General features: G+C 50.8%; 104 protein-coding genes, 6 tRNA genes, 1 pseudogene and 1 riboswitch (2 of these 112 running past the window's edge). Of the genes and pseudogenes, 75 read left to right on the top strand and 36 right to left on the bottom strand.

Features of this window, described 5'->3' with window-relative positions; genetic code table 11:
• A protein-coding gene (locus tag RBT11_01205; protein MDX9785367.1) for a hypothetical protein crosses the window boundary here: on the bottom strand, window positions 1-1107 show its 5' portion. 129 nt of this gene lie to the left of the window's left edge; only the first 1107 of its 1236 coding nucleotides appear in the window; its start codon is at window positions 1105-1107; its stop codon lies off the left edge, out of view.
• Window positions 1108-1141: 34 nt separating this feature from the next.
• Window positions 1142-2293, bottom strand: a complete 1152-nt coding sequence (locus tag RBT11_01200) for a site-specific integrase (protein MDX9785366.1) — start codon at window positions 2291-2293, stop codon at window positions 1142-1144.
• A gap of 150 nt (window positions 2294-2443) precedes the next feature.
• Between RBT11_01200 and RBT11_01195 the strand changes: the two genes are divergently transcribed.
• A tRNA-Glu gene (locus RBT11_01195) sits at window positions 2444-2511 on the top strand.
• Window positions 2512-2642: 131 nt separating this feature from the next.
• Here the strand turns inward: RBT11_01195 and RBT11_01190 are convergent.
• Together RBT11_01190 and fdhF are read right to left on the bottom strand one after the other, a co-directional pair.
• Window positions 2643-4538 (bottom strand): LysM peptidoglycan-binding domain-containing protein, encoded by a 1896-nt coding sequence (locus RBT11_01190; protein ID MDX9785365.1) that lies wholly within the window; start codon window positions 4536-4538, stop codon window positions 2643-2645.
• Window positions 4539-4940: 402 nt separating this feature from the next.
• Window positions 4941-7709: a formate dehydrogenase subunit alpha gene (fdhF, locus tag RBT11_01185; protein MDX9785364.1), complete on the bottom strand. Its 2769-nt coding sequence runs from the start codon at window positions 7707-7709 to the stop codon at window positions 4941-4943.
• Between the two features lie 512 nt (window positions 7710-8221).
• On the opposite strand from fdhF, the gene RBT11_01180 reads away from it, so the two are divergent.
• From RBT11_01180 to rplQ, 48 genes and pseudogenes are all read left to right on the top strand, one after another.
• Window positions 8222-10261, top strand: coding sequence for an RnfABCDGE type electron transport complex subunit B (locus RBT11_01180; GenBank protein ID MDX9785363.1), 2040 nt, complete (start codon window positions 8222-8224; stop codon window positions 10259-10261).
• A 220-nt stretch (window positions 10262-10481) separates the two neighbouring features.
• A tRNA-Thr gene (locus tag RBT11_01175) sits at window positions 10482-10557 on the top strand.
• A gap of 20 nt (window positions 10558-10577) precedes the next feature.
• A tRNA-Tyr gene (locus tag RBT11_01170) sits at window positions 10578-10662 on the top strand.
• Between the two features lie 176 nt (window positions 10663-10838).
• Window positions 10839-10914 (top strand) — tRNA-Gly (locus RBT11_01165).
• Window positions 10915-10967: 53 nt separating this feature from the next.
• Window positions 10968-11044: transfer RNA gene (locus RBT11_01160), tRNA-Thr, on the top strand.
• Window positions 11045-11158: 114 nt separating this feature from the next.
• The gene (tuf, locus tag RBT11_01155; GenBank protein MDX9785362.1) at window positions 11159-12352 is read left to right on the top strand and encodes an elongation factor Tu; all 1194 of its coding nucleotides are present in this window, start codon (window positions 11159-11161) and stop codon (window positions 12350-12352) included.
• A gap of 18 nt (window positions 12353-12370) precedes the next feature.
• Entirely contained in the window at window positions 12371-12520 is a 150-nt protein-coding gene (gene rpmG / locus RBT11_01150) for a 50S ribosomal protein L33 (GenBank protein ID MDX9785361.1), read from the top strand.
• A gap of 71 nt (window positions 12521-12591) precedes the next feature.
• Window positions 12592-12668, top strand: a tRNA-Trp gene (locus RBT11_01145).
• A 96-nt stretch (window positions 12669-12764) separates the two neighbouring features.
• Window positions 12765-13118: a preprotein translocase subunit SecE gene (secE, locus tag RBT11_01140; GenBank protein MDX9785360.1), complete on the top strand. Its 354-nt coding sequence runs from the start codon at window positions 12765-12767 to the stop codon at window positions 13116-13118.
• Window positions 13119-13137: 19 nt separating this feature from the next.
• Entirely contained in the window at window positions 13138-13668 is a 531-nt protein-coding gene (nusG, locus tag RBT11_01135) for a transcription termination/antitermination protein NusG (protein MDX9785359.1), read from the top strand.
• Between the two features lie 83 nt (window positions 13669-13751).
• Window positions 13752-14174 carry a 50S ribosomal protein L11 gene (gene rplK / locus RBT11_01130; protein MDX9785358.1) on the top strand — a complete coding sequence of 141 codons (423 nt, stop codon included), beginning with the start codon at window positions 13752-13754 and terminating at the stop codon, window positions 14172-14174.
• Window positions 14175-14201: 27 nt separating this feature from the next.
• Window positions 14202-14906, top strand: coding sequence for a 50S ribosomal protein L1 (rplA, locus tag RBT11_01125; GenBank protein MDX9785357.1), 705 nt, complete (start codon window positions 14202-14204; stop codon window positions 14904-14906).
• A 329-nt stretch (window positions 14907-15235) separates the two neighbouring features.
• A complete protein-coding gene (gene rplJ / locus RBT11_01120; GenBank protein ID MDX9785356.1) occupies window positions 15236-15757 on the top strand; it encodes a 50S ribosomal protein L10 in 522 nt (173 codons plus the stop codon).
• 87 nt (window positions 15758-15844) lie between these two features.
• Window positions 15845-16225: a 50S ribosomal protein L7/L12 gene (gene rplL / locus RBT11_01115; protein ID MDX9785355.1), complete on the top strand. Its 381-nt coding sequence runs from the start codon at window positions 15845-15847 to the stop codon at window positions 16223-16225.
• Between the two features lie 204 nt (window positions 16226-16429).
• Window positions 16430-20527: a DNA-directed RNA polymerase subunit beta gene (gene rpoB / locus RBT11_01110; GenBank protein MDX9785354.1), complete on the top strand. Its 4098-nt coding sequence runs from the start codon at window positions 16430-16432 to the stop codon at window positions 20525-20527.
• Window positions 20528-20618: 91 nt separating this feature from the next.
• Window positions 20619-25019, top strand: a complete 4401-nt coding sequence (gene rpoC / locus RBT11_01105; protein MDX9785353.1) for a DNA-directed RNA polymerase subunit beta' — start codon at window positions 20619-20621, stop codon at window positions 25017-25019.
• Window positions 25020-25263: 244 nt separating this feature from the next.
• The gene (rpsL, locus tag RBT11_01100) at window positions 25264-25635 is read left to right on the top strand and encodes a 30S ribosomal protein S12 (GenBank protein ID MDX9785352.1); all 372 of its coding nucleotides are present in this window, start codon (window positions 25264-25266) and stop codon (window positions 25633-25635) included.
• A gap of 54 nt (window positions 25636-25689) precedes the next feature.
• The gene (gene rpsG, locus RBT11_01095; GenBank protein ID MDX9785351.1) at window positions 25690-26160 is read left to right on the top strand and encodes a 30S ribosomal protein S7; all 471 of its coding nucleotides are present in this window, start codon (window positions 25690-25692) and stop codon (window positions 26158-26160) included.
• A gap of 68 nt (window positions 26161-26228) precedes the next feature.
• Window positions 26229-27422: an elongation factor Tu gene (gene tuf, locus RBT11_01090; protein MDX9785350.1), complete on the top strand. Its 1194-nt coding sequence runs from the start codon at window positions 26229-26231 to the stop codon at window positions 27420-27422.
• A gap of 23 nt (window positions 27423-27445) precedes the next feature.
• Window positions 27446-27751 carry a 30S ribosomal protein S10 gene (gene rpsJ, locus RBT11_01085; protein ID MDX9785349.1) on the top strand — a complete coding sequence of 102 codons (306 nt, stop codon included), beginning with the start codon at window positions 27446-27448 and terminating at the stop codon, window positions 27749-27751.
• Window positions 27752-27769: 18 nt separating this feature from the next.
• Complete coding sequence (rplC, locus tag RBT11_01080; protein MDX9785348.1) at window positions 27770-28396, top strand: 50S ribosomal protein L3; 627 nt, start codon at window positions 27770-27772, stop codon at window positions 28394-28396.
• 115 nt (window positions 28397-28511) lie between these two features.
• Window positions 28512-29132: a 50S ribosomal protein L4 gene (rplD, locus tag RBT11_01075; protein ID MDX9785347.1), complete on the top strand. Its 621-nt coding sequence runs from the start codon at window positions 28512-28514 to the stop codon at window positions 29130-29132.
• On the top strand, window positions 29129-29416 hold the full coding sequence (gene rplW, locus RBT11_01070) for a 50S ribosomal protein L23 (GenBank protein ID MDX9785346.1): 288 nt from the start codon (window positions 29129-29131) through the stop codon (window positions 29414-29416). The genes rplD and rplW overlap by 4 nt, the downstream gene beginning before the upstream one ends.
• A 76-nt stretch (window positions 29417-29492) precedes the next feature.
• Complete coding sequence (rplB, locus tag RBT11_01065; GenBank protein ID MDX9785345.1) at window positions 29493-30317, top strand: 50S ribosomal protein L2; 825 nt, start codon at window positions 29493-29495, stop codon at window positions 30315-30317.
• Between the two features lie 79 nt (window positions 30318-30396).
• On the top strand, window positions 30397-30678 hold the full coding sequence (gene rpsS, locus RBT11_01060) for a 30S ribosomal protein S19 (GenBank protein ID MDX9785344.1): 282 nt from the start codon (window positions 30397-30399) through the stop codon (window positions 30676-30678).
• A 15-nt stretch (window positions 30679-30693) separates the two neighbouring features.
• Complete coding sequence (gene rplV / locus RBT11_01055; GenBank protein ID MDX9785343.1) at window positions 30694-31044, top strand: 50S ribosomal protein L22; 351 nt, start codon at window positions 30694-30696, stop codon at window positions 31042-31044.
• Between the two features lie 13 nt (window positions 31045-31057).
• Window positions 31058-31726, top strand: a complete 669-nt coding sequence (gene rpsC, locus RBT11_01050; protein MDX9785342.1) for a 30S ribosomal protein S3 — start codon at window positions 31058-31060, stop codon at window positions 31724-31726.
• A gap of 4 nt (window positions 31727-31730) precedes the next feature.
• On the top strand, window positions 31731-32144 hold the full coding sequence (rplP, locus tag RBT11_01045; protein MDX9785341.1) for a 50S ribosomal protein L16: 414 nt from the start codon (window positions 31731-31733) through the stop codon (window positions 32142-32144).
• Complete coding sequence (gene rpmC, locus RBT11_01040; protein ID MDX9785340.1) at window positions 32144-32338, top strand: 50S ribosomal protein L29; 195 nt, start codon at window positions 32144-32146, stop codon at window positions 32336-32338. The genes rplP and rpmC overlap by 1 nt, the downstream gene beginning before the upstream one ends.
• Before the next feature lie 35 nt (window positions 32339-32373).
• Window positions 32374-32616 carry a 30S ribosomal protein S17 gene (rpsQ, locus tag RBT11_01035; GenBank protein MDX9785339.1) on the top strand — a complete coding sequence of 81 codons (243 nt, stop codon included), beginning with the start codon at window positions 32374-32376 and terminating at the stop codon, window positions 32614-32616.
• Window positions 32617-32637: 21 nt separating this feature from the next.
• Complete coding sequence (gene rplN / locus RBT11_01030; protein MDX9785338.1) at window positions 32638-33006, top strand: 50S ribosomal protein L14; 369 nt, start codon at window positions 32638-32640, stop codon at window positions 33004-33006.
• A gap of 44 nt (window positions 33007-33050) precedes the next feature.
• On the top strand, window positions 33051-33365 hold the full coding sequence (gene rplX / locus RBT11_01025) for a 50S ribosomal protein L24 (GenBank protein ID MDX9785337.1): 315 nt from the start codon (window positions 33051-33053) through the stop codon (window positions 33363-33365).
• A gap of 22 nt (window positions 33366-33387) precedes the next feature.
• Window positions 33388-33927, top strand: a complete 540-nt coding sequence (rplE, locus tag RBT11_01020) for a 50S ribosomal protein L5 (GenBank protein ID MDX9785336.1) — start codon at window positions 33388-33390, stop codon at window positions 33925-33927.
• A 47-nt stretch (window positions 33928-33974) separates the two neighbouring features.
• A complete protein-coding gene (locus tag RBT11_01015; protein MDX9785335.1) occupies window positions 33975-34160 on the top strand; it encodes a type Z 30S ribosomal protein S14 in 186 nt (61 codons plus the stop codon).
• A gap of 69 nt (window positions 34161-34229) precedes the next feature.
• Complete coding sequence (gene rpsH, locus RBT11_01010; GenBank protein ID MDX9785334.1) at window positions 34230-34628, top strand: 30S ribosomal protein S8; 399 nt, start codon at window positions 34230-34232, stop codon at window positions 34626-34628.
• Window positions 34629-34642: 14 nt separating this feature from the next.
• Entirely contained in the window at window positions 34643-35182 is a 540-nt protein-coding gene (gene rplF / locus RBT11_01005) for a 50S ribosomal protein L6 (GenBank protein ID MDX9785333.1), read from the top strand.
• A gap of 126 nt (window positions 35183-35308) precedes the next feature.
• Complete coding sequence (gene rplR / locus RBT11_01000; protein MDX9785332.1) at window positions 35309-35677, top strand: 50S ribosomal protein L18; 369 nt, start codon at window positions 35309-35311, stop codon at window positions 35675-35677.
• Between the two features lie 23 nt (window positions 35678-35700).
• On the top strand, window positions 35701-36201 hold the full coding sequence (gene rpsE, locus RBT11_00995; protein MDX9785331.1) for a 30S ribosomal protein S5: 501 nt from the start codon (window positions 35701-35703) through the stop codon (window positions 36199-36201).
• Window positions 36202-36216: 15 nt separating this feature from the next.
• Entirely contained in the window at window positions 36217-36399 is a 183-nt protein-coding gene (rpmD, locus tag RBT11_00990) for a 50S ribosomal protein L30 (protein MDX9785330.1), read from the top strand.
• Window positions 36400-36401: 2 nt separating this feature from the next.
• Complete coding sequence (gene rplO / locus RBT11_00985; GenBank protein MDX9785329.1) at window positions 36402-36842, top strand: 50S ribosomal protein L15; 441 nt, start codon at window positions 36402-36404, stop codon at window positions 36840-36842.
• 1 nt (window position 36843) lies between these two features.
• A complete protein-coding gene (gene secY, locus RBT11_00980; GenBank protein MDX9785328.1) occupies window positions 36844-38142 on the top strand; it encodes a preprotein translocase subunit SecY in 1299 nt (432 codons plus the stop codon).
• A 30-nt stretch (window positions 38143-38172) separates the two neighbouring features.
• Complete coding sequence (gene infA, locus RBT11_00975; protein MDX9785327.1) at window positions 38173-38391, top strand: translation initiation factor IF-1; 219 nt, start codon at window positions 38173-38175, stop codon at window positions 38389-38391.
• 84 nt (window positions 38392-38475) lie between these two features.
• Entirely contained in the window at window positions 38476-38589 is a 114-nt protein-coding gene (rpmJ, locus tag RBT11_00970) for a 50S ribosomal protein L36 (GenBank protein MDX9785326.1), read from the top strand.
• A gap of 19 nt (window positions 38590-38608) precedes the next feature.
• Window positions 38609-38989, top strand: a complete 381-nt coding sequence (gene rpsM / locus RBT11_00965) for a 30S ribosomal protein S13 (protein MDX9785325.1) — start codon at window positions 38609-38611, stop codon at window positions 38987-38989.
• Window positions 38990-39029: 40 nt separating this feature from the next.
• Entirely contained in the window at window positions 39030-39416 is a 387-nt protein-coding gene (gene rpsK, locus RBT11_00960; protein MDX9785324.1) for a 30S ribosomal protein S11, read from the top strand.
• 59 nt (window positions 39417-39475) lie between these two features.
• Window positions 39476-40105: a 30S ribosomal protein S4 gene (gene rpsD / locus RBT11_00955; protein MDX9785323.1), complete on the top strand. Its 630-nt coding sequence runs from the start codon at window positions 39476-39478 to the stop codon at window positions 40103-40105.
• Window positions 40106-40213: 108 nt separating this feature from the next.
• Window positions 40214-41233, top strand: a complete 1020-nt coding sequence (locus RBT11_00950) for a DNA-directed RNA polymerase subunit alpha (GenBank protein ID MDX9785322.1) — start codon at window positions 40214-40216, stop codon at window positions 41231-41233.
• Window positions 41234-41241: 8 nt separating this feature from the next.
• A pseudogene (gene rplQ, locus RBT11_00945) lies at window positions 41242-41613 on the top strand (50S ribosomal protein L17).
• Between the two features lie 240 nt (window positions 41614-41853).
• Here rplQ and RBT11_00940 read toward each other — a convergent pair.
• Entirely contained in the window at window positions 41854-42936 is a 1083-nt protein-coding gene (locus RBT11_00940; protein ID MDX9785321.1) for a sensor domain-containing diguanylate cyclase, read from the bottom strand.
• A gap of 307 nt (window positions 42937-43243) precedes the next feature.
• Here RBT11_00940 and RBT11_00935 point away from each other — a divergent pair, with 307 nt between their 5' ends.
• Both RBT11_00935 and RBT11_00930 read left to right on the top strand, forming a co-directional pair.
• Complete coding sequence (locus RBT11_00935; GenBank protein MDX9785320.1) at window positions 43244-43597, top strand: DRTGG domain-containing protein; 354 nt, start codon at window positions 43244-43246, stop codon at window positions 43595-43597.
• 99 nt (window positions 43598-43696) lie between these two features.
• On the top strand, window positions 43697-44161 hold the full coding sequence (locus RBT11_00930; protein ID MDX9785319.1) for a SoxR reducing system RseC family protein: 465 nt from the start codon (window positions 43697-43699) through the stop codon (window positions 44159-44161).
• A 74-nt stretch (window positions 44162-44235) separates the two neighbouring features.
• Here the strand turns inward: RBT11_00930 and RBT11_00925 are convergent, their stop codons facing one another.
• A complete protein-coding gene (locus RBT11_00925) occupies window positions 44236-44922 on the bottom strand; it encodes a TIGR04283 family arsenosugar biosynthesis glycosyltransferase (protein MDX9785318.1) in 687 nt (228 codons plus the stop codon).
• A gap of 423 nt (window positions 44923-45345) precedes the next feature.
• On the opposite strand from RBT11_00925, the gene RBT11_00920 reads away from it, so the two are divergent.
• Together RBT11_00920 and RBT11_00915 are read left to right on the top strand one after the other, a co-directional pair.
• Complete coding sequence (locus RBT11_00920; GenBank protein MDX9785317.1) at window positions 45346-46218, top strand: methylenetetrahydrofolate reductase; 873 nt, start codon at window positions 45346-45348, stop codon at window positions 46216-46218.
• 124 nt (window positions 46219-46342) lie between these two features.
• A complete protein-coding gene (locus RBT11_00915; GenBank protein ID MDX9785316.1) occupies window positions 46343-47746 on the top strand; it encodes a sigma-54 dependent transcriptional regulator in 1404 nt (467 codons plus the stop codon).
• A gap of 48 nt (window positions 47747-47794) precedes the next feature.
• On the opposite strand, the gene RBT11_00910 is transcribed toward RBT11_00915, so the two are convergent.
• Window positions 47795-48202 carry a hypothetical protein gene (locus RBT11_00910; protein MDX9785315.1) on the bottom strand — a complete coding sequence of 136 codons (408 nt, stop codon included), beginning with the start codon at window positions 48200-48202 and terminating at the stop codon, window positions 47795-47797.
• Window positions 48203-48666: 464 nt separating this feature from the next.
• Between RBT11_00910 and RBT11_00905 the strand changes: the two genes are divergently transcribed.
• From RBT11_00905 to RBT11_00890, 4 genes are all read left to right on the top strand, one after another.
• Complete coding sequence (locus RBT11_00905; protein MDX9785314.1) at window positions 48667-50946, top strand: tetratricopeptide repeat protein; 2280 nt, start codon at window positions 48667-48669, stop codon at window positions 50944-50946.
• Window position 50947: 1 nt separating this feature from the next.
• The gene (locus tag RBT11_00900) at window positions 50948-52123 is read left to right on the top strand and encodes a hypothetical protein (protein MDX9785313.1); all 1176 of its coding nucleotides are present in this window, start codon (window positions 50948-50950) and stop codon (window positions 52121-52123) included.
• 353 nt (window positions 52124-52476) lie between these two features.
• A complete protein-coding gene (locus RBT11_00895; GenBank protein ID MDX9785312.1) occupies window positions 52477-53475 on the top strand; it encodes a glycine cleavage system protein H in 999 nt (332 codons plus the stop codon).
• Window positions 53476-53564: 89 nt separating this feature from the next.
• Window positions 53565-54494, top strand: coding sequence for a glycine cleavage system protein H (locus tag RBT11_00890; GenBank protein ID MDX9785311.1), 930 nt, complete (start codon window positions 53565-53567; stop codon window positions 54492-54494).
• Here RBT11_00890 and RBT11_00885 read toward each other — a convergent pair.
• The 3 genes from RBT11_00885 to RBT11_00875 are packed head-to-tail and all read right to left on the bottom strand — an operon-like array spanning window position 54477 to window position 58005.
• A complete protein-coding gene (locus RBT11_00885; protein MDX9785310.1) occupies window positions 54477-55058 on the bottom strand; it encodes an archaemetzincin in 582 nt (193 codons plus the stop codon). The two genes, RBT11_00890 and RBT11_00885, sit on opposite strands and share 18 nt — an antisense overlap.
• Window positions 55055-56398, bottom strand: a complete 1344-nt coding sequence (locus RBT11_00880; GenBank protein MDX9785309.1) for a sigma-54 dependent transcriptional regulator — start codon at window positions 56396-56398, stop codon at window positions 55055-55057. Before RBT11_00880 ends, RBT11_00885 begins: the two co-directional genes overlap by 4 nt.
• On the bottom strand, window positions 56395-58005 hold the full coding sequence (locus RBT11_00875) for an ATP-binding protein (GenBank protein ID MDX9785308.1): 1611 nt from the start codon (window positions 58003-58005) through the stop codon (window positions 56395-56397). Before RBT11_00875 ends, RBT11_00880 begins: the two co-directional genes overlap by 4 nt.
• A 341-nt stretch (window positions 58006-58346) precedes the next feature.
• Here RBT11_00875 and RBT11_00870 point away from each other — a divergent pair, with 341 nt between their 5' ends.
• From RBT11_00870 to RBT11_00840, 7 genes are all read left to right on the top strand, one after another.
• On the top strand, window positions 58347-62783 hold the full coding sequence (locus tag RBT11_00870) for an FAD-dependent oxidoreductase (protein ID MDX9785307.1): 4437 nt from the start codon (window positions 58347-58349) through the stop codon (window positions 62781-62783).
• Window positions 62780-63256, top strand: coding sequence for a hydrogenase iron-sulfur subunit (locus tag RBT11_00865; protein ID MDX9785306.1), 477 nt, complete (start codon window positions 62780-62782; stop codon window positions 63254-63256). Before RBT11_00870 ends, RBT11_00865 begins: the two co-directional genes overlap by 4 nt.
• 69 nt (window positions 63257-63325) lie before the next feature.
• Window positions 63326-63994, top strand: a complete 669-nt coding sequence (locus tag RBT11_00860; GenBank protein MDX9785305.1) for a methylenetetrahydrofolate reductase C-terminal domain-containing protein — start codon at window positions 63326-63328, stop codon at window positions 63992-63994.
• A complete protein-coding gene (locus RBT11_00855) occupies window positions 63991-64923 on the top strand; it encodes a methylenetetrahydrofolate reductase (protein MDX9785304.1) in 933 nt (310 codons plus the stop codon). The genes RBT11_00860 and RBT11_00855 overlap by 4 nt, the downstream gene beginning before the upstream one ends.
• A 97-nt stretch (window positions 64924-65020) precedes the next feature.
• Window positions 65021-65413, top strand: a complete 393-nt coding sequence (locus RBT11_00850; protein MDX9785303.1) for a response regulator — start codon at window positions 65021-65023, stop codon at window positions 65411-65413.
• A gap of 143 nt (window positions 65414-65556) precedes the next feature.
• Complete coding sequence (locus RBT11_00845) at window positions 65557-66855, top strand: (Fe-S)-binding protein (GenBank protein MDX9785302.1); 1299 nt, start codon at window positions 65557-65559, stop codon at window positions 66853-66855.
• A gap of 72 nt (window positions 66856-66927) precedes the next feature.
• Entirely contained in the window at window positions 66928-67740 is an 813-nt protein-coding gene (locus tag RBT11_00840) for a shikimate dehydrogenase (protein ID MDX9785301.1), read from the top strand.
• Window positions 67741-67903: 163 nt separating this feature from the next.
• On the opposite strand, the gene RBT11_00835 is transcribed toward RBT11_00840, so the two are convergent.
• Both RBT11_00835 and RBT11_00830 read right to left on the bottom strand, forming a co-directional pair.
• Window positions 67904-69394, bottom strand: coding sequence for a response regulator (locus RBT11_00835; protein ID MDX9785300.1), 1491 nt, complete (start codon window positions 69392-69394; stop codon window positions 67904-67906).
• Entirely contained in the window at window positions 69375-70862 is a 1488-nt protein-coding gene (locus RBT11_00830; protein MDX9785299.1) for an ATP-binding protein, read from the bottom strand. The genes RBT11_00835 and RBT11_00830 overlap by 20 nt, the downstream gene beginning before the upstream one ends.
• A 281-nt stretch (window positions 70863-71143) precedes the next feature.
• Here RBT11_00830 and RBT11_00825 point away from each other — a divergent pair, with 281 nt between their 5' ends.
• Entirely contained in the window at window positions 71144-72952 is a 1809-nt protein-coding gene (locus RBT11_00825; GenBank protein MDX9785298.1) for an acyl-CoA dehydrogenase, read from the top strand.
• Window positions 72953-72966: 14 nt separating this feature from the next.
• Here the strand turns inward: RBT11_00825 and trpD are convergent, their stop codons facing one another.
• Window positions 72967-74115: an anthranilate phosphoribosyltransferase gene (gene trpD / locus RBT11_00820; protein ID MDX9785297.1), complete on the bottom strand. Its 1149-nt coding sequence runs from the start codon at window positions 74113-74115 to the stop codon at window positions 72967-72969.
• Window positions 74116-74126: 11 nt separating this feature from the next.
• Window positions 74127-75101: an alcohol dehydrogenase catalytic domain-containing protein gene (locus tag RBT11_00815; protein MDX9785296.1), complete on the bottom strand. Its 975-nt coding sequence runs from the start codon at window positions 75099-75101 to the stop codon at window positions 74127-74129.
• A 71-nt stretch (window positions 75102-75172) separates the two neighbouring features.
• Window positions 75173-75356, bottom strand: a riboswitch (cobalamin riboswitch).
• A gap of 200 nt (window positions 75357-75556) precedes the next feature.
• On the opposite strand from RBT11_00815, the gene RBT11_00810 reads away from it, so the two are divergent.
• Window positions 75557-76357, top strand: coding sequence for an NAD-dependent deacylase (locus tag RBT11_00810; GenBank protein MDX9785295.1), 801 nt, complete (start codon window positions 75557-75559; stop codon window positions 76355-76357).
• On the opposite strand, the gene RBT11_00805 is transcribed toward RBT11_00810, so the two are convergent.
• The 6 genes from RBT11_00805 to RBT11_00780 all read right to left on the bottom strand — a co-directional run bounded on the left by RBT11_00805 (window position 76343) and on the right by RBT11_00780 (window position 84032).
• Complete coding sequence (locus RBT11_00805) at window positions 76343-79366, bottom strand: DNA polymerase III subunit alpha (protein ID MDX9785294.1); 3024 nt, start codon at window positions 79364-79366, stop codon at window positions 76343-76345. The genes RBT11_00810 and RBT11_00805 overlap by 15 nt on opposite strands.
• Window positions 79363-80538 carry a hypothetical protein gene (locus tag RBT11_00800; GenBank protein ID MDX9785293.1) on the bottom strand — a complete coding sequence of 392 codons (1176 nt, stop codon included), beginning with the start codon at window positions 80536-80538 and terminating at the stop codon, window positions 79363-79365. The genes RBT11_00805 and RBT11_00800 overlap by 4 nt, the downstream gene beginning before the upstream one ends.
• Complete coding sequence (locus RBT11_00795; GenBank protein MDX9785292.1) at window positions 80538-81398, bottom strand: DUF72 domain-containing protein; 861 nt, start codon at window positions 81396-81398, stop codon at window positions 80538-80540. Before RBT11_00795 ends, RBT11_00800 begins: the two co-directional genes overlap by 1 nt.
• Window positions 81399-82037: a transcriptional repressor LexA gene (gene lexA / locus RBT11_00790; GenBank protein ID MDX9785291.1), complete on the bottom strand. Its 639-nt coding sequence runs from the start codon at window positions 82035-82037 to the stop codon at window positions 81399-81401.
• Window positions 82038-82384: 347 nt separating this feature from the next.
• On the bottom strand, window positions 82385-82642 hold the full coding sequence (locus RBT11_00785) for a UPF0175 family protein (protein ID MDX9785290.1): 258 nt from the start codon (window positions 82640-82642) through the stop codon (window positions 82385-82387).
• Window positions 82643-83135: 493 nt separating this feature from the next.
• Entirely contained in the window at window positions 83136-84032 is an 897-nt protein-coding gene (locus tag RBT11_00780; protein ID MDX9785289.1) for a PHP domain-containing protein, read from the bottom strand.
• A gap of 637 nt (window positions 84033-84669) precedes the next feature.
• Between RBT11_00780 and RBT11_00775 the strand changes: the two genes are divergently transcribed.
• The 3 genes from RBT11_00775 (at window position 84670) to RBT11_00765 (ending at window position 88227) form a co-directional block, all read left to right on the top strand.
• A complete protein-coding gene (locus RBT11_00775; GenBank protein MDX9785288.1) occupies window positions 84670-85377 on the top strand; it encodes a PEP-CTERM sorting domain-containing protein in 708 nt (235 codons plus the stop codon).
• Window positions 85378-85832: 455 nt separating this feature from the next.
• The gene (locus RBT11_00770) at window positions 85833-87497 is read left to right on the top strand and encodes an AAA family ATPase (protein ID MDX9785287.1); all 1665 of its coding nucleotides are present in this window, start codon (window positions 85833-85835) and stop codon (window positions 87495-87497) included.
• Window positions 87498-87501: 4 nt separating this feature from the next.
• Window positions 87502-88227: a general secretion pathway protein GspB gene (locus RBT11_00765; GenBank protein ID MDX9785286.1), complete on the top strand. Its 726-nt coding sequence runs from the start codon at window positions 87502-87504 to the stop codon at window positions 88225-88227.
• A 134-nt stretch (window positions 88228-88361) separates the two neighbouring features.
• Here RBT11_00765 and RBT11_00760 read toward each other — a convergent pair whose 3' ends face one another.
• Window positions 88362-89597 (bottom strand): MFS transporter, encoded by a 1236-nt coding sequence (locus RBT11_00760; GenBank protein MDX9785285.1) that lies wholly within the window; start codon window positions 89595-89597, stop codon window positions 88362-88364.
• A gap of 328 nt (window positions 89598-89925) precedes the next feature.
• Between RBT11_00760 and RBT11_00755 the strand changes: the two genes are divergently transcribed.
• Window positions 89926-91062 (top strand): aminotransferase class V-fold PLP-dependent enzyme, encoded by a 1137-nt coding sequence (locus RBT11_00755; GenBank protein ID MDX9785284.1) that lies wholly within the window; start codon window positions 89926-89928, stop codon window positions 91060-91062.
• An 8-nt stretch (window positions 91063-91070) separates the two neighbouring features.
• Here the strand turns inward: RBT11_00755 and RBT11_00750 are convergent, their stop codons facing one another.
• The gene (locus RBT11_00750; protein MDX9785283.1) at window positions 91071-92552 is read right to left on the bottom strand and encodes a leucyl aminopeptidase; all 1482 of its coding nucleotides are present in this window, start codon (window positions 92550-92552) and stop codon (window positions 91071-91073) included.
• Between the two features lie 285 nt (window positions 92553-92837).
• On the opposite strand from RBT11_00750, the gene RBT11_00745 reads away from it, so the two are divergent.
• The 3 genes from RBT11_00745 (at window position 92838) to RBT11_00735 (ending at window position 98188) form a co-directional block, all read left to right on the top strand.
• Window positions 92838-93605, top strand: coding sequence for an endonuclease/exonuclease/phosphatase family protein (locus RBT11_00745; protein MDX9785282.1), 768 nt, complete (start codon window positions 92838-92840; stop codon window positions 93603-93605).
• Between the two features lie 349 nt (window positions 93606-93954).
• On the top strand, window positions 93955-96135 hold the full coding sequence (locus RBT11_00740) for a PKD domain-containing protein (protein MDX9785281.1): 2181 nt from the start codon (window positions 93955-93957) through the stop codon (window positions 96133-96135).
• A gap of 331 nt (window positions 96136-96466) precedes the next feature.
• A complete protein-coding gene (locus RBT11_00735) occupies window positions 96467-98188 on the top strand; it encodes a dynamin family protein (GenBank protein ID MDX9785280.1) in 1722 nt (573 codons plus the stop codon).
• 12 nt (window positions 98189-98200) lie between these two features.
• On the opposite strand, the gene RBT11_00730 is transcribed toward RBT11_00735, so the two are convergent.
• From RBT11_00730 to RBT11_00720, 3 genes are all read right to left on the bottom strand, one after another.
• Window positions 98201-98374, bottom strand: coding sequence for a hypothetical protein (locus RBT11_00730; protein ID MDX9785279.1), 174 nt, complete (start codon window positions 98372-98374; stop codon window positions 98201-98203).
• The gene (locus tag RBT11_00725; protein MDX9785278.1) at window positions 98374-99438 is read right to left on the bottom strand and encodes a branched-chain amino acid aminotransferase; all 1065 of its coding nucleotides are present in this window, start codon (window positions 99436-99438) and stop codon (window positions 98374-98376) included. The genes RBT11_00730 and RBT11_00725 overlap by 1 nt, the downstream gene beginning before the upstream one ends.
• A 211-nt stretch (window positions 99439-99649) precedes the next feature.
• A complete protein-coding gene (locus RBT11_00720) occupies window positions 99650-100567 on the bottom strand; it encodes a MurR/RpiR family transcriptional regulator (GenBank protein ID MDX9785277.1) in 918 nt (305 codons plus the stop codon).
• 227 nt (window positions 100568-100794) lie between these two features.
• Here RBT11_00720 and RBT11_00715 point away from each other — a divergent pair, with 227 nt between their 5' ends.
• On the top strand, window positions 100795-101187 hold the full coding sequence (locus RBT11_00715; protein MDX9785276.1) for an OsmC family protein: 393 nt from the start codon (window positions 100795-100797) through the stop codon (window positions 101185-101187).
• On the opposite strand, the gene hisD is transcribed toward RBT11_00715, so the two are convergent.
• From hisD to RBT11_00660, 11 genes are all read right to left on the bottom strand, one after another.
• Entirely contained in the window at window positions 101147-102472 is a 1326-nt protein-coding gene (gene hisD, locus RBT11_00710; GenBank protein MDX9785275.1) for a histidinol dehydrogenase, read from the bottom strand. The two genes, RBT11_00715 and hisD, sit on opposite strands and share 41 nt — an antisense overlap.
• Window positions 102473-102570: 98 nt before the next feature.
• Window positions 102571-103386 (bottom strand): ZIP family metal transporter, encoded by an 816-nt coding sequence (locus RBT11_00705; protein MDX9785274.1) that lies wholly within the window; start codon window positions 103384-103386, stop codon window positions 102571-102573.
• Between the two features lie 46 nt (window positions 103387-103432).
• Entirely contained in the window at window positions 103433-104410 is a 978-nt protein-coding gene (locus tag RBT11_00700) for an ATP-binding cassette domain-containing protein (protein MDX9785273.1), read from the bottom strand.
• A complete protein-coding gene (locus RBT11_00695; GenBank protein ID MDX9785272.1) occupies window positions 104407-105429 on the bottom strand; it encodes an ABC transporter ATP-binding protein in 1023 nt (340 codons plus the stop codon). The genes RBT11_00700 and RBT11_00695 overlap by 4 nt, the downstream gene beginning before the upstream one ends.
• 15 nt (window positions 105430-105444) lie before the next feature.
• Window positions 105445-106608 (bottom strand): ABC transporter permease, encoded by a 1164-nt coding sequence (locus tag RBT11_00690; GenBank protein MDX9785271.1) that lies wholly within the window; start codon window positions 106606-106608, stop codon window positions 105445-105447.
• Window positions 106605-107567 carry an ABC transporter permease gene (locus tag RBT11_00685; GenBank protein MDX9785270.1) on the bottom strand — a complete coding sequence of 321 codons (963 nt, stop codon included), beginning with the start codon at window positions 107565-107567 and terminating at the stop codon, window positions 106605-106607. The genes RBT11_00690 and RBT11_00685 overlap by 4 nt, the downstream gene beginning before the upstream one ends.
• Window positions 107568-107593: 26 nt before the next feature.
• Entirely contained in the window at window positions 107594-109696 is a 2103-nt protein-coding gene (locus RBT11_00680; protein MDX9785269.1) for an ABC transporter substrate-binding protein, read from the bottom strand.
• 1125 nt (window positions 109697-110821) lie between these two features.
• Window positions 110822-112204: a class II fumarate hydratase gene (locus RBT11_00675; GenBank protein MDX9785268.1), complete on the bottom strand. Its 1383-nt coding sequence runs from the start codon at window positions 112202-112204 to the stop codon at window positions 110822-110824.
• A gap of 167 nt (window positions 112205-112371) precedes the next feature.
• Window positions 112372-112620 (bottom strand): hypothetical protein, encoded by a 249-nt coding sequence (locus RBT11_00670; GenBank protein ID MDX9785267.1) that lies wholly within the window; start codon window positions 112618-112620, stop codon window positions 112372-112374.
• A 40-nt stretch (window positions 112621-112660) separates the two neighbouring features.
• Window positions 112661-113587, bottom strand: a complete 927-nt coding sequence (gene cysK / locus RBT11_00665) for a cysteine synthase A (protein MDX9785266.1) — start codon at window positions 113585-113587, stop codon at window positions 112661-112663.
• 199 nt (window positions 113588-113786) lie between these two features.
• The gene (locus RBT11_00660) at window positions 113787-114803 is read right to left on the bottom strand and encodes a serine acetyltransferase (protein MDX9785265.1); all 1017 of its coding nucleotides are present in this window, start codon (window positions 114801-114803) and stop codon (window positions 113787-113789) included.
• Window positions 114804-115113: 310 nt separating this feature from the next.
• Between RBT11_00660 and RBT11_00655 the strand changes: the two genes are divergently transcribed.
• Window positions 115114-115343, top strand: the start of a protein-coding gene (locus tag RBT11_00655; GenBank protein ID MDX9785264.1) for a NapC/NirT family cytochrome c. Its footprint extends 322 nt past the window's final position; 230 of the gene's 552 nt are visible here — the first part of the coding sequence; its start codon is at window positions 115114-115116; its stop codon lies off the right edge, out of view.

Genomic DNA, 115343 nt, shown 5'->3' with positions numbered 1-115343 from the left:
TAGTTTCAATGCAACGAAAATTATAGTGAGGAAAACACATGCTGGCCCAGCTTTAGGTAGAAGCTGATTTTTAAAACAGAATTCACCGTATAAAATCAACAAACAAATCCATATAGGAGAAAAAACCCATCTCATATGCATTAAAGGGCGCTTTGACTGTTTCCAAAACCAGAGAATAATTGTCAGGATGAAACTTGAGGGGAAAATTAAAAAGGTTAATTTTGACATTACCACCGATTCATTATTTGCATTATTCTTGTCAAAGAATTTATGCCATGCCTCTTGGCGCATTTCCTGCATTATTTGGTCCCAGCAATCGTGATGCCGTTGCCGCAACTCTTGTGTAAGCTTACGGCCTTCAGGTGTCTTCTCACCAAATCGCAGCCTAATCTTTTCTATCGCTGCCCACTGGTCGGCCCGACTTCCGCATTTGGAATCAATCAAATCATCTAATCCCGGTGCGTATCTATTAAGCTCTTTCAATTCTTCATGGTTAAGCCACCGAATCGAATCCTTTTGTGTTGAGAACATAATTTCAGAAAAACGTGACGGAACGCCCATTTCCTTTAGGTAGTCTTCCACCATGCTGGCGACTGTCTTTGATTTACCAATCACTTCATTACCGCCCATTCGAGCATAGTCCTCCTTGCTGAAATAGGGACGGTGGATTCCAATTTCATCCCCGGATCGATATATGCCACCCGCATAGATGAAAAAGCATGAACTCGCGCACACGAGTTGATGTTCTTCTGTTATGCCCTCGAAGCCTAATTCTTTAAAAAAACCTCCTCCATGCATAACGCTTTTTGCAGCGATTTCCATGATGAAATCGGGTGCTTCCGATGACCACTTTAGTTGTCTGACCAATCGGCCAATGCGCATGGCTTCTATGAGATCACCACCAGGCGAAGCTAAAAATATGGAATCTATGCCTGGCCCGGCCTTTTTTGCAGTACTCAAGACCTTGTCGTAATCGCCCTTTTCAATTTCTCCCGACAGTATAATGAGAGAACGATTATGGACCCTAACCTCGGCAGCATTCACCCCGAAGGCAGGTAAAAGCAAAAAAAGTAATGCAGCGAGACAATGAATAATGGGGATGCACATGTGCATTGCCCTCCTTTACACTGATAAAGCATGCTTACCTTGGGCTTGCATTCCGTTTTTTTACTTGTTCTGCAATTATATCTTCAACGAGACTTCCCGCCAGATCAGAGGCTCGTTTTAATGCGTCATCTCTCAGGTGCGCATATCGTTGGGTCATTTGTGGGCTTTTATGAGTTAATAACTTCTGAAGGGTGTACATGTCAACCTTTCCGGAACTAGCAAGCATGGAGGCGAAAACGTGGCGAAGGCCATGAAACGGTCTAAAGTCTTCAGGTAAACCCGCATTTTTCCTAATTCGCTTTGAAGCCTTGGAAGCCGTGACCCGCTTCTGACCATCTTGCCCCGGGAACACATAGGCGCTTCGTGTCCGTTTTTGGCTCTCCAAAATTGCCCGGGCAGAATCATTTAAGGGGATCTTTTGGGACTTCCCCCCTTTGGGATCATTAATCGTTATGAAGCCCCGATCAAAATCAATGTCTCTCCATTTCAAGTTAAACATTTCGCCGCGTCTTAAACCGGAAAAAAGAGCCAGTTTCATCATATTCGCCACATCCCGGTTTTCATCGGCGTCAATGGCGATTAGAAGGTTATTCAATTGATCGGGGGTAAGATCCTCTGTTCTTATATTGTCCACCGGCGGCTTTTGTATCTTAAATGGTATTCCCTGGCACAATCCTTTTTTAACGCCGAAATTGATGATCCATGTCAAAAGGTTTAGAGCGTGCTTGACGGTTTGAGGGGACTTTTTCTTCAAAAGGTTGATTCGCAACCGATCAATGTCCAAAATGATGATTTCATGAGGCTCTTTTTGGCCAAAAAGCTTTTCGAGGTAAAGAGCATATCGGTTTTGATCGATTGAAAGGCCCTTACCCGGCTTTCTTTGCCCGCTGTACTCCTTCCACAGCTTATCGATTGTCCATTTCCCTGCCTCCTGTCTTTGCCTCTCAGCCTCAACCTGCTTATTTATTTTACGGTGAAGCCTCTTGCCTTCGATAAGTTCAGATCGGATTGCAGAGGCTTTTGCAGGGGTCATATCGTCAGCGTATTGCCGCCCCACTTTCTCCTCAATAACTTTGCCGTCTTTTTTTATGACAACATAATAAACCCTTTCGATTCCCCTTCCGCCGATCCTTTCAGCTTCACGGAAATAAACGCCGGGATATTTTGTTTTAGTGCGTTTCGGCATGATTCCCTCATTAAAAATTATTTTTCCAACCCTATTTCCAACCTATAATTTGGTTATCAAGGTAAACAAATAAATATCAGAGGAAGACTGAATTGTCAATAAATTACTATATATAAATAAGTTAGTAAATAAATTTAAAATGGAGGAAAAATACAGAAATAGTATATGGAAGGCCTCTCACGCCGGTAACCCGGGTTCGAATCCCGGTGGGATCACCAAGAGAGACATCATGGGGATAATCTTAACAGGTTATCCCCATGTTTATTTTAGGAAAGGCCATGTTGCCGCTATTAAAATACCGAACGCCTTCTTTTTTCAATTTGTTTTAGATGCCTGTGATTCAGAAACATTAGTCGATATAGATTTTTTGCCCGGGATAGATTTTGCTTTTCCCATTAAACTGATTGGCATGTAATAATTTTGCCAAAGACGTATTGAGTTTTTGGGCAATGATTGAAAGATTGTCGCCTTTTTGAACGACATAGATTCGACTGGTCCGAGACTGAGTTCCCTTTTTGGGCGAATAAAGTTTCAGGCGCTGGCCGATAACCAACCGAGAGCCTTTCATGTTGTTTAATGCCTGAATTTCCTGGGTGGTTGTGCCGTAACGACGGGCAATATTCCAGAGAGAATCCCCTTGGCGGACCGTGTGTGTGGCGGTCCGGCGTTTTCCACCGGTGGACGTGCTGCTTGCGGTAGCCAATACCGCGCCCGGTTGCGGTATTTTGAGTCTCTGCCCGGGAACAATACAATCGCCCCGAAGCCCATTTGCCTTTTTTAAGCGATGAATCGTTGTTTTATAGCGGGTTGCAATCCTGGAGAGTGTTTCACCGCTTCGAACCTGATGCAATGAAAATGCCTTTGTTGGTGGGGGTTGGGGCTTTGCCAAAGGAATCGAGTCTATTTGACTCGATAAAGTATCAACCGTTCCCACCGGCAATTTAAGCTGATAGGGGGCGTCCGGTAGAATGCCGTAACGAAGTTCCGGATTAAGATCCCTTATCACATGCTCAGGTGTGGCGATAATATTGGCAACATTTTTCAGATGAACTTGGCGGCTTAACATGCACGTTTCATATTCAGGGGGGGCATCAAGCGTCAATTCATCCTCCAAGCCATATTGTTGGGGGTCGTTAAGAATATGAAGCGTTGCCAAAAAGCGAGGGACGTATCGGGCGGTTTCCATTGGCAACTGCTTGTATAAATCCCAGAAATTATCGAGATAGTTGATATTTTGATTGCGGATCACGCGAAGCACCCGCCCTTCCCCACAATTATAAGCGGCCAGCACGGTGGTCCAGTCACCGAAAATCTGATGAAGTTCTTTTAGATAGCTGATGGCGGCGGTTGTCGCTTTGTCCGGATCAAGGCGCTCATCGATAAACATATCGCGCTGCAAACCGAACTTGTACCCGGTAGAAGGGATGAATTGCCACAACCCGAGTGCCCGCGCACTTGAAAGTGCGCGCATTTTAAAGCCGCTTTCAATCAGCGGCAGCCAGGATAGCTCTTCGGGCAGACCGTTCTCTCGCAAGGCCTCGACGATGTTAGGGCGAAAGCGACCGGATCTGCGGTAGGCATCGATGAAAAACTGCCTTTCGGTGACGGTTAGCAGATGGATTTCGTTTTGAACATACTTGTTCATGACCATTGGAATGGCATTGTGTTGGCCGTTGACGACAATATGACGTGAAGCGTAAATTTCTAGCGTTCTCTTTGAAATGGTATAGCGAAGATCTTCCTTTTGCTGAATAAGGACGGGATCATTTTCAGTATCCACCTCAAGGATGAGCTCATAGGCATGATCCAGCATGTCCAGCGCGTTGTCAAGCTCACCTTTTTGCCATAATTCCTGAGATAAATCACAATATTCAAGTGCTTCATCCAGCTTTTCGGAGCCCATTTTGGAAGCAATGCATCCGGAAGTGCCTTCTTCCACGGTTTCTTCCGTGGCTTCTTCGATGTCTTGGGGAGAGGGCGGCGAAATAAGAGCCATTCGGGACGAGCGCTCTTTTTGCGCGGAGTTGGAAAAAGTGGAAAGCCTGTTACCGGCGCTGATGTTATTTGCTTCTGATGCTATGGCCGGGTTTTCCGAAGAAATATCGGCGTTGGGTTTTCGGTGCGATGATTTTGATTGAACAGTAATATCGCCGATCGATTGATGGGAAGCAGGGGGGGAGGTGGCACATCCCCACGTAAAGAACATCCATAAGGACAGGCAAGAGATCCAACATCCATATTTCATAATGCAAATTCCTTAATGAGATTTCTGTGGTGATATAGATTCCAAGCATCAAGAGCCCTTGTCACACAGTGGGAACCTGATTACAGGAGAAAGTGCCAGATTGTCAAGGCCTTGTCCTTATTTCCTGTATGGAGAGCTATCGTTTTATAAAAATGTTTTGATACAAGTGGTTATCGGCATATTTTCGGTTTTGCTTAAACGGTTAACGCTGAACCGTGTCAATAAGTTCGGATCGGTCTGAAGCCATTTTCGATTATGGCGGGCGGATCGAACTGAATCCGGGAAAAATTGATGTGAAGGCCGCGCGGATAACACAATAAAAGCCCGGCCGTATATAGGATACGGCCGGGGTTGGTGGCGATGTCTTTCGTTCGGATTAATCTTAAGAACGGGTGAATGGGATCAAGCCGCTTTTGACAGCCTGACGGCGCACACCTTGTATTCGGGAATTTTTGAAACCGGATCAAGAGCTGAATTCGTGAGCCGGTTGGCGGCCGCTTTTGCAAAATGAAACGGAATAAAAACCGTTCCGCTGGTCGCTATAGGCGAAATTTTAACCCGTGCCTGTATTGCGCCGCGACGGGAGGCCACATTGACCATCGAGCCATTTTCAAGGCCGTATTTATCGGCGTCTTGTGGTGAGATCTCCACAAAATTTTCCGGCACTCGTTCGTTCAGTCCTTCGGATTTCATAGTCATGGTGCCCGTATGGTAATGGTAAAGCACACGACCGGTGGTCAAATACAGGGGGTACTCCGCATCGACCTTTTCGGCCGGATCCCGGTAATCAATGGCATGGAACATGCCCTTGCCGCGGGTAAACTGAGTGCCATGAAGTATCGGCGTGCCGGGGTGCTCCAGGGTGGGGCATGGCCAGTGGAGTCCTTCCGCATCAATCCGGTCATAGGTAAGGCCGGCATAGGACGGGGTAACGCTTCTGATTTCATCAAAAACGGCCTCACTGTTTTCATATTTCATGTTATAACCGAGCCGGTGTGCCACTTCGCAAAGAATTTCCCAGTCTCCGCGCGCTTCACCGGGCGGGTCTACCGCCTTGCGAACTCGTTGGACCCGCCGTTCGGTATTGGAAAAGGTGCCGTCCTTTTCGGCAAAGCAGGTGGTCGGAAGCACCACATCCGCCAATTGAGCAGTTTCAGTCAGAAAAATGTCCTGCACTACAAGGAAATCAAGATGTTTTAAACTGGCTTCCGCGTGATTTAAATCCGGATCCGAAACCAGTGGATTTTCTCCCACGATGTAAAGCGCTTTAATTTTCCCCTCATGGGCCATGGGCACCATTTCAGTGGCGGTCAATCCCGGTTTTTCCGGCAATTGGTCAACATGCCATGCGCCCGCCATTTTTTTCCGTGCAGCCGGGTCCGTAACCGGCTGATACCCGGTAAAAACATTCGGTAGCCCGCCCATGTCACAGGCGCCCTGCACATTGTTCTGACCGCGAAGCGGATTAACGCCGCCGCCTTCAATCCCCAGGTTGCCGCAAAGCATGGACAGATTTGCCAGTGATTTAACGTTGTCCGTGCCGGAGGTGTGCTGGGTGATTCCCATACAGTAAACAATGCTTCCGGCCTTGCCCGCTGCGTACAGTCTGGCGGCATTGATGAGATCGGCCGCAGGGATTCCGGTGATGGCCTCGCTGTATTCGGGGGTGTATTTTTCAACCAAGGTCTTTAGTGATTCAAAGCCTTCTGTGCGGGCTTCCACGAAGGCTTTATCATAAAGATTCTCTTTTATGATGACGTGAATCATGGCGTTGATCCATGCGACATCGGCGCCGAGATTGGGCCGCAGATACTGATCGGCAAATTGGGCGATTTTAATGTGGCGCGGGTCAACCACGATCAGTTTGGTGCCGTGCTGGGTAACGGCCCGTTTGATGCCTGCGGAAATAACCGGATGATTTTCGGTGGTATTGGACCCGACAATCAGAATGACATCCGCCTTTTCGACACATCCAATGGTGTTCGTCATGGCGCCACTTCCAAACGCTGCGGCCAGACCGGCCACGGTGGAAGAATGTCAGAGACGGGCGCAATGATCGATGTTGTTTGTTTTCAGCACCGCTCGGGTCAGCTTCATGGCCATGTAGTTATCTTCATTGGTGACACGGGCGGAGGTCAGAACACCGATGCTGTCGGACCCGTGTGCGTCCCGAATTCGGTCGAGCCGCTCTGCCACCAGCCCAAGCGCCTCATCCCAGGATGCCTTTCTGAACTTGCCGTCCTCTTTGATAAGCGGGGTTGACAGGCGGTCTTCGGAGCCGATAAAGTCGAATCCAAACCGGCCTTTGACGCACAAGCTGCCGTAGTTGGGGGCCACCTCCTCAACGCCGGAAACCTTTACGACCCGGTTGCCCTTGACATGTAGATAAATCTGGCACCCAACACCACAATAGGTGCAGGTGGTCCGTATCTTTTTCTCCTCCCAAGGACGCCAGCTGTAGCGGGCGTTTTTTTCGACCAATGCACCCACCGGGCATGCCTGCACACACTCGCCGCAAAAGACGCATTCGGAATTTCGCAGGGGCTGATCGTCTGGCGTGATAATTTTTGTTTCCTCGCCGCTGTAGCCGAACTCAATGGCGTTGTTGACCTGTACTTCCCGGCAAGCCTGAACGCAACGGCCGCAGAGAATGCACCTGGAAAAATCCCTTATGATAAAAGGGTTGGCCATTTCCATGGGGTATTTTTTTCGAGTCGTTGAAAAGCTGTCGCCATGCACCTGATATCGATAGGCAAGATCCTGAAGGCGACAATCGCCCCAAACCGGGCATAAATTACCGCTGCCGTCGTCTCCCTGAACCGTCAGTTGGAACTGTGTCCAATCCTCACCGCTTGCAGCCCGAACCGCACAGTTGTGATTACCCGACGTTAAGAACTGCCGGATTGTTTCGCGTCGACTGGCCACTACTCGGGGTGATTCAGTCAAGACGGCCATGCCCTTTTCGGCCGGTGTCGAGCAAGCTGTTAGGAGGGTGTCCGCCCCTGCCACTTCCACCACGCACACCTGGCACTTTCCGGTGGGTGTCGCCCGATTCAAGTGACAAAGTGTCGGAATATCGATATGATGCCGTTGCGCTATCTCCAAAATCGTTTCCCCGGGCTCAAAATCGATCTTGTTCCCGTTGATCAGAATACTGTTTTGTGCGTCCATAGTTTAATTTGCCCTTTCATTTCATCGCTGGTCCGATATCAGCCCGGCCGAAGCAGACTATATAGTCCCCTTTCTTGCAATGCGCAAACCAGAAATACAACAAGCTGACATAAAAAGCAATCCCGGCAAATTGATAACGGTATGCATTCAGCCTCACATTTCAGCAGGAAAAAGGCGAGCTTAAATGAGACGCGCCGAAATGATTGCCGACCGGAAAAAAATGCTAACGAATTGTTCTGATAACTAAATAGGTTCCTAAAATGAAGCTTATAAGCCAAATTATGGTTTTTTTGTCAATGGCTATTTGGGGGTAAAAAACATGATTGATTTTATGCGATGCGGCATTTTCGGATCTGTTGACTTTTCCACGGGATTGTGAAATTTTACGTCGGCTGTGGGGCGCATGTAAGGGTAGAAGATACCGCTCGAACACTATCGTCCCATTTCGGAACCAGAATACTTTTTTTAAATGTGCGGTCAAATTACTGCCGCTTTCAGCCCGGAGGGGGATCATGTTTGAAGCAGTTGTTCTCATGGGAGGCTTGGGGGTCATTGTAGGCGTTGGTTTGGCGATGGCTTCAAAACTTTTTTATGTCTATGTGGATCCTATTATACTTGAGGTGGAGGCATTGCTGCCGGGCGCTAATTGCGGTGGGTGCGGATTGCCCGGATGCTCTGCCAATGCAGAGGCGATTGTGGCCGGTAGAGCGGCCCCGAATTCATGTGTGGCGGGTGGCCCGGAACTGGCACAGGCCATTGCTGAATTGTTGGGGTTGTCGGTTTCTGCTGCTGAGCCGGATATTGCCAGGCTCGGATGCTATTACGGGGTTAAGGATGCGGATGTAAAATTTTTATACGACGGCATCATAAGCTGCCAGGCGGCGGCTCTATTGGGAGGCGGCATGAAAGTCTGCCGCATCGGATGCCTCGGGCTTGGCTCATGTGTTAAGGCTTGCCCATTTGATGCGCTGTCCATGGGGCCGGATGGGCTGCCGGTGGTTGATGAGAAAAAATGTACGGGGTGTGGGACATGCGAGCGGGTGTGCCCAAAACATATTATTACGTTATCGTCGATAACGCGTCGTATTATGAAGGAATATACTACAGAAGAGTGTACCACGCCCTGTCAGCGTGCCTGTCCCGCCGGGATCAATATCAGCGAGTACATTCATCAGATAGCCATTGGGGATAATTATCGTGCTGTGCAAGTTATCAAGGAGCGCAACCCCTTCCCGTCGGTTATCGGTCGAATCTGCCCTCGCCCCTGCGAGCAGGAATGCCGAAGGCAATATGTTGATGAGCCTGTGGCCATTAATTACCTGAAGCGGTATGCTGCTGATTTCGAGCGTGCGGGGGAAAACCGCGTATTGCCATATAAGGCACCGCCCTCCGGAAAGCGGATTGATGTTATCGGCGGCGGCGTCCAAGGCCTTTCCACCGCATTTTTTGCTGCGAGGTTGGGCCATTCGGTAACCGTTTATGAAGCTACGGACAAGTTGGGTGGACTGCTGAATAGCGCCATTGCCGCCTATCGGCTTCCCCGCGAAATCCTCGATTGGGATATTCAAGGTATTCTGGATCTGGGGGTTAGCGCTCAGACAAATATGTCCCTGGGGAAAGAGATTTCCATCGATGCGTTGCTTGAAGGCGGCGCGGACGCGGTATTTCTTGCCACCGGTGGGTGGGACAGCCGGCTTGCGCGGGGTGTTGTTCATGCTGAAACGCCTCTGCCGCAGATGTATCTTGCTATTGATTGGCTCAAGGCCGGCGGCAAAGACGCGCTGGCATGCGGCAACGATGTGGTGATTGTCGGAACCAGTTGGCAGGCGGTCCGAGTAGCGGCGCTTTGCCGAGCTAACGGTGCGCAAAAGATAACGATTGTTTGCCGCAACACCTTGCCTGTGGAAGACCCGGTGGAAACGGAAGGGCTGGACATTGTCAATGGGGCTTGCGTTCACCGGATTTTAGGCGAGAGAGACCATATTGCCGAAATTGAATACATGAATCTTGACAGTGGTGAAGTTAGGCGTCTGGCTGCCGGGACATTGATTTTGGAGTCCGGCCGGTTTCCGGAACTTATTTTTGTGAAAATGAAGCTTCCTGAAGGGGATAACGTTGCTGTTAACTCAGGAGATCTTGTTCAGTGGGAAGCCAGGGTGCCCTATAAGAAGCCGGAACAAGCTGAAGAGACCGGGTTTGTTGCCGCGGGAGATCCGCAAACGGATTTCAGCGCTGCCATTCGAGCCATTGCGGCCGGTCGAAGGGGGGCGGTTTCCATTCACCAAATGATTCACGGCATTTTGCCCAATCTGCCGGAGAAGGTTATTAAATCGGAGCAAATCGTTCAAAACGTTCATCAGGTGGTGAATGTGAGTTCCGTTGCCAGGCAGATCATGCCGATCAGTCAACCCAGGGAATTGGCGATTGGTCAGGAGTTGGAAAAAGGGTTCTCTGATGCGATGGCCCGTTCTGAAGCGGCTCGATGCCTTCGGTGCGGGCTCGTGTGTTATGAACATGCCAAACCGGTTGGTGTGACCAACACCGTGGCCTGATAGAAGGGCGAGAGAGTATATTGGTTTTGCATTATATTATGATGATATTTTGATTAATAATTTAGATAATCCCCGAAAAATAGACAATTACGGATATATGTTGCTTTAAATTGCCATAATAGCTAATAACCCCCCATAATTGAGGTTGCTATTTGACAAAAGGATAGGTATTTATCCAAATTCTTAATCTTGGTGGCGCCCTGGTGCTGGCGGGTGTTCAGCCAGCGTAGCTCAGTTGGTAGAGCTACTGATTTGTAATCAGTGGGTCGGGGGTTCGAGTCCCTTCGCTGGCTCCATGACAAAGAAAGCTAAAATAGGTGGGGTTCCCGAGCGGCCAAAGGGAACAGACTGTAAATCTGTCGGCGATGCCTTCGGAGGTTCGAATCCTCCCCCCACCACCAACCGGACTGAAAGTTAGCTGTAGGAGACACCCGGGAACGCACCGGGATCGTTTTGGGACTACACAACTTCCTGCAATGAAATTGCTTACGGCATTGATTGCGTGAAGGGTCGGCGCACTTGACGTGCGTGTATCGGCCGGTATAGACTCATATAATTTGTGGTGCCGAAGATTCGGGCGGGAGTAGCTCAATTGGTAGAGCGTCAGCCTTCCAAGCTGAATGTCGCGAGTTCGAGACTCGTCTCCCGCTCCATGTTATCAGGTATCAGATATTAAGACGGTTCCATTGCCTTCTTGAACATATAAGCCCACGTAGCTCAGTTGGTAGAGCGCTTCCTTGGTAAGGAAGAGGTCCACCGGTTCGACTCCGGTCGTGGGCTCCAGATGTTCGGGGGCAGGATTGTTGCGTTAAATCGGGAGGCGTCTCCACCTTTGACCATATTATACGAATTTAGAAGGCATTAAGGTTCCTAACAAAAGCAGGGGGGAATAAAACAATGGCGAAGAAGAAATTTGAGCGGACGAAGCCGCATGTCAACGTGGGAACGATTGGCCATATCGATCATGGGAAGACGACACTGACGGCGGCGATCACGAAGCACAACGGTCTGCGAGGTATGGCGGAGTTTGTGCCGTTTGATCAGATTGACAAAGCGCCGGAGGAGAAAGAGCGCGGGATTACAATAGCGACGGCCCATGTGGAGTATGAGACACCGAATCGGCATTATGCGCATGTGGACTGTCCGGGTCATGCGGACTACATTAAGAACATGATCACGGGAGCCGCGCAGATGGATGGCGCCATATTAGTGGTGGGAGCCGATGACGGACCGATGCCCCAGACGCGGGAACATATATTGCTGGCGCGTCAGGTGGGTGTTCCGCGGATTGTGGTATTTTTGAACAAGTGCGACATGGTGGATGATGAGGAGTTGATTGAGCTGGTGGAGCTGGAGCTTCGGGAACTGTTGGACAAGTATGAGTTTCCCGGGGACGATACACCGATCATACGGGGCAGTGCGTTAAAGGCGCTGGAGAGCGATGATCCTGACAGCGCGGAAGCCAAGTGCATATTTGACCTGATGGAAGCGATTGACTCGTTTATACCGGAGCCGGAGCGGGATATCGACAAGCCGTTTTTAATGCCGATAGAGGATGTGTTCAGTATATCGGGTAGAGGGACGGTAGTGACGGGCCGGGCAGAGCGAGGGATCATCAAAGTGGGTGATCAGGTTGAGATAGTGGGGATACGTCCGACGATCAAGACCGTGTGTACAGGGGTGGAGATGTTCCGTAAGCTGCTGGATGAGGGTCGAGCGGGAGACAATGTGGGGTTGTTGCTGCGGGGGACGAAGCGTGAGGAAGTGGAGCGTGGTCAGGTAGTGGCGAAGCCGGGCAGCATCACGCCGCACACGAAGTTCAAGGCGGAAGTCTATATATTGAGCAAGGAAGAGGGAGGCCGGCACACGCCGTTTTTTAACGGGTATCGGCCGCAGTTTTATTTCCGGACGACGGACGTAACCGGGAACCTAATGCTTCCCGAGGGCGTTGAGATGATCATGCCGGGAGACAATGTGGCGATTTCGGCCAGTTTGATTACGCCGATTGCCATGGAGAAGGAGTTGCGGTTTGCGATTCGCGAAGGCGGTCGTACGGTCGGTGCCGGTGTCGTCAGCGAAATCATCGAATAAAGGTGAAGGAGACGTTTCGTGAGAGTAATAGTCACCCTTGCATGTTCAGAATGCAAACGGAGAAACTACACAACTACCAAAAATAAGCGTACGACGCCCGATAAGCTGGAGTTTTCAAAGTATTGCCGCTTTTGCCGAAAGCATACGCCGCATAAGGAGACGAAATAGGGATCATGCTTGCCGGATGTACATGAGGGCTTCTCCGATCTACTTGTCAATGTTGGTGGCGGAGATCTTTTAGGCCAGTAGCTCTAATTGGTAGAGCACCGGACTCCAAATCCGGGTGTTGGGGGTTCGAATCCCTCCTGGCCTGCCAGTATACTTATATTAGGAAAGATCAGGGGAAGACGGCCGCGAGCGGCCAATATAAACGCAGCCGCGAACCCTCTGATCTTTTATTTTTAGGTGCGAAATGGGACGGTTATTAAAGAAAAAGACTGCATTCAGACCAAAGAAAAAAGAAAATGGTGCTGAAACGGTGGACGCCAGCCCGGTTGCGGATGAATCCTCAGCTAAAGGGAAGGTAGTTTTGGCTGTTCAGAAGCCGGTCAAAACACCGTTAAACTTTCCCGGTCGTAATTATACTGACAAGGCAATGCAGTTTTTACGGGAAGTCCGAGTTGAGTTGAAAAAGGTGGCGTGGCCGTCTCGAACTCAGGCCATTGGTTCAACGGTGGTCGTGATTGTACTCGTCATGATCCTATCCTTTTTCTTGGGGGCGGTGGACATCGGATTGTCCAGCCTGGTTCGGGTTGTGCTGCAATAAATATTAAGGAGAGCAATTTGTGGGACTCAAATGGTATATTGTCCATGTATATTCGGGGTTTGAAAATAAGGTAAAAGCGGCCCTCGAGGAGCGCATTGCGTTATCGAACCATGCCGATAAGTTTGGAGAAGTACTGGTGCCCACCGAGCAAGTAATGGAACTGGTAAAGGGTAAACGGAAAACATCATCCAGAAAATTTTATCCCGGATATATACTGGTTCAAATGGAGTTGAGTGATGACACATGGCATATCGTCAACAACACCGCTAAGGTAACAGGGTTTCTGGGCGGAAGGGAAAAGCCGACACCGATCACAGATGAAGAAGCGGAACAAATTCTGAATCGAATGGAGGCCGGCAAAAAGAAACCGATGCCCAAATATTCTTTTGAGATTGGCGACGATATCCGTGTCATCGACGGTCCGTTCACGAATTTTAACGGTACGGTAGAGGAAGTCAATCAGGAAAAGGGGAAAATCAAAGTACTGGTGAGCATTTTCGGCCGGGCAACGCCTGTTGAGCTGGATTTTGTTCAGGTCTCCCGATTGTAACTTCAAGGCGAAGATGATTTTCCGGTTATCCGACATCGCGCCGGATTACAAATTTATTTCAGCATCAGGAGTATAATAGGAAAATGGCGAAAAAGGTTATTGCACTGATAAAACTGCAGGTGCCTGCTGGTAAGGCAAACCCGTCCCCCCCCATTGGGCCCGCGCTGGGTCAGCATGGGGTGAATATTATGGACTTTTGCAAAACGTTTAACGCGCGCACTGCAAGTGAAGAGGGGATGATTATACCTGTTGTGATAACGGTATACCAAGACAGGACATTCACCTTTATCACAAAAACTCCGCCGGCTGCCGTGTTATTGAAAAAAGCGGCCAAGATTGCTAAGGGCGCGGCCGATCCGAAAAGGGATAAGGTTGGGAAAGTAACCCGGAAACAGGTTGAAGAAATTGCCGGCCTGAAGATGGTTGATCTGAATGCGAATGACCTGGAAGCCGCCTGTCTCATTATTGAGGGAACGGCCCGGAGCATGGGGATTGAGGTCGTTTAAGAAAAAAAAAGGAGCGAGTAGGTAACGATGCCGAAGCGGGGGAAAAAATACATAAAGTCCATTGAGAAATTCGATACCCGGAAGCGTTACGACTTTTTGGAAGGGGCTCGGATGGCTATTGAGTCATCATATGCCAAGTTTGATGAAACAGTTGATGTTGCCGTTAAACTTGGGGTTGATCCGAGACACGCCGATCAAATGGTGAGGGGTACGGTTATTTTACCGAACGGGCTTGGCAAGGTTATAAGGGTGCTTGTTTTTGCCAAGGGCGAAAAAGAAATCGAAGCGCAAGAAGCCGGCGCTGATTTTGTCGGTAACGATGATCTGGTCGAAAAAATTAAGGATGGCTGGTTCGGCTTTGATAAAGCCGTGGCGACGCCGGACATGATGGGAACGGTCGGTAAAATCGGACGATTGCTCGGGCCAAGAGGTCTGATGCCCAATGCCAAAACGGGTACTGTCACGTTTGATATCGGCAAAGTCGTCCAAGAGCTCAAGGCAGGAAAGATCGATTTCCGGGTGGAAAAAGCCGGAATCGTTCATGCGCCGATGGGGAAGGTTTCTTTCGGACCGGAAAAAATTATTGAGAATGTGACCGCGTTTATTGAAACGATCTCGAAATTAAAGCCGTCCTCAAGTAAGGGAACCTATTTGAAAAGCATCGCGATTTCAACGACGATGGGTCCCGGCTTCAAGGTCGATACGGCTTTTGTGAAAGAGCTGCTGAAGTAGAAAACAGCTTCAGGAATTTCACGGAGTTTCCGGAAGCGAACGCGCTTGATTGATGCAGGATGTTGTATTCCGACATCCGCTTGTTTTTCCAGGAATAGTTAATGCCGGCTTTAGGCCATACGGCGTATTGATGCGGTTATCAGCATTCATCGCATGAACCGGTATGGGTTAAAATCAATTATTTTAACTATATTAAATTTGTTGTCAAAGACCGTAGGTGTGTCCTTGCGGACGCCTAATCGGCTGTGCCGGCCTACCTAGACAGACTTGTAGGGTGAAATGTCCAACCTCCGGTTTTTACAGACACGGAAAGGAGGTGTAATAATAACGTGAAAATTGATCAAAAAAAAGCCATTACCGAAGAGCTTCATGAAAAGTTCGAAAAGGCCAAGGTGGTGATCGTCACTGACTACAAAGGGCTAAATGTGGCCGATATCAGTCAGCTTAGAAAAAAGCTCCGTGAAGCAGGCATCGAGTATCGAGTGGCCAAGAATACACTTCTTGCCAGGGCATCCAAAGATACAAGTGTGGAAGCCATCGCAGATGAATTCAAAGGGCCAAATGCTGTTGCGCTCAGCTTTAGCGATCCGGTTGCGCCGGCCAAGGTGCTGACCGAATTTATGAAAACGAATAACAAGCTAGAGATTCGGATCGGTGTTATTGATGGAAAAGTACTGAGCCTGGACGATATTAAGGCATTATCCGCGCTGCCGTCGCGAGAAGTGCTGCTGGCGCAGGTGCTTTCGGTGATGAATGCCGTACCGACGTCCTTTGTCAGGGTCCTTGCCGGCGTACCCGTGCAGTTCCTGAATGCACTTCAAGCTATTAAGGAAAAAAAAGAGGCGGCCTGAAAAGGACGATCTCACCCTAACCTAATTTATTGTTTGATAACGGCGAATCAAAAGCGCCGTTTTGTGTAAAAATGGAGGAAGATAAACATGGCGAGCATTACCAAAGAGGATGTGGTAGAATTTATAGCGAACATGACTGTGCTTGAATTATCTCAACTGGTCAAGGAAATGGAAGAAAAATTTGGTGTTTCCGCGGCGGCGCCTGTGGCGATGATGGCGGCCGGCCCTGCCGAAGCGGCTGCAGTCGTTGAAGAGAAGACCGAATTTGACGTGATTCTGGTAGCTGCCGGAGACAAGAAAATTAATGTCATTAAAGAGGTTCGCGCTATTACGGGGCTTGGTTTAAAAGATGCCAAGGATTTGGTGGACGGCGCGCCGAAGCCGGTAAAAGAAGGTATTCCCAAGGATGAGGCGCAAAAGATAAAAGAGCAGCTTGAAAGTGCCGGCGCACAGGTGGATATGAAATAAATCGCCGGCATTTTCGGTACACAGCGAACCCGAACGACTCAAGACAAACGGGAAACGATAGGGCAGGCGGCTGTACCGGGGAGGATTCAGGGCGCGGCTGTCGCCCGTCTGCTTGAAATAAATTGGAGGCGTTTAAATGGGATAAAAGGAAACATATCCGGTTATCCCATTTTCACGCTTTTCCGACCCCAATATGGAGATGCCATGTCGGTAAGGCCTTCGGCAAATAAGAGAATCAGAAAAAGTTTCGGAAAAATTCGGAAAATAGTTGAGATTCCAGACCTGATCGGAATGCAACGAGATTCCTACGCTCGATTTCTGCAAATCAACATTCCGCCTGAAAAGCGTCAAGATATCGGTCTTCAGGCCGTATTTAAGTCTGTTTTCCCCATAAAAGATTTTACAGGAAGCGCCTCCCTGGAGTTTGTTTCCTACCGGTTTGGCGAAGTAAAGCATGGGGTTGAGGAATGTATCAACCGCGGCATGACCTATGAGTTGCCCGTACGAATTACGGTTCGGCTGGTTGTTTACGATGTTGATAAGGAAACCGGCGTTTCCAATATTCGGGATATTAAGGAACAGGAAATTTATTTTGGCACGATTCCCCTGATGACCCGAAAAGGAACTTTTATCATCAACGGAACAGAGCGCGTTGTCGTCAGCCAGTTGCACCGGTCTTCGGGCGTTTTTTTTGACCACGACAAGGGCAAAACCCATTCCAGTGGAAAAATCATATATACTTCCAGAATCATACCGGTTCGCGGGTCATGGATCGACATGGAAATCGATCCGAAAGACATCGTGTACATTCGGATCGATCGGCGCAGAAAATTTCCCGTGACGTTGTTGTTCAAGGCGTTTGGTTATTCAACCGAAGATTTGCTGTCCTATTTTTACCAGAAAGAAAAAATTGTTATTATAGGAAAGGAAATCTTTAAGGCCTACAATGAGGATTTCTTAAAAGGGCAGCGGGCCAGTATGGACATTGTCCTGCCGGAAACCGGCGAGGTGCTGGTTAAAAAAGGGAGACATTTTACCCGCAGGGCCATTCGACAATTAAAAACATCCGGAGTTGAGCTGCTCCCCATTGATGTTGAAGAATTGATGGGAAAGGCGTTTTGCTCGGTCATTCTTCATCCTGAAACCGGCGAGGTGCTTCAACGGCCCAACGATCCATTGGATGAGAGCGTTCTGAAAAAATTCGATGAGATTGGCATCACGGAATTTGAAGTCTTATACAACGACGGGGTAGGCATCGGCGATTCCATTCGAAAAACCCTGCTGATGGATAAGGTCGAGAGCAAGGAAGATGCGCTCATAGAAATTTACAGACGGCTTCGTCCGGGGAATCCCGCTACACCGGAAGTGGCCCAGGAATTTGTAGATCACCTGTTTTTTAAATCCGCCTATTATGATTTATCCGGCGTCGGCCGACTTAAAATTAATTTGCGGTTGGGCTTGAACACCCCTATTCACGTTACCACCCTGAGAAAGGAAGATATTCTTCTTACCGCCAAAACTCTCGTGGAGCTTCGGGATACGCAAGGGATGGTGGATGATATCGATCATCTGGGTAACCGCCGGGTGCGTGCCGTCGGCGAACTGCTTGAGAACCATTATCGAATCGGGCTTGTAAGAATGGAGCGGGCAATTAAAGAGCGGATGAGTTTACAAGAAGTCGATGCGCTCATGCCCCACGATTTGATAAACCCCAAACCGGTGTCTGCGGTCGTTAAAGAATTTTTCGGAACGAGCCAGCTCAGCCAGTTTATGGATCAAACCAATCCGCTTTCCGAGACGACCCACAAACGCCGGTTGAGCGCATTGGGGCCGGGTGGGCTTACTCGAGAGCGGGCCGGGTTTGAGGTTCGGGATGTGCATCCGTCCCATTACGGCAGAATATGTCCCATCGAAACGCCGGAAGGTCCGAATATCGGCCTTATTGTTTCCTTGAGCACCTATGCGCGGGTAAATGATTACGGATTTATCGAAACACCCTATCGTGTGGTTAAAGACGCTGCTGTCACCGGGGAAGTAAAATTTTTAAGCGCATTTGAAGAAAAAGAGCATCCCATCGCGCAAGCCAATGCGCCGGTGGATGAAAGCAACAGATACGTGAACGCGTTGGTGACCTCCAGGGTGGCGGGCGAGTTTATGATGGTGGAGCGGGAGCTTATCGAATTGATGGACGTCTCACCGAACCAATTGGTGAGTGTTTCCGCTTCCCTGATTCCTTTTCTGGAAAATGATGACGCCAACCGTGCGCTGATGGGTTCCAATATGCAACGCCAGGCCGTGCCGCTGATGACCAGTGAAGCCCCCTTGGTGGGTACCGGTATCGAAGGGGTTGTGGCAAAGGATTCCGGGGTTACGGTTGTTGCGGATCACGATGCAACGGTAGAGGCTGTGGAGGCCTCCCGGATTGTGCTTCGCCTTGATGCCAAGCCGGATGACGGCCAGTCCGTGGTGGAGATTCATAACCTGCAGAAGTTTGTCCGGTCCAACCAAAACACCTGCTTTAACCATCGACCCATTGTTAAGAGAGGTCAAAGAGTTAAGGCGGGGGAAGTGATCAGTGATGGCCCGGCAACGGAACAAGGCGAATTGGCCCTTGGTAAAAACGTCATTGTCGCTTTTATGCCGTGGGGAGGCTATAATTTTGAAGACTCCATTCTGGTCAGTGAACGGTTGGTTCGGGACGGTGTCTATACCTCCGTTCATATCGAAGAATTCGAAATGGTGGCCAGGGACACAAAACTTGGAAAGGAAGAGATTACTCAAGACATTCCCAATGTGGGGGAAGAAGCCCTTAAAAACCTTGACGAGAGCGGAATTATTCGCTTGGGTGCGGAAGTCGGCCAGGGAGATATTCTGGTGGGAAAAGTAACACCCAAGGGTGAAACCCAGTTATCCCCCGAGGAAAAGCTTTTGCGCGCCATTTTCGGAGAGAAGGCTGGGGAGGTGAAAGATACCTCGCTTCGTGTTCCGCCGGGGGTGGAAGGCATTGTGATTGATGCCAAGGTCTTTGCGCGCCGCGGTGTGGACAAGGACGAGCGATCCAAAACAATTGAAGCAGAAGAGATCGCCCGAATGGAAAAAGATCGGGACGATAAAATAGCCGTTACCACGGAAGCATTTCGGGATCGCCTGGCGAAGCTTCTTTCCGGCCATGAAGCGATGTCGGCCATTCGCAAAGGAAAGAAAACCATTATATCAAAAGGGGATAAAATTGACCCCGCCATGTTGGCTGATGTCTCTTTGGCCCAAATCGAAGGGCTTATTTTGACCGATAGTGAGGTAACTCAGAAGGTAAATGATATTCTCGCGGCGTATCGCCGCCAGTGTGATTATTTTAGGGATGCGTTTGAAAAACAGATCAGCCGTTTTGAGAGAGGTGATGATTTGCCTCCGGGTGTTATCAAGATGGTCAAGGTGTATGTGGCCATGAAGCGAAAACTATCCGTAGGCGATAAAATGGCGGGTCGGCATGGGAACAAAGGTGTTGTCTCGCGGATATTGCCGGTTGAGGACATGCCCTATTTTGAAGACGGCAAACCCGTCGACATGGTTTTAAACCCGTTGGGCGTTCCTTCTCGTATGAACGTGGGGCAGATTCTCGAGATTCATCTGGGAAGGGTTGCAAAGGGGCTTGGTGACCAGATCAATGTCCTGCTGGAGGAAAAACAGAAAGAGGCCTTAAGGGAAAAAATGTTGCGCATATTCGATGCCCCGGCCGAAAAGGAGCAGATTCAGGGATTGGATGATGACATGCTCTGCGATCTAGCCGTCAAATATGTCAATGGGGTTCACATGGCGACGCCGGTTTTTGACGGTGCCAAGGAGGAGGAGGTTAAGGCGCTGCTTTCAGAAGCCAACTTGAGCAGGACTGGCCAAGCGACGCTTTATGATGGCCGAACCGGCGAGGCGTTTAATGAGAAGATCACCGTCGGTACCATGTATATGCTAAAGCTCCACCATTTAGTGGACGACAAGATTCATGCCCGATCCATCGGACCGTACTCCTTGGTGACCCAGCAACCGCTCGGCGGCAAGGCGCAATTCGGTGGTCAGCGATTAGGGGAAATGGAAGTATGGGCCATGGAGGCATATGGCGCTGCCAATGCGCTGCAAGAATTTCTGACGGTCAAATCGGATGACATGGCCGGCAGAACCCGGATGTATGAAAAGATCGTGAAAGGTCAAAACTCACTGGAGCCGGGCCTTCCCGAGTCTTTCCGTGTTCTTACAAAGGAATTGCAGAGTTTGGGCCTGGATGTGTCTCTATTACAGGGAGAGTCTTAATCCGGCAAAGATGGCACCTGTGCCGTTTAACGAGAACCTGTTGCCAAATCAAGCCGCCCCAAACCCGTTAACCCTGAAATAGGAAGAGATGATGGAAACAATTTACGATTTTTTTGCGAAACCGACGGATCCAAGACTATATACCGGCGTAAAGGTTGCGCTGGCCTCTTCGGCCCAGATTCGTGAATGGTCTCATGGGGAAATAAAAAAACCGGAAACGATTAACTACCGCACCTTCAAGCCCGAGCGGGATGGGCTGTTCTGCGCGAAAATATTTGGTCCGACCAAGGATTATGAATGTAATTGCGGCAAATACAAACGGATGAAGCACCGCGGTGTGATCTGTGAGAAATGTGGCGTGGAGGTGATTCAGTCTAAGGTTCGCCGGGAGCGCATGGGGCATATTGAGCTGGCCACGCCGGTATCCCATATATGGTTTTTAAAGAGTCTTCCCAGCAAGATTGGAAATTTACTCGATTTGACGCTGAAGAATATGGAGAAGGTGCTTTATTTTGACTCCTATATTGTGATTGACCCCAAGGAAACCACGCTGACCAAAGGGCAGCTTCTTTCCGATGATAAATACCGTGAAGCCATTGAAACCTTCGGCGCAAAATTTGAGGCCGGCATCGGGGCCGAGGCGGTATATAAGCTGCTTGAAGAGCTGAACCTGGAGGAAATTTACAAGCAGTTAAAATCTGAAATTCGCTCCACCGGTTCCACAACCAAACGTCAAAAACTGGCTAAACGGCTGAAAATAGTGGATGCGTTTCGAAGAAGCGGCATCAACCCGGTCTGGATGATCATGGATGTGATTCCGGTGTTGCCACCCGATTTGAGACCGTTGGTGCCGCTGGAGGGGGGACGGTTTGCCACTTCGGATTTAAATGATTTATACCGCCGAGTAATCAATCGGAACAACCGGCTTAGACGGCTTATTGATCTAAAAGCCCCTGACATTATTGTTCGAAATGAAAAACGGATGCTTCAGGAGGCCGTGGACGTCCTGTTCGATAACGGCCGGCACGGCCGGGTTGTCACCGGCACCAACAAACGCCCGCTTAAATCTCTAAGTGACACATTAAAGGGGAAGCAAGGACGGTTTCGCCAGAATTTGCTGGGGAAGCGCGTCGATTATTCTGGAAGAACCGTCATTACGGTTGGACCGAACTTGCGGCTTCACCAATGCGGGTTGCCCAAAAAAATGGCTCTGGAGCTCTTTAAGCCGTTTGTTTATTATCGATTGGAACGAAAAGGGCTGGTATCAACGATTAAAAGCGCCAAAAAGATGGTGGAAAGAGAAGTGCCTGAAGTCTGGGACACACTGGACGAGGTGGTTAAGGAGTATCCCGTGATGCTCAACCGCGCTCCGACACTGCATCGGTTGGGCGTTCAGGCGTTTGAGCCGACCCTGATTGAAGGAAAGGCCATTCAGCTTCATCCTTTGGTTTGTACGGCGTTCAATGCGGATTTTGACGGGGATCAGATGGCCGTGCATATTCCGCTTTCCGTGGAGGCACAGATCGAGGCGCGGGTGCTGATGCTTTCGAGCAACAATATTTTGTCGCCTGCAAACGGATCGCCGATTATTGTGCCGAGTCAGGATATCGTTTTGGGTATCTACTATATGACCAAGATATTCAAGGGGGCCAAGGGTGAAGGTCGGTTGTTTTCCGGGCCGGAAGAAGTGCGTTGCGCCTATGACGCCGGTGTCATCGATCTGCATGCGGAAATAATCGTTCGTATAGAAGGTAAACGGGTTCATACCACGGTCGGGCGTATTCTGCTCGGTGATATCATGCCCGATGATTCGGTGCTGGTATTACGGCATATCATGGTATCCGATCATGCTACCGCTGAAGAAGTCAAAAAGAAACTGCGAACCGGGATGGCGTTTGAAGAGCTGGTTGATACCTATTCCCAGAGTTTGGACAAGGAAAATAACGGCATGCTGGGTCGGGTGCGGGCCGATGAGTTTAAACGGGTGTTCAATGCGGGCGAGAAGGTGGCGAGTGCCTTGTTTAATCTTGATGTCGGTCAGTTCAGCGATATTATCGTAGAGCAAGGCAGGTATCATCTGTTTGAAGTCGTCGAGAAGCAAAAGGAAGTACCGTTTGAAAAGATCAACATGGTCCAGAACAAAAAGTCGCTTCGGGAATTGATTGATTATGTGTATCGGCATCTGGGACCCAAGGCCACGGTCATTCTTTCGGACCGGCTAAAAGATATCGGATATCGGTATTCGACTATCGGCGGGCTTTCCATATCGATAGACGCGATGATCATTCCCAAGTCCAAATGGGGGATTCTCAAGAAAGCCGAGGAGCAGGTCACCGAAATCGGGCGTCAATACACGGAAGGCCTTATTACCCAGGGCGAAAAATATAATAAGGTCGTCGACATCTGGGCCAAGGCCACAGATGATATTGCCAATGAAATGATGGACGCCATGAAGGCTTCGCCCGAGCTTGATGAAGACGGGCAAATGAAAGTCGACCGGGCCGGAAATCCGGTGATTCGCGAAGCATTCAACCCGATTTTTATGATGGCTGATTCCGGCGCCCGCGGCAGCAAGGACCAAATGCGACAGCTGGCGGGCATGCGGGGGTTGATGGCCAAGCCGTCGGGTGAAATTATTGAGACACCGATTACGGCTAATTTCCGAGAAGGATTATCCGTGCTTCAATATTTTATTTCGACACATGGCGCGCGAAAAGGCCTTGCCGATACGGCGCTTAAAACCGCCAACTCCGGGTATCTGACCCGGCGTTTGGCCGATGTTGCGCAGGATTGCACCGTGATGGAGGTCGATTGTGGCACCATGATGGGTGTTGAAGTTGAACCCCTGATGGAGGGTGGTGAAGTCATTCAGGAAATCGGCGAGAGAGTCCTTGGCCGGACGGCCTTGGAGGATATACTTGATCCGTTTACCGATGAAGTTCTGGTGCCTAGCGGACAGGAAATTGACGAGGCTGCGGCGGAAAAGATTGAATCTGCCGGTATTTCAATTGTGAAGATCCGTTCGGTATTGACTTGCCGAACGCGCTTTGGCGTTTGTGCCAAGTGCTACGGTCGGGATCTGGCGCATGGCCAACGGGTCGAGATCGGTCAGGCGGTTGGTATTTTGGCGGCACAATCCATTGGCGAGCCCGGCACTCAGTTGACCATGCGGACCTTTCACATTGGTGGTACGGCCAGCCGGCGGGTCGAACAGGCCGATACGCGCGCTCGGGTGGACGGCACGATCAAGTTGGATGAGAACCTCAAAGTGGTTCGAAACGCTGAAAATCAGACCATTGTTATGAACCGTAGGGGCGGGGAGTTTTCGATTGTCGGTAGTACTGGCCGGGAAAGAGAGCGTCTTCCGATCATCTACGGAGCGCATTTGGTGGTTCAAGACGGCCAGGAGGTAAAACCCGGGGATATTCTGGCCACTTGGGACCCGTTTACCACCCCCATCATCACGGAAGTGCCGGGAACCGTAAAATTTGGGGATATCGTCCCCCAAAAAACGATGCAGGAAAAAGTGGATCCGGTTACCGGAAAATCGAGCCGGACCATTATCGAATCTAAAATAGGAGATGTCCGGCCACGTATTTCCATTAAAGATGCGGCCGGGAAAACGGCAAAACTGACCGGCGGTTCCGGGCTGGCGCGCTATATTCTGCCCACGGATGCTATTTTGCTGGTGGAGGAAGGTGATACGGTGAAGGCTGGGGATATTATCGCGAAGCTGCCGCGTGCCACCACCAAAACCAAGGATATTACCGGTGGTCTTCCGCGAGTGGCGGAGCTTTTTGAAGTTAGAAAGCCCAAAGAGGCTTCAATCCTCAGCGAGATTGATGGCTATGTTTCCATTTCCAAGGGTACCAAGAAGGGGAAACAGAAAGTAACGGTTACCCCGGTGGGTGTCGGAGAAAAAAAAGAGTACCTCGTACCCCGCGGCAAGCATATTAATGTGTATGAAGGGGACTATGTTCGCGCGGGTGAAGCGATCATCGGCGGTTCGGCCAATCCTCAGGATATTTTAAATATCAAGGGGGAAGTGGCCCTGGCGAGGTACCTTGTGAACGAAGTGCAGGAAGTCTACCGTCTTCAGGGGGTTCGCATTAACGACAAACACATCGAGGTGATTGTTCGGCAGATGATGCGACGGGTAAAAATTACCGACGTGGGGGATACGGATTTTATTCTTGAGGAACAAGTGGACCGTACAAGGTTTGAAGAGGCGAATCAATTGGTTATAGATAATGGTGATAAACCCGCGATGGCCGAGTCTTTGATTCTTGGTATTACCAAGGCTTCTTTGAGTACGGATAGCTTCATTTCAGCGGCGTCGTTTCAGGAAACGACCAAAGTGCTTACGGATGCGAGCATCGCCGGGGCCGTGGATTATCTGCGTGGGCTGAAGGAAAACGTAATTATGGGCCGATTGATACCAGCCGGGACTGGGTTGCCTGCCTACGGATCAATTGATGTTGAGACGGTTTAGCTCCTCTTTAGCACTTCACGTGCTTGGGCTGAAAAGAACAGGGATTCACCGAGTTTCTACCTGCTTTCGGGCGCGCGAACGACAGCGTGGCAGGCATGGGACAGTACTATAGGGGGTTGATAAAGGATGACCGTTTTAAAATATTTATATAAAGTGCTTGACAATAATAGCCTATCTGTATACTAATGCGGTTTTTGTCAAGATGTGAACTTTGCGTTTGGATTATCGTCATTAAGGGGAAAAAATGCCGACCATCAACCAGTTAGTCAGGAAAGGTAGAAAACGAGTCCAACAGAAGACCACCACGCCGGTGCTGAAGGGCGCGCCGCAGAAACGAGGGGTATGCACACGCGTGTATACCTCAACACCGAAAAAGCCGAATTCGGCGCTTAGAAAGGTGGCCAGGGTAAGATTGACGACCGGGATCGAAGTGACGGCATACATCCCCGGTATAGGCCATAACCTTCAGGAGCATTCGGTGGTTTTGGTTAGAGGCGGCCGCGTGAAGGATCTTCCCGGCGTTCGATATCATATCGTTCGAGGGACGCTCGATAGCCTTGGTGTGGAAGATCGGAAACAGGGCCGCAGTAAATATGGGGCCAAGAAGCCTAAATAAATAATCGTAACACATATCCTTCTAAACTGTAACTTAAGTGAAATGGTGTGATCTATGCCGAGAAGAAGAGAAGTTCCAGAGCGGCCCGTAATTCCGGATGCCAAATACAGCAGCAAGCTGGTTGCAAAGTTTATCAATTCCATCATGCGGGATGGTAAAAAGAGCACGGCTGAAGCAATTTTATATGGCGCATTCAACATTATAAAAGATAAGACAAAGGAAGAACCGCTCAAGATCTTTGAGAAAGCCCTGGACAATGTCAAACCGGTGATAGAGGTTAAGTCACGGCGAGTGGGGGGATCAACCTATCAGGTGCCGACTGAAATTCGTCAATCGCGTAGGATGGCATTAGGTATTCGATGGATTATCAATTACTCAAAGGGGCGCTCGGAACGGGATATGGCAAGCAAGCTGGCCGGTGAATTGATGGATGCCGCCAATATGAGGGGCACATCGGTTAAAAAGCGAGAAGATACCCATAAAATGGCAGAAGCCAATAAGGCTTTTGCGCATTTCCGCTGGTAACGACAAGCGAGGGGCTTCGAAGAGAAGACATCTAATGGCGTGCCCCTTTAAATTGGAGGAATAAAACAATGGCGAAGAAGAAATTTGAGCGGACGAAGCCGCATGTCAACGTGGGAACGATTGGCCATATCGATCATGGGAAGACGACACTGACGGCGGCGATCACGAAGCACAACGGTCTGCGAGGTATGGCGGAGTTTGTGCCGTTTGATCAGATTGACAAAGCGCCGGAGGAGAAAGAGCGCGGGATTACAATAGCGACGGCCCATGTGGAGTATGAGACACCGAATCGGCATTATGCGCATGTGGACTGTCCGGGTCATGCGGACTACATTAAGAACATGATCACGGGAGCCGCGCAGATGGATGGCGCCATATTAGTGGTGGGAGCCGATGACGGACCGATGCCCCAGACGCGGGAACATATATTGCTGGCGCGTCAGGTGGGTGTTCCGCGGATTGTGGTATTTTTGAACAAGTGCGACATGGTGGATGATGAGGAGTTGATTGAGCTGGTGGAGCTGGAGCTTCGGGAACTGTTGGACAAGTATGAGTTTCCCGGGGACGATACACCGATCATACGGGGCAGTGCGTTAAAGGCGCTGGAGAGCGATGATCCTGACAGCGCGGAAGCCAAGTGCATATTTGACCTGATGGAAGCGATTGACTCGTTTATACCGGAGCCGGAGCGGGATATCGACAAGCCGTTTTTAATGCCGATAGAGGATGTGTTCAGTATATCGGGTAGAGGGACGGTAGTGACGGGCCGGGCAGAGCGAGGGATCATCAAAGTGGGTGATCAGGTTGAGATAGTGGGGATACGTCCGACGATCAAGACCGTGTGTACAGGGGTGGAGATGTTCCGTAAGCTGCTGGATGAGGGTCGAGCGGGAGACAATGTGGGGTTGTTGCTGCGGGGGACGAAGCGTGAGGAAGTGGAGCGTGGTCAGGTAGTGGCGAAGCCGGGCAGCATCACGCCGCACACGAAGTTCAAGGCGGAAGTCTATATATTGAGCAAGGAAGAGGGAGGCCGGCACACGCCGTTTTTTAACGGGTATCGGCCGCAGTTTTATTTCCGGACGACGGACGTAACCGGGAACCTAATGCTTCCCGAGGGCGTTGAGATGATCATGCCGGGAGACAATGTGGCGATTTCGGCCAGTCTGATTACGCCGATTGCCATGGAGAAGGAGTTGCGGTTTGCGATTCGCGAAGGCGGTCGTACGGTCGGCGCCGGTGTCGTCAGCGAAATCATCGAGTAGAGGGAAAGCAGGCAACCATGAAAATGAACACAAAAATTCGGATTCGGCTCAAGGCTTACGATCATAAGCTCTTGGATCAATCTGCTTCGGATATAGTCGATACGGCCCGAAAAACCGGTGCCAAAGTGGTCGGCCCGATTCCACTTCCGACGGTTATCAATAAATATTGTATCCTACGATCACCGCATGTGAATAAAAAATCGAGGGAGCAGTTTGAAATGCGCACCTATAAACGGCTCTTGGATATTCAGGATCCTACCCAGCAGACAGTTGATGCACTGATGAAATTGGATCTGTCACCGGGTGTGGATGTTGAAATTAAACTGTAGCATAGGAACCTGAAAGCCATGTGTAAAGGAATAATAGGCAAAAAGCTTGGGATGATGGGTGTCTTTTCCACCGAGGGCACCTTTGTGCCGGTGACGGTGGTGAAGCTCGGGCCGTGCGTGGTGACGCAAATTAAAACCATTGCCAAAGACGGATATAATTCGCTTCAAGTCGGATTCGGTGAAAAAAAAGCCAAAAATATTACCAAACCGCTCAAAGGCCATTTCGGAAAAAGTGGTGACGGTCTATTTGAAGTGACACGCGAGTTTCCGGTGGATGACCCGGATAGCTATCAGCTGGGCCAAGTGATCTCGCCCGAAATATTTAAAATCGGGGAAAAGGTCGATGTTGTAGGTAATACAAAGGGGCGAGGGTTTTCCGGCGTTATCAAAAGGCATGGATTCGGCGGTGGTCGTGTTACTCATGGGAGTCACAGCAAGCGGATTCCGGGATCAATCGGTTGCAGCGCTTGGCCTTCAAAGGTTGTCAAAGGGAAAAAAATGCCCGGACAATACGGGAACGAGCGAAAGACGGTTCGAAATGTCGTTATCGTGGATATTCGCCCGGATGACAATATTGTTCTGATCAAGGGGGCATTGCCCGGTAGCCGGTCCGGTCTTGTGATGGTAAAAAAGGTTAAATATTAAAATTAATTGGGTCTTCCATATGGGAATCGTACTAAGGCGGACTGGGGAATGATCGTTGCGACTTGGTGGATTGAAGCAAGACCAGAATAACACTTTGAAAAAAAGCGGGAAAATTATGGCTGTCATAGATGTAGTCAACCAAAAAGGGGAGAAGGTTTCCCAGGTAGATCTTTCTGACCAAATTTTCAGCGTTCCGGTAAAGGGAAGCGTTCTGCACGAGGTGGTCAAGATGCAGCTGGCAAACCGGCGCGCAGGCACCCACGCGGTAAAGCACCGGAGCGATGTGACCGGCAGTACGCGCAAGCTTTTCCGTCAGAAAGGGACCGGCCGGGCTAGACGCGGCGATATCAAGTCTCCGGTGCTCAGAGGCGGTGGATCGATATTTGGACCGGATCCACGCTCCTATACTTACAAAGTGCCCAAAAAAGTTAGACGGTTGGCGCTGAAGATGGCATTGAGCAGCAAGCTGATCGAAAATAAATTGGTGGTGCTGGACGGCTTTTTTCTGGAAGAGGTCAAAACCAAGCGTTTTGTGGAAGTTCAAAAAGCGCTGAATCTGGGCAAGGCGCTCTTTTTGACGGATCAACCCAATGAACATCTGGATAGATCTTCTAGAAATATTCAGGGGGTCAAGGTTTTGGAAACCGAAGGTATCAACGTTTACGACATTTTGGCCCATGACAGTCTGGTAATCATTCAGTCCGCTGTTTCGGCTATTGAAGGGAGGCTCTCATGACGCCCTATGATATCATTAAACGGCCGATGATTACGGAAAAATCGACGCTTCAAAAGGAATCGAACAACCAGGTGTGTTTTGAAGTGGATCGCAGGGCAAACCGGGTTGAAATCAGGCATGCCGTTGAAAAATTATTCAATGTTAAAGTCGCGACTGTTCGAACGATACAAGTAAAGGGTAAGGTAAAACAGCGGGGGCGAATTGTCGGTAAGCGCAGGGACTGGAAGAAGGCAAATGTGAAGTTGATGCCCGGCGAGCGAATCGAATTCTTTGAAGGTGTATAACGTTAAAGCGTGTCGTGGGCGCGTATTGTACGGATGCCGGTGAAGCCGGATCAAGGCACTAGCGAGAGAGGCGAAGATGGCAGTTAAGAAAGTAAAAGCAACTTCCCCGGGACGACGGTTCCAGGCGTTTTCTACGAATGACGAAATAACAAAAAAAACGCCTGAAAAAAGCCTGTTAACACGGATAAAAAAGACCGGTGGCCGCAATGTGAACGGCCGAATCACCAGCAGGCATAAGGGCGGCGGTCATAAAAGACATTACCGATTGATCGATTTCAAGCGGGACAAGAGCGGCATTCCGGCCAAAGTGGCGGCCATAGAATACGATCCGAACAGAACAGCCCGCATTGCATTGCTGCATTACGTTGATGGCGAAAAAAGATATATTCTGGCGCCGCTGAAGCTTGAAGTCGGCCATACTATCATGTCTGGCCCCGAGGCGGATATTAAACCCGGAAATGCGCTTCCGCTGCGTAATATTCCACTGGGAACCCATATTCATAATATTGAGTTGCGAGCGGGTGCGGGCGGGCAGATTGTTCGGAGTGCGGGTGGTTTTGCGCAGCTGATGGCAAAGGAAGACAATTATGCGATGGTGAAGCTGCCTTCCGGTGAGGTTCGAAAAGTCTTACTTGCCTGCAGAGCGACCATCGGTCAACTTGGAAATCTGATGCATGAGAATGTTTCTCTTGGCAAGGCAGGGAGAAAACGTTGGCTGGGTAACCGTCCGAAAGTTCGAGGGGTTGCGATGAACCCGGTGGACCATCCGATGGGGGGTGGTGAAGGAAGATCTTCGGGTGGCAGGCATCCATGCAGCCCTTGGGGCATGCCGTCAAAAGGCTTTCGCACGCGAAAGAATAAGCGAACGGATAAGTTTATTGTAACCAGAAGAAAGAAGTAAAAAACCAGCCGGATTGATGGTGGCGGCGATGGTGCAGCAGCCAAGGAAATACGAATAGAAGGCGAAATCAGGAGAAAATATGCCACGGTCGTTAAAAAAAGGTCCTTATATTGAGCCCAAACTGATGGGAAAAGTGGTTACCGCACAGGAGAGTCGGTCTAATCGGGTGATTAAAACCTGGTCCAGACGCTCTACGGTTGTTCCGGAGATGGTGGGCATCACGCTGGCCGTTCATAACGGAAAAAAGTTCGTGCCGGTGTTCGTATCGGAAAATATGGTCGGGCACAAACTGGGCGAATTTTCTCCGACTCGGACGTTTTATGGACATGCCGGCGATAAAAAAACCAAAATTAAGAAGTAAATTGGAGATTGGAGAATGTCTGGTATGGAGGTAAGAGCCGTATTAAGATATGCCCGCATCTCACCGCAAAAAGTACGTATGCTGGTTGGGGGGATCAAGGGATTGCCGGTTGAAACGGGTCTGCAGAAAGTCAAGTTTATGCCGCAAAAAAGTGCCAGAATATTGGAGAAGATTATTACCAGTGCGGTGGCGAATGCCGATCAAAAACCCGGTGTTGATGTGGATTCCCTGGTTATAAGAAACATTACGGCGGATCAGGGGCCAATGTTGAAGCGATTCACGGCAAGAGCGCGCGGAAGGGGAAGCCGCATTCTAAAGCGGACGAGTCATATCGCCGTCACTTTATCGGACGAAAAGGTGTTATAAAGGAGGAAGCAGTTTGGGCCAGAAAGTAAATCCGATTGGAATGAGATTAGGTATTGTCAAAACCTGGGAATCCCGGTGGTATTCTGATAAGAATTACTCGGATTATATCCTTGAAGACTTCAATATTCGAAAATTTTTAAAAGAAAAACTCTACCATGCCGGTGTTTCCAGGATAGAGATAGAAAGATCCGCCAAACGGATTCGGCTCAGAATTTTTACAGCCAGACCCGGGATCGTGATCGGTAAAAAAGGGTCCGAAATCGAGCAACTCAAAAAGGACATCGAGAAGACGATTACACAGGAAGTTTCCATCGATATTCAGGAAGTCAGAAAACCTGAGGTGGATGCCCAATTAATGGCTGAAAGTGTTGCCATGCAAATTACACGTCGTGTGGCGTTTCGGCGTGCTATGAAACGAGGGGTGACAAGCGCGATGCGTTTCGGGGCTCAAGGCGTGAAGATTATATGCGCCGGTCGGTTGGGCGGGGCTGAAATGGCCCGTACGGAATGGTATAAGGAAGGAAGAGTGCCGCTGCACACCCTTCGGGCTGATATCGATTATGGATTTACCGAGGCGCGAACCACCTATGGGATCATCGGGGTAAAGGTGTTTATTTTTAAGGGTGAAATTTTAAAGAAAAATGAGACGGAACTGAGCGCGCAATCGCCGATAGGAGTATAAGGACATGCTGAGTCCAAAGAGGGTAAAATTCCGAAAACAACAGCGGGGCAAAATGAGAGGTGCGGCCACCCGCGGCGCCAACCTTAATTTTGGCGATTTCGGATTGCAGGTAATTGAATGCGGGTATATCAGCTCGAAACAAATCGAGGCTGCCCGTGTCGCTATGACGCGCCATGTTAAAAGGGGCGGAAAAATGTGGATTCGTATTTTTCCGGATAAACCGATTACCAAAAAGCCCGCGGAAGTCAGAATGGGCAAGGGGAAAGGGCCTCCTGAGGGGTGGGTGGCCGTTGTTCGCCCAGGTCGAATCCTCTATGAAATGGAAGGTGTTGACCGTGAAATGGCAAAAGAAGCGCTTCGGCTTGCCGCACACAAACTTCCATTGAAGACTAGGTTTATAGAGAGGAGCGAAGGGTAATGAAGGCTATTGAACTCAAGGAAATGAGCCTTGATGAGATATCGCGCAAAGAACTCGATCTAACGCAGGAATTGTTTAATTTACGATTTCAGCACGGTACCGGACAGTTAGAGAATACCTCGAAATTACAATCGGTTAAACGCGAAATCGCCAGGGTCAAGACCATTATCCGACAAAAAGAAATTCAACCGTAATCAAACAATTAGTGAGCGCCATGAAAATAAGAGGAATGAAAAGACAGCTGACCGGAGTCGTTGTCAGCGACAAAATGGAAAAGACCATTGTCGTTAAAATTGAACGGTTGGTCAAACATCGTCTGTACCAAAAATATATTAAAAGGCGAGTCCAATTTGCTGCTCATGATGAGAACAACACTTGCAAGATCGGGGATAAGGTTATCATCACCGAATCGAGGCCTTTGAGCAAAACCAAGAAATGGCGCGTCAGTCAGATAATTGAAAAAGCTGTTTGATGGAAAAGGAATGCAAATAAAATGATTCAGGCAGAGACCAGATTGACAGTGGCTGATAATTCCGGCGCGAAAATACTGAGTTGCATTAAAGTGCTCGGTGGCTCCCGGAGGAGGTATGCCAGTATCGGCGACATTATCGTCGTATCGGTGAAAGAAGCGATACCGAATGCAAAGGTGAAAAAAGGTGACGTACTCAAAGCGGTTGTGGTGCGCACCAAAAAGGCGATTCGTCGTCCGGATGGGTCATTCATTCGGTTTGATGATAACTCGGCGGTGGTGATAAATCAAAACCGGGAGCCGATTGGAACGCGTATTTTCGGGCCGGTCGCAAGAGAGCTAAGGGCCAAGCGGTTTATGAAAATTATTTCCTTGGCGCCGGAAGTCATTTAGGCGAATGCTGCCATGCGGAGAAGTGAATTATGCTGATAAATAAAGTGCGCGTAAAAAAGGATGACAAGGTTAAAATTATTGCCGGCAAGGACAAGGGGAAAATTGGTAAGGTCCTAAAGACCGATCGTAAAAAAGCCCGTGTGCTTGTTGAAAATATTAATAAGGTAAAACGCCACACACGACCCAATGCGCAAAACCGTCAGGGGGGTATTGTCGAGCGAGAAGCGCCGATTGATTTATCCAATGTGATGCTCTTGTGCAATAAATGCATGGCGCCGGCTCGTGTCAAAATGCAGATACTGGAAGACGGCAAAAAAATGCGGATCTGCCGGAAATGCGCTGAACAACTCGACGCATAAGGCACGGAGCCGGAGGAGTGTTATGTCGCAGTTAAGAGAAATATATTGTAATGAGATAGCCCCCAAATTGACCGAGACCTTTGGGTATAAAAACGTCATGCAGGTCCCGAGGCTTGAGAAAATCGTGTTGAACATGGGGCTTGGTGAGGCTATTCAAAATGTCAAACTTCTGGAATCAGCCGTTGAGGAATTGAGTACGATTGCCGGGCAGAAAGCCGTGATTACCCGGGCCAGAAAATCCATTGCGGCGTTTAAATTGAGGGAAGGGATGCCCATCGGCTGCCGAGTGACGCTTCGTCGGGACCGTATGTACGATTTCTTCTATAAACTGGTCAATATTGCCTTAGCCCGTGTGCGAGACTTCAAAGGAATTTCGGGAAAGGCGATGGACGGCAATGGCAATTATTCACTGGGCATTAAGGAACATATTATCTTTCCCGAGATTGACTACGATAAAATTGATAAGATCAAAGGTCTTAATATTACGATTGTAACATCCGCAAAGACCGATGAAGAAGGCAAGCAACTGCTAAAACTGCTCGGGATGCCGTTTCGAAATTAAATCGGCGCGAAGGGTATCGTTGGTTCGACGGTTACAAGGAGGATAGTTTGGCTAAAAAATCGCTTCAGAACAAAGCCCAGGCAGAACCGAAATTCAAGGTTCGGGGATACAACCGGTGCCCCATGTGCGGCAGACCCAGGGCGTATATGCGGAAATTTGGTATCTGTCGAATCTGTTTTCGAGATTTGGCATCACATGGAAGACTCCCCGGTGTTATTAAGTCCAGTTGGTAATTACTTTGGAGCTTTCCACCATTAAAGTGCAGTATTAACAAACAGCGAATTCAAAGTACGGAGAATACGATGTCAATGAGTGATCCGATCGCCGATATGCTAACCAGGATCAGAAACGGCGGAAAAGCGAAATTCAACAGTGTTGAAATTCCTGGGGCGAAAATTAAGGTAGAGCTTGCGAAGTTGATGAAAAACGAAGGGTATATTCGTAATTACAAATTCGTGAAAGACAACAAGCAAGGCATTCTGAAGGTGTACCTTAAATATGGCGAGGATCAGCGTCATGCGATTTTCGGTATTCAGCGTATCAGCAAGCCGAGTCGCAGAGTGTATTTTAAGGGCAAAGACATCAAGCCGGTTTTAGATGGTATGGGCGTTGCTGTTATATCGACCTCAAAAGGCATCATGACCGACAAACAGGCACGTAAGCAGAACGTCGGTGGTGAAGTCCTTTGTAAAATCTGGTAATAGAGGAGTTTCTAATGTCTCGAATAGGCAAACTGCCGATTCCGATACCTGAAAAGGCAAAAATTGAGTTCAAGGATGGTATGGTAACAGTCAAGGGTGAAAAAGGAACCTTGCATCGTGCCATTCACCCGGGGGTGGATCTACAGATCGACAACGGCGTGCTCAAGGTGATTCCGGTTACTAAAGGGCGAGAGGCCAGTGCGCTTCAAGGGCTTGTTCGAAGTCTGGTGGCAAATATGGTGACTGGCGTTTCTTCCGGATTTCAGCGGGTATTGGAAATTAACGGCATCGGGTACCGGGCCGAAGTCAGCGGCAATGTCATCAATCTTAACCTTGGCTATTCTCATCCGATCGGTTTTCAACTTCCGGAAGGGATTTCCGCTGAAGTTGAAAAAAATACGGTGATCAAACTTTCCGGAATTGATCGTGAGCAGCTTGGACAGACGGCTGCTTCCATCAGAAAGTTACGGCCGCCCGAACCCTATAAAGGGAAGGGGATTAAGTACGCTGAGGAGCATATTAATCGCAAAGCCGGCAAGACGGGCACCAAATAACTGCATTGTTTTCGGCTATATTGAATGGCCGCTGGGCGGAAAAAATAAACCGATGGACGTGGAAATTAAGCCACTGAACGGATACGGAAGGCATTTTAGCCATTTTAGCAGTACGGGGATAACAAGATGAAAACGGCAAACAAAAAAGAACTGTCTCATAATAAACGCAAGCTGCGGGTTCGCAAAAAAGTGTTCGGAACCGCTTCCCGTCCGCGGCTAAGTGTTTTTAGAAGTATAAAACATATTTATGCTCAGATTATTGATGATACGACGGGCAATACGCTGGCTGCCTCCGCCAGCACTGAAAAGACAATTCTTGGGGACGACAGTCTTACGGGCAAAAGCAACGTTGCAAAGGCTGTCGGTATGTTGGTTGCAAGACGGGCCAAAGAAAAAGGTATTGCCAAGGTCGTCTTTGATCGAAATGGATTTCTTTATCACGGACGGGTTAAGGCGGTTTCGGATGGTGCCAGGGAAGCAGGATTGGACTTTTAGGCAATTCACAGGGTAAAGGAGGCATGGCCTTGTTTAAGCAGGAAAGAGAAGATAATCAGCTTATTGATAAAGTGGTTCATATCAACCGAGTTGCCAAAGTTGTAAAAGGCGGTCGGCGATTTAGTTTTAGTGCGATTGTGGTGGTAGGTGACGGCGACGGCTCCGTTGGATTTGGACTCGGGAAAGCGGGTGAGGTTCCTGAGGCCATTCGAAAAGGGGTTGAAAAGGCAAAGAAGACCATGATTAAAGTGCCTTTGATCGAGGGAACGATTCCATTTGAGGCGATCGGCAGGTTCGGCGCCGGTAAGGTGTTGCTCAAGCCCGCCAGCAAAGGAACCGGTGTGATAGCGGGCGGTGCCGTAAGGGCGGTACTTGAGGCCGTCGGCATTCAAAATGTTCTTACAAAATGTATGGGAACCCATAATCCGCACAACGTCGTAAAAGCGACTATTGAGGGGCTCTCGCAACTTCAGAGCAAAGAGCAAGTGGCGGAACGCCGCGGTAAAACAGTCGATGAACTCTAATCAGGAAATAGAAGCATGGCGAAAACCTTAAAAATAAAAATGGTCAAGAGCATGATTGGCCGCCCGGAAAAACAAAGGAAAATTCTTCGTGGCCTGGGGTTGAGAAAAATCAGCCAAGAGGTTGAATGCGAGGCTAATCCCGCTGTAATTGGGATGATTCAGGCCGTAAAGCATCTTGTTACTGCCGAGGAGAAGTAAGAATGAAGCTAAATGAGATAGCTCCGGAAAAGGGAGCAAATCGCGGCCGGAAAAGACTGGGGCGTGGTGTAGGATCCGGTGCCGGAAAAACGGCTGCTCGGGGCACCAAGGGGCAAAAAAGCCGCTCCGGTGGAGGCGTGAGACCCGGATTTGAAGGTGGGCAAATGCCGATTCATCGGCGGCTGCCGAAAAGAGGGTTCACCAATATTTTTAAAAAGAATATTATTACCATCAATATCAGAGATCTTCTAAAATTTGAAAGCGGAAGCAGAATTGATTCGGCCGCGCTCATGGCGGCAGGATTGGTAAAGGGGCAATTCGACGGCATTAAGCTTTTGGGACAAGGCGAGATCGATTTTCCCGTTACGATTCAGGTTAACCAGGTGAGCAAGAACGCCGGCCAAAAAATCACGGCTGCCGGCGGAAGTGTCGAGGAAATATAATATGGTATCTGGTGGATTCCAGAATATTTTCAAAATCCCGGAATTGAAAAGAAGGGTTCTTTACACGCTGGGTCTTCTGATCGTTTACCGGATTGGTGTCCATGTTCCCACACCCGGCATTGACAGTAAAGCACTTGCTGAGCTTTTTGCGAGAGCTTCCGGAACGATCCTTGGTTTGTTCAATATGTTTTCCGGCGGTGCATTGGAACGCCTCTCCGTGTTTGCTTTGGGGATTATGCCTTACATTAGCGCCTCGATTATCCTTCAGTTGATGACGGTGGTGATTCCTTATCTGGAACGATTGTCCAAAGAGGGGGAGCAGGGGAGAAAGAAAATTACCCAGTATACCCGCTATGGGACTGTTGTCCTTAGTGTGATTCAGGGTTTCGGGATCAGCGTCGGTCTGGAGCAGATGGGGACGGTAATTAATCCCGGATGGACTTTTCGCTTGATGACCGTCATAACACTAACTGCCGGTACAGCCTTTATTATGTGGCTCGGCGAACAGATAACTGAGCGGGGCATCGGAAACGGGATTTCGCTAATTATTTTTGCCGGGATAATTTGCGCCATTCCTAGCGCCATCGGGAATACGGTGCGGCTACTAAGCGCTGGAGAGATCGGGATTTTTCTCGTCATTCTTTTGCTGGTGTTGATGATTGCCGTCCTTGGTTTCATAATATTTGTGGAACAGGGGCAACGACGAATTCCCGTTCAGTATGCCAAGCGCGTAGTGGGAAGGCGGATGTACGGAGGGCAGAGCACACATTTGCCGCTTAAAATTAACACCTCCGGCGTTATCCCACCTATTTTCGCTTCTTCAATTATGATGTTTCCTGCGACAGCGGCTAGTTTTATTACGATTCCCTGGTTAAAAACGGCTGCAGATGCGCTTTCTCCGGGACACATCGCATATAATTTGATATATGTCGGGCTTATCTTTTTCTTTTGTTATTTTTATACCGCCGTTACCTTTAACCCGGAAAACGTGGCGGATAATTTGAAAAAACATGGCGGGTTTATTCCCGGTATTCGTCCTGGAAAACGGACTGCTGATTATATTGACCGGGTGCTAACCCGTATCACTCTTGGCGGAGCCATTTACGTATCTGCCATATGTGTGCTGCCCACCATCTTAATTAGTAAGTTTGACGTACCGTTCTATTACGGCGGAACTTCTCTTCTGATAGTGGTCGGTGTTGCTATAGATACCATCGCGCAGATGGAATCTCACATGCTATCGAGACATTATGATGGATTTTTGAAAAAAAGCGGTGCTAGAGTGCGGGGGCGCCGCTAGTCGTCCTGAAAAAGACAGGAAAGGTCATGCATGGCGAAAGATGAGCCCATTAAGGTTGAAGGCGTCGTTTTGGAGACTTTGCCCAACGCGATGTTTAAAGTGGAATTGGAAAATAAACACCAGGTTTTGGCGCATATTTCCGGGAAAATGAGAATGCATTTTATCAAAATACTTCCCGGGGACAAGGTGACGATGGAGCTTTCGCCGTATGATCTTTCACGCGGCCGGATTGTTTACCGATCGAAATAAGAAAAGAAATAAAGGCAGCAGATGGAATCCGTGCGCCATCATCACACACTGTGCTGCAACAGAGAAATATAAGGAGTTGAACCCATGAAAGTCAGAGCATCTGTAAAAAAAATTTGCAGCAAATGCAAGGTAATACGACGAAAAGGGGTTATCCGTGTCATATGCGAAAACAAACGGCACAAACAGCGACAAGGATAGTTTTTAATAGGAGGAACAAGTGGCAAGAATCGCGGGCGTAGATTTACCCAATCGAAAACGCATTGAGATCGGGCTCACCTATATTTACGGTATTGGACGATCATCTTCTCAGAAGATACTCGAAAGCCTCAATATAGATCCGAATACCAAAACCGATCAGTTGACACAGGATGAAATCAACAATATTCGTAAGGCGATCGACAGCGAGCATAAGGTGGAAGGCGAACTCAGGAGCGAAGTATCCATGAACATAAAGAGGCTCATGGATCTTGGATGCTACCGCGGCCTAAGACACCGAAAATCGCTACCCGTTAATGGTCAGCGTACCAAGACCAACGCCCGAACTCGAAAAGGCCCCAGACGCGCAGCGGTTAAGAAAAAAGGTGCCGTTAAGAAGTAGTTTATAACCGGAGACAGGACCGGAGACAGGATTAAGATACATGGCTAAAAGAACCCGGACGAAAAAAAAAGAAAAGAAAAATATTCACAGTGGCGTTGTTCACATTCAGTCAACATTTAACAACACCATTATCACGATTACCGATCCCGCCGGAAACGTGGTTTCCTGGTCCAGCTCCGGTGTTCAGGGGTTTAAAGGGTCCAGAAAGAGCACACCTTTTGCCGCTCAACTCGCTGCGGAAGATGCATCTAAAAAGGCGATGGAACACGGTATGAAAAATGTTGAGGTGTTTGTAAAAGGGCCGGGTTCTGGGCGTGAGTCCGCTTTACGCGCCTTGCAGGCTGTCGGATTTACGGTGACAGCTATTCGGGATGTTACGCCGATTCCCCATAATGGATGCCGGCCGCCCAAGAGACGTAGGGTTTAAGCTTGCATTAACTGCAAAGCAACAGTTGATGAGCCAAAACTGAAAATAAGGAGGAAGATTTGGCACGATATACAGGTTCGGTTTGCCGGCTCTGCCGACGTGAAAACCTAAAACTTTTTTTAAAGGGCGACCGATGCTACTCGGATAAATGCGCGTTTGATCGGCGTAGCTACGCCCCCGGACAACATGGCCAGAATAGACGCGGGAAAATATCCGATTATGGTATACAGCTTCGGGAGAAACAAAAAGTAAAAAGGATGTATGGGCTTTCGGAGAAACAATTCCACCTTCTCTTCGAAAAAGCGGATAGAATGAAGGGCGTTACCGGCACAAACCTGTTGGTATTACTGGAAGAACGTTTGGATAATGTGGTTTATCGTATGGGGTTTGTAAACTCCCGGACTCAAGGGAGACACTTTGTGCGACATAATCACTTCCTCGTAAATGGTAAAAAAGTAAATATTCCGTCATATCGTGTCAAAGTCGGTGATATGGTTGAAGTTCGGGAAAAAAGCAAAAAAATGAAAGCAATTAATGAGTCGCTCGAGGCTGTCGTTCGGCGAGGGCTCCCGCAGTGGTTTGAAATTGAAAAAGAGAAGTATTCCGGTGTTATCAAGGCAGCACCGGTTCGTGAAGATTTCACTATGCCGATTCAAGAACAGTTGATTGTAGAGCTTTATTCGAAATAATGTTGACCGGACGGAAACGGATAGCAAAAGATCGAAAATTCACAAAGCGTGTGTTGTAGTGTAGCGCTTCTCTTCATCTACAGTTTCAAAGAATCCGGAGAATAGCCCATGTCAACGAATGATCTAATTTATAAAAACTGGCAGTCTATTATCAAGCCGGAAAAAGTCCAGGTTACCAGCTCCTCTAATTATGGGAAGTTTGTTTGTGAACCGCTGGAGAGGGGATTTGGTATTACCATTGGGAACGCTCTTCGCCGGATCATTCTGTCCTCTTTGTATGGTGCAGCCATTGTGTCGGTGAAATTTGAAAATGTGATGCACGAATTTAGCGTGATTGACGGTGTTCTTGAAGATGTATCCGAAATCATATTAAATCTTAAAGAGGTTCGATTGAAAGTCACCGACACCGAACCCAAGGTGCTTCATTTGGATATTTCGCGTGAAGGGATTGTGACGGCTCGGGATATAACGAGCGATGATGGCAGGTGTGATATTTTAAATCCCGAACAAAAAATTGCTACTCTGGGGGCGGACGCGCGATTGCAAATGACCATGATTGCGCATATTGGTAAAGGGTATAGACTCGCTGAAGACAATAAGGACGAAGAAGCGCCTATCGGAACGATTCCGATTGATGCGGTTTTTTCGCCGATTAAGAGAGTAAACTATGTTGTCGGCAATGCACGGGTCGGGCAGAAGACGGATTATGACAAGCTGACCCTTGAGGTTTGGACCGATGGCAGTATTCATCCTGAAAATGCTGTTGCCTATGCCAGTAAAATTCTTAAAGAGCAGATGAGCATTTTTATTAATTTTGATGAAGAGCGCGAGCCTGAAAAGATAAAACGAGAAAGAAACGCGGAATCCTCGAACTTCAACGAAAACCTGTATCGAAGCGTGGAGGAGCTGGAACTGTCCGTGAGGAGTGCCAATTGTTTGAAAAATGCGGACATACATAAAATATATCAGCTGGTCAGCAAGACGGAACCCGAGATGCTGAAAACCAAAAATTTTGGCCGAAAATCGCTTAATGAGATTAAGGAGGTGTTAAGTGATATGGGACTTGGCCTTGGGATGAAGCTTGACGGGTTCGATCCGCCAGAGGACGATACCGAAGAAGGAGAATAATTGATTCCATGAGACACTGCAAAATAGCTTTAAAAATTGGGAGAAGTAGCAGCCACAGGAACGCCATGTTCCGAAATATGGTCACTTCCCTTTTGAAACATGACAAGATACGAACCACCGATGTGAAGGCGAAAGAGATCAGGCGATGGGCGGACCATGTGATCACGCTGGCAAAGAAGGGCGATCTTCACGCTCGACGTCAGGCCCTGGCGATTGTGATGGAAAAAAATGTGGTTCATAAATTGTTCGAAGAAGCTGGAGAGCGATTTTCCGGTTCTGCAGGGGGATATACGCGGATTGTTAAAATCGGTCGAAGGGCTGGTGATGCCGCACCCATGTCTTTGATTGAATTGGTGGCAAAACCATCAGGGAAAGCCGAAAAGAAGGGCGTGACGGCAAAAGAGGAAAAGGAGAAAGAACTTAAGGCGCCTACCGCTCCTGCAGAGAAAGAAGCCGTTCACCAAAGTGCTAAGCAGGAAAATATGGAAACAGGCGTTTCCGGCGACATTAAAGCATCTGCTGAGGATTTGAAAGCCGATGCCGGTGACGCGCCGATAAAAAACGACTAAAAAATTTATGTCTGATATTTAAAAGCCCCTTTTTTAAAAAGGGGTTTTTTTTTACAAGCCTTGGCTTCTTTCAAGCGATACCGCCGGCGCTTTTTGTCCCTTCATATCGTAAAGGCGTTTGTCCGCTGCACGCAGCAGCGAATCTGCATCTTTAATATTGGGCTCTTCCGAAGAGGCGATACCGAAACTGATGCTGACAGGAACGCTTTTTCCATTCACTTCCAAAGGGCTTTCAGCCAGAAATGATTCGATTCTAAGCATCAGACTTTCTGCTTTTTCTGCAGTTGTTTCCGGCAGAATTAGCACGAATTCATCACCGGCGAATCGGGCCACTACGTCGGAATTTCGAAACAGTTGCGTCAGGCAGTTTGCGAAATGCTGGAGCAACAGATCCCCTACCTGATGCCCCAGATTATCATTTACACGCTTAAAATCATTAAGGTCCAGGAAAACGATCGAAAGAGAAGCGTGATAGCGTTTAGCACGAAAAAATTCTCTTTTTAAAATGGATTCCATGACTCGGCGGTTTAAAAGACCCGTCAGTGGGTCATGAAAAGCGAGGTAAACGAGTTTTTCATGGGCGGTCACATTGGCAAGACAAAGGGAGACCTTCAATGCGAGTCTTTCCAGAAGGCTGGTGTCAATGCCGGGTGCATAGCGGGTGACTGAAAAGTCGGCCTGATTAAGACTGCCGATGATAACGCCATCCAACGTGATCGGCGCTATGGCCATGGAGCCAACCAGAAAATTTCTGCTTTCCGGAAAAAGACTTGCAAACCGCATTAAATCGGAATTTATCAATAACGGCACACAGTCCGTCGGTACCAGCGAATGAAAGGTTTTCTTATTAACAATTCGAACACTGGATTTTAAAAGATCCGAATCACCCAAAGCATGGATCAGTTCAGGGACTTCACTGTTTTCTATCAGTGCGAGCCAGACGTAGGGGATCTGGAATTTTTCTCTGATCTCGGTTAATAGCACCTCAAAGAGGTCGGCGAAGTTCAAAATGGATAAAACCCGGGTCTCGATTTCGTGAAATTTTCGAGCGATTACCTCGTTTTCTTCGACTAGTTTTAAAAGGGATTCGATATCATTCATGAGCAAACTGATCCTGGTGTAATGCAAATGCATGGCAGGCGGATAAGATGGTGTTAAAATATGAACAATTTATTTTTTCCTGTCAAGAAAGTTCAGCGCTTCGTTTTACGATGGCGTTGACTTTTTTATGTTATTGTGAAATTTTAGCACTGATATGGGGTGGGCCAAGGCTCGTGAACACGCTTTCTGCGTGGGTGACGTTGGGAATGGAAAATGTTGTTCGGCGAGGGGGCGCATGACATGCTGAACGCTGTAGAAGATGTTTCAATCATAACGTTGAAGCCGATGTGCCGGCTCGAATCAAAGTTATATAGGCTATATAAGGGGGTGCGGATTTGCAATGAAGCTGTCTGAGGTGAGTGATATATTGAATGCCGATGTGCTCGTGGGTAATGAACATATGGATCGGGTCGTAGTCGGTGCCGGCAGCGCTGACTTAATGGAAGATGTGCTTGCGGCTGTGGCTAAGGATGCTTTGCTGATGACTGGCGTTATTTCTGAAGAAGTTATTCGGGCGTCCAAAGTGATTGGCGTGAGCGCGGTTGTTTTCGTTCGGGGAAAGCGGCCGACGCCGAGTATGCTGACACTGGCCAAAACGTACGATCTGCCGGTGTTACTAACACGCGAATCCCTATTTGTAGCCAGCGGTCGACTATATATGAATGGCATGAGGGGCCTGGATGGGGCCTGGTAAAAGAAAACGTGATTGGCTCCGATGACCTATCTAATGGTATTCGGTCGTTAATTTGAAAACGGCTTTGTCGTTTTCTGACTCAACAGAAAGGCGTTTTATTTGGCTACTGAAGAAGGCATTGTGGTTCGGACGTTAAATAATCTGGCATGGGTTAAAACTCAGCGCAGTTCCGCTTGTGAGTCCTGCGGGTCAAGAGATGCCTGCCAAGGCTCCGGCGGCGGCAAGGAAATGGAAGTCGAGGTTTTAAACAGTATTGGTGCCATTTCCGGGGACAGGGTCCAGATAGGTTTTGACACCGGAAAGTTGATGGGGATCTCATTTTTCCTTTATATTTTCCCTATTATATTGCTGATTGTCGGTGCGGTATTGGGCCAGAAATTTTCATCATCTTTCCATATCAGTGAAGCAGCGGGCTCGGCACTGGGTGGTTTTGGATTTTTCGGGTTGGCGTTTTTGATCGTTCGGTGGGGCAGTGGGGCGTTTTTGAAAAAAAATGAATATCAGCCGAAAATCAGCAAAATCGTCCATAAAGCCGCTTCTGCCGATAGTGCCTTGCGGGATTAATCCTACCCTTATCACCTGGCGGCGTATTTCGATGCTTTTTCCCCATGCTCAAAATGGACTTGTTCATTGATCCGTCATGGATATAGGTGCGCAAGCCTGGCGGCTGACACTCCGGCGGAAAACAGAGCAGAAAGCAACCAGTTTCGCAGCGTACAGTAGAAGATGCCTTCCGTTTCCCATCGCCGCGCGGAGGTGAGGACGCAAGCGGGAAGGATTGTGATTTTCATTCCCTGTGTTTTGATGCGACGCATCAGCGCAACATCTTCCATAATGGGAATCTCGGGGTAGCCGCCGAGATTATGGAAGACGGCTTTTTTGATAAAGATGGCCTGATCCCCATAAGGAATGCGGGTGAGCCGAGTTCGTGCACGAACTGTTGCTTCGATTAACCGGAAACGCTTTTTTTCCCCGTCGATGCCCAGGTTAAAAGCGCCGCCGGCAATATGGGGTTTTCTCGCTGCGGAACAGATAGCTTCCAGAGCGTTGTAGGGTAACAAGGTGTCGGCGTGCAGAAACAGCAGTATGTTGCCGGTGGCCATCATTGCACCACAGTTCATTTGGGCGCCGCGGCCTTTGGGCCCGATTATTTTTTTTATTCGGGGTTCCGAGACGGCATGCAGCGTGTTGCCGCCGCTCTGGCCGTCTACAACAATTATTTCTATATATTCTGAGTTGTTGATGCTTGTGAGATGTGACAGCGTTCGTTGGATCGTTTTCTCTTCCCGATACACTGGCATTATCACTGAAATTTTAGGAACCATGGCTGGGGGTTTTCACAAAAAACGTCATGAATAGAAATTCCAAAAACCGGAAAATCGTATTCGATTATGGTTGAGCAGTATCTGAAAACTTGCGCTAATGTCAATCGATATAGTCAACGGGCCAGGGCAATCGCATGTGCCCCATAGCCCGCTTCAGCCTTGAGAAAAATCGGATTCCAGCTGCGGCAAACTCACGCGGAACGCGTTCAAACAGTGCCGCAGCTTCCATCCGATCCCCTCAAGGCTTTCACTCCCGGCGGTTTATTTCCACATGCGATTGCCTTGGTCAACGGGCTTTTTTTCTTGACTAATTTAGTGTCTCAATAATAAAGGTGTTAAGTAAATAAATGGGATTCATAAAATAATGTTAAGCGCGCTTACGTAACGACACTGGCCTTGACACCGATTTGAGGAGGAACGCCGATGGGATTAGGGAATAAGTTGAATGCAAAAGAATTTGTCATTCTTGCCGAAATGGAACCTCCCAAAGGGACTAATGCCGCACGGATGGTTGAAAGCGTCCTTCGGGTAAAAGGGGCTGTGGATGCATTTGTGGTTCCCGAAATGAGCAATGCCGTCATGCGGATGAGCGCCTTGGGTGCGGCTATGATATTGCAGCACAAGGGGGTTGAAACCATTATGCAGGTTTGTTGCCGGGACCGAAACCGGTTAGCGCTGCAGGCGGATCTTTTGGCAGCTTCTGCCGCGGGCATTACCCATCTCATGGCGGTGCAGGGTGAGGCGCCGAGTTATGGTGATCATCACCAAGCCCGCGCCGTTTATGATATCGAATTATTGGAATTGCTCCATGTCGTCGCTAAACTCCAATCCGGCAAAGATATGGCCGGAATCGAGTTGGACGGCGCGCCGATTTTTACGGTGGGGGCAATGGTTAACGCCGGACTTAAAGGCCAGCCTCTCGAACGGGAACTTGCGGATATGAAGCTTAAAATTGATGCTGGTGCCAACTTTTTCATCATTCCCCCTGTTTTTGAAGTTGAAGCTGTTCAACCCTTCATGTCACAGGTTTCTGGCTTGAATGTTCGCGTTATTCCGACGGTATTGCTGCTAAAATCCATGGGGATGGCCCGGTATGTACAACGTCATTTGCCCCATGTGCATATCCCGGATAGTGTGATTCAGCGGATAACGAAAGCACCGGATAAGGCCCGGGAATGTATCCATATCGCAGCGGAAACGGTTTTGACCCTTAAGTCGGCTGGGTTTTCAGGAGTGATGCTTTCGACGATTGGATGGGAACATCGCCTGCCCGAGATAATCGCGGCCATGGCATAGCGGTCGACTCGCGTTTTCCTGCCGTTGGTTTTGGCGGGAACTGTTTTAATGGCTTTTATTATGCATCCCAGTTTACCGGCTTCCCAGCATTCCAGCATCCGGCTTTGCCGGATTAGGCTATGAAATGAAGAGATTGATCCCACTCATAAGTCCCGTTCTCATTTTTGAAAAAGATGCTGACTGGCAACAGGTGCTGTCCGAAGCCCTTGCCGGGGACTATGATCTGATTTTTCGAGATGATAAAGATGCGAAGGTGGCAATCCAATCGGAGCAATTCCAGGTTATACTTCTTGACCTTCTCTCTGCCTCAAGTGGTGTGTTTCAGTTGCTGCGCTGGATGAAATTGACCGTGCCGGATATTCCCGTTATTATTACCAGCCAATCGGAGACTGCGGAATTGGTGGTTAAGGCGATCAAGCAGGGGGCGTTTGATTTTGTCGTGAAGCCGTTTAGCTCCGCACGGATTCGCCATGTGGTGAAACAGGCGTTGCTTGATCGCAATTTTAAAAATGAAATAAACTACCTGCGGCATGAACAGGATGTCATATACAACTTTGACCATGTGGTGGCCGAATCCCCCAACATGAAGGCTATTCTTGATACCCTTCGAAAGTTTGCGCAGACCGATACCACCCTTCTGATGACTGGAGAGACGGGAACTGGAAAGAGCTTTTTATCCGGCACGATTCATTTCAACAGTCATCGAAAAGATCGACCATTTATAAAGGTAAATTGTGCCAATATTCCGGAGACGCTTCTGGAAAGCGAATTGTTCGGTCACGAAAAGGGTGCGTTTACCGGCGCGGATAAGCAGCGCGTCGGGCGGTTCGAACAGGCACATGGCGGGACACTTTTTTTGGATGAAATCGGTGAAATGAGTATGTCGCTCCAGGCCAAGTTGTTGCGCGTACTGGAGGAAAAAGCATTTGAGCGGGTTGGGGGAAACCGAACGATACGGTCTGATGTGCGTGTGATCGCGGCAACGAACCGTGATTTGGAATCCATGATAGGGTCGGGTAGGTTCAGAGAAGATCTTTATTACCGTATCAATGTGCTTTCCGTTCGGTTACCACCGCTTCGAGAACGGCCGTTGTGTGTAGAGCCTCTGGCGGCGGCACTGCTTTCAAAATTTAGTCGATCGCTTGGAAAACGGATTGACGGGTTTTTGCCGGATGTCCTTGCATCAATGAAAGAACGCGCATGGCCCGGAAATATTCGACAGCTGGCCAATGCGATAGAGCGCGCGGCCATCCTTGCCGATAGTTTTTTCATCACCCAAGAGAGTTTACCCGCAGCTGAACCGCTGGAACGCGTCAGGCAGGCTTCTGCTTCGGAGCCGGTGAACGTTTCTTCGGCGAGCCCCTCCCTGGCTATGCAGGAAAAGGAGGCCATTGTCAAAGTATTGGAAGAATGCCTGTGGATTCAAAAAGAGGCGGCTAAATATCTTGGTATCAGCCCCCGCGCTTTAAATTATAAGATTAACAAATATGCTATTCGCCACCCTCGGTGGCGCAAGCACAGGGAATGATATTGTTTTATTATTTCCTATGCCTAAGCGGCACTGGCGGTTGCGCTGCTAAGCGCAATGGTGGTGAAAATCCGATGCGAATGCCTCTGTCTGCCATATAAAATCAGAGGGCTCTAAGTCACCGGTCATTGTAACGGTCTTTGCTGCCCCTTTAAAATTGACGGCAAGCCGACATTGCTTGTGAATAGACCAACCGCTGTGTGTTACGGCCATTTTCCCAACCATTTTAAAAAGCGCATTTTTAAATGCAGCCGGCATTTGTTGATCTAAAACCCATGTTTCCAAATCACCCTCAACTGTTACATCGAATAGGGGCGGATTATTCACCCCTTCAAGCCGCTTGACGGATATGTCGACACTGCCGAAAGGTGTTCGCGTATGGATTTGCCGTCGGCCGTCTATGTGTTGCTGGGTAGACAATACCAAATAGGGGATTGAAAGTGGTATGATTTCCATAAAACCTCCGAATACTCATGATACCTCATCAGGCCTGAACAGTGCTTTTTTATTACACAGCAATTTTAATGCCAACTGCAACTTTTTCCTGGCCCCCGTCGGTTATCCTGACATATTCCGGCTGTAACAAAAAAGGCGAGCCAGGGGATTTTGGCTGAATTGAGCGAATTTTTTTCGAAAAGGGGGGCTGAAGTGATTTGAATTACGAAATGGTAAGTAATTTTCATTTAGATGGGACGGCAGCCCTTCTCGGGAGAGCCTAATAAACTTCAATTTTGATTCGTTTTCAGGGGGGCTTCAATCGGCAATTGACAACGTGTCATGCATTGTGCTGAACTAAGGCCGTTTAATTTTGGGAAACCAGTATTTCCTCAAATTTGTCTTGTCTTATTTGTTTTTCACGTGTGTGGGGCTGTGCAAAATTAGTTGCCGGTGCTCCTGTTTGTGAAATTAGGAGGGTTTAAATGCGTCTAAGAACGAAGCTGCTATGCCTAATGGCGATATCGTTATGGGTGTTTTCTGCATGTGCGTCCAAGGATGAGAAAAAGGCTGCGCATTTGCAGAACGGATCGCAATACCTTGAAAAAGGTGAATATAAGAATGCCGAGCTGGAATTTAAAAATGCGCTCCAGATAGATCCGAAACTGACCGATGCGCATAGACTGCTCGGCGAGACCTATCTCAAGCTCGGAAAAGCGCAGGAGGCATATAATGCCTTTTCCGAGGTTGAAAGGCTTGCGCCCGACGACATGGATGCGCAGCTTAAATTGGCGACTTTTCTTATTTTGGGGAAAAAGCCCGATGACGCATCGAAAAAGATAGCGCATATTCTCAAAACGGCGCCGAATAACATCGAGGCGCTTTTGCTTCAGGCCGGAATAAAAGAGCAGGCGGGCGCTCTGGGCGAAGCGGCAACCATTTACCGGCAGGTTCTTCAAATCAATGAAAAGCAGGCGACAGCTTATCTCGGGTTGGCCCGGGTTATGGTACGGCAGGAAAATACGTCCGGTGCCGAGGCGTTGCTAACGAAAGCCATTGCTATCATTCCGGATGCTGTCGAGTTGCGCTTATCCCTGTTCAACTTATATCGAATGCAAAAGGCGTTTGATCAGTGCGAGACGGTTATTGCGACTGCGATCGCAGATCATCCAGGAAATATAGACCTTTATGTTATACAGGCGGAATTGCTGACCCGGCGTAAAAAATGGGATGCTGCGGAAGCCGCTTTGCTCAAAGCCGTGGCGCTCGGCGGAGATTCGATAAGCCCGTTTATCATTATCGCGAAATTTTATGACCAGACCAATCAGGCGGATAAAGCGCTGGACATGTATCATCGGGCGCTTTCGAAAAAACCGGATGACATGCGTGTTAAAAATGCCCTTGCCGAGCATTACCTGAGACACCGGGAGATCGAGAAGGCGGGGCGCACGCTTGAAGAGATTTTGATCAACAATCAAAATTATTTTCCGGCGCTTATGCTGAAAAGTGAATTGCTGATTGTGAAAAGTGATTTTAAAGAGGCCATTTCGCTTCTGAGTCGATTGGCAACTGAAGAACCCAAAGCCGCAGCTATTCGTTACCTCAAGGGGTTGGCCCATTTTGGTGCCAAGGACCTTTCGGAAGCCAAGATCGCGCTTTCAAAAGCCATTGAATTAGCACCGAACCATTTTAAGGCAAAACTATTGTTGGGTGATATTCATTACCGGGAGCGTGATTTTGATTTGGCGCAACAGCAATGCCGGGAGGTATTAAATACATGGCCCAATCAATTCCAGGCCAAATTATTGCTTGGGAACATTCATTTGGCGAAAAAGGAGTTGGCGGAAGCGAAATCCCTTTTTGAAGAGATAGTTGCAAAAGATCCAGGGAATCCGATTGGATATGCCAGACTTGGGGCCGTTTATCGGCTTGACGGAAAATCGAAGGAGGCGATGCGTCAGTTTGAAAAAGCCTTGTCTCTTAACCCGAAGCTGATGGATGTACTGGCCAATATCGTGGCGTTACACGTTGAAAAGCATGAGATTGAAAAAGCATTATCCAGATGTGATGCGCAGATGGAGAAGGTGGGCGATGAGCCGACGATTCAAGCGGTGATCTACAGTATGAAAGGGGAGCTGTTTCTGCGAAGTCGCAATGCGGACGCCGCGGAGAATGCTTATTTGAAGGCATTGGAAAAAGGTCCGAATTATATGGGACCGTATTTTTCCTTGGCGCGGCTGTATCTTTCCGAAAAAAAAGCCGACAAAGCGATTGCGCAATATGAAGCTGGCTTGCAGAAAAATCCCCGGCAAGCCGGTTTGAATCTGATGATGGGAACGATTTATGACGCGAGAAAAGAATTCGATTTATCGGAAAAACATTACAGGGCCGAGCTTGAGATTAATCCGAATTCGGTTCCTGCTATGAATAATCTGTCATACCTGCTGGCGGAAAAACAAGAGAGCTTGGATGAAGCCTTGAAATTGGCGCAGGCCGCAAAGGAGAAGGCCCCTGGTGATCCGCGAATCATGGACACGCTCGGATGGATTTATTACCAGAAGGGATTGTACGATAGCGCGATTCAAGAATTCAGTGACAGTCTGGAGCGTATGCCGGAGAGTGCCTCCGTAAAATATCACCTCGGACTTTCATATCTTCGAAAGGGGGATATCTCTCGGGCCAAAACCGAGCTGGAAAACGCGTTGAAATTAGATAATGACTTTGCGGGTGCGGCGGATGCACGAAAGAAGTTGGCAGACCTATGATATGAAATACTTACCTTTTAAACTGCTGGTGCTCTGTATTTTGTTGCCGGCTGTGCTGACGGGTATTTCCATTCAGGCGCTGGAAAGCTATCTCACCTATCGGTATGCCAAAGATATTGAGAATATCTACATCGGTGATATGACGCTGCTGCTGGATGGTTCCCGTCAACTCAGGGATGTTGTCAATACAAACATCAGCCGATATCTTGAACAGAAGGCATTGCCTTTCTGGGCCGCTGAAACTGAGGTGCTCGTTTCATCCAAGGCGGGCACCATCCTATATCCGCCTGTTTTTATGGGGGTGGAGACCTCCATTCTTCCCAAGGACAATTTGACCATCGCAAGAGAGAACTATGCCCTTATCAATGAGGGTATGGTGGTTGCGGTTAATGTGCGTTTGGGGATTGACGGCCTCATTTCCTGGATTATTTTCACGTTCTTTATTTTAATTGCCGTCGCGGTGCTATATCGGTTTTACCGTACCGGCATCAAAAGGGCGGGAGATGAGGAAAATCAAAAAAATCAGACGATCGAGATGCTTAAAGCCAAGGAGGAGATGCTTGGCAGTGAGCTTGATTCGCTGGTGAACGAACGCGTGAGTATCTCGGCCGAGCTGGAACGAATGAAAGCCGTGCTGAGTTCGGAAAAGGAGAAAGCCTCTCACCAGGAAGCGCAACTGTTTGATGAAATTGTCGCCCTTGATTCAAAACTTAAGGACATTACGGCGCATCAAGCGCAGCAGCTGAAGGAAATTGAAGCCCTCAGGGAAAAAATAAGCGACTATGAAGCGGAGCTTAAGAAAGAAGAGCGTCAAAAGACGAAAGAGGCGGACTCGATTGCCAAGCGATTTAGGGTGATTTATAAAAACCTCATAATCCATGATCGCGCGATTGATGGATTTGTTGGCCTTTCGGAGGATATGCGGATCAAGGCGGAGGAGGTGATTCACCGGTTAAACGATGAGCCCGAACAAGTGGTCATCAAACGAAAAGTGTTTATCAGGAAAGGGCGTGAAACCGTACTTGAAGTCCTGTTTTCCTATAACGGGCGGCTGTATTTCAGAAGAACAAAAAGCCAGGAGATTGAAATTCTCATCATCGGCACCAAAAATACACAAGTAAAGGACCTTGAATATATTGACCATGTGACCCGAAAGTCGATCATGGATCCCTCCTAACGGCATTCCCTCTTATTTCAAATCCCGCGTTTGGCATCACCACCGGCAGGCTGTAGAGAATTAAGACGCACCTGTGGGGAAACACATCACCCCCCATCGTTTGTTGTAATCATATGATAACAATACACTAATTAAAGAATTTCCCATTCCGCCAGCTGGAAAAACCAACCTGTTGCTGAATTATACTACAGTGATCGGATCCGCGACCAAAGGATGCTAAAAGGGTTCGCAATAATGTTTATGCTTATAATTACAATAGGTTTAAAATTGTTTGGGTATAACTTATGAGTTTGGCATTTGTCTTGCTGATTATAGAGCTAACATTACAACAATACCAACAAAGGAGAAAAGAGATGGCTGAGAAAATGAATGAGAGCAAACGGAGTCACATCGGTTTTGGGTCAACCTATCTTCGGGGGGGCGCTTCGGAGGCTCGAGGTGGTATTCATTCCGTTTTAGGCGGGCAGGTATGGACGGTAAAACCGGATAAAGACGCGGCGGCCAAGAACCCGTGTGTCTGGATGCAAGCCGGTATTGTTGATTTCAAGAGCTGTAATAATTTTTATGATTGCCCCACCTGTAAATATGATCAGGGCATGTTAAGCCAGGTTGCAAGGGGAAAACAGATCAGCTGGCAAACCGCCATGAGAAAGAAGCCGGATCTTCAAAGACTTTGCCGGCACAGTCTGACGCAACGAATTGCCAGCCGCGTGTGCGCCTATGACTATCAGTGCGGGCATTGCGACTTTGACCAGTTTTTTGAGGATGTATTATCGCCGGGGATTGGTACTCATGCCTGCGAAGTGGGACATGTGCGGGGGTTTGCCGTTCCGTATGGTCACTATTTTCATATGGGCCATACCTGGGCGCGCATTGAAAGCGGCGGTGCGATCCGTGTCGGGTTGGATGATTTTGCCTCTAAATTATTAGGTAAGGCCGATGCCATGGAATTGCCCTTGCTCGGATACAGCCTGGAGCAAAGTCGTCCGGGATTCGGCCTGAAACGAAAGGGCCATGCCGCTGAAGTGATTTCTCCGCTGGGCGGGGTTGTGACGGCCGTGAACGGAAAGGTCAGGGAAACTCCTGGCTTGGCCGGCGAGTCGCCCTATGAGAACGGTTGGTTGTTTATGCTGCACACCCCGAATGTCAAAAAGGCGATAGACACTCTCATGGACAGCAGCGAGAGCATGAAGTGGCTCGGCACGGAAGTGGATTGCCTGGAAAAAATGATCGAAGAGGTTGCCGGCCCCTTGGCGGCTGACGGCGGGCTTCTTACGAATGATATCTTTGGCGCGCTGCCTGAACTGGGATGGGATCGCTTAACCAAAAAATTTCTTAAATCCGGAAAATAGGATGCGTTGATAAAATATACCAATTGGCAACGACGGTTAATTTGACATCGAAAATCCTTTTCGCGGGGCAGGGAACCGGGGGTAGGGCTATGGGATCAATCAATCAGAAAGAAAATAAATTCGGCGATTCGGCCCAGTGCTTATGGATGCAGGCCGGCGTGGTCAGGAAGCGTTACTGTTGTCTTGACTATAATTGTCCGGCGTGCCGGTTTGATCGAATGCTTCGGCGGGTGGCTGATCAGAACCAGCGATTGCGTCAGCACGGCATCGAACCCCTGGGCCGGATCGGCACCATTGTGGGGTGGCGGGAAAAACTGAAAACATTGCCGCAAACCCGGCAGCCTTGTATTCATCATCTTAAGGGGCGCATCGAATTTCGACCGTGCACGCAAGCCTATCGGTGTTCGGACTGTGATTTTGATCAGTATTTTCAGGACCAGTTTTCCGTATACGCTGATATTCGTCCGGTAGAAGTCATGGCCATCGAGGGCATACAGGTGCCTCAAGGGTATTATTTGCATCAGGGGCATACCTGGGCAAAACTTGAAGAGGGGGGAGCGGTCCGTGTGGGCCTGGATGATTTTGCGAGGCGCATATTGGGGCCATTGGATCAAATTATGACGCCCCTCATGGGACAACGGGTATGCCAGGGTGCCCCGGCGATCAGGGTGCAGCGGGGGCAGCTTCAGGCCGAACTGGTTTCTCCCGTCAGCGGGGTTGTGACGGAAATTAATCCGGGCTTAAGAACCAAGGGGACCACGGCGCATGCGGCCCCCTACACGGACGGCTGGGTGCTGCGGCTGCACCCCGATTCGTTGCGCGAAGAGATTAAAACGTTAATGATCGGCAGCGATACGGCGGCGTTTTATGATCAGGAAGTAAGCCGTTTATATCAAGTGATAGAAGAAAGCGTCGGCCCGATGGCGACGGACGGCGGGTACTTGGGGGATGATATCAGCGGGAATTTGCCGCAAATGGATTGGCAACGGGTCATGCGGTTATTATTTCGAACCCGGTGATGGTGTTTTCCCCATTCGTTTCATTTCATCCGAGAGAAGCACCTTACAGTAACGGCACAGGTGCTCCGATTTTCTGTCAACGTCTGCCTCGGTGCGGCAGTAGTGCATGATGCAGGTGGGATCACTGCAATGGCGCAAATTGAATGTGTGCCCCAATTCGTGAATGATTTCCTTTCCCAAACGGGCTTGAAAGGCTGAGTCGGCCGACAAAGAGGGCAGGGATTTGTTTAACCGGAATACGGAGATGATGCAGGCCCGGCCTTTGAGTTGGGCTTCTCCATATACATAGGTCAGAATGGGAATATACAGATCCACCTTGACAATGGCCGCCACCTTGATTGCCCATGGCGGCGCCTTCGCGGCGAGTTGTTCAAGCACGGGGGTGCTGTGATATTGTCTGCGTTCGGCATTCCAGGCAAAAGTGATATCGTTTAGAATCGGGTGCGGCGTTGCCGGAATTCCGAAGTGCTTGAAAATGGTTTCGCACAGGCCATCCACCATCGGTTGATCGAAATCGCCGATGGGAGATACCGCAATGCTATGTTCATTCGCGGGCGCGATCAAGGGGCCTTCCGAATGGCATAGCGTTTGATCTTACTGTAGAGGGTGGATCTGTCGATATCGAGAATCTTGGCGCTTTTTAAAATGTTCCAATCGGTTTTCTTTAATATGTCTTCAATATGGGCCTTTTCTATTTCCTTCAGGCTGCCGGTGTTTGCGCTAACGGAAGGTGATGCGCAGATGATGGGCAGATGTGCCGGTTCAATCACATGCGACTTGCAGACCACGACCGCCCGTTCAATGGCGTTTTCCAATTCCCTCACGTTTCCCGGCCATTCATAAAGCATCAGCTCATCCATGGCCGCGCGGCTTATTTTTTCGACCGATTTATTGATTTCCATCGCGTACCGGAAGAGAAAATGCTCGGCCAAAAGCGGTATGTCCTCTTTTCTGCGTCGCAGGCTCGGCATGATAAAGGAGAAGACATTGAGGCGGTAGAACAGATCCTCTCTGAAAATGCCTTCTTCAATGGCTTTCTCCAGATTCCGGTTGGTGGCGGCAATCACGCGAAAATCCGCTTCAATGGGTTGCGTGCCCCCGACGCGATAAAAGACGCGATCTTCCAGAACGCGCAGTAGGTCGATTTGCATGCGCATACCGATTTCCCCGATTTCATCTAAAAAGAGGGTGCCCCCATGGGCCAATTCCAAGCGGCCCTTTTTGGTTTCCTTGGCATCCGTAAATGCGCCTTTTTGATGGCCGAAGAGTTCGCTTTCCATCAGGTGCTCGGGAATGGCGCCGCAATTGACCGTGACAAACGGGCCGTCGACACGATGACTTCGCGTGTGAATCGCTTTTGCGGCCAGTCCTTTGCCGGTGCCGGTTTCTCCTGTAATCAGCACCGTACTGTCCGCGGAAGCAACCGCGCAGATAAGATCAAAGACCTCCTGCATGGCGCCGGATTGGCCGATCATGCTTTCAAACCGGGCGCGCTCCTTTACTTGTTCCCGCAAAAATTGATTTTCTCGGTTTTGGGCTTGAATTTTTAAAACCTTTTCAATCAGAACACCCAGCTCGTCCGGATCAAAGGGCTTTAACAGATAATCTTGCGCACCGTTTTTCATCGCGTCAATGGCAGTGGCGATGGAACCGTAAGCCGTGATCATGACCACGGCCGTTTCCGATTCACTTTCCTTGATGCGTTTTAATACTTCGAGTCCACTCATGCCTTCCATTTTGATGTCGAGCAAGAGGATATCGAACTGCTTCTCTTTAAAAACCGCCAAGCCCTCTTCCCCGCTTGGGGCGGTTCGGACATAGTGACCGTCCCGCTCCAGCCAGCCGGCCAGCGATTCACGCATCACCAATTCATCATCAACGATTAAAATATTTGCCTTGCTCATGGTGATCTCTCCATCCCCTGGGATAATTGTGTATTTTTTAACGGCACCAACTCGGGGGTATCCTTTAGGGTTTTAGGCCCTTCAAAAGGCAGCGTCACTGAGAATGTCGTTCCCTTACCCGACTTGGATCGAACCTCTATAACACCCCCATGGTCCTGAATGATGCCATAAACGACCGACAGGCCGAGACCGACGCCCTTTCCCTTTTTCTTTGTCGTGTAAAATGGTTCAAAAAGCCGGGACATGTTTTCCTTTTCGATGCCGATGCCGGTATCCCGGAAAAGGGCTTCCACGCTTTTTCCATTTTTCCCCGAACGGGTTTCAATGAAGAGTGTTCCGCTGTCTAAAAATTCCATTGCTTCCACGGCGTTGGAAATAAAGTTCATAAAGACTTGTTGTAGCTGGTCCTCCGAGCCGATGATATCCGGCAAGGCGGAATCCAATCGTTTTTCCACCTTTACGCGACCCAGTTTCAATAGATTAACATTAATCAGCAGTGTTTTTTCGATAATACGATTTAAATTCAGGCGGGTGAGCTCCATTTTGGATTGGCGGGAGAATGCCAGCAGATTGGAAACAATGCGGCTCGTGCGCCGGGTTTCGGTCTCCATGAGTTTCAGATAATCTTGAATCTTGCGAATGTTTAACTGGCTCGGTTCATCTTCTTCCAGAATGCGGCGAACGAGAAGGGTCAGGTTTAAAATGCCCGCCATGGGATTGTTGATTTCATGGACCACGGAGGCGGCCAGTTTTCCGAGGGATGCCATTTTGTCCTGATGAAGCAGCTTGGCATGAATTTCCTTTAGTTCCCGGGTTCGTTCCATAACCATTTGCTCAAGTTGCTGAGTAATTTCCTCCTCTTCGCGCTTGCGTTGCGTGATGTCATGGCTGATATGAATGAATTTTTGGATTTTTCCGCTTTTTTCCCATATGGGATAAACGGTTATCTCATAATACTTTTTTTCACCGGTCTTGCGGGTATGGGTTCTTAACCGGCCTACCGGCCGCTTGTTTTTAATTACATCCGTTAATGGGCAATTGATCAGTTTCTCACCGCAGACATTATCGCAATGGGGGAATATTTCATTGCATTTTCGGCCGACCACCTCTTCCAGGGTATACCCCATTTTTTTCAGAAACGACTCATTGGCTTCCAATATTTCAAGATTCGGAGAGATGAGTAAAATAAAGTCCTGAATTCCATTGATAATGGTTTCCATCGCTTTTTTTTGTTCTCTGAGCTGTCGTTCTTCTCGTCCGATGATATTCCAGAACAGATTAAAAACATTATGGGACAGAATGCGGATATGCGGGGGGCGCGTGTTTAAAATATCATTAAAAACCTGCGGTTCGGGGGTCAGGAGAATAATCAGGTCGATATGGTATTCGGAAGAATACAGCGAATGGTAATCATCAAACACCAGCAATCCGAGCTGTTCAGCCAGTTGTCGGCCGGGTCGTGTCGGATCCGGCTCGGCAACGGCTAAAATCGGTGCCCCGATATCCTGTCGCTGATCCTTATCGTGCGCTCTTTTCAAAAGCTCTCGGCATACTTCGTCGCCGCCGACAATCGCGATATTAATTGACGAGGGAGGGCCACTGTTCATTTTTGGCTCCTAATATGAGTTTCCGTTTGAAAACTTTTTGATCGTTTTTTGAGCCGAGCTGTGGCAACAAGGTTGGTATTTGAATATCGAATGAAAATTCAAATGGTTCAAAATGTAGCACGACCCATTGATGGTTTCAAGCGTCATTTATCGATGCAATGCCCCACCGGCGGCACTTTCAGCGGTTTTTTCCCTTGACTAAAAACATGGCATACAATATAGGTTAACAAAAGAAATAAATCTGATTCATAAAATTAGCGGCGATATAAAAACAGGCGCTTAATAAATTATATTCCAAATATAATCAAAAACTTCCCCACTTATTAGCTAAGGAGAAAGCCATGCCTGAAAATGTCGTTGGGTCCGTGATGGTGGTGGGTGGCGGCATCGCCGGGATGCAGTCTGCTCTCGACCTGGCCAACGCCGGCTACTATGTTTACCTTGTGGAAAAATCGTCCGCTATCGGCGGAATGATGTCCCAACTCGACAAGACGTTTCCGACCAACGACTGCGCGATGTGAATTATTTCACCGAAACTGGTCGAGGTCGGCCGGCATCTGAACATCGAGTTATTGACGAATTCCGAATTATTGGCGCTTGACGGCCGTCCCGGACAATTTACCGCCCGGGTAAAACAACAGCCCCGTTTTATCGATCTTGAAAAATGTACGAGCTGCGGTGAATGCGCCAAGGTTTGTCCGGTGGAACTGCCCAACGGCTATGACGAAGGGCTTTCACTGAAAAAGGCGGCCTATAAGCAATATCCTCAGGCGATTCCCGGCGCATTTGCTATTCAAAAGACCGATAAGGCCCCCTGTCGGCTGGCGTGTCCGGCTGGTTTGAACGTTCAGGGGTATGTCCAGATGGTCAAACAGGGTAAATACAAGGAAGCCCTTCAGATCATCATGGAAGATCTGCCGTTGCCTGGTGTGCTGGGCCGAATTTGCCCGCACGGCTGCGAAGACGCCTGTCGCAGATGTGAGGTGGACGCCCCTGTGGCAATTCGCGATCTGAAACGGCTGGCCGCGGATCAGTTTGATCCTCGCCGGATAGCCATTAAGTGTCTGCCGGAACGACCGGAAAAAGTGGCGATTATCGGGTCCGGGCCTGCCGGGCTTTCCGCTGCCTACCATCTGGCGCGAAAAGGGGTCAAGAGTGTTATATACGAGGCGCTTTCCGAAGCGGGCGGCATGCTGCGCGTGGGGATTCCGGATCACCGGCTGCCAAGACACATTCTGGATAGAGAGATTGAGGTCATCACCAACCTCGGGGTTGAGATCAAATGCAATACCCCCTTGGGACCGGAGCTGACCATCGATCATATGCTGGGAAACGGGTATAAAGCTGTGTATCTGGCCCTGGGCGCCCATAAAGGAATCGAATTGGGTGTTCCCGGAGAACAGGCGGAGGGGGTTCGTCAGGGGGTGGACTTTCTGCGGGAAGTGAACCTGGCCGGAAAAGCACCGGTGGGCGTGAAGGTGGCGATCATTGGCGGCGGAAACGTGGCGGTGGACGTGTCCAGGGCCGCGTTGCGCCTGGGCGCTGAAAACGTGACCATTCTCTATCGGCGAACCCGTGCCGAGATGCCTGCATGGGAAGAGGAATTGCAGGCGGCTGAAGCCGAAGGCGTCGCTATCGAATACCTGGTCGCGCCTCAGCAGATATTATCAAGCGATGGTCGGGTGACGGGCCTGCGATGCATCAAAATGGAACTGACCGAGCCTGACTCATCCGGACGAAAACGACCGGTTCCGATTCCCGGCAGCGAGTTTGATTTGGCCGTGGATCAGATTATTCCGGCCATTGGTCAGCGGCCGGATTTATCGGCCATTGAAGAGGTGGCCGGAATCAAATTGACCCGTTACGGCACCACGGATGTTGATCCCGTGACGTATGCCACGGGCCGTGAAGGCGTCTTTGCCGGCGGCGATGTGCAGACCGGGCCCTGGGTGGCCATCGGCGCTATCGCGGCGGGCCGTGAAGCCGCGGAATCGATTGTTCGGTTTTTGGATGGAAAGGATATGGCTGAGGGGAGAGAAGCGATCGTCAATGAATCTCCCGACTACCGGCCGATTCCGGAAGGTATTGCCAAAGCGTCGCGGGCCGCCATGCCCCATAGGCCGGTGGCCGATCGAACCGGCAATTTTCAGGAAGTAGAACTCGGCTATACCGAGGCGGACGGACAGACTGAAGCAGGCCGATGCCTGAACTGCGGGTATTGCAGCGAATGTTATCAGTGCGTGGATGCGTGCCTGGCTAATGCGGTCTGCCATGATCAAACCGTTCAGGAAAAGGAAATAGCCGTTGGTTCCGTCATTCTCTGTCCGGGAAGCGACCCCTATGATCCTTCCTTCTTTGATGAAAACTATCATTACAAAACCCATCCCAATGTTCTGACCAGTCTGGAGTTTGAGCGCATCTTAAGCGCATCCGGGCCCACCATGGGCCATCTGGTGCGGCCCTCGGACCATACGGAACCCAAACGAATCGCCTGGTTGCAGTGTGTTGGCAGCAGGGACACGAACCGGTGCGGCAACGGGTATTGCTCTTCGGTCTGCTGCATGTATGCCATTAAAGATGCCATGATCGCCAAGGAGCATTCCGAGGTGGCGCTCGATTGCACCATCTTTAACATGGACATTCGAACCTTCGGCAAGGATTATGAAGCCTACTACAACCGGGCTCAAAAAGACGCCGGTATTAATTTCGTCAAGGCGCGAATTCATACGGTGGATCCCATCGGGGGAAGTGATGATCTGCGCCTTCGCTACGTGGATGACGCCGGCGCGTTGAAAGAAGAGATCTTCAGCATGGTCATTCTTTCCGTCGGCTTGCAGGTTACGCCGGAGACGGTGACGCTTGCCAAGCGGCTCAATATTGAATTGGATAAATATAATTTTGCAAAAACCGATCCCTTTTCGCCGGTGGAAACCTCTCGACCCGGTGTTTATGCCTGCGGAATCTTCAGCGGTCCCAAAGACATTCCCAGCTCCGTCATGGAGGCCAGTGCGGCCGCCAGCGCCGCGGGCGCCTGCCTAGCGGCGGGTCGCAACACCCTCACGGTTTTGCCGCCGATTATCCATGAAATCGATGTGACCCATGAACCGCCGCGTGTCGGCGTGTTTGTCTGCAATTGCGGTATCAATATCGCCGGCGTAGTGGATGTGGAATCTGTTCGAGCGTATGCGGCGTCGCTGCCGTATGTTGTTTTTGCCGGTCAAAACCTGTTTACCTGCAGCCAGGATTCTCAGGAAAAGCTAAAGGAGCTCATTAAGGAGCATCGTCTGAACCGGATCGTGGTATCGGCATGCAGTCCCAAGACGCATGAGCCCATCTTTATGGAGACGCTGGAGGCTTGTGGTCTTAACCGCTATCTCTTTGAGATGGCCAATATTCGAAACCAGGATTCATGGGTGCATATGGATGATCCGGTGCTTGCCACGGAAAAGGCAAAAGTACTGGTTCGAATGGCGGTGGCCCGGGCCGTGACGCTTAAGCAGCTCTGGGATAAGAAAATTCCGGTCAACCAGCGGGCGCTGGTCATCGGGGGCGGCGTAGCCGGCATGAATGCCGCATTGAACCTCGCGGACCAGGGCTTTGAAACCGTGCTGCTGGAAAAGGAAGACAAACTCGGCGGACTGGCCAGAAAACTAAAGGCCACCATTGAAGGCGCGGACATACAAAAACATCTGGCGGATCTGGCCAACAAGGTCATGACGAATTCAAAGATTCAGGTGCTGACGCGGGCGTTGGTGGTCGGTTTCGGCGGATACAAAGGCAATTTTACCACTGAGGTGTTGGTGGGCCCCGGCATGTACGAGCGAAAAATCGAGCATGGCGCGGTTGTCATCGCGACGGGCGCACACGAGTACACCCCCAAGGAATACGCATACGGAGAGGATTCGCGGGTCGTTACGCAGATCGAGCTGGCGCAAAAGCTTTCGGAGCCGGGTGCCACCGATGATCTTAATCAGGTTGTCATGATTCAGTGCATCGGCTCCAGAAATGAAGAGCGGCCCAATTGTTCGCGCGTATGTTGTCAGACCGCGATTAAAAACGCGTTGCATATTAAGGAAATGAATCCTGACACACAAGTGTATATTCTGTATCGGGATATCCGGACATATGGCCTTCTGGAAGATTATTACACGCAAGCGCGGGAAAAGGGCGTTCTTTTCTTCCGCTTTGATCCGGAGGACCCGCCCCGGGTGGAGCCAACGGAAGCCGGCATGCAGGTGACCTTCACGGATCATGTGCTGGGCCGAAAGTTGCAAGTGGATAGCGACTTATTAGTCCTTAGCGCGGGCGTGGTGCCGGAGGACACCGAAGAGCTTTCTTCCATCATGAAGCTTGCGCGTAACAGCGAGGGCTATTTTGTGGAAGCGCATGTGAAGCTAAGACCTGTGGATATGGCCACGGAAGGCATCTTTGTGTGCGGAACGGCTCATAGTCCCAAGCTGATATCGGAATCCATCGCGCAGGCCCTGGCCGCATCGGCTCGTGCCGCGACTTTCCTGGCCAAGGAAGAGTTGACCCTGTCCGCGGTGACGGCCGTGGTGGATCAGGAAAAATGCGCAAGCTGTCTGGTGTGTGTCCGATCTTGTCCGTTTGGCGTGCCCAGAATCAATGAGGAAGGCGTCAGCGAAATCGATCCGGCCCTGTGCCAGGGTTGTGGTGTCTGCACCGCGGAATGCCCGGCCAAAGCCATTGAACTCAACTGGTATGAGGATGATCAAATTCTCAGCAAAGTGGAAGCATTACTGGAGGGCGTGTTATGAGCCAGGATTTTAAGCCGATCATCATCGCATTTTGCTGCAATTATTGAGGGTATTCCGCTGCGGACCTGGCAGGTTCGATGAGGCTTAAATACCCGGCGAGTGTGAAAATCGTACGTGTTCCCTGTACCGGCAAGGTGGATGTGATTCATCTGCTGAAGGCTTTTGAAAAAGGGGCGGACGGGGCTTATGTGGTCGGATGCATGGAAGGGGACTGCCATTTTAACCAGGGCAATTTCAGGGCGCGAAAGCGGGTTGAGCAGGTGCGGGCCATATTGAATACCATCGGAATCGGTGGGGATCGTGTCGAGATGTATAATCTGTCATCCAGCGAAGGCCCCTTGTTTGTGAAATACGCGCAGGAAATGCATGCGCGGATTATCAAATTGGGCCCCAACCCGATCAAACTGGCCGCGACGGCTTCGGTTTCAGGACTGAAACAAAACAGCCCAGCGATGGCTGCGGGGGCTGTATAAGCTGTATAAGATGATAAAGCGGGTTAACTTTTTCACCCTTCACACTTCTTCAATGAGAGGGTCTGCCCTATGATAGTAGCTGATAAGAAGCCGATCGAAGAGATCATTGAACAGATTCAAAACCATGAGCGCATTTTAATTTTGGGTTGCAATGAATGCGTAACGGTGTGTGAAGCCGGCGGGAAAAAAGAGGTCGGTGTGCTGGCTTCCGCGTTGAGAATGTACTTTATGAACCAGGGCAAACAAAAGTCGATTGATGAAAGGACCCTGGAGCGGCAGTGCGATCATGAGTATTTGGAAGAGCTTCGGGATTCGGTGGATAATTACGACGCCGTCGTTTCCATCGCCTGCGGTGTCGGGGTTCAGTTTATGGCTGAAAAATACCATAGCTTGCCGGTATATCCTGGGGTGAACACCTGTTTTATGGGGGTTACGGAAAAGCGGGGTCTCTGGAGCGAGCGCTGTCAGGGGTGCGGCCAGTGTATTTTGGCCTCAACCGGCGGCATATGTCCGGTATCCAGATGTGCCAAACGAATACTCAATGGCCCCTGCGGCGGATCTTCCAAAGGCAAGTGCGAACTGCGAAGTGATACCGAGTGCGCATGGCAATTGATAGTGGACCGCTTAAAGGCGTTGGGCAGGCTGGACGACTATGAAAAACTGGCGCCCCTGAAGGATTGGTCGAAAGATCGGGCAGGGGGCCCCCGGAAAGTTGCGAGGGAGGATGTGCAGGAATGAGCGTAAACACACCGAGCAAGCTTGAAAAAATCCTCAGGGCGGGGCACTTGGCCGTGACTTCCGAATGCGGGCCGCCGCGTGGCAGTGACCCCAAGGAAATCATGGAGAAGGCGGAACTGATTAAAAATCATGTGGACGCCATCAATATCACGGACAATCAAACATCCATGACCCGAATGTGCAGCCTGGCAGCCTGCATTCGTTTAAAGCTTATGGGCCTGGAGCCTGTGCTTCAGATGGTGACCCGGGACCGGAACCGGATTGCCATTCAAAGTGATATTCTCGGCGCGGCATCGTTTGACATTCATAACATGTTATGCCTTTCCGGCGACCATCAATCGTTCGGGGATTGCCCCACCGGTCAGAATGTTCACGATCTGGACTCCATGCAATTGATTCAGACCGTCCGGCATATGCGGGATGAAGGCAAGTTTCTGGGAGGGGACGAGATTCACAGACCGCCGCAAATGTTTGTGGGGTGTGCGGCCAATCCGTTTGCGGATCCTTTTGAAATCAGGGTGCCGCGACTTGCCAAGAAAATCGCGGCAGGTGCCGAGTTTATTCAAACCCAATGCATTTACAATCTCGATCGGTTCGAAGAATGGATGAGACTGGCGCGTGACCGGGGGCTTCATGAAAAAACCTTTATTCTGGCCGGCTTGACGCCGTTTAAATCCGCCGGCATGGCGCGCTATATGAAAAACAAGGTGCCCGGAATGGATGTGCCCGATGACGTCGTCAAGCGACTGGCCGGCGTTCCCAAGGAAAAACAGGCCGAAGAAGGAATTAAGATTTGCATTGAATCCATTGAACGCTTAAAAGAGTGTAAAGGCGTCTCTGGGTTTCATATCATGGCCATAGAATGGGAACAGAAGGTGCCCGAGATTGTGGAAGCGGCCGGCTTGTATCCTAGACCGGCGGTTGATTAGGGCTTGCGGATTGTGACCGACAGGTGGTTTGCCCATAAGGTATGAGCAAGGCTGCTGCTGAGGTTTACATCTGCCAATTGAGCGGAAAGGAGGACACATGGCCGAAAAAAAACGTATCCTGGTTGTGGATGACGAACCGGATTTTGCGTCGATTGTTCAGGGGAATTTGGAAAAGGAAGGGTTTGCCGTAGAGGTTGCTTACAACGGGAATGAGGGAATCGAAAAAGTCAAAGCCAATCCGCCGGATGCCATCGTGCTGGACGTCATGATGCCTGAAAAGGATGGCTATGAGATGTGCGCGGAACTGAAAAGGGATGCGAAGTATTCGGATATTCCCATTTTGATGCTTACCGCGGTTGCCTCCCACATTAGTTCCACCCGGTATTCTCACCACGGCGGGATGAGTATGGAAGCCGATGATTATTTGCCGAAACCGGCATCCGCTGCGGATATTACCGAGAGCATCAAGCGATTGGTCAATATGAAATAGATATCATTCATCAATCCCCGGGGTGTTTTGGCCGATATCCGGCGCGGGTACCGGCCAAGACATCCGAAGTGCCGCTAAGACTGCATGGCTCGGCTGAGCCGGCTAAAAGATTACCTTAATCCGTTAGCTCAAAGGAGATTCTTATGTCATCCGGTGTCCTTAAAATCAAACCGGGTCAAAAAAACATCTTTCAGCAAAAGGTCATGCAGTTGTTGCCCGATGGCGGCAACCTGAATATGTGCCTTACCTGCGGTGCCTGTGCATCCGGATGTCCCGCATCCGGTTTGGAAGATATGGATCCCCGAAAATTGTTGCGTATGGCTGCGCTGGGACTCGACGACGAGATTCTCAGTACGCAATGGGCCTGGATGTGTACCATGTGCCAGCGCTGTATTCGGGTCTGTCCGATGAAAATTGATATTCCCCAACTGGTGTTGAACATTCGCAACCACTGGGCAAAGGATAACCAACCCAAAGGTATTAGGTCTTCCTGTGATGTGGCCCTGAAAAATGATACGTGCAGCGCCATGGGGGCATCGGAAGAAGACTGGCGGTTTGTCGTCGCGGATGTGCTTGAAGAGGTTCGGGAAAACCAGCCCGGATTTGAGGCGCTTGAAGCACCTATGGATAAAAAGGGTGCCTATTTTTTTCTCAATCAGAATTCGCGCGAACCGGTAACGGAACCGGACGAAATGGTGCCGTTGTGGAAGATTCTGCATTTGGCCGGAGCGGACTGGACCTATGGTTCCAAGGGATGGGCAGCTGAAAATTATTGTATGTTCTGTGCGGACTTTGAAAGCTGGGAGCATATCGTCCGAGTAAAGGCAAAGGCAGTGGACGATCTGGGGTGCAAGGTCTGGCTCAATACGGAGTGAGGGCACGAATTTTTTGCAGTCCGGGTCGGACTGAAACGGTTCAACATTCCGCATCAATTTGAAATCAAAAGCATCATCGAATACTACGCCCAATGGATTCGTGAAGGGAAACTCAAGGTCAACGCTGACTGGAACCGGGAATTGAGAATTAAATTCACGGTTCAGGATCCCTGCCAGTTGGTTCGAAAATCCCTGGGAGATCCCATCGCGGAAGATCTTCGGTTTGTGGTGAAATCGGTTGTCGGTGAAGAGAATTTCGTGGATATGACGCCGAACTTCAGCAATAATTTTTGCTGCGGGGGCGGGGGCGGCTTTTTACAGGCAGGGCTTCCGGAAGCACGCCGGCATTATGGAAGAAGAAAATTCGAACAGATCAAGGAAACCGGCGCTGTTTACTGCATCACGCCATGCCATAACTGCCATGCTCAGATTCACGATTTAAGCGAGCACTTTGATGGCGGCTATCATACGGTCCATTTATGGACCCTCATCTGCCTGTCCTTGGGGGTTCTGGGCGAGAATGAAAGGGAATATTTGGGACCGGATCTTAAAGAGTTGGGGTTGTAACCGAATTGCCGATTCGGCAAACCCTTTATTGTGTGTTCGCACGCCCACATTCGATTCATACGGAATGACCACATGAAAGTGTTTTGTATCCTGAGCGATGAAAGGGCGTTTCAATCCAAATCGCCGCTTGTTTTTACCAGAGTGATGCAGCGGCTGGGGATTAAGGGAACGTACGTCCCGTTTAAGGTGGCGCCGGAGCATCTCGGGCAGGCGGTTCACAGTATCCGTATTTTAAATATGGCGGGCGCCAATATTACCGTGCCTTACAAAGAAGCAGTTATGCCTTTCATTGATGTGTTCTCCGAGGGCGCCAATATGATCGGTGCCGTCAACACCATTGTTCGCCATGGCAATGATCTGAAAGGGTACAATACCAACGCCATCGGCTTTATGGATGCGCTGAAGGAGGCTTGCTTTGATGTGAGCGGCAAGACGGCCTTGGTTTTCGGCAATGGCGGCATGGCAAAAGCGGTGGTGTTCATTCTGAACTGGCTTCAGGCGGACACCATTTATATTGCGGGACGAAATCATAAAAAAACGCTGGGTGTCATTCAGAAAATCGGCGGCCAAGCCGTCTCCATTGATACGGTGGCGGATCGGCCCCTTGATGCCGACATCGTGATCAACACGACGTCGGTTTCCATGACCGAGGAGGCCCCGGAGTTGGCGGCTATCGTCAACCGGTTGGATATTCAACATTGTCGGCTGGTGGCGGATATGAACTACGGGCGCAGTCACAGTTTCTGGGAGCAAATGGCCCTTTCCCGGCAGATTCCCTTCATGGACGGGCTGTCCACCCTCGTTCACCAGGCAAGGCGCACTTTTTTGCTCTGGACCGGCATTCAGGTGCCGCCGGAAGAGTTTCAAAAAGCACTCGAAGAGTAATTATCCGCGGCCTTGATTATCGTTTCGGCCAATATCCTACGGTAGGGAGGCCGCGCCAGGGTGTTTTTGGAAGAGCGGCAGGCTGTTTGAGCGACAGCGAGTTCCTGCCGGTCTGGAAAAAATACCCTGGCGTGGCGGAAACCATGGTCATAACCTTATTCGCTTATTTGATCGCCGGGATCAATACGGTAAAAGTAGTCCCCACCCCCGGTTCGCTTTCCACCTGAATAACGCCGTTCATGGAATCCAGCAAGCCTTTGACAATGGGTAGCCCCAGGCCGGTGCCGGTGATAAAGCGGGTTTTTTCATCCTGAACCCGATAAAACCGCTCGAAAATTTTATCCAGGTGTTTCGCCTCAATGCCGAACCCCGCGTCTTGAGCCCGGACGCGAAGGTTCACGCCGGCCTGGTCCGCAACAACTTTTATCTCCCCCCCTTCCGGGGTGTAATTAATGGCATTGGCGATGAGATTGCCGAAAATGCTCTCCAGCGCCAAGGGGTCCGAAGTAAGCGGGGAAAGGGGGGCTTTGGGAAGTTGCAAGGTTAATGACTGCCTTTTGGTTTTGGCTCTTGTGCCGAGAAAATCAACAATGCCCCTTAAAAGATCTTCAAGCTGAATGGATTTGGCTTCCTGGCAAACCGAGCCGCTTTCGATGCGCGACAAATCCAGCAGGTCACCAATCAAAGAGATCAGCCCCTGCGTCTTTTCCTTGGCTCTTGACAATAGATGCGCATCGTTTTTAGACATTTCGCCCACCATGTCGTTCATTACCAGGGCCAATTGTTCATGAATGGTCGAAAGGGGGGACCTGAGCTCATGGGAGACTTTGGCGACGAATTCCGATTTAAGCCGATCCAGCACCTTCATGGCGGTCACATCGGCAAAGTTGACGACGGTTCCGAGGCATTCCCGTTTTTCACCCAGCACGGGCCGGGCACGGGCGAGGAGATAAGTCTCGGCTGCGGATGCAAACTCATAGGTTGGAATATCGTCATAATCCACATGGCAGCCTTCGGAAATTTCCATGATTAACCGGCACATGCCTTTGTCTGAAATGTATTCTTCCACCGGTAGCCCGGTTTCTTTTTCGGGCGGTATGCCCAGATACCGGCGGCAAGCCGGATTCATCAGAACAACGCGCCCTTTGGCGTTGGTAACGAGGACACCGTTGGGAAGGGATTCGACGATGGACCGAACGCGGCTTTTTTCCGTGTCCAGATCCAGCAAGGTTCTTTGGCGGGCCAGTTCCGATTTTTCAGCCTCCATTGTCAGTCGCTGTTTTTCAAGGGCGCGGTTGATCACGATGCGCAATTGGTCCGGCTCAAAAGGCTTGGGGATAAAATCGTAGGCCCCTTTTTTCATCGCCTCAATGGCCGTTTCCACGGTGGCGTAACCGGTAATGACGATAACGAGAATGTGTTTATGCTTCAAGGTGATTTCTTTTAATACTTCCATTCCGTCCATGCCGGGCATTTTCATGTCCAGCAGCACGATGGAAACCGGCTCCCGGTCTAAAATCGCCAGGCCTTCTTCGCCACGGCTGGCGGTCAGTGCCCGGCATCCCATGCGGGAAAGAATTCTCTCGGAGCCTTCTCGAATACTTTGTTCATCATCCACGATTAAAATACACGCATTATCCAGTTGATTGACCATTCTCAACTCCTTTTTCGGTCGGTCCGGATACCGGCAATTCGATAATAAAGCTCGTTCCAACGCCGAGTTTGCTCTTGGCGTGAATGCGGCCGCCGTGGTTTTCCACAATCCCGTAGACCAGGCTTAGTCCTAAACCCGTGCCTTTGCCCTCTTCCTTGGTGGTAAAAAAAGGCTCGAAGATATGGGCCAAAATGTCGTCGGGGATTCCCGGCCCGGTGTCCGTGATTTCAATACAGATGAATTCCCCATCGGGCAACAGCGTTGTTTTTAGCGTCAACGCACCTTTGCCTTCCATGGCTTGCGCCGCGTTGAGAATGATATTCATGAACAGGTGATTGAGCTGTTGAATATCCCCCATAAGCTGCGGCAAATCCTCCGCCAATTGTTTCTCGATGGTGATGTTTTGAAACAGCGTTTGATTTTCCAAAAGGAACAGAGTTCTTAAAAGCGCACGGTTGATATCATGAGGTCGCATCATGTGCTTGGTCTGCCGTGTAAATTCAAGAAGCTCCTTGACCGTATCCCGGCAACGTTCGGCATCTTTGAGAATTCTCGTCAGATCTTCCTTGGCCGATTCGGGCAAGTCGTGTTCTTCCAGCACCAGTTTGGTAAACAAGGTGATGCCGCCCAGCGGGTTGTTCAACTGGTGGGCCACGCCGGCGGCCAATTTGCCCAAAGATGCCATTTTTTCCGCCTGCAGCAATTGAACTTGCGTTCTTTCCAATTCTTTTTTAATGCTGAGCTCATCTCGCATATCGTGGAAAAAACCGATCGTGGCCACCTCCTTATCGCCTTCGTAGATGATGGCTGCGTTCAAGCTGATGGGAATTGTTTGACCGTTTTGCCCCAGAAGGTTGACCAGATAGGACTTGAGTTTGCCCTTGCCGCCGTGGTCTTGGCTTCTGAGCTTTCGCATTACATCCCGGGCGCCGTCGCCCGGATACATATCCCGAATATTGATTTCATTGAGGGCCGTTTCAATATTATAGCCCAAAATTTCCGCCGCCGCTTCGTTGAAAATTAAGATGCGCCCGGTTTTATCCGCGGCGATAACGCTGTCCACGGCGCTTAAGATCAGGTTTTTCAGAAACGCATTGGACCGCTGGACCTCTTCTTCCAATTTGTCGAGCCGGTGCAGATCAAAGTCCATCATGACCATGGCCTCGATCCCGTTTTCACCGCGAATCGGGTAACAGGAGGCGCGATCGGTGTTCAGATTCTGTTGGAGCTTACGCTGAAAAGGATTCTTTTCGCAGGTAAATGCCGGAATGCCGGGGCAATCGTCACATGGCGCGTTGTGATTAAAAAAAACTTGATAACAGGGCTGACCGACCATATTCATTCCACGGCGCTCGCGGGAAAATCGGTTGGCAGCCAATATTTCAAACCCCGGCGAGACAACGACTATCTCCCTTTGCAACGCGTCCACGGCTTTAAGCATGTATTTTTTTTCTTTTTCCGTGCGCATGCCTGACTCCATTTTAAGATGGTAAACGGACGGCTGAACAAACGGCTGAATTTTGGGATATGTACGCATAAAGGCTTGAAAAAAGCAAACAAGAAGTGCCCCCGTTGTGTGTTTTTAATTGACAGTGGCGGGGCGCTCTCGGTAGTATGAACGTACGCTCATTTATCATTTTGATTTTATAATTGTATTTCTGAAAAACCACAGACTCACAACCCCATCGAATGCGGATGGCGATTGGCACGTTAATTTTTCAATAACCCCGTTAAGAAGGGAACTTTGCCATGGCACAGGTGATTGCAGACCGAAGGGATGTGGATTTTGTGCTTCATGAACAATTTCAGGTTGATGTATTGTGCAAAGCCGCGCAGTTCGCCGAATTTGATAAAAAGGTGGTGGATAGAATTATCGCCGAGGCGCGCAATCTGGCGATCAAGGAGCTGCTCCCCACATTGAAAATCGGCGATGAACTTGGATGCTCCTTCGATAAGGAAACCGTCTCAACCCCGGCGGAATATAAACGAGCCTGGCATTTGTTGACAGCCGGCGAATGGCTGGCGCTGACCCGGGATCCGCAGTGGGGCGGGCAGGGGATGCCCGAGGTGGTCTCCCTGGCTGCCAAGGATTATCTGATCGGCGGCAATATTGCCCTGATGATGTTTGCGGGCCTGACGCACGGGGCGGCGCGGCTCATTGAAGTTTTCGGTACGGAGCAGCAAAAGGCGATTTATTTGAAAAAAATGTATACCGGCCAGTGGACCGGCACCATGCTGTTGACGGAGGCGGAAGCCGGTTCCGATTTGGGCGCCTTGACCACCACCGCCGTGAAAAACCCGGACGGCACTTACACCATCACGGGGAACAAGATATTTATCTCCGGCGGCGAGCATGATCTCACGGAAAATATCATTCATCCGACATTGGCCAGAATCGAAGGCGCACCCGAGGGCAGCCGGGGGATTTCCCTTTTTCTCGTGCCCAAATATCTCGTCCATGACGACGGCAGTCTCGGGGCGCGAAATGATATTATTTGCACCGGCATTGAAAGAAAAATCGGGCTTCACGGCAATGCCACTTGCGCCATGGCGCTGGGCAGCCGGGGAAAATGCATCGGCACCCTGCTGGGTCAGGAAAATAAGGGCCTTGCCGCCATGTTCATCATGATGAACGAGGAACGGTTGGCGGTGGGATTACAAGCCTTATCCTGCGCCTCTTCTTCTTATCTTCATGCGCTGTCGTATGCCCGCCAGCGGATTCAGGGCGTTATGCTCGGTTCCAGGGATAAGGCCTCCGTGGCGATTGTGAATCATCCGGATGTCCGGCGCATGCTGCTGACCATGAAGATGTATGTGGAAGGCATGCGAAGTCTTCTCTATTTTGTCGGTCTATGTGAAGATAAAAAGCACATCGCCCAAAGCGAAGAACAAAAAGAAATCTATCAGGATCTTATCGATGTGTTGATTCCCGTTGCCAAGGGGTATGTATCGGATCGCGCCGTGGAGGTTTGTGATATGGGGGTTCAGGTTTTTGGTGGTTACGGGTATATTCGAGAGTATCCCGTGGGGCAATTGCTTTGCGATGTTCGGGTTTGTCCCATCTACGAAGGTACCAACGGCATTCAGGCCATGGATTTATTGGGGCGAAAGCTCGGCATGAAACAGGGCAACGCGTTTAAGCATTTGCTGGGCAGAATGCAGAAAACCATCGCCGAGGCCAAGGCCGCGGCGCCGGTAGCGGAACTGGCGGAAAAACTAACCCTCGCGGTTGGAAAGCTCGGAGAAACAGCCATGCATCTGGGGATGACGGCCATGGGGCCGGATGTGAAAAAAGCCTTTTCCTTTGCGTGCCCCTTTTTGCAGGTTATCGGCGATGTCACGATGGCCTGGATGCTGTTGTGGCGGGCCACCGTTGCCGCCCAAAAACTGGAAAAAACGGATAACAAAAGAGATATCGTTTTTTATGAGGGTCAGCTCAAATCAGCCGAATATTTTATTAAAACCGTCCTGCCGGTGACTCTCGGCCGCATGCGTGCGATCGGCGATACCTGTGGCGCCGCCGTTGAAATTTCGGATGATTCCCTGGGAGGCAAATAACTTGATTTCACCCATCACCCTGTGCAGGTCAATGCTTCCTGATGCAGACCGGCGCGGACGGCAACGGCGGTAAACCGTTGCAGGCCGACCCCCTGGTCATCGCATTGCGTGGTCACCCACTGGCACAGCTTTTCAAATGCGCGGCCGCTGAGGATTAACTCCCTGCCGGCCGAGACCCCGGACGGCAGGTCGGCTGCCCGGCCTGCCAGATAGAGGATCGCCCCGGCATTGGCGCAGACCAGATCGATACAGGCCGAATGATCCATGCCGGCGACCACCTGCATCAAGCGCACCGCTTCTTGATCCACCTTGCCCAGCGCCGCCACTTTTTCGTAGCTGCTTTTCTTCAGCCCCAGATCCTCGGGCGTTATTCGATAGGATTCGCGCGCGCCGTTGGGGAAAAATTCCTGAACAGCGGTTTCGCCCAGGGTGGAGATTTCATCCATCCCCTTTTGGCTCTCGCCATCATAGCCGTGTACCACCATGGCGCGTTGATAGCCGATGGCCTGCATGATTTGCGCTACCTTGTCCATGACGGGTTCCGCGTAAACACCGCGCAGGCCATGGGTGGGGCGGCAGGGGCTGGCCAGCGAGGCCGCGATGTTCAGGGTGGAGCCGAAGCGGATCTGGCTCAGGATTCGAAAAAGGGCACGGGGGTGAATTCTGGGGCTCATGCCGTTGAACAGACCGATGCCGGTCCGGGCAATGCTTTGGGCCACATGTTCGACGGAGCACTCCACATTGATACCCAGCGCATCCAGAATGTCGACCGTTCCGCATGTGGAGGTCAGTGCCCTGGCCCCATGCCTTGCCATGCGGACGCCGCCGGCTGCAGCCACCACCGCTGCCGCCGTACTGACGTTAAAGGTTTTGAGCGCGTCCATGCCGGTGCCGGAGTTTTCAACCAGCGGTTTGTCAGGCTCAATTTCGATTTTGCAGGTGTCCAGCGCCACAATGGCCTCCCAGACGCCTGCAATCTCTTCACTGGTTTCACCCTTGGCTGCCAGGGCAGCCAGAAAGGCGCCTTGATGCAGATCGGGTTGGCTGTTTTCCATCATCTGTTGGCACATGGCATAACAGGTTTTCCTGGAAAGATTCTGCTTTTCAATCAGCCGTTGAATGTGTTGGCCGAATTCACGCAGTGCCGATTCATGATATGACATTTCCGCCTCCGTTAATGGTCCGGGTAGAGCAGTATTTTAATGCTTTGGCGTTGTTCAACCAACTGGAGCGCGGTTTCCAGTCGGGATAGCGGCAGGCGGTGGGAAATCATGTCCGCCACCGCCACTGTGCCGTCGGCTAACCACGCTAACGCCTGAACCCCATGGCGGTAGGCGCACCCGTAGGCCCCCACCAGGGTCTGTTCGTAATAGTGCAACTGGTTGAAACTCAGCATGATCTTGTCGTCATCGGGCAGCAGCCCGGAAAAAACCACCAGCCGCCCCCTGGGGGCCAGGTGAGCCATAGCGTCCCGGTAAGCCCCGGAATCGCCCACTGCAACGACGCAAAGATCGAATGGCTGATCCGTGCGGGCGATACCTTCGGCAAAGGCCCGGCGACGTGGGTCCGGTTCGATGTTGACGGCCTGTGCGCCCAAGGCTCTGGCGGCCCGGGCCAGCAGCAGTCCGGCCGGGCCGGCCCCCCAGATCCCCACCAGATCCCCTTTCTGAACGCGCCCCAATTCAAGGGCATTGAGACAGCACGAGAGGGGTTCGGCCAGAACGGCCGTATCCGGGTCGAGCTGCCGGGGGACGGCAATCAGACTCCGGGCCGGGGCGATCACCTCACCGGCGAATCCGCCGTCCCGGTGGAAGCCCATGATCTGCATGCCGCGGCATAGGTTTTCCGCTCCCCGCATGCACGCCGGGCAGCGGCCGCACCACACACCGGGATAGACATAAACCCGGTCCCCCAAACTAAATCCGGTGACCGCATTTCCCTTGGCGATAATGTTGCCCACCACCTCTTCACCGGGAATACGCGGCAGCACCAGATCCCGGTGGCCGTGCCGGATAATTTTCAAATCGGTGCGGCATAGCCCGGTTACCTCTACCCGCACCAGTACCTCGTCATCGTATAACGGGCGCAGCTCTTTACGGGTCCACTCAAAACGGCCGATCTCCGGAACAAGAATGCATTTTGTCGCCATGTGATCCTCCCAAAAAAAAGAAAAAGGGTTTCAGCAGCCAAAGTCAAGCTGCCGAAACCCTTTGCCATCGGATTTCGTCTCTGCGTCAAGGTCGTCTTCTGGCTTCCGGATCACCCACTGCCCGCCGCCTTCCCCTTTCCGTAACGTGAATAAACCCGAAAAGAGTGGCCTTGTGACAAACAGTGTCCCCGGTTACAGCGGCGGGTCCGCCACGGACTGGCACCGTGTTCCGTTACCCTGACGCATTCGAATGATATCAATTGTCGGTAACTCTACAAAGGAGGGGCACCCTTTGTCAATGGCGACATCCATCATTCGGGACAACAGCCCGTAACCGGTTGACAAAACCAGATCCAATATGGTTTTATCGGTCAATCCGATGGGCCGCTTCTTTGAATCCCGGGGGTGGCGGTAGGGATCAACCCCTATTAACGCTTATGACAGGGGGCAAAAAAATGGTTGCGCCAGATGCAATAATCGAAGCTGCCAGATTGATGAAATCTTCTAATTGGCTGATCGCTTTTACGGGCGCGGGTCTGTCCGAGGAAAGCGGCATATCCACCTATCGTGATCCGGGGGGACTCTGGGATCGATATCCAGAAGGCGCTTCCGGCGGCATCATGGGAATTCTCAGGCGGCATCCGGAAGCATTCCATGACCTCTTTTCAGCGCTCTTGAAAACCTTTAAAAGTGCCGCTCCCAACCCGGGGCATCACGCGCTGGCGACGCTTGAAAAGGCAGGATATCTTAAGTCCGTCATTACGCAAAACGGTGATAATTTGTATCAGGATGCAGGGGGTGCGAATATTTTGGAGCTTCACGGCAATGCCTTCCGATTCAGGTGCCTTGAATGCGGTCGAAAACAGGTGTTTTCACGAAACGAAGTATTTGCGTTCGTGGAAGATATTTTATTGAAAATGAAACATTTTTCAATGGACTTGCTCATGCCGCTGCTGCCACCCTGTGAATGCAAGGGCAAAATGCGGCCGGATGTTGTCGGTTTTGGCGAAGCGGTTCAACAGCTTGATCAGGCCGTAGCGCAGGCGGGCAAGTGTGACTTGATGCTCATCATGGGAACCTCCGGCGTGGTATATCCCGCGGCCATGCTGCCGATTATCGCAAAGGAAAACGGCGCCAAGCTCATTGAGATCAATCCGAAAGAAAGCGCCCTAACCGCCAAATGTGATCTTTTTCTGCCGGGGAAAACCGGAAAGATTCTGCCGATGATTGTAGAACAAATTTCAGCATTTCGTTAGGGGAACGGCATTGTCCACGGTGATCGTCAATGCCCCCCAGTTTTCTTCCACTTTCCCGCAAATCAGATACGGCCGGTTCGGGTCGATCATGTGGCAGAACTTCTCGTAGGTTTTCGGGAAAAAGGTGGTTTCAACCAATCCGGTGTCATCTTCAAAGGTGAGAAATTCCATGGGGTCGCCGTGTTTGGTGTGAACCACCTTGCCGGTGATGAGCCATGCGGCCATTTCAATTCGTTTTCCGATATGATGGGCTATCGCTTCTGCTTTTACCACGTGTCTTTTTTTCAGGCTGTCCGCATAAAGGGTCATGGGATGCCGGTCGCATAAAAACCCCAATACGGCAAACTCCCTGCGAAGCCGCTCGTGTTCATCATCCGGCGGCAGGGGCGGCGGTGTGACAAGGGGCCTTTTCCGGTCAAAAAGGGGGCGTTGCGCGGTCGGCGCCGGTTGCAGCGCCCGATGGCGGGCCAGCGCCCACACCAGGGAGGCGCGGTTGTCGTCGGTGTTAAAGGCATCCAGCGCGCCGCATTGAATGAGGGCGAGCGCCTCTGCGGCATCCGGCCGGGTGCGGTGCAGAAAGTCTTCAAGCGTTTGAAACGGGCCGGACCGGCGCGCGGACAGGATGCGTGCCAGGGTGTCACGGGTGAGTCCCTTGACCGACAGAAGGCCCACGCGAAGGGTGTTTTTCCGGCCGCACCAACGAATGCCGCTTTGGTTGACATTCGGCGGCAGAAGGGTAAGCCCCAGCCTCCGGGCTTCGGAGACATAGGCAAAGGAAGAATAAAATCCGCCCTGGTTGCTGATGACCGCGGCCATGAATTCGGCCGGAAAGTGGGTTTTGAGCCAGGCGGCCTGAAAGGACACGCGGGCGTAAGAGGCGCTGTGGGGCTTGCAGAAGGAATACCCGCTAAAGCTCATCATCATGTCCCAAACGGACTGAATCTGTTTGTCCGTTACGCCGCGCTCGCGGGCGCCGGCCGTGAATTTTTCGTGATAGTCCTGAAGCCGACGGGCCTTGTCTTTTTTGGACATGATTTTTCGCAACCCGTCCGCATCCACGTCCGAAAAGCCGGCCAGGGCCACGGCCGCCCTGGAAACATCCTCCTGGTAGACCATAATGCCGTAGGTCTCATCGAGCACATCGGCCAAAAGCGGGTGAATCGGATTCCAGGCGCCGCCGCGAAGCCGTCGCACATATTCTTGAATATACGCATTGGCCGCCGGGCGAATGATACTGCTGTGAATGACCAGGTGTTCAAAATCGCCCTTTCCCGCTTTTTGTTGTAAGAGGCGCGTGGCCGGGCTTTCGATATAAAAGCAGCCCATGGTGTTTCCCTTTGCCACGGTGGCCTGCGTGGCGGCATCCTCTTCCGGCACCCAGCGCATTTCATTCAAGGATGCCCCGTTTGCGCGAAGATTGACGATCGCATCCCGAATGACCCCGAGGCTTCGGTTTCCCAGAAGATCGATTTTGACGAGGCCCGCGGTTTCAGTGCCGTCTTTTTCCCATTGCAGAATGGGAACGCCCTTGGGGGCGGTTTGCACCGGAACGTAATCCTCAATCGGGCCGGGCGTGATGACGACGCCGCCCGGATGTACGGATAAGTACCGGGGCAGCCCGATGATCTGCTGGGAAAATCTCATTATTTCGGGCCATGGCGGCGGAAATTCACAGTCTTTGAGACGGGGCAGCGCCTTTAACCGGGCCAGAAGATCCGTGTCCGCATCGGCCAGTTTCCAGAACCAGGGCAGCTTTTTGGATATTCGGCTGAGTTCCGCATCGCCAAGACCATAGACCTTGGCCACTTCCCGAACCGCCATGCGGGGTTGAAACGCCACATGATTGCAGACCATGGCGGCGTGGCCCGCATACTGCTTCAGAACATCGCTTAGCACCTCATCACGTTCGTCCCAGGCGAAATCCACGTCGATATCGGGCGGATCCGTTCGGCCCGGATTTAAAAACCGGGCAAAATAGAGGTTGTGCCGAATGGGGCAGACATGGGTAATGAAAAGGCAATACGCCACGAGCGAGGCCGCGCCGCTGCCCCGGCCGCAGGTGCGGGGGCTCCTTTGGACAATATCCCGGACCACGAGAAAATAGCTTGAAAACCCCATGGAATCGATGATGCGAAGCTCTTCTTCCAGGCGGTCCACCACGGGCTCGGTCAAATCGTGCCCATAGCGCTGTTGCGCGCCGGCATAGGCGGCTTCCCGCAGCACTTCCCGGGCGGCCCTTCCTGAATCATCGCGCCACGGCGGCAGCACGGCACCGAATTTCGGACCGGTAAAATGGAATCGTTCCGCCAAGAGCGTTGCGGCCTGAATGGCGTCGGGCCAGAGGTTAAAGCGATGTGCGTACTTGGCGGGTCCTGCCAGCCAGGCGTCGGCGGGAGCGGTGGTTTCGACGGTGAGGCGATCTATCGTGTTGTTGGTGTCGATGGCCCGAAGCACCTGGTGCGTGGAAAATTCTTCGGGCGCTATAAAATAGCTTCCGGGTGCGGCCACCAAGGGCACGCCCAGCCTGTGCGCGGTTTGTTTCAGCCCGAATGCGCGGCTTTGCGGCCGTATCGACACGACGGCGGCTGTGGTTACCCCGTCATCGTGCCAGGCCGTCAGCAAGGCTTCGGATTGCGTCAGAAAAACGATGCCCCCGGCATGGGACATTCCCGCTTCTTTCAGATGAAACGGCGTGTTGGCGTGCGCATGGCGGCGGGTGATCAGCCGGCAAAGGTTCTGATAGCCGGTTTCATTTTCCACCAGGCAAACGGCCCGTTGCCCGTTTTCAGGATCGGTCAATTCCGCGCCGATAATGGGTGTCAGCCCTTCTTGCGCGCATGCCGAAAGAAACGGCCACAACCCGTACAGGTTGTCCGTGTCCGTCAGGGCGATTTTTTGATAGCCCAATGTTTTGGCTGCCCGGCACAGGGCCGCAGGCGAGCGGGTTCCCCACATGAGAGAATAGTACGAGCGGGTGATGAACGGAGTGATAGGGGGTGTCGCCTTCATTGGGGTGTCCGGGAGCGGGCAAACCGAATGGCATCGGTGCCGAAACGGTTTCGAACGCTGTCCAGGGCGGTTACGAGCGCCGTGCGTTTTTGTTCGATGGCGCGATCTTCGGCAAAAAGGAAAAGCTGGGCTGGTGGGAAGGTCAGCCGGTCGCAGACCAGTTGCAAGTGCCGAATACGTACCCGTCGATGCCGGGCAATTGTAAAGGCGGCGCGGGCGGATTCGAACAGCATGATGTCGTTGGCGGATGCGGGTCGAATGGCAGCGGAGCGGATGCATTGCACGCCGTCGGTGTAATCGAGGAAGACGCCGACGCGCCGGGCAGCCAGCCTGCGATTCCGCAAGGCGCTGCCAGCTCGTTCCACCAGCGCATAGAGCGTATCGAGAAGAATGTCCGACTGATGGGTATCGGTATCAAAGGTGTGTGCGCACATGACCCGGGGCGGGTTTTTGCCGAAGGCCCGAACCGGAGACGCATCGATTCCCCGTACCGTGTCATGAATAAACCCGGCTCTGGTGCCGAAAGGCACTTGAAGCTGTTCGGTTGTCAGCGCGGCCACCTGGTGAGAACGGTTTAAATTCAGGGCGGAAAGCTGCATCAGGTCCGCTTTTTCCATGCCCGGGAGAAGATAAAGGGGCAACGGCGCCAAAAAAGAGGCTTCTTCGCCTGCGCCTACGATATATTCCCCAGTGGGTTTAACGAGTCTTGTCGCTACCTTGGCCACGAGCTTGTTGGGGGCGACGGACCAGATGGGGGTTAAGCCCAACGCGGTTTTTACCCGGCGGTGAAGCCGCCAGGCCAGGTCAATGGGCGGACCAAAAAGCCGCCGCGTGCCGGTAGCCTCCATAAACAGATGCCCGTCGTTTTCTCCCGGTTCAATGAGCGGCGAGTAGGGCAGGGCCTCTTTTAAAAGATCCCTCATGGCCTGAGTGTAGCGTTCGGGATGAGGCGAAAGCACCCGGGCCTCGCGGCAACGCCGCAAGGCGGTTTGCAGCGGCATTTTTTTTCGGACGCCCGCCAGATACGCTTCCTGGCTCATGTCGTATACTGCGCCCCTGGCAGCGCCGGCCGGCGCGATGATCACGGGCCGCCCGCAAAGTCGCGGGTCGATGACCCGCTCGACGGCCACGGCAAAGTCGGCCACATTGAGATGAATGACGGCGCGTTCCATTACGATAAGCGTGTCGCGTGGGGCGGCGGCATGACCTCGAACCCTTGCCGGACCAAAAGACGGGTCAGGGTCTCGGCGTTTTGAGGGGCCTGGCCCCGCACATGGTTGTTGAAAAAAAGAAGGCCGTTTTTCGCCTGTTTCGCCATCGGCGCAATGAATCGTTCGATCCATTCGGCCAGCTCCGCATCGCTGTAACGATAATCGAATTTTTTTTGCATATGGCCCGATCGCCAGCCGGCGGTGTTTCGGCCGTGAAACCGTATGTAAAACAGATTCGGGCTGGTGAGCACATTCAGAGGCGGCAACAGGTGCGGCAGCGTCGGTTCGTCCACGGCCACCACGGCCACTTGGCGCCGGGAAAGCTCCTCAAACACCCGCGGTTGAATCCAGGACCGGTGCCGGAATTCGACGGCCAGCGGCAATCCCGCCAGCTCGTCCAGAAGGGCCGCCAAGTATTGGCGGTTTTCCCGGCTGCGCTCAAAGCCCGGCGCGAGTTGAACCAGAACGGCCATTAATTGCCCGGACTGGACCAGCGGGGCGATGCCGTCCCGGTACCGGGCGGCTTGCGTGCGCCACTGGGTTGAGTCCACCTCGTGGGTCAGGGTCCGGGTCAGCTTGGCCGCGAAGCGGAATTCGGCCGGCACGAGATTCTGCATGCGCAGCAAGGCGTCCGCCTTGGGCAGTTGATACCAGGTGTAGTTAAGCTCCGTGACGGGAAAGCGATGCGCATAGATATTCAACATGTGCGCGGATTTGGTTTCGGGCGGATAAAATCCGGCTTCAATCCACTCGGGATACGAATAGCCGCTGGTGCCGATCCACAGGCGGCGTTTGTTCGGGTCCAATTTTTTCCCGGCCATTTAAACGGCCTCCATGACCTCAGGGCCCCGGTGAATACCGATGACCTTGCCCTGAATCAGCACCGCTGAAAAGGGATAACGCATGGGCGCATACCGGGGATTTTCGGGCCGCAGCTCGATATGGTCCGTATGAAGAAAAAAGCGCTTGACCGTGGCTTCCTCACCGTGAATGAGGGCCACGATGATTTCCCGGTTTTGCGCGTATTGGCGCGGCTCGCAAATGGCCAGATCCCCGTTGTAAATGCCCGCCGCTATCATGGAATCCCCCTTGATGCGAAGCGCGAACAACTGCTGCCTGCCGAAAACATGGGCATCAATCACCACGCTGCCGTCCCACGCCTGCTGGGCGTACATGGGAAGACCGGCCGTCACCCGGCCGATGATGGGCACTTCCTGCCAGCGTTGCAGCCCCTCCGGTTGTTGCAGGCGGTTTAAGACGTAAATATTGCGGCTGTATCGCCCGTCCCGCTTGATATACCCTTTTTCTTCCAGGGTATTCAAACCCTGGGCCACGGCCGCGTGGCTGACGCCGAGATCCCCGGCGGCCTTCCGAAGGCTGGGCGCTTTTCCGGCGCGCGAGATCGCCCGGCGCAGGTATTCGAGCAGTTGCCGTTGCTTGGGGGGTAACTCCGTGGGCATCAATACCTCCATTAAACAGTTGAAAGAGTGGGGAGTGTTCCGCACTCACTACGGTTTATTTTAGCTATACAAAATGTAAATATTAATGTAAAGATAAATGTAAGGTTTTGAGGGCGGGTTTCCTGGAAATCCGTGTGCATCGGGGGGGGGTACCGTTTTTTATTCAGCAATAGTTGTTAAAAAAAATGATGCGGGGTGAGCTGTTTTTTACAAGATGGCATTAAAAGTTGCTCTGTGTCTACAGGGACAGGAACAAAAAATCGGGCTAAAGGGTATCTCCCGGCTATTCGCCCACTTGTTTCAGTGCATATTCAAACACGATCTGGTTTAATCGAAATCCACCTTTTTCATGGGAGATGGTCCAGCGTGGAAAGGTCGCGATCTATGTCTTTTTCATCGTATTGTCTGCAAATTTCCTCTTGGCCCAGCAGCAACAGAAAATCCCATTTTCCCATTCCGGCTAGCTGCCGGGCTTTTCCAAGAGAAAGCAGGCCTTTTTCATACAGCCTCAAAGCGAGTTCCCTGCGAAGCCGGCTTTCCTGCTCTGCCGGAGGGATGCGCAACGCATCTCGTATGTCGTCATTAACGTCCAGCTGAAGGGGCATAAAAGTCCTCCTCATGGTGGCATATGATGTTGATCATTCTATTCCGCTATAATGGGATAACATAACATAAGGGAGAATTACCGGCTTGTTAACACCTCTGAATAACACGGTGTAGGGGTGAACCTGTGCGTGTGCCCATTGCCGTTGTAAGGGCAGACCTGCGTGTCTGCCCCCGTGAATCATGGTGCACGCTCCCCGCCAAACCAGGGCGGACACACAGATCCGCCCCTACGTTGACTGCGACGCCATGGATGTTGATTGTATTAACAAACCGGTAATGCTCTCTAACATAAAAAACAATTATTAATTGCTACCTCTCAGAATAAAGCGTTCAAGGTCTTTTACAGGATGCCCCTGCTCCTTGTAAGGCTTCGAAAGCCGAATAATCGGCGACACAGCATTTCAGCAGATGCAAAAAAACGCGCCGCTGTGTTGTTGGTTGTTCTACGATTTTTCCACAACAAAAGAAAACCGGTCGAGTGATAGTCCGTTCCTATCCCACTTTTTCCAGCCGCTCGTTGATGCTTCGCATCACGTTATCCCGAAAGGTTCGGGACTTGGCGTTGATGAGAGTGCAGCCGTACCGGAGATTTTTTTCCATCAGATCCGGGTAATGCCTTAAATTCTTTTTGAGTTTCCGGCTGTTGGACGTGACTTTTCGAATAAAGGGCATTTCCTTGCCGATGACCTTGGTCTGTTTTTTTCGAATGGCGTCCAGCAACCCTTTTCGGGTTCTGTTGCATTCGGCGTAGGTCAGGGCACGGCCCATATGGGGCAGCGAATGGCCGTCGCTGCCGCCCACGATGCCCTTGCCGAGGTTGAATCCGAGCACCGCGCATTGCAGGTTCCACTTGTTAATATTCCCGGCATTGATGACCTCGACCCCGTCGGCCATGTGAAACAGCCGCTCCAGCCGCTCTTTGGGGAATTGCAGATTGCAGACCCCCGTATAGGCGGCGCAATAAGGGTGCGGAAACATGATTACGGTTTTAAACCGGCGCGCCCGCCGAATGATATCCTCCATTTCAAGGAGGGTCGAACTCATCACCCCGTTTCCCATGTACGGCTTGAGATCCTCCCGGTAAAAGGCCTTCAGGCTGGGAACATCGTAAAAATAAACCAGCAGGTGGGAGCCTTCCCTGGAGGTGATTTCTATTCCGGGAATACTCAGGATGCGTTTGCATTTGTCGATTTCAACCGCGCCCTGAATATCGTTGTGGTCGGTAATGGCGATGCCGATGCCTAGCGCTTCGGCCTGCCGCGCGATGTCATGGACGGAATTGACGCCGTCGGAATAATGGGTGTGAAAATGAAGATCCGCCACGGTATAGGCGCGGTTAAGCTCGTGAATATCCGGTTTTTCGAACTGGATTTTGTTGACTGTGTCCATTTGCACTCGATTGAATTAATTTTGAATGTTGAAGCATGAATTTTTCAATTAAGGCACTTTTTTGATTTTGATAAAAAGCGATGTTTTTGCCCCCTAAATTGCCATGATGAAAAACTCATTTTCCTAACATTATAATCAGTTATAAAAAATATAACCCATTTAAGGCAACCGGCGCATGAAAGAAGTTAGCGGGCTGCCTTCAGCATACCAGCCTACAATAGCGCATTCCTGTGCGGCGTCAAGCTTTTCCGGCGGTTTGATAAAGATATTTTGACCTGTGGTTGTTGGTTGTGAGGGGGCTTCATTTTTATTTACAGCAACAGTGATTGTCCGAAAGGCCTTCGATTGAATCTGAAGAAGTTTCGATAACTCTTTTTAGCAGCTTTGATAGACGTTCTTGCTGGTGGGTTAGCACTTATTTTACCTTTCTATAAGAAGTAAAATTACCAGTTTTGTGGTATAAATTACACAGTTCATGCGGTAGGCTTTGAGGGTGCATAGGAAACCCAATTGATATGATTATATAAAAAAAAACAGGTAATTGGTACTTTTTTTGCATCTAAAATCTTCAGTTTTTTGAATAAGTTTGTATGAAAGAGAATATCAAGAGGATAATTTTTTAAAAAGGAGGATAATAATGAAACGAGTGTTTTTATCAATTATGGTTATTCTGTTTTTAACCTGTGCGTCGAATGTCTTGGCTTTTACGATAACAAGTCAGTTGACGGGCGATATTAGGCCGGAAAATCCTGACAGTTTGATTGTTGATGTCACCATCACCGTGGACGAAGTAATCAGCCCAGAGGTAGCAACCTGGGTGGTTGACATCAATTCTCCATTGCACCCAGACATTAAGCTGGATGAATTTTATTTTAACCTTGATATTGACGATCCAACCGATGTTACTTTTTCTGCCTTTAACCCAGCGGGTTGGGCCATTTCTACTCCTGCTACGGTCCAAGGAGCTGGCGGCGTTACTTTTATGTTTGAGGCGCTTGACCCGGTTGAACAGCCGAACGTTAACGCTGATGATGTTACGAATGACCAAAATTTGAGTTTTACGATGACGCTTTTGGCTGCCATTGATCAGAATCTCTTTTTGAATGCACTGTCGGCTATTTCCAATGAAGCCGGTTCTGGTCAACTGGGGGCTCACCTGCAGTCGCTTGAGCTTTTGTCTGATATCAATAATACGGATAGCGGGTTTGCCTTTGGCAACTACAATTACGTGCCTGGAGATGAGCCACCGCCCCCCGGAGGTGCTGTTCCCGAGCCGGCGACGATGGTGTTAATGGGCCTCGGTTTGATTGGTGTAGGGTTTGCGATGCGCAAAAAAAATAAATAATAGCGGTTAGTAGCTGAATGATACAAAGCGGGGCATGACGGAATAAGTGTGCCCCGTTTTATTTTTTGGTTTAGTGAGAGTATATACCATTTGCCGCTGCGCATGCAGGGCAATCGCCCGTAGAAATGAACAGCCGGGAGCGAAAGCCTTGAGGGGGATCGGATGGAAGCTGCGGCACTGTTTGAACGCGTTCCGCGTGAGTTTGCCGCAGCTGGAATCCGATTTTTCTCAAGACTGAAGCGGGCTATGGGTTACATGCGATTGCCCTGGCTGCGCATTTAGTATTTGTCATCATGAGCACGGGTTATGTTATTGTTTGAAATTGAACTGCGCCCAGGTTCCCCGATCCTTGACACCTTCCATTTTATTCTTTTATATTCCCTTGACCGCCGTTGAAAATTTTTCAGTTTAGAACATCCTGTGATATCCATTGGAATGAGTACGAAAGGAGCGGCATGTATAAAAACCATTTTGGTTTTACGGAAAAACCCTTTCAGCTCGTTCCGAACCCCGCCTATCTGTTTTTAAGCAAAAGCCATGAAGAGGCACTGGCCCATCTGAATTATGCCATCGCGCAGGGGGACGGGTTCGTTGAAATCACCGGAGAAGTGGGAACTGGAAAAACCACCCTGTGCCGGGCCTTTGTCGAAAGTCTGAATGACGGCACCGAAACGGCCTATATTTTTAACCCCAGGTTAAACGCCAATGAACTGCTGGAAGCGATTCATGATGAGTTCGGCATTCGGTACGCGGCGGGCGGCAGCACCAAAGCCCTCGTTGATTCCCTGAACGGGTTTCTTCTGGAGAAAAAAGCGCAAGGGAAAAAGATCCTTCTTATCATCGATGAGGCACAGAATTTGAGCAAGGAGGTGCTGGAGCAGGTTCGGTTGTTGTCGAACCTGGAAACCAGCACGGAAAAATTATTACAGATCGTGCTGGTCGGGCAGCCCGAATTGGCGGACATGCTTAACTCGTATGAGCTGCGCCAGTTAGGCCAGCGCATTACCCTGAGCGCGTTTTTGACGCCGCTGTCGTTTGCGGATACGGGCCGGTATATTCAGCACCGGCTTCATATCGCGGCCCGGGGTGTGGACGTGCCGTTTACCCATGGGGCGGTTCGGAAAATATACCGGTACAGCGGCGGAATTCCCCGTATGATCCATGTCGTTTCTGACCGGGCGTTACTGGTGGCTTATGTGTTGGGCCGGAATGAGGTGACCGGTGCGATTGTGCGAACCGCTATTCGGGAACTGGCCGGCCGGGAAAACGCAAAGAAAAATGTGTTTTTAATCGGCCGAATTCCCTTAATTACAGCGGTGTTGCTCGGTGTGGGCGTGCTGGGTGCGTTTGGGATGCGGGAATGGGATATTCGGTTTTCGAGCCCGGATCACCCGCCGATAAGCGCGGTGAAAGAAGCGCCGGTATCAACCCGCCCGTCCGCGCCGCCGGTCGTGCCGCGCGCGGATTCAAGTAGCGGCCTTTGGGAAGAGCTTCTGTATACCGATCGGGTTGAGGCGGTTTCAGCCGTGTTTTCTCTTTGGAGGCAGACGGCGCAGATTCCCGCTGATATCACCGCCATTCGAAATGATCCGGCATTTTTTCAATCGGCCGCTGAAAATAACGGGTTTGAGCTTTATCGCGTGGAGGGGGATCTGGCGTTGCTGCCGAAATTGAATTTGCCCGCTATTCTGACGTGTTATGTGCCGGGCAAAGAATCCCTTCAATACCTGCTTTTAAGCGGAATGGACGGCGGGAAACTGGTGTTTTCAACGGCTCTTTCCGCACCGGGTAAATCAATGGCCTTGAGCGAACCCGAGGTGGCGGCACGCTGGTCCGGGGTGGCGTATATTCCCTGGAAAAATTTTCTCGGGTTTCGCGGCACGATTCCGCTTGCCGCTTCCCGGCAATCCCTTCTGATGCTAAAGGGGCTTCTCAAAGAAATCGGATTTAACGATATGACCCCTGGGCCCGAGTATGACGAGGGCACCCGGTTGGCCGTAAAAGAGATACAAAAAAAATACGGGATTGAGGTGGACGGACTCGTGGGCTCTTTAACAAAAATTTTGCTTTATAATGAGCAGGGGTCTTTTAACATGCCACATCTTATGATGAAGGACTGAGTCCATGAGTTCCATCCTCAAGGCATTAAAGAAACTGGAAAATGAAACCAGCCCGTACAATGGCGCAGCGACGCCCCCTGCCTTTAACATCCGGCAGGCATTAAGGCGGCAGATGAAACCGGCGATGCGCAAAAGGCCTTGGGTCTCGTCGATGCTCGTGCTGATTCTCTTTGCGGGTGGGGTGCTGTTTTTCAAAGGTGACCAAACTGAAATTAGGCCGCCAATAGTGCCTGTGGTGCCCGCGGTCGAAAAAGCGAAAGCGTTGCCAACCCCGGTACCGTTAACCATCACAACATCGACAATAGCCGCACCGTCCCTGCCGCAACTGCTTAAAAAGCCGACTGATTTGCCTCCTCGCGTAACGGAGAAGACAACCCCCATCACCGCTCTGAACCGTAAAGCAACGGAAAAACCGCCGTTGATACCTGCCCGTGATAAAGCGATTGAAATTCATGCCCCAGCGCCTGAAATGAAACGGATGCCCCTGCCGCAAAAAGAGGCGAGGACATCCCCCGCAGCAAGCCCGGCTGATTTAATGGCGCTGCCCGCCGAAGTCGGACTCAAGCTTCAGGCGTTGGCCTGGGCGAGCGAACCGGCCAGCCGGTTTGCCGTCATTAATTCACAAATAGCCAGGGAAGGGGAGAGTGTCGGAGACATGAATGTGGAGCGGATTGAGCAGGAGCGGGTGATTCTTCGCAAGGGTGGCGAATTATACCAGTTGAAGTATTAGAAAGCTGGGAGGCCAGGAGGCTGGGAGGCCAGGAAGCTGGGAGGCCAGGAAGCTGGGAGGCCAGGAAGCTGGGAGGCTGGGAGGCCAACGATCTTTTCCCAATGATGCACGCTTGTTGGTGCATGTCCTTGGGTCTATGATGCTGTTGGATGTGCATTACCGCTCGTGGTTGCGCGGCGCTTCGCGAGGTTGTTATAAAGGGTGCCGCTGCAAAAAAGTAAAACCCCCAGTCCCATGATGGCAGCACCCCAGGCGAACGCAAACCGCAATTCCGAAATGTCCATAATGAGGCCGGCCAGCAGCGAGCCGCTGAGCATGCCGAGGCTGTGCGCCGTGGTTAGCAGCGCCATGACCGATCCCATGGCATGGGTGCGGTTTCCCGCGATAATAACCAGCGCCATGAGCGCCGGCATGGAAATCCCGCCGCCGATGCCGAAAAGTACATTGGCGATAAATAAATCCTGGAACCCGGTTGCCCATTGAAAGGACATGACCGCATAGACCACTATCAAGCCGCCAATGGTCACCAGCATGAATTTATTACAGCGGTCTGCAACAGCGCCCATGGGAATATGGATCAGTCCACTCGTGAAAACGCCCAGCATGAGCAGAATTCCGATTTTACTGGGTGGTAGTGAAAATTGGGAATCCGCATAGACGGGCAAAAACCCCCAAAGAATGCCGATACAGGTTGTGTACGCAAACCGGAAAACAGAAAGAATGAGAATGTCTCGGTCGGTGAGCAGATCTTTCCATTCAAGCGGCTTTTTTCCCTGAATGACCACCCGCTCCATTCGAGTGGGCGGCAGTAGAAAAAGCCCCAAAATGCACCCCACCAGGGCCATCCCGCCCATGCAGCCAAAGGCGGCCGCAAGACTGAACTGCTCGCTGATGAAGCCGCCAAGGAGCGGACCGATGCTTAAGCCCATGAACATGGACATGTTAAAAAGCCCCATGCTGAAGCCTTCATCCCCGACCGGCGTGATGTCCCCCACATAGGCTTGTGTCACCGGCATGATCATGGCCGAGGCGATGCCTTGAATGAACCGGAGAACAATCAGGGCATTGACGTCTTCAAATCCCATGAAGGCGATGGAAATCAGCACATAGCAGAAAAGCCCGATCACAATGAGCGGTTTGCGACCCTTTTTATCCGACATGCGGCCGAAATAGGGCATAAAGACGGATCTTGAAAACGAGAAGGCGCCGAAGATCAACCCCACATATAATCCGCTGGCGCCTAAATTGTTGGCGTACACGGGCAGGAGCGGGACAACGATGCCCACACCGGTCACACAGGAAAAAATTGCCAGAAAAAGTGTTGCGAAGATTCGCTTATCAAGCCGTTGCGGTTCGTCTGAAGTCAACATGGGCTGACTCATAGCACTGTGGCTACCCGGTAACAATGAAAAAGTAGAAAGCAACGTAACTGCTCAGTAGCCAGGAGACAGAATCCAGAATTCAGAATAAAAACAACTGAAAGCAGCCGGATTAATATAGTTGAATGAAGATTCAGGCGGTTAGTGCATTATTTTGAATTCTGGCTCCTGAATTCTGAATACTGAGTAGTTACATTTATTCTTACTCTTGTGATTAAACCGAACCGGAAAGGCATTAATAACTGGCCTACCTATTGATGCACATGTACAAAGTCGCTATGATCAGAAAAATTTCAGAATATAATAAGGATATCATTCCATGGACTGGCAAAAAGTACATGACGCGTTTCCGGTGAATCGGGAAATGATCTGGCTGAATAACTGCGGCACCACGCCCGCCGGCGTTCATGCTGTCGAGGCGGTGACGCGCCACCTAACCGGCTATGCTCAAAAAGGAATACTGACGGAAACGGCGGGTTACGTGAATGTCCGGCGAAACATCAAAGCCGTTTTGGCGAAACTTCTGAACTGCCGGGCCGACGAACTGGCCTTGATTCATAACACGGCCGAAGGGATGAACTTTGTTTCTCGCGGGCTTAACCTTGCGCCGGGCGACGAGTTGATTCTTCTGGAAAATGAGTATCCGAGCAATATTTATCCCTGGAAACATTGGGGGAAAAAAGGGATTCGGCTGCTTTTTGCGCCGATGAGCGACACACCGGAAGAATTTTTTCGCGGTCTTTTCTCCCTGGTAAATCAAAAAACGAGGGCCATGGCCCTTTCCGCGGTGCACTGGTGTACCGGCATGCCGCTGCCGCTTTCGGCGATTGGGAATTTATGCCGGGAACGGGGCATTGCGCTGATCATTGACGGCGCCCAAGGTGTGGGAATGCAGCCGATGGATGTAAAGCGCATGGGAATTTCCTATATGTCTTTTTCGGCATGGAAATGGTTGTTGGGACCGCTCGGCGTCGGCGTGTTTTATATCGCCGAAGACAAGCTATCGGAATTGGATCCGATTTTCCTGGGCTCCGAATCTGTGATCGACGATCATGCCTATTTACCGTATAAGGATGAGCTGAAACCGACGGCCGATCGATTTACCTATTCCACGGGGAATTGGAACGACTGGGTTTATTTTGCCGCTTCTCTTGATTTTCTGGCCGCCGTTGGATTTGAAACCGTTCGCCGTCGAATATTTAAGCTAAGCGATAGGTTGAGCAAGGGATTGACCGCGATCGGTTTTAAGGTGCTCTCTTTTCGCCATCCGGGTTGGCCTACTGGTATCGTGGTGTGTGAAAAATCGGGACTGGCTGCGCCATTGATTCTTTCTCACCTGAAAAAACACCGTATCATCGCTGCGGAACGGCTGGGCAGAATCCGGTTTTCTCCGCATATCTACAATTCTCCGGAACAGATGGACAAGGTTGTGACGGTGTTGGGTGCGTTGGCATAAAGGCGACGTTAATTTGTCCATGCAGTTATTGCTTCGGTCAACAGCCGCACCCCGTACCCGGATCCGCCGGGGGGGCAGTAATCGCCGCCGTTTTTTAAAAATGCCGTACCCGCGATATCAATGTGCGCCCACCGGGTGTTGTTCGTAAATTCAGACAGGAAAAGCGCGGCCGTAATGGCGCCGCCGTAGCTGGTGCTGCTCATGTTCCGAATATCGGCCACTTCGCTTTTCATAAACTCCCGGTAATCATCGGGCATGGGCATGGGCCAGCAGCGCTCATGGGTTTTTTGCCCGGCAGTACTTAGCAGGTCGGCGAGTTCATCATCCGTGGTAAATATGCCCGCAATGCGCTCTCCCAGCGCCGCGACGCAAGCACCGGTAAGCGTGGCGAGATCCAAGGTGATATCCGGCTTGAAGCGCGCAATGGCCCAGGTCAGGGCATCGGCTAAAATCAGGCGGCCCTCGGCATCGGTATTACCGATTTCAATGGTTTTGCCGTCGAGGCTTTTAATGATGTCACCGGGCCGGCACGCTTTGCCCGACGGCATATTTTCCACCAGAGGCATCACCCCGATAAGATTTATTTTTGTTCTTAACCGGGCCGCTGTAATCAGGGTAGCGGCGACCGCTGCGGCGCCGGCCATGTCCATTTTCATCATATCCATGTTCGGCCCCTGCTTGAGGTTCAAGCCGCCGCTGTCGAAGGTGATGCCCTTTCCCACTAGCAGGATTGTTTTTTTGGCGCCCCGAGGTGCATGCATCAGGGTTACCAGGCAAGGCTTTTGGTCGCTGCCGTTCGAAACAGCCAGCAGCGCGCCGAATTTTTTTTGTTTCAGTTCCTTTTCGGTCAGTATTTCAATGCTGAGCCCAACTTTTTTTGCGTGTGAGGCGATTTCTGCGGCCAGCGCGCCGGGGGCTTTTTCGTTCGAAGGCGTAGAAACCCATTCCCTGGCCATTCGGGTTCCCTCGCAGATAACGGCTATCCGATCAATAAGGGTTTGGTATTTTTTTACTTCTCCCCGGGTTGCCAGGAGAATGATTTGCATCAGCGGTGTTTGATTTTTTTCTTTTTTATATTTGTCGAACACATGGTTAGCCAGGCAGGCCCCTTCGGCAATCGCTTCAAGGATCTCGTCCGGTTTTAACGGCGAAGTCTTTATCTTGGGAAGTACGATATGGAGCGTTGTCAGTTTCTTTCCCATGGCGGATTTGACCGCACCAGCGGCCATGGTGCGAAGGCATTCGCGGTCCAGTTTGTCGGGTTCTCCCAATCCGCTGCAGGCCACCCGGGCGGCATGAAGGCCCTCTGGTTCGTAAAAGGTGACACAATCTCCCTTTTTTCCTTTAAACTCATTGAGCGTTCTGGCTTTTTCAACCAGGGCGGCCAGGGGGGGGGCCAATGCTGCGTCGTCGGCCTTTTCGCAGACTGGAATTACCAGATACGCCATTTTTTCCCTGGAAAGGTCGACCGATTTCAACGATAGCGCCATGAGTATCTCCTTTTCTTAAAACCCAGGTTCAACCTCTGCTGATTTGAACTCGGCATAACCTATCCATTTCGATCGGCTTTGTAAAGCCAAAGGAAACAGGACGCTGGCGGTTGCGCCCCGCACGGAAGACTTCCGATCGCGTTTCCGATAGAAAAGGCGTTGAAAAAAGATTGAGAACCTGCGAGGAAGGAAACCATAATAACGGAACTCAGGCCGGTGCCATCAATCCCCTGCCGGAACGTTAACAACGGTTCTGGGGCGAAAGGACCGGCGGAATGGCGGCGCATGTTTTCTATTTTAACCCTGAATCTTCGGTTCGGTCTGGCTCAGGATGGGCCAAACGGGTGGGAATTCCGGAAAAAAAGCCTGAAAAAGCTGTTGGACCGGTATCCGACTGATTTTGCCGGGTTTCAGGAAGTGAATGATTTTCAGTTCGATTTTATTGCGGACGCGCTGGGCAAAAATGTGAGCAGTATCGGCAGACGAATATCCGCGCCCGATGCCTGGCAGAATAATGTCATTTTTTATCGAAATCCCTGGCAATGTGTTCACCGGGATCATTTCTATTTAAGCTCCACCCCCGACATTCCCAGTCGTTTCCAACGCAGCAAGTGGCCGAGGCAATGCACGGTGGGAATGTTTCAGAAAGGCAGCGAGCGGGTCATCTGCGTCAACACGCATTTTGATTTTGATGCCGAAGTGCAAGCCGATTCGGCCCGGGTTATTCTCGATCGGATGTTATCCCTGCCGGTAAATGTGCCGGTCGTGCTGTTCGGTGATTTTAACGCAGTGCCGGGTAGCCCTTGTTATCGGGTGCTTACCGAAAAACATGCGGACCGTCCTGCGAACGCTCGGGTTTTTAAAGAGGTGTTTTGCCGCCCCTATCCGGCAACGCACCACGGTTTTACCGGAAAAACGGACGGGGCGCATATTGATTGGGTTCTCTTTGAAGGTGCGTTGTCGCCAATTTCTTGTACAGTGCTTCAACAAAAATTTGACGGGCGATACCCATCGGATCATTACCCCTTGGTGACTTTTTTTGAAGGCTCATGACGGCGCTGTTATTTTGGTAATCGGCCCGGGCCTTCTGTTACAAGGTTTTCATCTTTGTAATTCAGATTACATTATCGGCGCTGCTGTATGAACAAGTGTACAGTCCCCCGGCGCAAGGGTTTTAGAAACGATTCACCTATTATCCGTCTTCTCCCCCCTGTTGTTCTCTTAACCTATTGTAAAGAAAATGAATTGAAGTCCGACAACCTATGATACCATATTTTTTCTTTTTTCTGGCATACCCCTTGCTCATACGAATAGCAACTGCGCAACGGTTGATATTGCGAAGAAGATGGCCGGCGGAAGGTCGGGGCTTTGAAAAAAAGATGAAACAAAACAAGGGGGAAGAATGAAACCAACGAACAATTCACAGATTAAGGGATGGTTGACGGGATTATTAATTGCGGTGTTCGCCTGTTTGGGCAGCGATACTGCCGCGTTTTCGCAAGATGACGGATACAGAATGACCGGGCTGCCGGAATTGACTCAGGAAGATATCGAATGGCAGAACACCCATATGCTTCGGGTCAAAAAGGTGAAAATCAATCAACGGGGGCTTGAGCGGATAAACCAATATCGCCAAAAACGGGCGCAAAGAAAAATGACGGATAAGGACGTTTCCGTTGTGCCCTTGGGTAAAGAGATTGAAGGTGTTGTTGGTGCGCCGAAAGACGACTCCGTTATAAGCAGCGATTCCAGCACGACCACCATGCCGGCAGCCCTTCCTCCTTACGTGGATAACAGTGCGCTAAAATTTTTCCCGCCGATTCGCTCTCAGGGCTCGCTTCCTTCCTGCGGGGCGTTTTCCGGTACTTACTATGCCATGACCTACATGAACGCCATGGCGCGGGATCTGGACGCCAAAACCGGCGGCGAAAGTCTGCAGCTGAGTCCGAAATGGACCTATAATATGATAAATGGCGGCGCATTGGTGGGCAGCTGGTATTATCAGGCCTATGATATCGGTATCAAGCATGGCGTGTCCACATGGGCGCAATTTCCCTATGACAGCAATTACCGTCAGTGGAATACGAATGCCACGGTTTGGCGGGATGCCGTGTATCGCCGGTTCGACCAATACGGCTATGTTGCCAATACCCACCTGGATTCCGGAATCGAACAGGTCAAGCAACTGCTTCTCAATGGGTATGTCCTTAATTTCCCGACTTATATCAGCTCCTGGCAATATAAAACCATCGGCAACGACCCGGCCACGAGCGCGGATGATGCGTTTGTCGGAAAAAGGATATGTCATTGGGTAAATGGCACTTCCGGATACCACGCGATGACTGTTGTCGGATACAACGATGAGATCTGGGTGGATATTAACGGGAACGGCACCGTGGACAGCGGTGAAAAGGGTGCTTTCAGAATTGCCAATTCTTGGGGGACCAGCTGGGGTGAGGCCGGGTTTGCCTGGATGGCCTATGATGCCCTGAAAAATCCGTCGGCTGTATCCGGCGGGCCCGCGACCAATCGCATTTATGGCTGGTCCCCGTCTCGTGCGCATTGGGTAACGGCCAGAAGTTCCTATACGCCGACGCTGATTGCGGAATTTACCCTCAGCCATGCCCAACGCAACCAACTTCGGGTAACACTTGGGGTCTCTGGTACAACGGGCGTATCGCCGAGCCAGATTTGGTATCCGAAAATGATTTACGGCCAGGGCGGCGCGTATGCATTTAACGGAACGACCACAGCGTGCGATGGAACCTTCGTGTTTGATTTTTCAGATATTGTGCCTTTGGGCGGAGATCCCATGCGATACTACCTCGGGGTTTACGATAGCGTCACAGGCAACAGCGTTACGGTTAAATCTTACCGAATTTTGGACATAATCAATGCAGATAAGGATGTGGTTTGCGGCACCGTGCCGGTTACCGGTGATTACGAACAGCTCTATAAGTTTGTCGAGTATAACTTTAATGACGGTAATGAAGCGCCGGTGGCGATAGCGCAAGCGACACCGGTATCGGGAACAGCGCCCCTGACGGTCACCTTTGATGCGAGCGGCTCCTATGATCCGGATGGGAATATCGTCTCTTACGCATGGGATTTTGGCGATGGGACAAGCGGTACGGGGGTTACGGTTCAGCATACCTATACCGCTTCGGCCAATTATGAAGCAACGCTTCAGGTGACGGATAACGGCACCAGCACGAATGAGGACTGGTTGACGATTCAGGTCGCAGCCGACACGAACCAGGTCATTTTTGTTGATGATATCAACTTGTCGGCAAAGGTAGTGAAGAAGCGGATCAACGTTCAATCCGATGTCCTCATTCGGGATGTGGGCAATTTGCCCATGGAAAACGCAACGGTAACCGGTGCATGGAGTGGTCTGGTCAGCGGCAGCGTTTCGGGCGTAACGGATGCTACCGGCAAGGTGTCGTTTACTTCACCGACGGCAACGAAAGCAGGAACCATTATATTCCAAGTTACCAATGTATCAAAATCGGCATATACTTATGATGCAACCCTTAATAAAGAAACCCAGGACTCTATTTCGGTAGCGCCGGCAAGAAGGTAACGGCCGCGACGGACGAAAAAACACCGATGCTGATGGTTGGCTAATTCTATAAAACCGCTTAACAGGCATCAACTAAGCCATAATAACAAGCGCCTCTTGAAAATGATGGTGGGTTCAAGAGGCGCTTTTTTTTATATTCATCCTTCGGGTTTTGCATGAGGCTCAATTGCGGCCGCCGGGTCAAGCGCGACATTTCTATTGACACCCCCACCGGCTTTTGGCATGGTCCATTTACTATAAATAGGTTGTATATTCAAATCGTTATAGGGGGTGTTTCGCCCCTTTTGTTTTTACTTCAGGGCAGTTACCGTTCGTCCGGAAAGGGGAGCCTTTGGAAAACACTGTTATCAACGAGACGTTTGAGCGCTATCGAACGGAAGTCTCGTCCTGGCTCGAAGAGTTATACGCGCTGGCCAAGACACTGGAAGATGCCGCGTTGGCCGAAGTGATTCACGACATTCGGCTGCATGTCAACGAACCTTTTTTATTTGTCGTCGTGGGTGAAATAAAAGCCGGAAAAAGCAGCTTTATCAATGCGCTTCTGGAGACGGATATCTGCCGGGTGGACCCGGCACCCTGCACGGATACAATTCAACAGATCGTCTATAGCGCCCAGCAGACTGAAACGGAAATCAATCCTCATCATCTCAGAATCGGTCTGCCTGTTGAGGTACTCAAGCACATCAGTATTGTGGACACACCGGGCACCAACACGGTGATCGAGCATCATTATGAGATTACCGAACAATATATTCCCAACAGCGGACTGGTGCTGTTTGTGTTTCCCGCCAAAAACCCCCATACGAGAACCGCTTGGGAGCTTCTGGACTATATCAGCGAGCAGTGGCGAAAACGGGTGGTCTTTGTGTTGCAGCAGGCGGATCTGGCAACCGAAAACGAGCTTTCCGTCAATACGGCCAAGGTGCGCGAGTATGCCGAAAAACGTGGCATAAACGCACCGCTGATTTTTGTGGTATCCGCCAAATGGGAACAGGAGAAAGATGCGCGCAGCGGCTTTGAGGCTATTCGTGACTATATACGGAAGACCGTGACCGGCGGGCGACATCTTTATCTGAAACTTTCTACAACGCTGACTTCCGGGGAACAAGCACTCAAAAAGGTCTACAACACGCTTCAGGAATACCGGGCGCGACTCGATGCGGACCGAAATGCAGCCGGGCGAATTCAGGACTATCTTGCGGCCGGTAAAAAGAATATGGCGCGGGATGTTGAGCACTTTGTGGATGCCCTTTGCGCCCGCTATGATCGGATCGGCCTTGAAATTCGTTCGGATTTCGAGGAAGGATTGTCTGTGGTGGCGCTTTATAAACGGGCGATTCGTGGCACGCTCAGCCGAAAAAAGTCCGTTACCGCATGGCTGGAAGAACTTCAGACCCAGTTTGAAACCCGTTTGGCCGAGGCGCTGATTCAGGAAACCGGCGAGCGATCCTGGCAGTTTATGGAAACGATTCAAGATCTGGTGGCGCGGATAGACGATGAGCTGAGCCAGACGATTCACGTTACTCCCGACGGCGGCCGAAAAAGCGTATGGGATGAAAAACGAACGGAAGTCATTCAGGACATTCGCCGGAAAGTCGATGCCATGGCGGCAAAGGATCTCTTCCATGACACGCTGGCGGCGAACCCGGCGGCCATGCCCTCACGGTTGATGGGCGGCAGCACCCTGACCCTGCTCGGTGCGCTCTTATTAACGACCCATGTCACCCTTCTGGATATTACGGGCGGTATTCTGGCCGGTCTTGGATTGTTTATCACCGGCGGGGTGCTCGTGGCCAAAAGAGGGAAAATTTTGCGGGAGTTTGCTCAGGCGATTCAAAATGGCCGGGATCAGTTCCGGGAGCGGCTGATGCAACAACTTTCAGCACGCTTTTCGCAACTCCACGATGACATATCCGATAATGTCAAGCCGTTTCTACTGAATATTCAGGCGCGAGACAGCCATCTTTCGACGCTCATGGCTCAAGGGGAAACGCTTCAAAACCGAATGTCGGTGCTGTCACAGCGCATCGATAACGACATGGGAAAAGGCTGAAATTTAAACGGTCTATCGTATTCGCACCCTTGATGAAACCTGCGTGATCAACGCCAGCCACGTAATTGCCCGGTGCTTGGCATGGCCGTTTTTCCAGGGGCCGTAAAGATGGGGTATGGCCCCGGAGTAGAAATCGGTCCCTTTCGAATCGGCCATGCCGCCGTTGAGGCGTGTCGATCCCACCATTATACGACCGGCTCGATCCAGTTCAGGGTGTCCGGCGCTTCGCCGTACTGAATGGCTTTTAGCTCGTCAAAGAGTCTCTGGGAAATAGGCCCGACACGGCTATCGCCCACGCTGATCACTTTGTCGCCATACTTAAGGGTCCCAACGGGCGAGATAACGGCCGCCGTGCCGGTGCCGAAAATTTCATTAAGATTGCCGCTCGCGTGGGCGTTAAGGACCTCGTCGATGGCGATTTTTCTTTCCGAAACCTTCATTCCCCATGTGGCCGCCAGTTCGATGACCGATTTTCTGGTAATGCCGGGCAGAATGCTGCCGTTCAGCGCAGGGGTGATGATTTCATCATTGATCACGAAAAAGATATTCATGGAGCCGACTTCTTCCACGAAGCGCTGCTCGACCGCATCGAGCCACAGCACCTGCGTGTAGCCTTCTTTTTTGGCGATTTCACCGGCATAGAGGCTGGCCGCATAGTTGGCCGAGGCCTTGGATTCACCGATACCGCCCCTGGCCGCACGCACATAGTCCTTGGTTACCCAGATCTTAACGGGGTTGAATCCTTCCGCATAATAGGCGCCCACCGGAGAGAGAATGATATAGAAAAGGTAGGTGTGGGAAGCTCGCACGCCGAGGAAGGGATCCATGGCGATAACGGTGGGCCGAATATAAAGAGAGGTTCCCGGTGTTGTCGGCACCCAGTCTTTTTCCAGTTGAATGAGTCTTTTCATGGCATCCATTACAGCGGCCTCATTAATTTCGGGAATGCATAAGCGCCGGCAGGAGTGGTTCATCCGTTTAAGATTTTCCATCGGCCGAAACAGCTGAATTTTCCCGGATGGCGTATGATAAGCCTTTAACCCTTCAAAGGCCGATTGGGCATAGTGCAGTACCATGGCGGCCGGATCCATGACAATGGGACGATACGGTTCGATTCGGAGATTATGCCATCCCTCCTCAGGATTATAATCCATGTTAAACATGTGATCGGTAAAGAGGGTGCCGAATTCGAGTTTCTCGGTTGCGGGCTTGGGCTTCAGGGTGTCCGCTTTTTTGATGGCGATAGCCATAATACTATTACCTCCCGTGATAAAAATTCCATGACTGTAATGGTTGTTGTAACCCGAACACAGATTGAAAGCCGGTATTAATCGCATCGTTAAGACAACAAAGACCACAGCCCATGGGTGTGGTCGAAGCGATTCGGGCTAAGGGGTATTCAGCCGGTCCGTTGAAGTTCACATGGCAAAATTCCCAAAGCAAATCAAGATCAAAACTTATTTAGGGCCCCTCCTTTTCCCTCATTTTGACGGTTCGCCTGCTGTACGGGTAGAACCGGGCCGGATTGTTCATGACGTCTTTTTCTATTTTTTCAAGAGATTCTTTTGCCTTATCCGGTGCTTTGGCAATGACGGCCTCGCAGATGGCATTGATCAGGCTCATGGGGGCGCTTAAGGAGCCCATGAGCGCCTCGCTTCTGCCCACTACCGCCCAGAAGACGCAAAAAAAACTGTAATCCGCATATTGAACGATCTGCGCTGTGGCATCACTTGTGATGGTAATCACTTTGACCCCTTCCACATGGGTTCGCAGGTATTCCACCGCTTCCACCACTTCATGAATATAGAGCTGAAAGTCAAATACAATCAGCACATCTCCCCGTTTAAGGTATAACATGCGTTCAATGAGCGGGCGGCGCTCCCGCACCAGGGCCACGGCGTTATATCCGAGTCGATCCAACTGGAAGCAAAGAAATTCAGCCAGAAATGACGAGGTGCCCCATCCCATGGCGTAGATTCGCTCGGCACTGGCAATGACGTCAATGGCGCTTTTGAACCATTCCCGGTCAATGCCTTCCATGGTCTGGTTGATGAATTCAATGTCCATATTCCAGACTTTTTCCAGAACGGGGATTTCTTTTTGATCGAAAGCCGATTGCTTTTTATGCGACGGGTATATAACCCCTCGAATATAGGCCGCCATGGCTTCCCGCATGTCCTGGAAGCCTTTGAATCCAAGCTCGCGGGCAAAGCGGATCAGGGTGGCATCCGAGACGCCGGTTCGTTTGGATAATTCCCCGAGAGACGCAAAGATGGCTGTTTCCATATTGTTCATGATGAATTCGGCAATATGTTGGTAGGTATGGCTTAACCCGTCATATCGATCACGAATAATTTGGAAAATGTTGTGTTTAACCATGGCCTTATTTTGCCGCCATCAAAAAAACGCGTTTGAAATGCCGAGGCCGGCGTGCTCGTTGGCGATTACCGCTGCCTTTCGGAGTGAATTTTGACGCTATCAGGGGGATGAAAAAGGTGTCAAGCGTTTTCCTTTGACAACAACGCGCTGTTACGATTAGATTTCTCAAAATTGTTCGGGACAGGAGACCGGCATGGCGGAATGCAGTTAACCAAAGTGAGGGATGAATGGAATTTGATATTAGGTTTGAAGGTGGCAAAAAAATCAACGCAACATTCAATGGCTTTACGGTCCAAACCGATCAGCCCGTGGCGGATGGCGGTGAAAATTCGGCTCCCGGCCCGTTTGATCTTTTTCTAAGCGCGTTGGGCACCTGCGCCGGGTTTTATGTGCTTTCCTTTTGCGAAGCCAGAAAGATTTCGACGGACAACATACGATTGTCCCTTCTGAGCGATTATCATGAAGAAAAGGGCAGGCTGGAAACCGTTCGCATTCACATTCACCTGCCCGATGAATTTCCTGAAAAATATAAAAAAACGTTAATTCGAGTCGTTGGTCAATGTTCCGTGAAAAAAGCGATCATGAATCCGCCGGAGTTTCAGATTTCAACCGTACCCTGACGGATCGGGCGTGAGCGCCGAGGCCCTCAATTTCAGCCAGCCGAATGATATCCTCCGCTTCTGCCAGAAACGCTTCCCGGTCATAATGAAGAATGCTGGTTTTTTTAATGAAATTGTCCACCGATAGGGCTGAGGCATACCGGGCCGTGCCGGCTGTCGGCAGGACATGGTTGGGGCCTGCCATATAATCTCCCACCGGTTCCGGTGTGTAGTGACCCATGAAGATGGCGCCCGCATTGCGCAGTTTTCCGATATAGTCGAAAGGATTTTGAACCATCAGTTCCAGGTGCTCCGGCGCAAACTGGTTGGCAAGGGTTACGGCCTTGGCCATTTCCTGAACAACAAAGATCGCGCCGTAAGCAGCAAGGGAGGCTTCGGCAATCTCCCGGCGATCCAGTTGGGCCAGTTGTTTTTCCATTTCCCCGGCTACGGCGGCGGCTATTTTTTTGGAATTTGTTACCAGAATAGCCGATGCCAACGCATCATGTTCGGCTTGGCTCAAGAGATCCGCCGCGATAAAGGCGGGATCGGCGGTGTCGTCGGCAAGCACCAGAATTTCACTGGGGCCGGCGATCATGTCGATGCCGACGGTGCCGGATACGATTTTTTTGGCAAGCGTGACATAGATATTTCCGGGGCCGACAATGACATCCACCTTGGGAATGGTTTGGGTGCCGTAGGCCAGCGCCGCGATGGCCCAGGCGCTGCCGATTTTATAAACCGCATTTACCCCCGCTTTTTTTGCCGCGGCCAGCAGATAGGGGCTCACCCCGCCCTCCGCCGTGGGCGGCGTTGCCATGACAACCTGCTTGACGCCCGCGATTTTGGCAGGAATGGCGCCCATCAGCACGGATGAGACCAGCGGGGTTTTGCCGCTTTTGCCGCCCGGCACATAAATGCCGGCCGCATCCACCGGGGTAACGAGCTGCCCCAACAGGGTACCGGGCCGGTCCGTCTGAATCCAGGACTGGCGGACCTGACGCCGGTGGAATTGATCGATCTGAAAAGCCGCTCGATTCAGGGATTTTAAGAAATCCGCATCCACTTTTTCGGCGGCTTCCGCCATCTCGGCATTGCTCACCTTAAGATCCGAGAGTTTCAGGTTCGGCGCGTCAAACCGGTTGACATAGTGAATCAGGGCGCTATCGCCCTTTTTTTGAACGGTTTGTAGAATACGCAGTACATCGGCGTGGTCTTTTTTGCTGAAGGATAGGCCGCGATTGGAAACGGCGGAGACGCGCTTTTCAGCCGATTTGGACGGATAGGTGTATATTTTAATCATCATGGTTTTCCTGGCGGTTTCGTTTTGATTGGGTTTTGAGTTAACCTGAGCATGTCTAACGGCTGAGAAATGGTTTTGTCAATGATTGGATCATGATTGGATCATCCCAATGCGACATCCAATGTCATCATCACTGCAAATCCTGCCATCGCCCCCATGGTCGCCAGATCCGTATTTTTTTCAAGTTGAGATTCCGGGATTAACTCCTCAATGACCACATAGATCATTGCCCCAGCAGCAAATGCCAGTGCATAGGGGAGAATGGGCCGCATATAAATGACGGCCATGGCGCCTGTGACGCCGGCTATCGGTTCCACAATGCCGGAAAGTTGGCCGTACCAGAAACTTTTCAGGCGCGAAAACCCTTCCCGGCGAAGCGGCACGGAAACGGCCGTGCCTTCGGGGAAGTTTTGAATGCCGATACCCAGCGCCAGGGCCATGGCGCCGCCCAGGGACGCGGACGGCAGGTCGGCGGCCAGTGCGCCGAAAGCAACCCCCACGGCCAGCCCTTCGGGAATATTGTGAATGGTGATGGCCAGAACGAGCAGAACGCTTCGGCGCCAACTTGTTTTGATGCCTTCCGCCTCTGCCATTGGAAAGCCCAGGTGCAGGTGTGGCATTACCTTGTCAATACCCCAGAGAAAGCACCCGCCGAGCAAAAATCCGCAGGTCGCCGGTACCCAGGCGGGAACGCCCGAGCCTTCCGCCATTTCAATGGCCGGCGCCAGGAGCGACCAGTAACTGGCGGCAATCATAACCCCTGCGGCAAACCCGAGCATGGCATCCAGTATTTTCCGGTTAATGGTCTTAAAGAAAAATACGAGGCCGGCGCCGGCGGCGGTTATAAACCAGGTAAATAGGGTGGCAATCAATGCCTGCACGATGGGGTTTAAATTGATAAACCAATTGGTTAACACGGAAAATCCTCTCGGTTGATAAGGTTTTTCAACAATACGGCATCAATCAGAACGCATTTCGGCATCGTACATAATGGGTGTGGCTAACCTGAATAAATGGGACATTCGGCTCCCGGCAGGCCGGTATTTCCCGAGGACATTTGCCGAGATAGCGGCACCCGGTCGAAACGGGATTATTTCCGGGCGCGTCGGCGATGGGGGGGCGAACCATTTCAGCTTCCCCGATACGCAACCCCGGAGCGGCCGCAAGCAATGACAAGGTGTAGGGATGGCGCGGATCCTCGAAGATCTCCTCACTGGCGGCATGCTCCACGATTTGCCCCTGGTACATGACCGAAACCGTGTGGCATAAATAACCCACCACGTTCAGATCATGGGAGATAAACAGGTAACTGACGCCGAGCTGATCCTGAAGGTCTTTTAACAGGTTGATGATTTGTGCCTGAATCGATACGTCCAACGCGGAAATCGGCTCATCACAGATAATCAGCGACGGCGATACGCTTAACGCCCTGGCGATACCGATCCGTTGACGCTGACCCCCGGAAAATTCGTGGGGGTACCGGTCCGCGCTTTCGGGGGATATCCCCACCATCCGGAGTAAAGCGTCAAGATGCTGCGCTCGGCTTTGCCCCGGGGCAGGGGCGGTTTGGCGAATGCCCTCCATAATGGATTGGCCAACGGTCATGCGGGGATTTAGCGATCCGAACGGATCCTGAAAAACAATTTGCATTTCCTTTCGTATCGGTTTTAGTTCTTTTTCGCTCAGCGAAGCGATTTCTTGCCCTTTAAAAGAAATGGTGCCGGCGTCCGGCGCCAGGAGACGCAAAATAAGCCGGGCCACCGTGGATTTCCCGCAGCCGCTTTCTCCCACCAGTCCCAGCGTTTTTCCGGTTTCGATACTCAGGTCCACGCCGTCAACCGCCTTGACCCAGCCGGTGGTTCGCTGCAAAATTCCCCGCCGAATCGGGAAATATTTTTTAAGGGCGTCGGTCTTCAGGAGGGGTGGGGACATATCCTTCATGCGGTGACCTTCATCCTGTTGTACAACACCGGGCAGCGTGCCGAATGATCATTGCCATAGTCGCACATTTCCGGAAAGGCATTTCGGCAATTTTCGATCGCCTCCGGGCACCGGGGGTGAAACGGGCATCCTGTCGGCTTGTGCGCGGGGTCAGGAACCGCACCGGGAATGCTGTAGAGCCGTTTTCCCCGTTTGGCGCGCGTGGGCAGCGATGCCAGAAGGCCCTGCGTGTAAGGGTGACGGGGCGTTTGAAACAACTGCGCGACGGTACCCTGTTCCACGATCACGCCGCTGTACATGACATAGACCCGGTCCGCAATGTCGCCCACGACACCCAGATCATGCGTGATATAAAGAATCGACATGCCGCGTTCTTTTTTAATTTTTTGCAGCAGGGCGAGAATTTGCGCTTGAACCGTCACATCCAGGGCGGTTGTGGGCTCGTCCGCGATAATCAGCGCTGGATCGCAGGCCAGCGCCATGGCAATCATAACCCGTTGACGCTGCCCGCCGCTGAGCTGGTGCGGGTAATCGTTTACTCTCTCCGCCGGCGAGGCAATGCCGACATCGGTCAGCAGCGCGATGGTTTTGGCAAGGGATGCCTTTGGTCCGGGTGCCTGATGAATATCGATGGCTTCCTGAATCTGGGCACCGATGGTAAAGACCGGGTTTAGAGAACTTAGCGGCTCCTGAAAAATCATGGCAATCTGGTCGCCACGTATTCTTTGCAGCGTTTCTTCGGAACAGTTGAGTAGTGCCATTCCGTTGAACTGAATGGCACCTTCAGCGATTTCCCCGGGCGGCGTCGGCACCAGGCCTAAAATGCTCAATGCCGAAACACTTTTGCCGCAACCCGATTCGCCCACCAGGCACACGGTTTCTTTTTTTCGCACCTCGAAACTGACCCCATCCACGGCTTTTGCGATATGCTGATCCCCGTGAAAGAAGACCTTTAACGCCTCAACGCGCAACAGCGGCGCGTTGGGTGCCGATGAATCTTGCCGAATGGTTTTTGCCATGATCGCTTTCAATGGTTATCGTTCCCGAAGCCTTGGATTCAGCGCATCGCGCAGTCCTTCACCAAAGAGATTAAACGCCAGAACCACCACGAGAATGGCCGTGCCCGGAATGAAGGTCAACCAGGGGGCGTCAAAAATAAAGCGCTTGCCGTCCGAAAGAATATTTCCCCAGGTGGCGTGAGGCGGCGGGACCCCAAATCCCAAAAAACTTAACCCCGCTTCGGTCAGAATGGCACCGGCGATGCCGATGGTGGCTGAGACCAGAACCGGCGCGATGGCGTTGGGCATGATGTGCCGAAAAATAATCCGAAAATTTCCGACGCCGAGCGCCCGGGCCGCTGAGACAAAATCCAGTTCCCGCAAAGAAAGAAATTCCGCCCGGACGAATCGGGTCGTGCCCATCCAACTGGTCAACCCGATAATGATCATGATGTTATAAATGCTGGCCGGCAACAGGGCGACCACGGTCAGTATCAGAAAAAAGCTGGGGAAGCACAGCATGATGTCCACCAGTCGCATGATGAAGGTATCGATGGTCATGGTGGGGCTGGCGAGGAAGCTTTGAAATCGGGAAGGCCTCTTTTTCGAATGAGAATGCCGATATCGGATGAATAAAAGCAAGGCGCATCCCAAAAAGGCGCCGGCAGCTTGAAACGGCAGTGTTGCGATGGATAGTCCCAGCCCGGTCAAAAGGAAAATAGAGAGGAGAAGGTGGTGAATCGTGATGGACTGCTGCCCGTAATACCCCGCGATGCCGCCCAGGAAAATGCCGATCAACACCGAAATGCCCACCGCCACGAACCCCACGGTCAGGGAGACCCAGGCCCCCTGAAGCATGCGGGCAAAGACATCCCGTCCCAAATCATCCGTGCCGAAGAAATAATACTCAAAAGGCGGGACTTCCTCGGGGCGCAAGGTTTCCAGGGTCGCCTTGGACAGCGGCGGCCGAAGTTTTTCCTGCAACCGAATGAGGGAGGGATCAAGGGCGGGTGCTTGCCCGGAGGTCAGTGCCAGCCCCAAGAGCGCTATACCAAAAAAAGCGATGAAAATGACGAGCCCGATACCGGCCATGCGGTTTTTTCGAAACAGCCGCCAAACCGCCTGAAACGGGGTTTGTTTCGGTGCTGCCGGCGCTTCAAGCGGTGGCGAAAGCGGGAGTGCCGTGTTCGTATTCATCATGACAGGCGTATCCTTGGATCAACGATCGTGTATAAGAGATCTGATAGAAGGGTTCCCATCAATACCAGAATGGCCGAAACAAAGTTGACGGTTAAAATCACCGGATAATCCCTGGCAAGAATGGCCTCATACGCCATGCGGCCCATGCCGGGCCACGAGAAAATCGACTCGATGATGACCGATCCGCCGATCAGCCCCGGCAGGATCAGGCCGAACATGGTGACAAACGGAAGCAGCGCATTTCTCAGGGCATGCTTATAATACACCATTTCCGCGGGCAAGCCCTTGGCGCGGGCGGTTCGGACGTAATCCTGGCTTTGCACTTCCAGCATCTGGCTTCGCACGTATCGGGATAAAAATGCGATTCCGCCGGTGGCGCCCAGCACCGAAGGAATCACCAGATGCCAAATCCGGTCCATGACCATGACGAGTGGTGGGGCGTCGGCCATGCCGAAGGTTTCCATGCCGATCACCGGCACATGAAACCATTTTACCACAAAGATGATTAAAATATAGGCGAAATAAAAGCCAGGAATGGAAATGAGAAGGTAGGCGATAAAGGTGGCGCTTCGATCAAACACGCCGCCACGGCGAATGGCCGAACGGATTCCTACCGGGAACGACAAGGTCCAGGTTAAAATGGTGCCCACGATAAACAGCGGCAGGCTGTTGATAAACCGTTCCCATATTTTTTTTAAGACCGGTTGGTTATCCTTCCAGGAAAGGGTGTTTCCGGTAAAGAGGTTTCTGTAAAAATACCAGTATTGCACATGCAGGGGTTTATCCAGATGAAAGGCCTTGCGAAACCGCTCGACCACTTCAGGCGTGAACTTGGGATTCAGCGGATCCACCTGACTCGGTTTTCCGGGGGCCAAATGAATGATCAGAAACGAGACAATGGAAACAAAAAAAAGCGTTACAAGTTTCTGGGTCAGGCTGCGGCCGATAAATGAAAGCATGGGCGTATATCCTTGAATTTTTACGGTTAGCCTCCCGCCGCAAATACCGGCGGTTCACTGAGCTTGATCCATCGGTTGAAATGGAAGTTGAAATTTCCGGTTTTCGTCGGGGTAATCTTTTTATACCGTGAATGGCCGTCCGGGCCGGTTTCCTTGATCACAATGCGCTTGTCCAATACCGCCGTCCATTTGCCCACATAGAGAAAGGTATAGGGCTGGGCGTCGGCGATAATCCGGTGCAGGCGACGGCAATAAGCGACCTGGCGTTCATGGTTGTATTCCTGCCTGATTTTAATGATCAGATCGTCGGCCTCGGGGTTTTTAAAGCTTACAAAATTGAGTTGGTAAGGGTTTGTCTGACTTGAATGCCAGAGTTGGTAAAGATCCGGGTCGATGCCCATCTGCCAGCCCAGAATCAGCGCGTCAAAATCGAGCTGATTAACCCGTTTTTGAATAAACACCGACCATTCCAATAAATCCGTGCGCACATCAATGCCGATCCGTTTCCAGGCATCCTGCGCAATGGCCAAAATGGCACGGCGCTGATCGTTTCCGTTATTCGTGATCAGGGTGAACTGGAAAGGCTTGCCGTTTTTTTCAAGAATGCCCCGGCTGTTTTTTTTCCAGCCCGCGGATGCCAGCAGGGCCAGGGCGCCCTCGGGGTCGTAGGCAAGCGGCGGCACCTCATGATTATAATAGTCCGTTTGTTTGACAAAAGGGCCGGTGATGGGCTCCGCCTGCCCGTCAAGCACATACCGAATGATTTTATTCGTATCGATGGCCATTCCCAGCGCCCGGCGGACTCTGGGATCGTTAAAGGGCTCACGCCGCATGTTGTAGCCGATGTAGGAATAACCAAAGGAGACGCCCGAAAAATTTTGAAATCTCGTGTCCTTGACCAGGCGCGCCACCTGATGGGGTTGAACCCCGTAATTATCGACTGTTCCTGCGTAAAACTCCATTTCCTGCGTGAGGACATCGGGAATGATGCGAAAAATATACCGCTTGTAGTGGGGGGCGCCTTCCCAGTAGTCATCAAACCGGTCGAGTACGATGTGCTGATCGGAACGCCATTCCCGAAATCTGAACGGACCGCACCCCACCGGGTGCTGGTTAACCCCGCTGTTTCTCATGGAAAAATCGGACGGATCTTTTCCCAGGCGGCCGGCTTCTTTTTTTAACGCCTGATCGTTAAGCAGGTGCTCCGGTAAAATCCCCATGGCCCAGCTTGAAATGGCAGGAGAGTAAAGCCGTTTATAAATGATTTTGACCGTCAGCGGGTCTACCACCTGCACGGCTTTGACCGGTTCATAATCCGGAATTCTGGGGGAGAGGTTTCGGGGATTAACGATCGCTTCATAGGTGAATTGGACATCCCTTGCATCCACCCCATGCCCGTCGTGAAAGGTGACATTCGGCCGCAGATGAAACAGAAGGATCGGATTGTGCTCGGTTGACGGTAGAAGCGCAGCGGCAAGAGAGGTGGCATCGGAAACCGGGGAGGGAAAGCTTACATATTTTTCGGACGGAAAGGCCTTAAAATAATTCGGGCCGAGAAATGTGCCGAGGTTTTCAAAAAGTTCCGGGTCGACCCGGGAAAGGGTCAGCTTGATGCGGGCCGGTGCCGAAATGGAAACGGTGATTTTCTTTGCTTCAGCGGGAAGGGCGTTATCGGAACCGTTTTTCTCGATGTCAAAGCGTTCCGGCGGTAGCAGCGATACTTCGGTTACATGAGGCCAAGCCTTGGGGAGGGTTTCCTTCAAAAACGCCGCCACCGCCTCGGCACTGGCTGCCCGGGCGAATCCCGGAATGAGGGCGGTTTCGTTGATATAAAAATAGGCTTCCTCATAAATTTGCCAATCTTTGGCAAGGCGTCCCCGATAGCGCAACTGCTCATCCCTGTCGATTAATCCCTCGAACACCAGTGCCTCGATTTCACTGCTGGCCGAATCCGAGGATAAAATCGGATTGAGCATGCCGGCATCTCCTATGGATCCGGTAATATAATCATCAAGCCGATGCGGGTTTCCCTTGGTTTGCGCTTCGTAGGTCGGCACCCAAAAATAAGACTGAAGCAGTACGATGAGGGTGACGACCGGGAGCAAAATAAGAAGTTTTCTGGTGCCCATAGGATCGAAAAACTTGTTGGTGTTAGAAGTTGAAACGATTGAACAGCATATAATGCATCGGGATGATGGAAATAAAACCGCTCCGCCAACGAACGATTCTGCTTGACACCATATGAAAATCACCCCTCGGAGTCAAGGAGAAACCCTTTGCGGCCGTCTGATGTTGAATAGTAAAAGTGAATTTGGGCCTTGGTAAAATAGACCGGTGCCATATCGGCAAAGCTTAACGCGCGTCAATTTCAGCGTTCGATATTTTACCGGAGAAACTGGAACAGGATTTACTCGCATAAAGAATTTTATAATAATAGCTTTCTGTTGGTGTAAGTTATACTTTTAACTTGATTACTCGTCTCGAGTCTTTTGTCGAAGCGGGCAAAGCCGGTGATACCGGGCGAACTTAACTGCGCCTTCTTGTTTTTGTGCCTGATTTGGCTACTTTAGACCACAGACAGTGGGTAATATATGCCATAATAATTAGGTAATTGATGTCTTATTTGGCACGACGCGGATCGGCGGGTTTTTTTAACCCGTTGTAATAAAAAATAAACAAAAAACGAACAGCTTTGTGTACGATATTTGCATATATGAAATTCAAATATTGTTGCGTTGGCCATGGCATAGCAGATGCCCGTCATTTGCTTTATTGCTTCCGAAAGGAGTCATGGCTTTTTTAAAATTTTGTATTGTATGGTTCAACCGTTAGACAAATTGCCGGCATTAGACCGAAGCGAGGCGTGTTGCCGTCAACATGATCGCGTTAGAAACATAACCCGGATACGGCATAAAATTTTAGGTCCTTTTTATGACGGATCATAGGTTTTCGGGGCTAGATCAGCGCTGAGAAAAGAATATGGTTTATGAAACAGACACCGACACCGAGGGGTGCGAATGTTATGGGGGAATCGATGGATGATTTGATGGACGCCATCAGACTCAGAGATAACGGGGGAAGGCGATCCGGATTGGACAGACGCCAGTTTTCTTATAGTGGATATTTGCCTGAAAGAAGGTCGAATAACGACCGCCGAAGAGGATTTGACCGGCGAAAACCCCGGTTTGAAAGCAGGCCTTTTATTCATCACCCCCAAAAAGAGGAATGAAATTAATCAAATAATCTTGCCCATTCTATTTTGATTCAAACAGCATATTCAGTATATTATCAGGCAGCACTTTTTCCCTTCTTGCCGTTTCCGGAATTTTTTCCCCTTTTTCATAAGCGATTTTAGCAAGTTGCGCTGCTCGGTCATAGCCGATGTGGGGAACCAGCACTGTCGCCAGGGCTAAACTTTTATCAAGATATGCCTTGCAGGCCGCCCGGTTGGCGTCGATACCCTGAACACATTTATGGTTGAAAACGGTGGATGCGGTGGAAAGCAGTTCTATGGATTGCAGCAAGTTGTATGCAATGACAGGCAAGGCCGTATTCAGTTCGAAATTGCCGGATTGTCCCGCCATCATAATCGTTGTGTCATTGCCGCAGATCTGCATTGCCACCTGCATGACCGCTTCGGGAATGACCGGGTTGATTTTCCCCGGCATGATGGAGGAGCCCGGCTGCATGGCGGGAAGGGTCAGCTCTCCGATGCCGCAACGGGGACCGGACGAAAGCCACCTGATATCATTTGCAATTTTAAAAAGGCTGGTGGCAATGGTTCGCAGAATAGCACTGGTTTCCACCGCTGTATCCTGAGTAGCCTGTGCCTGAAAATGGTTGCCGGTTTTACGAAAAGAAATTCCGGTTTCTGAAGCGATGCGCGCAATGGCCTTGTCTGCGAATAGCGGCGGGGCATTGAGGCCGGTACCGACGGCGGTTCCCCCGAGCGTGAGTTCCGAGAGCCTGCCTTCCACGGCGGCAAGGCGATCAAGACCGCGTTGAATTTGTGCCGCATATCCGGAAAACTCGTCTCCAAGGCTGATGGGCACGGCATCCTGAAGGTGGGTACGACCGATTTTTTGGATGCCTTCAAATTCCGCCGCCTTTGCGGACAGGGCTGAGAAAAGACCCTGCAGTGCAGGGGTTAACCTGTTTTTGATCTGGTCCAGGGTGGCCATATGAATAACCGATGGTATCACGTCATTGCTCGATTGGCTCTGATTGACGTGATCATTCGGGTGAACGGGTACTTTCCCGCCCTTTTTCCCGGTGAGAATTTCATTGGCACGGGACGCCAGAACTTCATTCATATTCATATTGGTGGATGTGCCGGACCCGGTTTGAAAAACATCCACGATAAATTGATCCGCCATTTTTCCAGCCATCACCTCATTTGCGGCGGTAACGATAGCCGCCGCAAGTTCAGGTGACAGCAGTCCGAGTTCCCGGTTTGTTTCGGCCGCGCATTTTTTCAGCAACGATAGCGCGTGAATGAACGACTTCGGGAAGACCAGACCGCTGATGGGGAAATTGTCCGCTGCACGTTGTGTCTGTGCGCCGTAGTAAACATGTTGCGGCACACGAACGCTGCCGAGAGCGTCTGTCTCGTCTCTGGTTGGGTTTTCAGGCTTCATCGTGGTAGCGCATGTGATTTAAGTTTTCGGGGGCTGTTTCCAACCCCCGGATTAGACCCTTTACTATAAACATGCACGCTTTTGCATGTATATGCGCTGAAAGTGAAAGATGGCTTTTATGCCTCCCAGCATCCCAGCCTTCCAGCATCCGGCTTTGCCGGATGAGGTCATAGTTTTTGAACATTGTCCCTTAATTGTGCGATTTCAATGCCCAAACTAACGCATTGCTTTCCGGATATACAATTTTCCGCATCTCCGTCTTGAAGGTATGTTTTGAGCCGGCGACCGTCTTTTTCTAGATGGACCACGTAGGCCTTTTCTTTTTCGTCATAGTCCACCGTCACATCAATGCCGCATGCTCCGATATCCGGATATATCTCAATTATTTTATTGCAAAGTTCTTTTTTATCAAACATGTGTCACCTCCTGTTCTTTGGAAATGCGCGATTGGCGCGGTTAGTCTTTTTTGAAAAGATCCGTGCTGATGTAGCGTTCGCCCGTGCTGGGGATAATGGCGACGATTCGTTTGCCCTTGAATTCTTTTTTGCGGGCTACCGTCATGGCGGCCCAAACCGCAGCCCCCGACGAGATGCCGCACAGGATTCCCTCCATACGGGCAAGCGCCCGGGCGGTTTCAAATGCATCTTCGTTGGTGACCGCGACAATATCATCCATAATACTTCGATCCAGCACATCGGGAATAAACCCCGCACCGATGCCCTGAATTTTATGCGGGCCGGGCTTGCCACCGGAGAGCACCGGTGAATCAGCCGGCTCCACCGCGATGACCTTAAAATTTGGATTTCGTTGTTTAATCACCTGCCCCACGCCGGTAATGGTGCCGCCCGTGCCGATGCCCGCGACGAGAATGTCAATGTCGCCGCCGGTGTCCCGCCAGATTTCCTCCGCTGTTGTCTTTCTGTGAATTTCGGGGTTGGCCGGGTTTTTAAATTGATCGGGCATAAAGGAATTCGACTGATTTGCCGCCAGGCTGTTGGCTTTTTCGATAGCGCCTTTGATGCCGAGCGCACCCGGTGTCAGAATGAGTTCTGCGCCCAAATGCCTCAACAGGTGACGGCGTTCGATACTCATGGTTTCAGGCATGGTCAGACAAAGGCGGTATCCCCGGGCTGCACAAACGAAAGCCAGGGCAATCCCCGTGTTGCCGCTGGTGGGTTCGACAATCAGGGTTTCCGGGGAAATCTTCCCCTGCGCTTCTGCGTCTTCAATCATTGCCATTGCAATGCGGTCTTTGACGCTTCCCAGCGGGTTGAAAAATTCCAGCTTGGCAAATAGTTCGGCCTCTATGCCTTGCGCGATTCGGTTGAGACGGACCAGAGGCGTTGCGCCGATGGTGGCGCCGACATCGGGAAATATCTTCATCGCGACTCCTTAGGAAATCAGAAAATGCCAACATACTTAACGTGGACTATTACCCGCAACCCCTACAATTCCGACAGTCAATCGAAAATACGCAACACATAAACGGTATACCAAAAAATTCGGTGTCCCTTAGTGCACGGTTTCATGGATACGGTATCGAAATTGTGAAATCATAACCCTTAAAACTTCGCTCTCAGCCCTATTTGTATATCAGTTTCGGTGATTCCATAATAACCTTCGTATCGGGGGGCACCGATTCGGTCAACCACACATTGCCGCCGATAACGGAGCGAGCGCCGATAACGGTATCGCCGCCTAAAATCGTTGCGCCCGAGTAGATGATCACCTCATTTTCAATGGTCGGATGGCGTTTTTTCCCCCGATAGCGCTTTCCCGCATCGGGCGGCAGGGACAGCGCGCCGAGCGTCACTCCTTGGTATATGCGGACATGATCGCCGATATCCGTTGTTTCGCCGATGACTATCCCTGTTCCGTGATCAATGACGAAATGTTCGCCGATAGTGGCGCCCGGGTGAATGTCGATGCCGGTATGGCTGTGCGCGTATTCGGTCATGATTCTCGGCAATACGGGCACATTCAGTTCCAGCAGCCGATGCGCGATGCGGTAAACGGTCTGCGCATATAATCCCGGATAACTGAAAATGATTTCATCGTAACTTTTCGCGGCCGGATCCCCTTCGAAAGTGGCGCGGACGTCTTTGGATAAGGTTTTTCTCAAATCCGGTACCGAGGCCAGCATTTCCAGGGCGATGCGGTGGCTTTCTTCGCCGCAATCCCTGCAGGCAGTATCATAGCGAAAGCAATCATGACGAATGCTGTTGCAGATTTGCTCCACCAGTAAATCGTAAAGCGCGGTGGCTGCCTGCCCCATAACGTATTTAAGATTTACCGGATCAAGTTTGCCACGGGAAAAATAGCCCGGGAAAATAATCTCCCTGAACCGGTCGATAATTTCAATGACGGACCCCCGGGAGGGAATGGGTTCATAATCCACATGAACATAACACTCATTGTCATTGCAACTCTCTATGAGTTTGTCTGCTATGGCCGGAAGCTGCTCCCGGTATTTGGTCACGGTTCCGAGTTCTGCTTTGCAAGCTTCCCGAGTGGCTTTAGGCTCTTTTTCGGAAACATGCACGCTTTTGCGTGTATTGTTACCGTAGGAGGAAGATGGCCCTTTTAGATTTTCCGACATCCCAACCTCCCAGCCTCCCAGCATCCGGCTTTGCCGGATTAGGCGGCGCTTCCATGCGGTTCATCCTTATGGGGTTTATTGATGCGATTTTTTTATCCTATGGGTCCAATTTAAGGTGAAACCTGCCTATTGTCAAAGCACGAATGAGAAGGAAATTACAGGCAATTTATTTTCGGTGCGAGAAAAAAAATTGATTTACATCAATTTGGTGTGTCATATTAAGTAGTATCGTCAGTAAGGCCTGAAACACGGGAACCATTTCCCGACGTATTTTTTCTAACCCCCATCAGCACGGCACGGATAAAGACAAATGAAAAGAAGCCTGAAGTCCGTTTTGCTTATCGGTATTGGTATTCTCATTGCTTTCCCGATTTTCAGTATGACCTATTATACGATGGTGCGTACGTCTACCCCGCAGTTTTGCGCGTCATGCCATGAGATTGAGTTTGCTTATAATACCTGGAAAACTTCTACCCATGTCAACAATGCACAGGGATTTGTCGCGGATTGCATGGATTGCCACCTGCCCGTGCCTCACGA

The sequence above is a fragment of the Desulfobacterales bacterium genome (genome assembly GCA_034003325.1).
In the GTDB taxonomy this organism is placed as follows: domain Bacteria; phylum Desulfobacterota; class Desulfobacteria; order Desulfobacterales; family JAFDDL01; genus JAVEYW01.
Note: the sequence above shows the minus strand (reverse complement) of the source record. Positions and strands in the feature narration are given on the sequence as shown.

Coding starts and splice junctions, on each gene's coding strand:
- rpoB (MDX9785354.1), top strand. CDS start 16,430: ATGTCGGTAAGGCCTTCGGCAAATAAGAGAATCAGAAAAAGTTTCGGA.
- RBT11_00720 (MDX9785277.1), bottom strand. CDS start 100,567: ATGGTTAAACACAACATTTTCCAAATTATTCGTGATCGATATGACGGG.
- RBT11_00725 (MDX9785278.1), bottom strand. CDS start 99,438: ATGGCTATCGCCATCAAAAAAGCGGACACCCTGAAGCCCAAGCCCGCA.
- RBT11_00940 (MDX9785321.1), bottom strand. CDS start 42,936: ATGCATTTGCATTACACCAGGATCAGTTTGCTCATGAATGATATCGAA.
- secE (MDX9785360.1), top strand. CDS start 12,765: ATGGGACGGTTATTAAAGAAAAAGACTGCATTCAGACCAAAGAAAAAA.
- RBT11_00830 (MDX9785299.1), bottom strand. CDS start 70,862: ATGCGCACGGAAAAAGAAAAAAAATACATGCTTAAAGCCGTGGACGCG.
- trpD (MDX9785297.1), bottom strand. CDS start 74,115: ATGTCATATCATGAATCGGCACTGCGTGAATTCGGCCAACACATTCAA.
- RBT11_00925 (MDX9785318.1), bottom strand. CDS start 44,922: ATGGTTCCTAAAATTTCAGTGATAATGCCAGTGTATCGGGAAGAGAAA.
- RBT11_00695 (MDX9785272.1), bottom strand. CDS start 105,429: ATGGCAAAAACCATTCGGCAAGATTCATCGGCACCCAACGCGCCGCTG.
- lexA (MDX9785291.1), bottom strand. CDS start 82,037: ATGCCCACGGAGTTACCCCCCAAGCAACGGCAACTGCTCGAATACCTG.
- tuf (MDX9785350.1), top strand. CDS start 26,229: ATGGCGAAGAAGAAATTTGAGCGGACGAAGCCGCATGTCAACGTGGGA.
- RBT11_00910 (MDX9785315.1), bottom strand. CDS start 48,202: ATGGAAATCATACCACTTTCAATCCCCTATTTGGTATTGTCTACCCAG.
- RBT11_00815 (MDX9785296.1), bottom strand. CDS start 75,101: ATGGCGACAAAATGCATTCTTGTTCCGGAGATCGGCCGTTTTGAGTGG.
- hisD (MDX9785275.1), bottom strand. CDS start 102,472: ATGATGATTAAAATATACACCTATCCGTCCAAATCGGCTGAAAAGCGC.
- RBT11_00835 (MDX9785300.1), bottom strand. CDS start 69,394: ATGGTCAATCAACTGGATAATGCGTGTATTTTAATCGTGGATGATGAA.
- RBT11_00950 (MDX9785322.1), top strand. CDS start 40,214: ATGTCAACGAATGATCTAATTTATAAAAACTGGCAGTCTATTATCAAG.
- rpsE (MDX9785331.1), top strand. CDS start 35,701: ATGGCCTTGTTTAAGCAGGAAAGAGAAGATAATCAGCTTATTGATAAA.
- rpsJ (MDX9785349.1), top strand. CDS start 27,446: ATGAACACAAAAATTCGGATTCGGCTCAAGGCTTACGATCATAAGCTC.
- rpmJ (MDX9785326.1), top strand. CDS start 38,476: ATGAAAGTCAGAGCATCTGTAAAAAAAATTTGCAGCAAATGCAAGGTA.
- RBT11_00715 (MDX9785276.1), top strand. CDS start 100,795: ATGGAATTTGATATTAGGTTTGAAGGTGGCAAAAAAATCAACGCAACA.
- RBT11_00935 (MDX9785320.1), top strand. CDS start 43,244: ATGAAGCTGTCTGAGGTGAGTGATATATTGAATGCCGATGTGCTCGTG.
- rplD (MDX9785347.1), top strand. CDS start 28,512: ATGGCTGTCATAGATGTAGTCAACCAAAAAGGGGAGAAGGTTTCCCAG.
- rpoC (MDX9785353.1), top strand. CDS start 20,619: ATGGAAACAATTTACGATTTTTTTGCGAAACCGACGGATCCAAGACTA.
- RBT11_00750 (MDX9785283.1), bottom strand. CDS start 92,552: ATGGCGCTATCGTTGAAATCGGTCGACCTTTCCAGGGAAAAAATGGCG.
- rplW (MDX9785346.1), top strand. CDS start 29,129: ATGACGCCCTATGATATCATTAAACGGCCGATGATTACGGAAAAATCG.
- RBT11_00890 (MDX9785311.1), top strand. CDS start 53,565: ATGGGATCAATCAATCAGAAAGAAAATAAATTCGGCGATTCGGCCCAG.
- rpmC (MDX9785340.1), top strand. CDS start 32,144: ATGAAGGCTATTGAACTCAAGGAAATGAGCCTTGATGAGATATCGCGC.
- rplV (MDX9785343.1), top strand. CDS start 30,694: ATGTCTGGTATGGAGGTAAGAGCCGTATTAAGATATGCCCGCATCTCA.
- RBT11_00730 (MDX9785279.1), bottom strand. CDS start 98,374: ATGGTGGGATCGACACGCCTCAACGGCGGCATGGCCGATTCGAAAGGG.
- RBT11_00895 (MDX9785312.1), top strand. CDS start 52,477: ATGGCTGAGAAAATGAATGAGAGCAAACGGAGTCACATCGGTTTTGGG.
- RBT11_01180 (MDX9785363.1), top strand. CDS start 8,222: ATGTTTGAAGCAGTTGTTCTCATGGGAGGCTTGGGGGTCATTGTAGGC.
- cysK (MDX9785266.1), bottom strand. CDS start 113,587: ATGAAGATATTTCCCGATGTCGGCGCCACCATCGGCGCAACGCCTCTG.
- RBT11_00680 (MDX9785269.1), bottom strand. CDS start 109,696: ATGGGCACCAGAAAACTTCTTATTTTGCTCCCGGTCGTCACCCTCATC.
- rplE (MDX9785336.1), top strand. CDS start 33,388: ATGTCGCAGTTAAGAGAAATATATTGTAATGAGATAGCCCCCAAATTG.
- RBT11_00920 (MDX9785317.1), top strand. CDS start 45,346: ATGGGATTAGGGAATAAGTTGAATGCAAAAGAATTTGTCATTCTTGCC.
- RBT11_00700 (MDX9785273.1), bottom strand. CDS start 104,410: ATGAAGGATATGTCCCCACCCCTCCTGAAGACCGACGCCCTTAAAAAA.
- rplL (MDX9785355.1), top strand. CDS start 15,845: ATGGCGAGCATTACCAAAGAGGATGTGGTAGAATTTATAGCGAACATG.
- RBT11_00880 (MDX9785309.1), bottom strand. CDS start 56,398: ATGAGCAAGGCAAATATTTTAATCGTTGATGATGAATTGGTGATGCGT.
- tuf (MDX9785362.1), top strand. CDS start 11,159: ATGGCGAAGAAGAAATTTGAGCGGACGAAGCCGCATGTCAACGTGGGA.
- RBT11_00900 (MDX9785313.1), top strand. CDS start 50,948: ATGAAATACTTACCTTTTAAACTGCTGGTGCTCTGTATTTTGTTGCCG.
- RBT11_00770 (MDX9785287.1), top strand. CDS start 85,833: ATGTATAAAAACCATTTTGGTTTTACGGAAAAACCCTTTCAGCTCGTT.
- rpsG (MDX9785351.1), top strand. CDS start 25,690: ATGCCGAGAAGAAGAGAAGTTCCAGAGCGGCCCGTAATTCCGGATGCC.
- RBT11_00755 (MDX9785284.1), top strand. CDS start 89,926: ATGGACTGGCAAAAAGTACATGACGCGTTTCCGGTGAATCGGGAAATG.
- RBT11_00675 (MDX9785268.1), bottom strand. CDS start 112,204: ATGAAGCCTGAAAACCCAACCAGAGACGAGACAGACGCTCTCGGCAGC.
- rpsH (MDX9785334.1), top strand. CDS start 34,230: ATGTCAATGAGTGATCCGATCGCCGATATGCTAACCAGGATCAGAAAC.
- RBT11_01190 (MDX9785365.1), bottom strand. CDS start 4,538: ATGAAATATGGATGTTGGATCTCTTGCCTGTCCTTATGGATGTTCTTT.
- rpsQ (MDX9785339.1), top strand. CDS start 32,374: ATGAAAAGACAGCTGACCGGAGTCGTTGTCAGCGACAAAATGGAAAAG.
- rplA (MDX9785357.1), top strand. CDS start 14,202: ATGCCGAAGCGGGGGAAAAAATACATAAAGTCCATTGAGAAATTCGAT.
- RBT11_00775 (MDX9785288.1), top strand. CDS start 84,670: ATGAAACGAGTGTTTTTATCAATTATGGTTATTCTGTTTTTAACCTGT.
- RBT11_00765 (MDX9785286.1), top strand. CDS start 87,502: ATGAGTTCCATCCTCAAGGCATTAAAGAAACTGGAAAATGAAACCAGC.
- rpsK (MDX9785324.1), top strand. CDS start 39,030: ATGGCTAAAAGAACCCGGACGAAAAAAAAAGAAAAGAAAAATATTCAC.
- rpsS (MDX9785344.1), top strand. CDS start 30,397: ATGCCACGGTCGTTAAAAAAAGGTCCTTATATTGAGCCCAAACTGATG.
- rplP (MDX9785341.1), top strand. CDS start 31,731: ATGCTGAGTCCAAAGAGGGTAAAATTCCGAAAACAACAGCGGGGCAAA.
- RBT11_00825 (MDX9785298.1), top strand. CDS start 71,144: ATGGCACAGGTGATTGCAGACCGAAGGGATGTGGATTTTGTGCTTCAT.
- RBT11_00805 (MDX9785294.1), bottom strand. CDS start 79,366: ATGAAGGCGACACCCCCTATCACTCCGTTCATCACCCGCTCGTACTAT.
- infA (MDX9785327.1), top strand. CDS start 38,173: ATGGCGAAAGATGAGCCCATTAAGGTTGAAGGCGTCGTTTTGGAGACT.
- RBT11_00780 (MDX9785289.1), bottom strand. CDS start 84,032: ATGGACACAGTCAACAAAATCCAGTTCGAAAAACCGGATATTCACGAG.
- rplB (MDX9785345.1), top strand. CDS start 29,493: ATGGCAGTTAAGAAAGTAAAAGCAACTTCCCCGGGACGACGGTTCCAG.
- rplC (MDX9785348.1), top strand. CDS start 27,770: ATGTGTAAAGGAATAATAGGCAAAAAGCTTGGGATGATGGGTGTCTTT.
- RBT11_00660 (MDX9785265.1), bottom strand. CDS start 114,803: ATGTCGGAAAATCTAAAAGGGCCATCTTCCTCCTACGGTAACAATACA.
- RBT11_01200 (MDX9785366.1), bottom strand. CDS start 2,293: ATGCCGAAACGCACTAAAACAAAATATCCCGGCGTTTATTTCCGTGAA.
- RBT11_00795 (MDX9785292.1), bottom strand. CDS start 81,398: ATGGCCGGGAAAAAATTGGACCCGAACAAACGCCGCCTGTGGATCGGC.
- rplF (MDX9785333.1), top strand. CDS start 34,643: ATGTCTCGAATAGGCAAACTGCCGATTCCGATACCTGAAAAGGCAAAA.
- RBT11_00685 (MDX9785270.1), bottom strand. CDS start 107,567: ATGCTTTCATTTATCGGCCGCAGCCTGACCCAGAAACTTGTAACGCTT.
- RBT11_00915 (MDX9785316.1), top strand. CDS start 46,343: ATGAAGAGATTGATCCCACTCATAAGTCCCGTTCTCATTTTTGAAAAA.
- RBT11_00670 (MDX9785267.1), bottom strand. CDS start 112,620: ATGTTTGATAAAAAAGAACTTTGCAATAAAATAATTGAGATATATCCG.
- RBT11_00875 (MDX9785308.1), bottom strand. CDS start 58,005: ATGAACAGTGGCCCTCCCTCGTCAATTAATATCGCGATTGTCGGCGGC.
- RBT11_00785 (MDX9785290.1), bottom strand. CDS start 82,642: ATGCCCCTTCAGCTGGACGTTAATGACGACATACGAGATGCGTTGCGC.
- RBT11_00855 (MDX9785304.1), top strand. CDS start 63,991: ATGAGCGTAAACACACCGAGCAAGCTTGAAAAAATCCTCAGGGCGGGG.
- RBT11_00840 (MDX9785301.1), top strand. CDS start 66,928: ATGAAAGTGTTTTGTATCCTGAGCGATGAAAGGGCGTTTCAATCCAAA.
- rplK (MDX9785358.1), top strand. CDS start 13,752: ATGGCGAAAAAGGTTATTGCACTGATAAAACTGCAGGTGCCTGCTGGT.
- RBT11_00905 (MDX9785314.1), top strand. CDS start 48,667: ATGCGTCTAAGAACGAAGCTGCTATGCCTAATGGCGATATCGTTATGG.
- secY (MDX9785328.1), top strand. CDS start 36,844: ATGGTATCTGGTGGATTCCAGAATATTTTCAAAATCCCGGAATTGAAA.
- RBT11_00745 (MDX9785282.1), top strand. CDS start 92,838: ATGTTTTCTATTTTAACCCTGAATCTTCGGTTCGGTCTGGCTCAGGAT.
- rpsL (MDX9785352.1), top strand. CDS start 25,264: ATGCCGACCATCAACCAGTTAGTCAGGAAAGGTAGAAAACGAGTCCAA.
- RBT11_00810 (MDX9785295.1), top strand. CDS start 75,557: ATGGTTGCGCCAGATGCAATAATCGAAGCTGCCAGATTGATGAAATCT.
- rpmD (MDX9785330.1), top strand. CDS start 36,217: ATGGCGAAAACCTTAAAAATAAAAATGGTCAAGAGCATGATTGGCCGC.
- rplN (MDX9785338.1), top strand. CDS start 32,638: ATGATTCAGGCAGAGACCAGATTGACAGTGGCTGATAATTCCGGCGCG.
- rplO (MDX9785329.1), top strand. CDS start 36,402: ATGAAGCTAAATGAGATAGCTCCGGAAAAGGGAGCAAATCGCGGCCGG.
- RBT11_00690 (MDX9785271.1), bottom strand. CDS start 106,608: ATGATGAATACGAACACGGCACTCCCGCTTTCGCCACCGCTTGAAGCG.
- RBT11_00740 (MDX9785281.1), top strand. CDS start 93,955: ATGAAACCAACGAACAATTCACAGATTAAGGGATGGTTGACGGGATTA.
- RBT11_00800 (MDX9785293.1), bottom strand. CDS start 80,538: ATGGAACGCGCCGTCATTCATCTCAATGTGGCCGACTTTGCCGTGGCC.
- RBT11_00850 (MDX9785303.1), top strand. CDS start 65,021: ATGGCCGAAAAAAAACGTATCCTGGTTGTGGATGACGAACCGGATTTT.
- RBT11_00760 (MDX9785285.1), bottom strand. CDS start 89,597: ATGTTGACTTCAGACGAACCGCAACGGCTTGATAAGCGAATCTTCGCA.
- rplR (MDX9785332.1), top strand. CDS start 35,309: ATGAAAACGGCAAACAAAAAAGAACTGTCTCATAATAAACGCAAGCTG.
- RBT11_00860 (MDX9785305.1), top strand. CDS start 63,326: ATGATAGTAGCTGATAAGAAGCCGATCGAAGAGATCATTGAACAGATT.